This window comes from Arthrobacter sp. L77 (genome assembly GCF_000816565.1).
Taxonomy (GTDB): Bacteria; Actinomycetota; Actinomycetes; order Actinomycetales; family Micrococcaceae; genus Arthrobacter_D; species Arthrobacter_D antioxidans.
Window position 1 is genome coordinate 805266 of the sequence record NZ_JWSU01000006.1, and the last position, 114247, is coordinate 919512.

Consider the following 114247-nt stretch of genomic DNA (forward strand, 5'->3'; position numbering starts at 1 on the left):
TGATGAGGTCCGCGTGGAGGGGTCCGCCGCCCTGCACGGTCCCGCCGCGCATACGATGGGACCCATGGACCACCATGCCGTGCACGTCGTCGAAGGCGTCGACCCCCGTCTGTCCATCACCCGCAGCGATGCCGGTGAGCCACTCGACCTGCCGCCGATCCTGCTGCTGCACGGCTTCGGCTCCTCCTCCCGGCAGAACTGGGTGGAGACGGGCTGGGTCCGCTTCCTGAACGACGCCGGGCGGAGCGTGATCATGGTGGATCTCCCCGCGCACGGCGACAGCGCGGCGCCGGAGGACGCGGGAGCCTACGCACCGAGCCGCATGCGCGCGGACATCCTCCAGGCCCTGTTCGACGAGCGGGTCCTCCCCCTGCGCAGCGACGTGCCGGGGTCCGGCGTCGACGTCGTCGCCTACTCCCTCGGGTCGCGCCTGGCCTGGGAGTTCGGCGCCACCCAGCCCGAACTGGTCCGCAGGATGGTGCTCGGCGGTCCCGGCACCGCCGATCCGCTCGCCGGCTTCGACCTCGCGGGGGCGGAACTCTTCCTCGCCGGCGGGCCCGCCTCACAGGACCCGACGACGGCGGACCTGCTGCGCATGGCGCAGGCCGGACCGCACAACGACCTCCCCTCGCTGCTCGCGATGGTCTCCGCGATCAAGACGGAGCCGTTCGACCCGCGGCACGCCGTCCCGAAGATGCCCCTGCTCCTGGTCGCCGGGGACCAGGACGAATACGCCGAGGGGATCACCGACCTCCGGGACTGGGCCCCGGACGCCCGCATCGCGACGCTGCCCGGCAGGGACCACTCCAACGCCATCACCGCCCGGCTCTTCAAGGATGAGGCCCTCGCCTTCCTCGCCTGACAGGCCGATGATCAAGGTTCGATAAAGCGTGCGCCGGACGGGTAATTCCCCTGATTCACAGCGTTATACTGGCCACTGATCAGCAGCCTTACAGGTCGCCGGTCGACGCCCATCATCGGTAGGGGGAGGACACGCATGCCCGTCCTCCTCGCGGACCGATATCAGACCACGGACCTGCTGGGAGTCGGGGGCACGGCGTCCGTGTACCGCGCGGTGGACCGCACCCTCGGGCGCGACGTCGCCGTGAAGATCTTCAACGCCACCACCTCCGACGACGACGACTACCGTCGCCAGCACACGGAGAAGGTCCTGCTCTCCACCCTGAACCACCCGGGTCTCGTGACCCTCCACGACGCGGGGATGCACCAGGACCAGGAGGGCCGCACCGCCGGCTTCCTCGTCATGGAGTTCGTCGACGGGGAGGATCTCCGGCACCTGCTCAAGCGCGGCGCCCTGCCGGCCGACGACGTCGCGCAGCTCGGGGCGGACCTGGCCGACGCGCTGGCGTACATCCACTCCGAGGGCGTCATCCACCGGGACGTGAAGCCCGCGAACATCCTCCTGTTCTACAGCGGTGACAACGGCACCCGGCTGTACCCGAAGCTGACGGACTTCGGCATCGCCCGCATGGTGGAGGGTACCTCGGCGACCGCCGTCGGCGCGACGATCGGCACGGCGAACTATCTCAGTCCCGAGCAGGCGAAGGGCGACCCGCTCGACGAGCGGAGCGACGTCTACTCACTGGGCCTCGTGCTCCTCGAGTGCCTGACCGGCGAGAAGTCCTTCCCCGGCCCGGTGGTCGAGGCCGCCCTGGCCCGTCTCCTGCGCGACCCGGAGGTACCCGACTGCCTGGGGCCGGACTGGAGCGGACTCCTGCGGCGGATGACCGCGAGGGATCCCTCCCTCCGACCCGCCGCGCACGACGTCGCCCTGCAGCTCCGCAGCCAGGACGATCCACGGGCCGACGCCCGGGCCGTCGCGCGCCCGACCGGCCTCGCCTCGCCAGGGACGTCCGGCGGGCCGGACGACGGCGAGCCCGTCACCGGCGGCATCCTCACCGGGAACGTCCACATCCCGGCCCCGCCCTCCCGCGCTCCCCGCATCAGCTGATCCCGGGGAACGCGTCGCCTGCCGCTCCGTCGGCGTGCCACGCGGTGCCCCGGACAGAACTGCGCCCCCACCGGTCCGTCCGGCGGGGGCGCAGTTCCGTGCTGTCGTCGTGGGATCCGGCGGGCTAGTGCCCCTCGCCCGCGTCTTCCTCGGGCTCGAAGCTGCTCGGCTCGTCCGTGGAGCCGGCGGCCACGCCGTCGCCACTGGCCGGGATGGTGCCTTCGGGTCCGGCGCCCTGTGGTTCTGCGGCGTCGTCGTGCGCGGTGCCTTCGGTGCTCATGCGTCCTCCTGGATCTCGGTGTCCTTCGATCCTATGCGTCCCGCGGAGTCACTGTCAGCCTGCTGACGACTCCGCCCGGGACCCGTCAGGCCCGGCTGACGCGCCGCAGCGCGGCGGCGGACACCGCGCCGAGGACGAGCAGGACGGCCGCGGCGGCTGCCGGGACGACGGCGGCGGCGGCCGATCCCCCGGTCTCGGCGAGCGTCCCGGCCAGTCCGGACCCGACGGCCGTGCCGGCGACGATGCCGCTCGCGAGGAGCGTCATGACCGTGCCCAGGCGGTGGGCCGGTGCGACCGCGGAGCCGATGGAGAAGATCGTGACCATCGTGGGCCCCACGAAGACTCCGAGGAACAGCAGAGCCACGAGCATGGCGGCGATCGTCGTGGGCAGGGCGAGGGCGGCGGCGGCCACGGTCATGGCGGCGGCCGAGACCATCCACCGGTGCGTGTGGCGGAAGCGCTGCGGCCAGTAGGCGACGGACAGCGCCGCGACCGCCGAGGTCAGGCCCATGACCGCGTAGAGCAGGCCCGATGATTCGGCGGCACCGAACTGGCCCGAGAAGGCGGTCAGGAAGGTCTGGGTGGACCCGAAGAACGTGCCCACCGCCACCATGCCCGCGACGGGCAGCAGGACGAGGGCGGACCGGGCCGCGGCCGGGTGGTCCTCGTCCGCCCCGGAGCCGGCGTCACCGTCGACAGGGGTGCGGGCATCGGACGAGGCCCGGTCGCTGTACGCCACGGTCCGGTGCACGGCGAAGGCGCTGACGAGGGTGATGGTGAGCGCCGCGGCCAGCGCGAGTGGGAGCCAGGGGGCGATCAGGCTCGCGAGCAGGCCGACGAGGGCCGGCCCCAGGACGAACGTCAGCTCGTCCGCGGTCCCCTCGTAGGAGAGCGCGGTGTCCAGGGCGGACCGGGGGCTCCGTCGGGTCATGGCCATCCACCGGACCCTGGCGAGCGGACCGATCTGGGGGCAGGTGAAGCCGACGGCGAAGGCCGTCGCGAGGACGAGCGCCAGCGCTCCCCCGCTGAAGCCGGCGCTGGTCAGCGTCACGATCAGGAGGGCCGCGATCGCCGCGGTGTTGAGCAGTGCCGAGACGAGCAGGACGATGCGCTGCCCGCGTTTGTCCGCGAGGAAACCGAGCAGGGGCGCCCCCAGGGCCGACCCGAGGCCGACGGCGCCTGCCGAGAAGCCACCGGCGGCGTAGGAGCCGCTCGCTGTCGTGACGAGCGTCAGGGCTCCGACGGTGAGCATCGCCAGGGGAAGACGGGCGAAGAGGCCGAGGACGAGGAAGGAGGTTCCCGCGAGGTGCGGGAGGACGCCGAACTTGCCGAGACGGGACCGCTGGGGGCCGGGCACGATCGGGGACGAGGGGGCGGCGTGGGACGACGTGGCGTCCGGCGAGGCCGATGAAGGAGTGATGTACATGCGCTTTTCCGGGTGCATCGAACGCGCATCGTCCCCCCTCCCGATGCGCCCGACCCGGTAACGGCCCGAGTTTACACGCTGGCGGGCTGCTCCACATAGCGGAGGATCGAGCCCTGCCGGCCCTTCACGACCTGCAGCTGCGCGCTGACCCGCTGCTTCAGCTCCGGCACGTGACTGACCAGTCCCACCACGCGTCCGCCGCTCCGCAGTCCCTCGAGCGCATCCATGACCTGCTCGAGGGCCTGGTCGTCGAGGGAGCCGAACCCCTCGTCGACGAACAGGGTCTCGATGTCCAGCCCACCGGCCTCCTGCTGCACCACGTCGGCCAGTCCGAGCGCGAGCGCGAGGGACGCCATGAAGGACTCCCCTCCCGAGAGCGTCGAGGTGTCGCGCTTGTTCCCCGTCCAGCCGTCGATCACGTTCAGGCCGAGCCCGGACCTCCGGTTGCCCGCCGTGGCGTCGCTGTGGACCAGCTGGTACCGGCCGTCCGACATCTGCAGCAGCCGCTCGGTGGCCGCGGCGGCCACCTGTTCGAGGCGTGAGGCGAGCACGTAGGTGGCGAGGGACATCTTGTAGAGGTTCTCCCCGCCGCCGCGCGCGGTGTCGGCCACGGCCGCGGCCAGCTGGGCCTCCTGCCGCAGCGGGGCGATGTCCTTCTCGAGGTCGGCGAGCTGCCGGGCATACGAGTCCAGCTGCGCCACCGAATGCCCGAGCACCTCGGCGCCGATGCCCGCACGCTGCGCCCTCCCCCTCAGGTCGTCGGCCGCGGCGCCGGCCACGCGCTCGTCGTCGTCGGTCGGCGCGAGGACCCCCTCCTGCTCCTCGCGGAGGGTCTCCCGGACGGCGTCGTCGTCCCAGGCGGCGTCGAGGCGGTGGCCGCGCAGCTCGTACTCCTTCACCGTCGCCGCGAGGCTCGCGGAACGGTCCTCCGGCAGGAGGGCGGCACGTGCCTCCGACGCCGCTTCGAACGGCGTCCCCTCGAGTGCGTCCTGGAGGCGCCGGGCGTTCTCCTGCTGCGTGTCGGTCGCCCGCGCCAGCGCGTCGAGGGTCTCCCGGACGCGGTCGAGGTCGTCGTGGGCGTCCTGGACGGCGTCGATCCGCGCGGCCAGCGACGGCGCGTCCGCCTGCAGCCCGGCCAGACGCCGGGACAGCTCGGCGTCCTGGTCCGTCAGGGACGACCGCCGGCTCTCGGCAGCGGCACGCTCCTCCCGCAGCGCGTCCCGCTGCGCACCGGTCCTGTCTTCCTCCTCGACCGCCCGCCGCATCCGCTCCTCGACGGCGGCGCACTCGGTGTCGGCGGCCTCGGCGCGCTCCAGGGTCGAACGTGCCGACTGCGTCGCCGTAGCGGCGTCCTCCGGGGCCGTCCCGCCGCCGCGGGCAGCCAGCTGTGCCACCTCGAGCCGCTCGCGGTCCCGTGCCTCGCGGGCCGCCTGCAGCGCCGCTTCGGCCTCGGCCTGGAGCCGGCGTGCGGCCTGCTCCTCGTCGAGGCTGATCCGCTCGCCCTCCGGCGAGGAGACCGGTGCCGGGTGCTCCGTGCTCCCGCACACGGGGCACGCGTGCCCGTCCTGCAGCCGGTCCGCGAGTTCCTGCGCTGCCTGCTCGAGCCGGAGCTGCAGCTTGGCCAGCCACTCCTCCTTGAGCGTCAGGAACCGCTCCGAGGCCAGGGCGTAGCCGGCGTCCGCTGCCACCTGGCGCTTCGTCGCGAGGGTGTACTGCCTGACCGTCTCCTCGGCGGCCACCGCGGCGGCGAGGTCCGTGCGGAGGTGGGCGAGCCCGTCGGCGGCCTCCCGCAGGGGCACGAGGCTCTCGGCGTCGGCGGCGCGCTGCCGCTGCAGCCGCGCGATACCCTCGCGGGCGCCGTCCAGTTGGTCATCGAGCCGGCGGATCGTCGACGCGAGGGCTTGCAGCCCGGCGCGGACGTCGAGCAGCCGCTGCTCGTCCGGCAGGGCGGCCCGCAGCACGGCGAGGACCGAGGAGGACGCCGCGCAGGCGCTCGTCAGGGCGTCGCGGGGCACGCCGCCGTCCGCTTCCTCCCCGGGGGCGACGTCGAGGTACTCACCGGCCGTGGCATTGCGCCGGAGGCGGTCGAGTGCTTCCGCGTGCCGGGCCCGGGCGTGCTCCACGAGGGAGGCCGCCTCGTCGTCGAGCCGGAGGTGGGCGGCGAGCCCGCGGGCCTGGTCGTGGCGCCGTCCCAGTCCCACCCGTTCCGCGATCTCCTCCGCCCGGCCCAGGTGCTCCTCGCGTTGTGCCCTGAGCTGCGCCAGCGCGTCGAAGCGGAGCCGCCGCTGCCTGAGCGTGGCGAGCGCACCGTCGGCCTGCGCACTCTGCACGGCGAGGTCCGTGGATTCGAGGGCGGCCGCGTCGCGACGTCCCGAGAGCGCCAGGGACAGCGCCTGCAGCGTCGCGGCCCAGCCGTCCGGGGCGTCCGGATCGGCGCCGACGTCCGCCGGTGCGAGGTCGTGGCGTCCGGCCTCGTCGATGGCGCGCAGGAACAGGTGCCGCTGCCGGTCCTCCTGCTCGGCCAGGCGGCGGGCGGTCCGCAGGTTCTCCTCGGCGAACAGCCGTTCGAGGTCCTCGAAGCGTGACGTCGAGAAGAGCCGCTGCAACAGCTCCCGGCGCGGTTTGGCGTCCGCCCTCAGGAAGGCGGCGAACTCGCCCTGCGGCAGCATCACCACCTTCGTGAACTGCTCCTTGTCCATCCCGAGCAGGGACTGCAGCTCGAGCCCGGCTTCGTCGTTCCGCGCCGACTTCTGCACCCAGTCACCGTCGATCCGCTCGCTGAGCAGGGTGCGCGCCTGTTCGGTGGTCGTGCCGCTCCCCCGTCGCGACGGCCTGTCCCAGGCCGGCGACCTGACCACCCTGAAGCGGCGATCGGCGACGGAGAACTCGAGGGAGACCTCCGGGGCGAGGGACTCGGCCGCGTGGTCGCTCCGGAGCCTCTTCGCCGCCTGGCGCGCCCCCGGGACGGAGCCGTACAGCGCGAAGCACACCGCGTCGAGGACGCTCGACTTCCCGGCGCCGGTGGGTCCGTTGAGGAGGAACAGGCCCTGGGCCGAGAGGGCGTCGAAGTCGACGCCCTGCCGGTCGGCGAACGGCCCGAAGGCCTGGATCTCGAGGTGATGCAGTCTCATGGGATGCTCTACCGTTCGTGGGCGAGGCTCAGCGCGGCGTCGACGGTCGACCGGACGAGTGCCTGCTCCTCGGACGAGGCCTTGCGGCCGCGCACGTGCTCGAGGAAGCCGCAGCAGATCTCGGCGTCGTCGCGGGCCTCGGCGAGGCGCTGGCTGTACGTGCGGGTGTCGGCCTGCTCTCCGCCCTCCGGCGCGAAGGCGAGCACCAGCGTGTCCGGGAAGCGGGTCCGCAGGCGTTCCATGGCCCGCGCCGGCCGTTCGGGGTCCGTGAGCGTGATCTGGCAGTAGGCCCCTTCGGCCCAGGCGAGGTCGTCCCGGACCAGCAGGTCTTCGAGCCGCCCGCTGAGGACCGCGAGGTCGCGGGGTGCGGGCCACTCCACGGCCTGGATACCGCCGATCCCGTCCGGGGTCACGTCGAGGAGCCAGGCACCCTTGGCCTGGGTGGCCTCCGAGAAGGAGTAGGCAAGGGGTGATCCCGAGTAGCGCACGGTCTCCGAGAGCTTCTGCCGGCCATGGAGATGTCCGAGGGCGCTGTAGTCGAAGCCGTCGAAGAGGGAGAGCGGCACGGCTCCGAGCCCGCCGATCGCGAGATCCCGTTCGCTGTCGGAGCCTGCCCCTCCCGCGGCGAAGGTGTGGGCCAGGACGATCGAGACGGTGCGCCGCACGGCCGAGCGCGGGGCCAGGTCCTCGCGGATGCGCTCGAGCGCCGCCGCGGTCACCGCGGTGTGGGTGGGGGCCTCCGCCTGCAGGCTCTCCGCGACGACCCGCGGCTCGAGGTAGGGCACACCGTAGATCGCGAGCTCCGCATGCCCGTCCAGGGGGATGATGACGGGGACCGCGATGTCCTCGATGCGCGTGCGCAGGTGGACCCCGCCGCGGGCGAGGATACGTCCGCCGAACCCGAGCCTGGTCGCGGAGTCGTGGTTGCCGCTGCTGATGACCACCTGGGCGCCGGCGACCGTCAGCCGGTCCAGCGCCTCGTCGAACAGTGCGACGACGTCCACCGCGGGCAGGGCCCGGTCGTACACGTCCCCGGCGACCAGGACGACGTCGACGCCCTCCTCACGGACCGTCTTCTCCAGGTTGTCCACGAAGATTCGCTGGGCGTCGAGGGTCCCGGTGCCGTGGAAGGACCTGCCCAGATGCCAGTCCGACGTGTGGAGGATCTTCATGATTTTCACGCTACCGCCGGACGCCGACATTCCATGGATCAGCGCGCGGCGGGGCGGTGACCGGGGTCAGGACCTGGTCCCGGAGGTGCCGGGCTCGCCGTCGCGCGTGGCCCCGGTGTCGGATGCCTCGGTGTCGGATGCCTCGCGGTCGGATGCCTCGAAGAAGGACGCGGCGTCCCCGCGCGCGGGGACGGCTCCGCCGTCGCGCGGGCCGTGCGGCTCGTCGACCTCCACCGGCGCAGCATCCCCTGCGTCGGAGGGCACACCGTCCGTACGGCCCGGGACCCGGCCGGCCGGGTGCCAGGCATCGACACCGCGGTAGACGAGGCCCGCGATCAGGGCACCGACGATCGGCGCGGCCCAGAACAGCCACAGCTGCTGGAGGGCCCAGGGCTCCGCGAAGAGGGCGGATGCGGTGGCACGCACCGGGTTGAGGGCGCCGTTGGTGACGGGCAGGAGGAAGGAGAGGAGGCCGGCGTAGGTGAGGCCCACCGCGAACGGCGCCAGGTCGCGCCGCGCCCGTGCAGAACCTGCGCCGAGGAAGACGGCGACGAGGAGCGCCGTGGCCACGGTCTCCAGCAGGAACGCGCTGGCCAGCGGGAACTGTGCCGGCGAGTGCTCGTCGAAGCCGTTGGACGCGGAGCCGAAGAACTCGCGGATCCCGGAGAGCTGGGCGTTGGCGCTGAGGACCAGCCAGAGCAGTCCTGCCGCGGCGACGGCTCCCAGCACCTGGGCCGCCACGTACGGGGCCACCGACGTCCATGGGGTCCGGCCGGCGACTGCGGACCCGATGGTGATGGCCGGGTTGAAGTGGCCGCCCGAGGCGAAGCCGAACGCGATCATGGCGGCGAGGACCGCGAACCCGAAGACGAGCGGGGGCTGGAGGGCGGTCTCCGTGGCCAGCATGGTGGCACCGAGCCCGGCGAGGACGATGAGGAATGCGCCGACTCCCTCGGCGATCGACCGCGCGGCCGGCCCGGGGCTCCGCTCGGTGTGCGGGGAGGCGGTCGCGGCGGAGGCGGTGTCGTCCGCCGCTCCGGTCGCCGTCGTCTGATGCGTCATGGCTGCACGATCCTTCGTTGGGGACACTGTTGCTCCGGCCGGACGCACGGGACTGCGCCGGGCCGCCGGCAAGCCCTCCATCCTAGCCTGCACGGAGGCCGGGAGCCCTCCGGACGCGGTACGGGCCCGCCTCCTAGACTGGACCGGTGATGACGAACAACACCGCCGACACCGGCAGCCACACGGATCCCGGCACGAGCGGCGCGCGCGCCGTGCAGCATGCACCGCAGGAGGACCCCGCCGCCTACGAGGACCGGGTCCTGGGATGCCTCCTCGGCACGATGGCGGGCGACGCGTACGGCCTCCTGTACGCCGCGGGGGACGATCCGCTGCCCGCCCTGGCTGATCCCTCGGACCTGGCGGTCTCGGACGCCACCCACCTGACCCTGTACACCGTGGACGGCCTGACGGACGCCCTGGAGTGGGCGAACGACGGCGTGGCGGCCGACGAGACCGCCTGCCTGTGGCTCGCATACCTGCGGTGGCTCACCCGCCAGGGAGAACACCTCCCGCCCAGGGCGCCGGCGCCACCCGCCCGGTGGATCGACCGGCAGGAGGACCTCCTCCCGGTGCACGAACCGGACGCCGACACCGTCCGGGCCCTCCTCACCGGCGAGATGGGGACGCGCGCACGGCCCCTGAACCCGGACGCGGAGGGGGCGGGTGCACTGATGCGTTCGGCGCCCTTCGGCCTGGTCCCCCGCATCCCGGCCAGCCTGGTGGAGCGACTGACCCTCGAGGCCGCGGCCCTCACGCACGGGTCCGCCGCCGCCCGGGCCACCGCGGCGCTGTACAGCGGGATCATCCGGTCGCTCGCCATCGACGGCCTCACCCTCGAGGAGGCCGTCGTCGCCGAGCGCGGCGAGGAACGGCACCTGGCCGAGGACGCCGGGAGCGATCCGGCCCGTGCCGCCGCCGCAGGTGCCCTGGGGGGCGTCGCGGCGCACCGCCCGGCCGCCGATCGCACGGTAGTGGGAACGACGACGGCCGCCGCAACCCTGGACGCGGCCCTCCAGGCGGCTCGCGAGGGCGCGGCCGCGGGCTCGCCACGCGAACAGTTCGCTGCCGCCCTGGCGCACGCGGCGGCCGCCGGCCGGCCCGACGCCTCACCCGTGGTCGCGGCGTCGCTCGCGGGCGGCATCCTCGGAGCGCTGCACGGCACGGGGGCGCTGCCGGCCGCCTACCTGGATGCCCCCGGGACCGCCGACGTCGTCCGGTCCATCGCCAGGACCCTCCTGAGGGCGACCACCGGCTCCTGATCCGCGCCCCCCTGGCGCGGCCCACCGGATCCGTCCGGCCGGGAACGGCGCAGCGCCCTAGGCTTGGTCCCATGTGGAACCCCGTCGATCTCCCCCCGCTCGCCGGCGAGCGCATCCTCGTCACGGGCGGCAACGCCGGCCTCGGCTACTTCGCGTGCGAGCAGCTGGCCGCCGCCGGCGCCCACGTGGTGATGGCGTCGCGGAGCGCCGACAGGGCCGCGCGGGCCATGGACGCCATCCGTGGCCGGCACCCCGGCGCCGAGGTCTCCTTCCAGCCCCTCGACCTGGCGGATCTCGCCTCCGTCCGTGCGGCCGCCGCGACGATCGCCGCGGGAGCGCCGCTGAGCGGCCTGCTCGCGAACGCCGGGGTGGTGGGGTCCAGGCGACGGCGGACGACGGCGGACGGCTTCGAACTCCAGTTCGGCACCAACCACCTGGGCCACTACGCGCTGATCGCCCGGCTCCTGCCGTCGCTGTCCGCCGCGGGCACGAGGATCGTGCACCTCGGCAGCATCAGCCACCGCTGGGCGCGCCTCACGCCGTCGTTCCTGCAGCCGGCCTCGTACAGCAGTGCCCGCGCGTATGCGACGTCGAAGCTCGCGGTCATGGCCTTCGGCTTCGAGCTCGCCCAGCGCCTCGATGCCACCGGCAGCCCGGCGACCAGCGTCGTCGCCCATCCGGGACTGGCCCTCGGCATGCTCACACCGGACCGGCCGGGAGTCTCCGCCCGCCCGTTCGTGCCGGCGCCCCGGTGGAGGCAGCGTCTCATGGAACCGGTGGCGCAGGGGAAGGACCACGGCGCCTGGCCGCTCGTGCGCGCCACGCTCGACCGTACGATTCCGAACGGCGCCTACTGCGGCCCGGACGGCTGGTTCCAACTCACGGGGCAGCCTGTCGTCGTCCCGGCGAAACGGCATGCCCGGGAGCGCAACGCCGCGTCCCGGCTCATCGACCTCTCGGCACGACTGACCGGCGTCGACCTCCGCCTCTGAACGACGGGCGGGGATCCGCCGGCGCGGTCACTGGCTGTCCGCCGGCCACCGTCCGCCGGTCATCTGGAGGAACTCGGCTTCGGACAGCACCTCGATCTCTTGGCCCCGCTCGTGCAGTTCGAGCACCCGCCGCGCCTTGCCGGTGACGCGGCCGTTGCGGAGGTCCGAGGCCACGAAGCCGTCGCCGACCACGAGGACCGTGGTGCGCCGGGTGACGGAGCTCGCCGGTTGCGCTCCGAGGCGTGCCGCCCGCTCCTTCGCCTGGGGGCGTGGGATGCCGAGATTGCCGGTGAAGACCACCGTCTGCCCGTACAGCGGATGCCGCGGATCGGCCTGGGCGTTCGCGTGGGGGTTCTCCCCCTCCTCCGGCCAGCCGGACCAGCCCGCGGGCGAGGTGCCGCGCTCGAGGGCCGTGCGCGTGGCCTTCGACAGCTCGTCGACGCCGGGCGCGTAGGGTTCGGCGCGCGAGAGCGGCAGGTTGTGGCATTCGAGCACGCCCTCGACGGTCGGCGCACCGTACCGGCGGGCGATGTCGATCATGATGCCGGCGCAGGCCCGGGCGTCCTCCACGGCGTCGTGGTGGTTGAGCAGGGGCACCCCGGCCGCCTCCGCGACGAACGGCAGGGAGTAGGAGGGCAGCGAGTAGCTCTTCCGCGCGAGCACCACGGTGCAGGCGTAGTCCCAGGCGGGACCCGACAGCGCGGAGACCTCGAGCGCCGACCGGATGACGCCGAGGTCGAACGCCGCGTTGTGCGCCACCAGGACGTCGGAGCCGATGAAGCCGCCGATCTCGGGGAACAGGTCGCCGAACCGCGGGGCGTCCTCGACCATCACCGAGGTGATGCCGTGGATCGCGATGTTGCGGGAGTCGAAGTGGTCGTGGCCGACGGGTGGCCGCATCAGCCAGGAGGCCTCCTCGACGACCCGGCCGTCCCTGACCTTGGTCAGGCCGACGGCGCACGGGGAGCCGCGGAAGCCATTCGCCGTCTCGAAGTCGATGGCCGTGAACGCGATTCCCACGATCCCCAGTTTACCGCCGCCCCCGCGCCTGCCGTTCACCCGAAGTTCACCCCACCATCGGCGCCGTATCCGTGGTCGCGTTCCTATGCTGGACCATGGCCCGCACTGACAGTCCGCACCGGTGGTACCTCTTCGACTACGGCAACGTGATCTCCACGGCCCCGACACCCCAGGACTGGGACCTGCTCGCGGAGTCGGTCGGCGTCGACCGCCTGCAGGAGCCGACCTCCGCCTACTGGCGGCACCGCGGCGCCTACGACGCCGGATCCCTGACCTCCGACGAGTACTGGTCGCTCGTGAGCGGCCGGCGCATCGGGCCGGCCCGCTCCGCGTGGCTGGACGTCCTCGACGCGAACCAGTGGTCACACCTGAACCTCGAGACGCTCGACGTCCTCGAGGATCTGGACGCACGGGGCGAGCGCCTCGCGGTGCTGTCCAACATGCCGGCGGCCATGGCCGTGCAGTTCGCCGGCGCCCCGTGGACGAGGCTCTTCCGGCACAGCTTCTTCAGTTCCTCGCTGCGGCTCGTCAAACCCGCTCCCGCGATCTTCGACCGCGTCCTCGCCGAGCTCCAGGCCGCCCCGGGACAGGTGACCTTCGTCGACGACTCGCCCGCGAACATCGCCGCGGCGAAGGGCATGGGCATCCGCGGGCTGCTGTTCGAGCCGTCGTCGGACCTCTCGCGCCTGCTCGCGGAGGGGCTGGCGGTCAGTCCGGCGTTCCAGGAATGAGGAGGTCCAGGACCGCCTCGACGCCCTGCACACCGGCCACCCAGCCCGGCCGGACGAAGTCCGCCCGCGCCAGCAGGAGGTTCTGCTGCACATCGACCTCCCCGCGACGGGCCTCCACGAGCGTGGTCCCGTTCAGGGCGTAGCCCAGCCGGGTGGACACGCCCAGTGAGGCACCGTTCCACGCCGCGGCCTCGGACACCGCGGACGTCGCGCCCAGGTGGTCGAAGGCGAACTGGAGGACGGCCGCCCGCATCTCGGTCCCCAGCCCCAGGCCCTGGGCGGACCGCGTGAGCCATGAGCCCGAGCCGACGCGACGGAGCAACGGGAACGAGTGGGCGGTGAGGTCCTGCACGCCGATCACGCGGCCCTCGTGCAGGACGGCGAAGTTGATGGCCCAGGCGTCCGTCGAGACCCCGGCGCGGAGTCGCCACTGGTGCTTCGCCGTCTCCGTGATCAGGACCTCCCGCGGCGCGTCCGTCCACGGGACGCTGAAGGGCATCTCCCCCGGGTCGTGGATGCCCGCGAGGACGGCGTCGATCAGTTCCGGCAGATGCTCGTCGCGGACCGGGGTGAGGACCAGCCGGGGCGTCGTGAGGACGAGCCCGAACAGCGGCCAGATGCTGACGAGGGGGTCCGCGGCGGCACCGGCGGACTCCCCGGTCACTGGATCCGCTTCTTCGCGCGGTACTTACGCACCTTCGAGACGACGAAGTAAAGGAGGAACAGGATGATGCCGACGATGACGATCCTCTGGAACGTGCTCGCGTACTGCTCCACGATGTGCCAGTTCTCCCCCAGGTAGAACCCTGCCAGCACGAAGATCGAGTTCCAGATGAGGCTTCCGGCCGCGGTGAGCAGGAGGAACTTGCCGACAGGCATGCGCTCGATGCCCGCGGGGATGGACACGAGGCTCCTGAAGAGCGGGATCATGCGGCCGAAGAAGACGGCGCTGTATCCGTGCCGGTTGAACCAGGCCTCCACCTTGTCGACGTCCTCGAGGTCGATGAGCGGCACCTTGGACACGAGCCGCCGCATGCGGTCCCGGCCCAGCCAGGCCCCGAGGGCGTACAGCGCATAGGCACCGACCACCGAACCGATGGTGGTCCACAGGATCGCCTCGAACAGGGAGAAGTTGCCGCGGCTGGCGGTGAAGCCTGCCAGGGGCAGGATCACTTCGCTCGGCAGCGGCGGGAAGAGGTTCTCGAGGGCGACGGCCAGGCCCGCACCGGGCGCCCCGATGGTCTCCATCAGGTTCACCGCCCAGTCCGTGACGGCGCCGAGGGCCGAGCCGTCCGACGTCGTGGTCGCCGCTGCGACGTGGATCGTCTGGACTGTCTGGGTGATGCTCACGGTGTATCCGTCCCTCTCATGGCGCGTCCTGCGGGACGTGCGGTGCTGGCTGGTGGTGCTGATCAGTGGTGCCGGTGGTGCTGAAGGTCCATCGTGCGGGTCGGCCGGGCGCGCCGGTCAGGACAGCGCCTCGACGAGGTGCGGCAGGAGCGCCCTGAACGCGATGCCGCGGTGGCTGATCGCGTTCTTCTCCTCCGGGGCGAGCTCCGCGCACGTGCGGTCGAGTCCTTCGGGCACGAGGACGGGGTCGTACCCGAAACCGCCCGCGCCGCGCGGGGCGGCCAGGAGCGATCCCCGCAGTTCGCCGCGCTCGGTGTGCCCGGCGGCGCCGTCGGGGTGGGCGAGGGCCGCAGCGCAGACGAAGGCCGCGCCGCGACGCTCCCGCGGGATGTCCGCGAGCTGCGCCAGGAGGAGATCGAGGTTGGCGGCGTCGTCGCCGTGCCGGCCGGCCCAGCGGGCGGAGAAGATGCCCGGCGCTCCGCCGAGGACGTCCACGGCCAGCCCCGAGTCGTCGGCGACCGCGAGGAGGCCGGTGGCCCGCGCGGTCTGCTCGGCCTTCAGCGCGGCGTTCTCCTCGAAGGTGACGCCGCTCTCCACGACGTCGGGGGCGCCGACGGTGGCGGCGTCGACGACCTGCGTGTCGACGTCGAGCCCGGGCACCTGCCCGCGCAGCAGCTCGCGCAGCTCACGCAGCTTGCCGGCGTTGCGGGTGGCCAGGACGAGCCGGGGCCGGGACTGCTCAGGCACCCTGGGAGTCCCGGAGGGTGTCGATCTGGATCTGCGTGAGCTGGGCCGTGCCCACCAGCGCGAGGTCGAGCAGGGCGTCGAGCTCGGCGCGGTCGAAGGGCGCGCCCTCCGCGGTCCCCTGGACCTCGACGAACGTCCCCGACCCGGTGACGACGACGTTCATGTCCGTCTCGGCGCGCACGTCCTCGACGTAGGGCAGGTCGAGCATGGGGACGCCGTCGATGATGCCGACGCTCACGGCGGCCACGGTGTCGGTGAGCGGGGAGGCCGAGGCGGGGATGAGCTTCTTGTCCTTGGCGTACCGGATCGCGTCGGCGAGCGCGACGTACGCCCCCGTGATCGCGGCCGTCCGCGTCCCGCCGTCGGCCTGGAGGACGTCGCAGTCGAGGACGATGGTGTTCTCGCCCAGCGCCTTCGTGTCGATGACGGAGCGCAGCGATCGTCCGATCAGCCGCGAGATCTCGTGCGTCCTGCCGCCGATCTTCCCCTTGACCGACTCGCGGTCGGACCGCGTGTTGGTGGCGCGGGGAAGCATGGCGTACTCGGCGGTCACCCAGCCCTTGCCCTCCCCCTTGAGCCACCGCGGCACCCCGCTGGTCAGCGACGCCGTGCAGAGCACGCGGGTGTTGCCGAACTCGATGAGCGCCGATCCCTCGGCCTGCTTCGACCAGCCCCGCGTGATGGTGATGGTGCGCAGCTGATCGGGTGCACGGCCGTCCGCGCGGAGGACGGGGGCGGTGCTCACGGGGGCAGGGACGGACGTCTGATTCGCGGGGGTCATGGCTCCCAGTCTAGACGGGAGCACATGGGAGATCACTGGCAGGACCGTCTGCTGCACGTCCCCGATCCGGTTGGACCGTCCCCTCAGACGGTGTAGGAGACGCCGGCGACGGCGACGGCGAGATGGCCGTCGTAGCTCTCGCGGGCTTCGCTCACGGCGACATTGGCATCGTTCCAGACCGGCAGGTGGGTCAGGAGGAGGCGCTTGGCCGCCGCCCGCGTGGCGACGTCGCCGGCCCGCTTGCCCGTGAGGTGGACTCCGGAGATGCCGTCGTCGCGGCCCTCGTGGAACGCGGCCTCGCACAGGAAGATGTCCGCGTCGCGGGCGGCGTCCACGAGCCCGTCGCACGCATCCGTGTCGCCGGAGTAGGTGATGACGCGGGTGCGGTCCACACCCTCCGCGTCGGCCTCGGCCACCTCGACGCGCAGCGCGTACGCCTCCTCGATGGGGTGGAGGACCTGGTACGGGGTGATCGTGAAGGGCCCCACCGTCACCGGGCCGCGGTCGGTCCAGGACTGGAAGTCGAAGTCCTCGTGCATGCCCGGGTCGAGCTCGAGCCCGTAGGCGCTCGCCATCCTGTCCGCCGTCGCCGCCGGACCCCACACGGGGATGCGGGGCAGCCCCCAGCCGGAGGGATCCCAGTGGACCGCGACGTGCAGGCCGCACAGGTCCATGCAGTGGTCGGGGTGCAGGTGGGACAGGAAGATGGCGTCGATCTCACGCAGGTCCATGTGCCGCTGCAGGGCGCCGAGCGACCCGTTGCCGAGATCGAGGAGGATCCGCCAGGTACGGCCCTGCCACTGCGCGCTGAGCAGGTAGCAGGACGCCGGCGACTGGGGGCCGGGGAAGGAGCCGCTGCACCCGACGATCGTGAGCTTCATGCCGGGGGGAACCCCGCGGCTGCGATCATCTCGGGCGTGATCCGCGCGAGGCTGCCCGTCGGGTACTGCGCGGCGACGCGGTCCACGTGCTGCACGCTGAGCACCTCGGGGCCGAGGAAGCGGCGGGCGAGGACCTCGAAGCCGGCGGCGTCGCCGGTCGCGACGAAGCGGTGCACGCCCGGCGCGGTGGTCTCGCGCTCGAGGCCGTGCGAGACGAGGGCGCGGTACACGTCCTTGGCCGTCTCCTCGGCGCTCGAGACCAGCGTCACGGAGTCGCCCATGACGTAGGAGATGACGCCGGTCAGCAGCGGATAGTGCGTGCAGCCGAGCACGAGCGTGTCCACACCCGCGGCCCTGAGCGGCCGGAGGTACTCTTCCGCCGTCCGCAGGAGGGCCTCACCACCGGTGACACCGGCCTCCACGAACTCGACGAACGCGGGGCAGGCCACGGAGGTGATCTCGAGGTGCGGCGCTGCCGCGAAGGTGTCCTCGTAGGCTCGCGAGCCGACGGTCGCCGTCGTGCCGATGACGCCGATCCTGCCCGAGCGGGTGGCGGCGACGGCACGGCGCACCGCGGGCTGGATGACCTCGATCACGGGGATGCCGTAGCGCGCCGTGTAGCGCTCGCGTGCATCACGGAGGACCGCGGCGGAGGCGGAGTTGCAGGCGATCACGAGCAGCTTGACGCCGGAGTCGACGAGTTCGTCCATCACGCCGAGCGCGTGTGCCCGGACCCGGGCGATCGGCAGCGGGCCGTACGGGCCGTTCGCGGTGTCACCGACGTAGATGACGGATTCGTGGGGCAGCTGGTCGATGACCGCTCGGGCGACCGTCAGTCCGCCGACGCCGGAGTCGAAGATCCCGATGGGCGCCTCGCTGCGGTCCGTGTTCGTTGGCTCTGGGCTCATAATCCTTCGACAATATGACGTGCCGCCGTTGAAAACTATTCGCCGATCCGTGGGTTTTGTCACAGGCTCCGGTTGGACCGCCCACGGCCGGTCCGGTGGACCGGCGGGTCAGCGCTCCAGCTTCGCCGCTTTCAGCAGCGCCTGCACGAGCGATTCCTGGAGCCAGGTGATGAAGTTGTACACGAGGGCGAGGTAGGACTCGACGTCGTCGACGTCCTTCGAGTCGGCGATGTCGTGGAGCCGTTCGGCGTCCTCCTCCGTCTGGATGCTCAGTCGGTCGGCGAGGACCAGACGGACGTCGTTGAGGGCCTGGGCGAGCAGCCGCGCCTGCTCGCCGGTGAGCGTCATGGGGCTGGACTCGATGAGCAGCGCACTGCTGCGGAGGGCACCGATCTTCTGCTCCCGCAGGGAGCGCTCCGTGAGCCGGCGGAAGGCGAGCGCTTCGTCGTCGTCGCCGCGCACCGCATCCGGCAGGAGGCGCCGGACGGCGGAATCGTCGGGGGCCGTGGCGTCGGCGTCGGCACCGGACATGCCGATCAGTGCCGCCAGCGGATCCTCGCTGGGCGCCGTCTCGGGCTCGAGCATGGAGATGACGTCGTCGAGGAGGGCGCCCAGCAGGCGCGCCTCACCGGGCTCCAGCGCTCCGGTGATGCCCCGGCGCGTCGATTTGAAGGGTTTCGCCATGGGGTGCGCCTACTCGCTTCCGGCTTTTTCGAAGGTGGCCCACAGTCCGTACGAGTGGAGGGCGACGGTGTCCTGCTCCACCTTCTCGCGGCTGCCGGAGACTACGGCGGAGCGGCCCTGCTCGTGTACCTCGAGCATGAGCGTGCGGGCCTTGGCCTCGCTGTAGCCGAAGTAGGACTGGAAGACGAAGCTCACGTAGCTCATGAGGTTCACGGGGTCGTTCCACACCACCACGACCCAGGGCTGGTCGAGGTCGGTCTTCTCGGCCGTCCCCACCGCTTCCTGGGTGTCGGTACCGGTTGCAAAGCCAACTGTCATAAGCGCCATTCTAGGGCGGCTCGCCCGCACCGGGTGGCCGGGTACTCTCTCGGCGGACGCCCGGCTATCGTTTTCAGGGTGACCGATGCCCTGACCACGAACCCGCCGGCCGCTGCCGGTCCCACACCGCCGGCGGTGACCGCGCCGAACAGTGCGCTCTTCACCGACCAGTACGAACTCACGATGCTGCAGGCCTCGCTGCACTCGGGTGCGGCCCACCGCCGTTCCGTGTTCGAGGCCTTCGCACGGCGCCTCCCGGCGGGTCGCCGCTACGGTGTCGTCGCGGGCACGGGCCGGCTGCTGGAGGCGCTGGCCACCTTCCGGTTCGACGACCCGCAGCTCGCGTTCCTCAGCGACCACCGGATCGTGGACGACGCCACGCTCGCCTGGCTCGCCGACTTCCGCTTCACCGGGTCGATCTCCGGGTACGCGGAGGGCGAGGCCTACTTCCCCAACTCCCCCATCCTGACGGTGGAGTCGACGTTCGCGGAGGCCTGCATCCTCGAGACGCTCATCCTCTCGATCCTGAACCACGACAGCGCCATCGCCTCGGCGGCCTCCCGCATGACGGGCGCCGCGGCGGGACGCCCGTGCATCGAGATGGGATCGCGCCGCACGCACGAGGAATCCGCCGTCGCCGCCGCCCGCGCCGCGATCATCGGCGGCTTCGCCAGCACGTCCAACCTCGAGGCCGGCCGGCGGTACGACGTCCCCACGGTGGGTACGGCCGCGCACTCGTTCACGCTCCTCCACGACTCCGAGCGGGCGGCCTTCGAGGCGCAGGTCGCCGCCTTCGGGTGCGGCACCTCGCTGCTGGTGGACACGTACGACGTCGAACAGGGCGTCCGCACGGCCGTCGAGGTGGCGGGCCCGGAGCTGGGCGCCGTCCGCCTGGACTCCGGCGACCTCGTGGCCCAGGCGCGGTGGGTGCGTGAACTGCTCGACGACCTCGGCAACCACACCACCAAGATCGTCGTGACCTCCGACCTCGACGAGTTCGCCATCGGGCTGCTCGCCTCGGCGCCCGTCGACTCCTACGGCGTCGGCACCTCCCTCGTCACAGGGTCCGGCGCGCCGACCGCCGGCATGGTGTACAAACTGGTCAGCCGGCAGGACGACAGCGGCGCGTTCGTGTCCGTCGCGAAGGCTGCGAAGAACAAGGCCTCGGTCGGCGGGCACAAGCACGCACTGCGCCGCCTCGACGAGCACGGCAGGGCGCAGGCCGAGATCGTGGGCATCGGCATCACCCCGGCCGACGACGGCAACGACCGCCCGCTCACGCAGCAGTTCGTCACCGACGGCGTCGTCCTGCCCGGCTGGACCGGGCCGGAGGCCGTCACCCGCGCCGCCGAGCAGCACCTGCGCTCCATCGCCGAACTGCCGGGAGCCGTCCGGCGGCTCCAGCGCGGCGAACCAGTCATCCCCACCGAGTACGAGGAGGCAGCATCATGACGCGCGCCCTGATCATCGTGGACGTCCAGAACGACTTCTGTGAGGGCGGTTCACTCGCCGTCGACGGCGGCGCGCAGGTAGCCGCCGACATCAGTGACCACATCGACGGGCAGGCTGCACGGTACGACTACATCGTCGCCACGCAGGACTGGCACATCGATCCGGGGACCCACTTCTCGGAGACGCCCGATTTCGTCGACTCCTGGCCCGTCCACTGCGTCGCGGACACCAAGGGCTCCGACTTCCACCCCGACCTGGACACCGAGAGCATCGACGCGGTGTTCCGCAAGGGCCGGTTCGAGGCCGCCTACTCCGGCTTCGAGGGCGTCAAGGCTCCCGACGACGAGGTGCCGACGGGCGACCAGAAGCTCGGCGGCGCGACCGTGGACAGCGATGAGGACCCGATGACCCTCGACGACTGGCTGCGGGACCATGACGTCGACGACGTCGTGGTCGTGGGCCTGGCGACGGACTACTGCGTGCGGGCGACCGCGCTGGATGCACTCCAGGCCGGCTACTCCGTCACCGTGCCGGTCGACCTCATGCGGGGCGTGCACGAGGACAAAGCGGAGGAGACGCTCGACGAGCTGGAAGCCGCGGGCGCCGAGCTGGTCCGCTAGCTCCCTCACGGCGAAGGCCGGGCCGGTTCTCCCGGCCCGGCCTTCGCCTTCCCTGCTTCCCGCCTACTTCTTTGCTGCTATTCGGCTACTTCTTGCCGATGAACCAGTCCTGCAGCTTCTGCAGGCGGCGCTGCAGCTGATCCTCGTTGGCCTGCGCCACGGCGGGCCCGCCGCACTGGCGCCGCAGCTCCGTGTGGACCTGGCCATGCGGCATACCCGTGCGGGCCGCCCACGCCGAGACGTTCTTGGCCAGCTGGCCCCGCAGTTCGGTGAGCTGTCGGTGATCCACCACAAGCGGCTCGGCGGCGGGCGCTGCCGCCGGCCGGGACTTGCGGCGCGACTGCTGCTCCTGCTGGCGCTGGCGCAGCAGCTGGCCCACCTGGTCGGCGTCGAGCAGTCCGGGGATGCCCAGGAAGTCCTGCTCGTCCTCGCTGCCCATCTCGCCGCCGGTGCCGAACTCGCCGCCGTCGAAGAGGACGCGGTCGAAGGACGCCTGCGATTCGAGCGCCTCGAACTTCTGTTTGGTCAGGGAGTCCGAGGCCTTGTCCTCGCGGTTCGCGGCCTCCATGAGGGCGTCCTCGAGGCCGAACCCCTCGTCGTCCTTCTCCGGCCGGTCGAGTGCGTGGTCACGCTCGAGTTCGAGCTGGTTGGCCAGCGCCATCAGGTTGGGCACCGAGGGGAGGAAGATCGACGCCGTCTCCCCTCGCCGTCGTGCCCGGACGTACCGGCCCACGGCCTGGGCGAAGAACAGCGGAGTGGCCGTCGACGTCGCGTAGACGCCGACCGCGAGACGCGGGACGTCGACGCCCTCGGACACCATGCGGACCGCGACCATCCAGCGCTTGTCCCCCGCGGAGAACTCCTCGATCTTCGAGGACGCCTTGGCGTCGTCGGACAGGATGACGGTCGGGGACTCCCCCGTGATCCGCTTGAGCTGGCCCGCGTAGGCGCGGGCGTCGTCGTGGTCCGTGGCAATGACGAGTCCGCCGGCGTCGTGCACGGTGCGCCGCACCTCGGTGAGCCGCTTGTCGGCAGCCGCGAGGACGGCGGGGATCCACTCGCCCGCCGGATTCAGTGCCGTCCGCCAGGCCTGCGCGGTGATGTCCTTCGTGACCGAGGCCTCGCCGAGGGACGCCGCCATCTCCTCGCCCGCGCTCGTGCGCCAGCGCATCTGGCCCGAGTAGGCCATGAACATGACGGGGCGGACCACGTGGTCCTTGAGGGCCTGGCCGTAGCCGTACGTGTAGTCGGCACGGGAGCGGCGGATGCCGTCGCGGTCCTCGGCGTACTCCACGAACGGGATGGCCGCGGTGTCCGAGCGGAAGGGCGTCCCGGTGAGGGCGAGGCGGCGGGTCGCGGGCTCGAACGCCTCGCGGATGCCGTCGCCCCAGGAGAGGGCGTCGCCGCCGTGGTGGATCTCGTCGAGGATCACGAGCGTGCGGGCGGCCTCCGTCTTGGCGCGGTGCAGCATGGGCTTGCTCGCGACCTGCGCGTAGGTCACCGCGACACCGATGAACGCTCCGCCGTGGCGTCCGTCGGCGTTCTTGAAGTTGGGGTCGATCGAGAGTCCCACCCGCGCCGCGGCGTCCGCCCACTGGCGCTTGAGGTGATCGGTGGGGGCCACGACGGTGACCCGGTTGACGATGCCCCGCTCCACGAGCTCCGTCGCCACGCGGAGCGCGAAGGTGGTCTTGCCGGCACCGGGTGTGGCGACGGCGAGGAAGTCGCTGGGCGATTCCTGGAAGTACTTCTCCAGCGCTTCGCTCTGCCACTGGCGCAGCTTGGGGGCTGTCCCCCAGGCTGCGCGCTCCGGGTATGCGGGGGGCAGGGCTGCGCCGGCACCGAACAGGGTGTCACTACTCACGCCGGGACAGTACCTTCCATTGGCTTGCTGGGGGCGAGACCGGGGCCGTCACCTGATGACCGGGCCCCTCTCAGACCCGAAACTATACCTGCTGCCGTGAACACCCAGAGAGCCAGCCAGATCGCAACAAAGGTGGGGACGTGACCCGGGTCGGCGTCGTCGTGCAGGAGGGCGAAGAGGGCCCCCGCGCCCGCCGTGCCGACCACCCCGCCGAGCTGGTCGGAGATCTGCAGGGCTGCCGAATTGCGGCCCTGCTCGTGCGGCGCCGACAGTTTCAGCACCAGGACGGAGGTACTGGAGAGCGTCATGCCCATGGCGAAGCCCGACAGCCCCCACACCACGGCCAGCACCCACAGCGGCGCCTCCACCGCCGTGGCCAGGGCGAAGCCGCCGAGGCTCAGGGACAGGATGGAGGAGCCCGCGACCAGCAGCCACTGGCGGCGGAACGTCACGCGCGCCTGGACGAAGGACCCGGCACTCCATCCGAGCGCTCCGGCACTCAGGGTCAGGCCTGCCATCCCAGGGCTGATCTCGCGGGAGCTGACGAGCATGAGCGGGATGAAGGCCTCTGTGCCGAAGAACGCGACGTTGACGAAGCCGCGGGTGGCGATGATGCTCGGCAGGCCACGCCCCAGGACCAGCGTGCCCTTCGGCAGGAGGGCAGGAAGCACGAGGAGGGCGACGACGACTCCGGCGGCCGCGAGGCTCACGAGCCCCGCCACGGTGGCACCGCCGGGATCGTCGGTGTCCGCGAGATGGACGAGTGACCACTGCGCGGCGAAGACACCGGACGCCAGCGCGAGCCCGCGCAGGGTGCGGGCCTTCGCCGATCCGGCGTCGGGGGCCTCGACCGCACCCAGGTCTCTCGTCTTCGGCCAGACGATGATCACCGCCACGAGCACGATCGGCACGACGCCGAGGAACACCCAGCGCCAGCCGACGTGCTCGGTCACGAACCCCGCCACCACCGGGCCGATCAGCGCCGGCAGGACCCAGGCGGCCGAAAGCCAGCCGAAGACCACGGGCCGCGCCTTCTCCGGGAAGGACCGGCCGATCACCACGTAGACCGCGACGATCATGAACCCGCCGCCCAGCCCCGAGATGGCACGGCCCACGGTCACGAGCCAGAAGGCGGGTGCGGCGCCGGCTGCGAGCAGCCCGAGGATCATGAGGCCCAGGCCGACGGCGAGGGCGGGCCGGGGTCCCCTGCGGTCGCACCACGAGCCGGCGACGACGGTGCCGAGCAGCGACGCCGTCAAATACATCGAGAAGGCGAGGCCGTAGCTCGACTCCCCCGAGAGCTCACGCGCCACCGAGGGCATGGCGGTCACCACGGCCATCGCCTCGAAGGCCGCGCAGGTGATGATCGCCAGGATCCCGATGGTCAGGGGGCGCAGCTCGGGCGACATCGCCCGTCCCGTCGCGCCCGCGGATGTACTCGCGGCCTTGCTCATGTCACCTCGGGTTCAGGTCGGGGCGCGTCCCGCCGCGGGTGGCGGGTTGCCTCCTTCGGGACGCGCCAGCGGCGCCGACCAGGGGCCGGCGCGGTGGGCGCTCCGGCCGCGCGGCCGCTGTCAGTCCTTCGGCTTGTCCTTGCCCGGGCGGAGACCGTTGTAGATCTCCTTGCACTCGGGGCATACGGGGAACTTCTCGGGATCGCGTCCGGGGGTCCACACCTTGCCGCAGAGCGCGATCACGGGCTCGCCGGTGAAGGCGGACTCCATGATCTTCTCCTTGCGGACATAGTGCGCGAAGCGCTCTGCGTCGCCGGGCTCCACCTCCTGGCGGACTTCCTCACGCTCGATGGTCGCAGTCGAGCCGCCGGTGCCGGGATCGCGTGGATCGTTTGCAAAGGGATCAGCAGGCATAGTCATGGCGCAAGTCTATCGCCCGGCCCCTGCGGCTTCGAGGTGGCTCGCTCGCATTCCCCGTATATCGGCATCCGGAGTACGTCCGCCGGCCCTCGGGATCGCATTGTTCGGAACCCTGATCATGGGGTCCTGGACTCCCCCATAATGTCGGTGGCGGGCGGGAGAATATGCCCATGAGGACGTCAGTGGAATACGGGATGGAAGTGGATCGGATATTCGCTCGGATCACCGGGCTGAGCGCCGAGAAAGCTCGGATCGACGCCGAACTCGCCGTGAGCACCGAGGAATTGAGGAAAGTCTTCGAAACGAGGATGATGGACCATTTCTGGCCCGGTCGGCCCGGGCCCCACCGCACCAACCTCGCCGACACCACCACCGCCACGGAGATCGCGTGCCTGCTGCGCATCTCCGAACGCACCGCGCACCGCCTGGTCCAGTACTCGGCCCTGCTGGTCAACTACCACCCCCGGACGCTCACCGCCCTTCGCGACGGCGCGATCTCCTGGCCGCACGCCACCACGCTCCTGCACGAATACCTCGGCCTGCCGCACCACGCCGCCACCCGTCTCGAAGAGGCACTGCTGCCCATCGCGGCGGACACCACGGTGCCCCGCCTGAGCTACCGGGCCCGCCGGCTCCGCACCCAGCTCCACCCCGAAGCCCTCGAGAAGCGCGCCCGCACCGCACTCCAGGGACGTCGTGTGGACCTCGAGCCCGCCGACGACGCCATGGCCTGGCTCCACGTCCACCTGCCGGCCACCGACGCCGCAGCGATCGATGCCAGGCTCACCCACACGGCGCGCACCCTCCAGAGGCCCGCCGAACCCCGGACGCTCCCCCAGCTGCGGGCCGACGTCTTCGCCGACCTCCTCCTCAGCGACTCCGCGCGCCCGGATCACGCCGACCAGCCCGATTCGAGTTCGGCGGACGGGTACCGGATCCGGGCGCACATCAACGTCACGGTCCCGGTCCTCACCCTGCTCGGCGTCGACGACGCCCCGGCGGACCTGGAAGGCTACGGGCCCATCCCGGCCGACATAGCCCGCCGGCTCGCGGCACACGCACCCTCGTTCACACGGCTCCTGACCCACCCCGAGACCGGAGCGGTGCTCAGCGTCGGACGCAACACCTACACCGTCCCCGCGGACCTGAAGAAGTGGTTGCGGGTCCGCGACCGCACGTGCCGACACCCGGGGTGCAGCATCCCCGCAGCCCGGTGCGAACTGGACCACACCACACCCTGGTCCCGCGGCGGACCCACCAGCCACGAGAACCTCGCCCACCTCTGCCGCAAGCACCACATGCTCAAGAGCGAGGGCGTCTGGCAGTACGACCAACCCACCCCGGGTACCCTCGTCGCCACGTCGCCGGGCGGCCGGACCTACGCCTGCGACCCGGAGCCTCCGCCGTTCTGACGCGGGACCTCGGACGCAGCATGCTGGTTACCGGGTAGGGGCCTCGCAGCCGATCCCTCGTGGATTCTCGATGCAGTTCTCGCTCACGTTGTGCCCTTCGGTACGCCAGATACTCATGAGGTGGGGCGCCGATACGACCGCCGCTTCACCGGCGACAGGCTGGAAGGGCCCGCCGTCCACCGAGTAGTCGCCCGCGAAGAACGTGGTCAGCGTCAGGTCGAAATCGCCGGTCCGTGCGTACTGGTGACTCGTGGGCGTCCGTGTGTCGAAGGCGGTACCGGCCACCGGGCCTCCGGGGCTGGTCGTCGTTGCACTGGTGCCGTCGCCGTAATTCCACTGATAGGACACCGGACGGGCTTTCAGTACGATCTCCGCGTCCTGGAACTCGAAGGTGAACTCCTGCTCCCGCGCCTGCGCGTAGATGTTGGAGTGTGCGTTCCGGAGCCCGAAGTTCGACGGCTGCGACACGATGGTCGCTGCCAGGACGGGCTGCTTCTGGAACTCTTCGAGGGTGATCACGATCGGTGCTTCTTCGGCAACCTCCGCTCCCTCGACGGGCGGCGCAGGAGGCTCACCGGGATACATGCACGACGACCGGCCGGTCGGAGTCCGCGTTGCCGGCTGCACGTTGTTGTTGATCTCGATCCAGTTGACGAGGATCCCATCGTCCTGGGTGTCGCACTGGGCGTCCATGCGGGGACATGTCGCCGGATCCAGGGCACTCCCGGCACCGGCAGTGCAGGCGCGGACGTAGGTGTAGGAGATCCCGTCATCTTGGGGAAGGACGGCCGGCTGAGCGTCAACCTGCTTGACCTCGGTCGGTCGTTTGCTACCACCAACGACTTGCCTCACTGTATTTCCGGCATTGACCCATCCGGATTCCGATATGCCTGCTGAAGGGCCGCTTTCTTCAGCAGACGCAGGCTGGGAAACAGAAAGGAGCGTGAGCAGGAGAGCAGGTGCGGCAGCTTTCAATGCCTTCATCTCAGGTGCCCTCCGGCGAGCCGAAGTCAAGCATTATCCATTGATTATTTTCCCAGAAGGCAATGGACACTCCGACGACTGGTCCCGTTTTATCTGTGCGCTTTATTTCAAAACCGCTCGAGTCGTAATAGAGAATGTCGGCCTGCGTAATATCAATAAAGGAATTAATTGATCCAGTCGTGTTTTCCGCAAATTCGGTGCTAGTCGAATTTAGAGAAATCTTGCCTCCGTTGATCCAACCGCCATCCGTGTAATGCTTCTGAACCTCCGCCTTGAGGTTGCCGCAGGTTCTACAACCCGGATCGGTCACTGCCTCGAACGGGGCCCAGTCGTTCGTCTCGTAGCCATAGGAGAACAACTCGAGCCAGTACTCCGTGAAGGCCTCGAGACCCTCGGGCGTGTTCTCGTCAGCGAGCGCGGGCTTCACGGGAACGGGGATGTCGGCGGCCGGACCGGCCGATGACGCCGGTGATGGTTCAGGCGTGGCTGAGGGTGTCGCGGACGCCTCAGCGGCCGTGGGCCCAGCCGAGGACGACGGCGGAGCGGAGGTCCGGGCGGATGCGGCGTCCGCATCGTTCTGGCATCCGGTCAGGAGCACCAGGGCCGCTGCCGCGCCGGCAAGAATCGTTGCTGCTCGTCGACGGCTCTCTGCACGCACAGGAAACATGCAACTCCCCCATCACTCGGCCGGTCTCACCGGAATGGGCCTCAGCATATCCCCCGGCACTACGCCGCCTGAAGGTTATGCACAAGCGAAAGGTGCAGAGGGGCTACGCGATCCGCGCCACTCTTGTCAGGGCGATCCGAGGGGCTTAGGGTGCGCGGAGCGGAGCCCTACCTCTCAGCGGTTCGCCGAGACCGCCAGCAGCAGTTCGGGCGCCCTGCGGTCGTACCACCGGCCCCCGGCCCTGATGCCGACCACCAGGAGGGCCCCGCCGAGGATCAGCCCGACCAGCAGGCTCAGCCAGCCGTACAGGGCGTCACCGGTCACGAAGTAGACGATCGTCAGGACGATCTCCGGCAGCACCAGCAACAGCATGACGATCCAGCCGAGGAACTGCACGGCGAACATCAGGAAGTTCGTCCCCGGCGGTGTCTTGAAGGCACTCTCGCCCGGGAGCGGCACGTTGTAGGTGTACCGCGCGGACACGAGGCTCGACAGCCCGGTCCCCGTCAGCAGCAGACCGATCGACAGGCCCAGCATCACCGGGAGGTCCTCCAGCCGCCCCGAGAACAGCAGCGGCGCCACCGTGAGCACCAGGGTGACCGGCAGCGCGAACACCAGCAGCGCGAGCGCCCGGCCCAGGCGGTCGTCGCGCCCGCTGACTCCCGTGGAGAGGTGCAGGCTGAAGGCGGTGTTGTCGTAGGAGATGTCGGCGGAGATGGACCAGGCGAGCAGGAACGCCGTGATGGGGCCGAGGAACGCAAGGACACCGCCCTGGGGGCCGCCCGAGATGACCAGCAGCACGGCGATGAACGGGATGGCCACGAGGGAGGCGAAGTAGCGCGGATCCCGCTGCCAGTACGTCAGGGCCCGGGCGGCCACGGCGCCGGCGGGCGTGGCCGGGAAACGGCCGAGCCAGCCGATGTTCCCGCCCGCCCGCTTGGTCACGGCGTTGTAGGGAGGAGTGACGAGCGCGTGGCTGAGGCTGCGGCTCCACAGCACGAGGAACAGGCCCAGCGTCGCGAGACCGATCAGGAAGCGGAGCGCCGCGACCCCCGCATCGCCGGCGGCGACGTCGGCCGGTGCGGCCCAGAGCGCACCCAGCGGCGTCCAGGCGAGGACGTCGGCCAGTGTGGCGGCGAATCCGGGTGAGTTCTGGAAGCCTGCCGTCACTCCCCCGATGATCGGTCCGAGGAAGATCAGCGGGATGAAGGCGACGATGCCGTTGATGTCCTTGAACCTGCGCGAGCCGGTCATGGAGGACACCGCCGTCGTCACGAGGCGCGAGGCGACCACGCACAGCAGGACGGCCACCAGCCCGCACACCAGCGCGGTCACTGCCGCGGCCGGGTACCGGATCCAGGTGAACACCTGCGCCAGGGCGGCGATGAGGGTCACCACGCCGGGGATGCCCACGATCCCGCCGAGCACGAGCCCCGTGAGGAGCTGCCGCTGCGGGATGGCGAACGTCACGAACCGGGCGGGGTCCAGCGTCATGTCGATGCCGGTCGCGGCGATCGGGATCACGATCCACCCGAGCACGACGGCGGATCCGCCGAGCACCAGGACGGTCCGGATGAGCTCGGGGTCCGCTGCGCCGAGGAACGCGAGCCCGACGACGACGGTCGCCAGGATGCCGAGCCCGTACAGGCCGCCGAGGATCACGCCGACCAGCTGCGCGGTGCTCCGCTTGAGCGAGTTGCGCAGGAGGAGGAGCTTCAGCTTCAGGAGGTCCGCAACCACGACAACCCCTCCGACGTGTTGCGTCCACCGACGAGCTCCACGAAGCGGTCCTCGAGGGTCGCGTCGCCGCGGACCTCATCGACCGTCCCTGCGGCGAGGACGGTGCCTGCGGCGATGACGGCGACGTGGTCGCACATGCGCTGCACGAGGTCCATGACGTGGCTGGAGACGATGACCGAGCCGCCGGACTCCACGTAGCCGGCCAGGATGTCGCGGATGTTCGCTGCCGAGACCGGATCGACCGACTCGAACGGCTCGTCGAGGACCAGCAGCCGGGGCGCATGGATGAGGGCGGAGGCGAGGGCGATCTTCTTGGTCATGCCCGCCGAGTAGTCGACCACGAGCGTGCCGGCGTCGTCGGCGAGGTCGAGCGCACGGAGCAGATCGCCGGTCCGTTCGGCGACGGTCTCACGGTCCATGCCCCGCAGCAGGCCCGCGTAGGTGACCAACTGCTCACCCGTCAGCCGGTCGAAGAGCCTGACGCCGTCGGGCAGGATGCCCATGAGCTTCTTGGCCTCCAGCGGCTGGCCCCAGACGTCGACGCCGTGGACGAACACCTGCCCGAAGTCGGGACGGAGCAGCCCCGTCGCCATCGAGAGGGTCGTCGTCTTGCCGGCGCCGTTCGGGCCGACGAGCCCGTAGAAGGACCCCTGAGGGACCTCGAGGCTCACGCCGTCGACGGCGATCTTCTCGCCGAAGCGCTTGGCCAGCCCGCGGATGCTGAGGGCGGCACTGCCGGCCCTCCCCCGGGGTTCGTTCTCAGCAGATGGCAACGGCACAGGGGAACTCATGGTTCCACGCTAACAACGCGCCGCCGCGCCGATCGTCATCCCAAAGGAGGAAAAGGGCGTCGTCAGTAGGACCCGGCTCGCTCGTACTGGGGTGCGGGCACCAGCTCGTGTCCGAGCTCCTGGGCGGCGCGCATCCACCAGTGCGGGTCGCGCAGGGCGGCCCGCGCGATGAGTACGACGTCGGCCCGCTCGCCCCGGATGATCTCCTCCGCCTGGCGTGGATCGCTGATCAGGCCGACGGCGCCGGTCGGGACGCCGGAGGAGCGCACCTCCTCGGCGAGCGACACCTGGTAGCCCGGCCCCACGGGGATGGAGGCGGACGGGACCGCACCGCCGGAGGACACGTCGACGAGATCGACGCCCTCCTCGGCCGCCCGCTTCGCCAGCCGGGCGGAGGCGTCGCCGTCGAGCCCGCCCTCGGTCCAGTCGGACGCCGAGATGCGCAGCAGGAGGGGCATGCCCTCCGGGATGGCGCGTCGGACCGCGCGGACCACCTCGAGCGTGAGCCGGAACCGGGCCTCCTCCGAGCCGCCCCAGCCGTCGGTCCGCGTGTTCACCAGGGGCGAGAGGAACTGGTGCAGCAGGTAGCCGTGCGCGGCGTGGATCTCCATGGTGTCGAAGCCGGCGTCGACGGCGAGCGCGGCGGCGGCGCCGAAGTCGCGGATGATCTGGTGGATGTCCTCCTCGGTCATCGCCCGCGGCGCGGCATACGCACCGAACGCCTCGTCCGTGGGGCCGAGGGTCTGCCAGCCGCCGTCGGCCTCCGGCACCGAGTCCCGCTTGCCGCTGAACGGCCAGTACGTGGACGCCTTCCGACCCGCATGGGCCAGCTGGACCGCGGTCTTCGTGCCGACGGCGCCGTGCTCGTGGATGAAGTCGTTGATCCGCCGCCACGCATCGGCCTGCTCCTGCGTGTGGATGCCGGCGTCCCGCGGGGTGATCATGCCCTCGGGGCTGACGGCGGCCGCCTCCGTGATGACGAGTGCCGCACCGCCGAGCGCGAACTGCCCGAGGTGCACCAGGTGCCAATCGGTCGGGACACCGGGTGCGCCGACGGGATCGCACGAGTACTGGCACATCGCCGCGACCCAGCCGCGGTGCGGCAGCTCGAGGGAGCGGAGCGTCATCGGATCGAACAGGCCAGGGGCACCGGCCGGGGAAGCTGCGGGAGTCATCGTGGTCCTCGGGGGTGGGGAGCGGAGCGGCCGGGGGCCCGGCAGGGCACCCCGGCAGGAGCGTCTAGAACAGGGCCCGGGCCAGCGCGCTGCGCGCCTTCGTCACGCGCGGGTCCGTGACACCGACGACGTCGAACAGCTCCAGCAGGCGCTTGCGGGCAGCGTCGCGCTCCTCGCCGGAGGTCCGGCCGATGAAGGCGATGATGCGGCCGAAGGCGTCCTCGACATGCCCGCCCATCAGGTCCAGGTCGGCAACGGCGAGCTGGGCCTCCAGGGCGTCGGGCTCGTCGGCCCCGCGCTGGCGGACCTCGGCGGCGTCGAGGTCCTGGATGCGCTCCATAAGTTCCACCTGTGCGAGTCCGGCTTTCGCGTCGGCGTCCGCCGGCTGCTCCGCGAGCGCCCGACGGTAGGCTGCCGCAGCGGCGCCGTAGTCGCCGCGCTCGATCGCGTCGAACGCCTCCTGGTGCAGGGGCGGCAGGGGCGGCTCCTCCGCAGCGGCCGGACCGGGCTGGGAGCCGTCGTTGAGCGTGCCGGTCACCCCGTTCGCCTCGGCGACCTTCATCAGCTCGTCGAGGTAGGCGCGGATCTGGGGCTCCGGCAGGAGGCCCTCGAAGAGGGGGACGGGCTGGCCCTTCACCACGGCGACGACCGTCGGTGCGCCCTGGGCCTGGAAGGCCTGGGCGATCTGCGGCTGCGCCTGGAGATCGACGTTGGCGAGCAGGATCCGGCCGTCGGACTCGATGGCGGCGGCCTCGAGCACGGCGGTCACCTGGGTGGACTGGTCGCTGTAGGTGGCGCGGAGGTTGACCACCACGGGTACCTGGGACGAGAGCTGCACGAGCTGCGGGAAGGTCTGTTCCGTCACCTCCACGATGTACGGGCTCGGTCCCGCGGCGGTCTGCCGGGCCGCGGCCGGCCGTGCGGCCGCATCCGCGCGTGCCTTGAGGGCGGAGAGGTCGACCGCTCCCCGCAGGTTCATGCTCGACGGCGGCATTCCGCCCCGCTGTGCTGGTGTGGACAATGCTCTGCCTTTCTGTGACTGCTACTGGTGGACCCGGGAGGGAGAAGCCGGGAGATGTGGGGCGCGGGTCAGCGGAGGGTGGCCGACAGCAGCTGCTGGGCGGCACCGATGACCCGGATCTTATCCTCGCTGCCCGCGGGCGGTACGTACATCATGACGGCCTCGCCGTAGTTGACGTCGATGCCCTTCTCGCTGACGGCTTTCCCGGTCAGCGCCTGGTACACCGTGCCCTTCAGGTCGATCGTGTCGCCGCTGGCCTTCGGGACGCTCGAGTAGGTGTGCGTGAGGTACCCGAAGACCATCGCCCCGCCGTCGCCCGTCATGAGGGCCTGCGTCTGGTCCTCCTGGGCCGCGTGCGTGAAGGTGATCGTCGCGGCCTTGTTGCCCGGATCCGCGACCACCCCGTCCTGGAACCCGGTGATCGCCTCGGCGAAGGAGTTCTCCTCGAACGTCTCCGCCTCGGGGCCCGAGGGCTTCGTGAGGAAGTCCGCGATGGATGCCACGGAGGCCTGCGGTGCACTCGCGAGAGTACCCGGGTCGTCGACCGGCACGGTTCCGGTGGCGCCCGGAGCCGGCGGCGAGGGGAACGTGCTGCCCGGCAGCATCTGCACGGCCGAGGTCAGCCGGTAGTTCTCCCGCGGCGTCTCCTGGACCAGCAGGAGCGCCTGCGGAACAGGGTTGTCCCCGCCCTGCGTCAGGGCGACGATCGTCCGGGGCCACTCTGTGCCCGTGGGGACCATATCGAGCAGGAGCGGCGACGCGGCGACGGGCGCGGGGGCCGCGGCGCCCGTGTCCTTGGCGCGCACCGCATAGGCACCGGTCCGGAGGTCCAGGGCTGCGCCGTCGGCCCGGGGGGCGAGGAGGGCCGCGTCGGAGGCGGCATCGGCGTCGGCCACCGTGGACGCGACGGCCCGGAGGATGCGGTCGAGCTGGACGTCGAGGACGACGGGCGGCCCGCTGGCCTCGCTGCCGGCCGACGGTGCCCCGTTGACGGCTGCCGTGGAGGACGGCGCGGGCGACGGCGTCGTCGTCGCCATCGAGGGAGCGATGCCCAGGAGCGACCCTGACCCGACCAGGCCCGAGACGAGGAGTACCGCCTCGAGACCTCCATCAAGGAGGGCATTGCCCAGGACNATCCGAATCCCACCAGTTGTTGATAGTCATGTGCTAAGAATGGCATCAAACCGAAGCATTGCGAGACTGTAGGCCAATTCGCTAGCCAAAAGCGCCGCCTATTGCCAGTGACGTGACAGCTCCGGCGGCGGGGCGGGAGAAGGAGGAGCGCGATGCCGAGCACGACGACGAGCGCGCCGCCGATGATGAGCGGCAGGGCGAAGGGTGTGGACTGGTCGTTGGGGGTGGTGACGGACACCTGCGTGGGGGCGGGCGCTTCGCCGTCGGCCGCGAGCAGGATGGACCAGTCGCCCTCGGTGGGCTCGGTCCACCGGTAGGTCAGCGATCCGTCGCCGGATTCCTCCGCGATCCACAGATCGCTGCCGCTCGGATCGGGGACCGAGTCCTCACCCTCCGAGAATCCGGAGTCCAGCGCCTGCTCACCGAGCCCCGTGACGCTCAGGTGGGCTGCGTCGCCCACCCACGCCTCGACGTCGGAGGCACGCCCGACGGCGAGGGTGAAGGGACCGTCGGCCTCGACCGTGACCTCGACCGGGCCGTCGCCGGCTCCCCGGGCACCGGGCTCGATCACCGTGACGGGTCCGGCCTGGGCATCCTGCGCCACGCCGGCGGTGACGGTCTCGGCGGGAGCCCAGACGGTCCGCTGTCCGATGCCGAGGAGCATCAGCAGGAGTCCTGCCACGATGATCGGTACTGCTGTCTTCACGCGCACTGGTTGCCTATCGTTGTCCGTGACGGCGGACCGCGTGGCCCGGTCCGCTCTGATTCCGCTCCGGTGGTCCGGCGCGGCGACGCATGCCGCTGCCGGCCCACCCAGGAATAGTTCCTCAATGGTAACGAAAATCGTCCCGACCGATCCCGCCGCACACGGGCCGGGCCCACCCTGACCGGCATCCGTCAAGAACCGGTCGTCCGGCACCCGGCTGTTAGGGTTTCGCTAGTCCTCCCTCCCGCGGTCGGGACACCGCGCACGTGAAAGCAGAGCCCTTCGTTGACAGACCCCCAGGACGTCCCGGTCGACCAGCCGCTCCCGCGGCCCGCGCCGGCCGCGAACGGCAGCGACGAACGGCCCTCCGACGATCAGGCGCCGGCCGAGCGGTCGTCGTCGGCGTGGCGCTCCCTCTTCACCCTCGCGCGGCGGTCGCTCCCGTCCGCCCAGCCGCGCCCCCGTTTCGAGTTCCCGCCGGAGGTGGAGCCGGCCGAGGTCGCGGTGGACCATGACGTCTCGCTGGCCGACGAACGCCTGAAGTTCGGAGGCAACAACGCGCCGACCATGCGCGCGCACCCCATCCACTTCGGGTTCATGATGAGTATCGGCGTCGGGCTCGCCCTGCTCGCCTTCTTCATCATCACCAATGTCGGCCAGCTCCTGGTGTGGATCGGGGCGGCGCTCTTCATCGCCCTCGGCCTGGACCCGATCGTCCGCTGGCTGGAGACGAAGTACGTCCCGAGGCCCGCAGGCATCGCCGTCTCCGTGCTGCTCCTCATGGGGGTGGTGGTCGGGTTCTTCGCGCTGCTCATCCCGACGATCGTGAGCCAGACCTCGCAGATCGTCGACCGCGCGCCGGGCTATGCGAACAGCTTCCTCAACTCGGAGTTCTTCACCAGCGTCGACCGGCAGTTCCAGGTCCGCGAACGCGTCAGCTCCGAGATCGACAAGTTCTTCGCCAACAGCGAGGCCGTGGGCGGGATCTTCGGCGGCGTCCTGGGGGTGGGGACGGTGATCGTCAACGGGCTCTTCGGAGCGCTGGTGATCCTGGTCCTCGCCCTCTACTTCCTCGCGTCCCTGCCGGGCATGAAGAAGTGGGCGTACCGGCTGGCCCCGCGCTCCCGGAGGCCCCGCGTCGAGGTGCTCTCGGAGGAGATCACGCGCAGCGTGGGTCTCTACGTCATCGGTCAGGCCTGCGTGGCGCTGCTCAACGGCACCTTCGCCTTCATCGTGATGTCGGTCGCCGGGGTGCCGTTCTCCGTGCTGCTGACGTTCGTCGTCGTGCTCCTGGCCTTCATCCCGCTGATCGGCGCCGCCACCGCCGCCGTCATCGTCTCCCTCATCGCCCTGACCGTGGGCTGGCAGACGGCCCTGCTGTTCGCGATCCCGTACGTCGCCTACCTGCAGTTCGAGGCGTACTTCATCTCCCCGCGCATCATGCAGCGTGCCGTCGCGGTGCCCGGCGCGGTCGCGGTGATCGCGGTCATCGCGGGCGGCAGCCTCCTCGGCGTCCTCGGCGCGCTGATCGCTATCCCGACGGCGGCCGCCGTGATGCTGCTGCTCAAGGAAGTGTTCATCGCCCGCCAGGACCGCCAGTAGCCCTGGCCGCCGTCCTGCCGGCTCTCGGGGAGTGCCCGCTCAGCGCGTCGGCAGCGCGGACGGCGCGACGGCGGCCGGACCCGTCCACTGCGTGGGCAGCGGGAGGTCCACGTCGGGGCGCACGACGCCGACGATCTCGTTGAGGGCGCGCGCCGCGTACTTCTCCCCCACCCAGAGGTGCTTGGCCCCGTCGATGCCCGTGACGTCGGCCTGAGGCACACGGGAGAACCGCTCGGTGGCAGCCTCGGGCATCAGGTAGTCGTCGAACTCCGGCACCAGCACCTTCAAGGGCAGGCCGCTCGCACCCCACGCGTCGAGGTCGGCGTCGTCCGCGCGGTGCAGCGGAGGCGACAGCAGGATGGCCCCCTCGACGAGTTCGGCCACCGGATCCTGTGCGCCGTACTTCAGGCACAGCTCGGTGCCGAAGGACCAGCCCACGAGCCAGATGTGGTGCAGGCCCTGCGCCACCACCCAGTCGACCGCCGCCTGGAGGTCCAGCCGCTCGCCGTCGCCGCCGTCGAACTCGCCGTCGCTGCACCCTCGCGGGGAGCACGTGCCGCGCGTGTTGAAGCGCAGGACGGCGATGTCGGCGAGGGCGGGCAGGCGGAAGGACGCCTTCCTGTAGACGTGGGAGTCCATGAAGCCGCCGTGCGTGGGCAGCGGGTGGAGCGTCACGAGGGTCGCCTTCGGGGTACGCCCGCCGGCCGGCGCGGCGAACTCCCCCACGAGGGTCAGCCCGTCCGCGGTGCGCAGCTCGATCTCCCGCCGATCGGCGGGGAGGACGGTGGACGCGCGGATCTCGATCGGCTCGTCGCTGGTGGTGAAGGTGTGGTCGGTGGTGTCGCTCGCCATGCCCCCCAGTCTAGGTCGGGCCGGACGGGTGCCCGGCGCGCGAGACCCGTGGGGGCGCACCGGGTCAGTAGCGGAAGCTGCGCGTCTGCCAGCACCGCACGTGCCAGTGGCGGCGCTCGGCCAGCGCGGTCTGCGGACCGAACAGCGAGTCCTCCCGCCAGACGACGAGGTGCGCGATCCCCGGCAGGATGAACGAATGGCAGCCCGGGCAGGTGTAGGTCTTGGCCGCATTGCGCTCCGTGATGCGGCGCACCGACCACTCGCCGTCAGGCGCGCTCTCACGGCTGGGGATGCCCGCCCGGGCGCGCTCGAGGTCCGGTTCGGGCGGCGGGGTCCACTTGCTCCGCGCGCCACCACCGGGCCGGCTGGGTCGGTTGGAACGGGGCACGGCTCCAGTCTGCCATCCGGCCGGGGCCGCGACGGTTCCTCCGTGGGCCGCTCCACGAATCATGCGCTGCGCCCTCCGCCCGGTAGAGTCGTCCCCGTGCGTCTTGTCATTGCCCGTTGCTCCGTCGACTACATCGGCCGCCTTCGCGCCCATCTCCCGCTGGCCACCCGGCTCCTCATGGTGAAGTCGGACGGCTCGGTGCTCGTGCACTCGGACGGCGGCTCCTACAAGCCCCTGAACTGGATGAGTCCGCCGGCGAGCCTGCGCGTGAGCGAGCCCGACGACGCCGACCGCGCCGAGGGCATCACCGAGGTGTGGACCGTGCAGCACGCCAAGAGCGACGACCGGCTCGTCATCAACATCCGTGAGCACCTGCACGATTCCTCCCACGACCTCGGCGTGGACCCCGGCCTCGTCAAGGACGGTGTGGAAGCCGACCTCCAGCGCCTCCTCGCCGAGCAGATCGAGCTGCTCGGGGCGGGGTTCACGCTGATCCGGCGTGAGTACATGACGGCCATCGGTCCCGTGGACATCCTCGCGCGCGATGCCCAGGGCCGCACGGTGGCGATCGAGCTGAAGCGCCGCGGGGACATCGACGGCGTGGAGCAGCTCACCCGCTACCTCGAGCTGCTGAACCGCGACCCGCTCATGTCCCCCGTCCGCGGGGTGTTCGCCGCCCAGCAGATCAAGCCCCAGGCACGGGTGCTGGCCACGGACCGCGGCATCGACTGCCTGACGCTGGACTACGACGCCATGCGCGGGGTCGACGACAGCGCGTCCCGCCTCTTCTAGGTCTCCTAGGGAGGCAGGCCCCGGCCCCCTACACTCGGACCATGGCTCTCTCCAGCAGAACGCCCACCGCCCTGTCCGGACGCATGGTGACCGGGACGGGGATCATCGACGACGGCGTGCTGCGCTGGCAGGGCTCGCGCATCACCGAGGCGGGGACGGCGCGCGGCGACGATGCTCCTGCGGAACGGCTGCCGGAGGGCTACCTCATCCTCCCGGGGCTCATCGACCTGCACTGCCATGGCGCCGGCGGCGGGGACTTCACCTCGGGGTCGGACGCCGACATCGCCGCCGCGGCGTCCCACCTGCATCGCAGCGGTTCGACGACGGTGCTCGCGAGCACGTGTGCCGCGCCGCTGGAGGACCTCGAGGCCGCCTTCGGCCGGCTCGCGGTGGCCGCCGAGGCGGGGCTGATCGCCGGCATCCATGCCGAGGGTCCGTTCCTGGCGAAGGAGCGCAGCGGCGCCCACGATCCGGCCTTCCTCATCCTGCCCACGCAGGAGGACGTCTCCCGTCTCGTCACCGCCGGGCGGGGGCATCTGGCCTCCATGACGTACGCGCCGGAACTGCCCGGCAGCGACGTCCTGGTCTTCGAGCTCGTGATGCACGGGGTCATCCCCTCGATCGGGCACACGGACAGTTCCACCGAGGAGACCTCGGCCGCCCTGGACCTCGTCAACGAGGAGCTCGCCTCGACCGGCTTCGCGGGCTTCAGCGGGCGCCCGACGGCGACGCACCTGTTCAACGCGATGCCCGGGATCCATCACCGCTCGCCCGGGCCGGTCCCCCTGCTGCTGCAGCGGGCGCGCGCCGGGGAGATCGCCGTCGAGCTCATCGCCGACAACGTCCACCTCCACCCGGAGACGGTCAGGATGGCCTTCACGATCGCGGGCTCCGAGAACATCTGCCTCGTCAGCGACTCCACCGCCGCAGCGGGCCGTGCATCCGGTGACTTCCGCCTCGGGCAGGCCGCCATCACCGTCGTCGACGGCGCGGCCGTGCTCAGGGCCTCGGGGGTCCTCGCCGGCGGTGCCGGGAGTCTCCTGGACATCGTCCGGTGCACGGTGGAGGCGGGGGTCGACGTCGTCGACGCGGTGCGTGCGGCGACCGCCGTGCCCGCGATCGTGCTGGGGCTCGGCGACGAGGTGGGCAGCCTCCACGGCGGGCTGCGCGCGGACGCCGTCGTGGTCACGCCCGATCTTCAGCTCAAGGGCGTGCTGCGCAACGGGACGTGGGTCAGGCCGCTCGAGGACTGAGGCCGACGCCCGGCGGATCGGGGCGCGGGACCGGCGTCAGCGCCACGTCCCGATGCCGATGACCGGGCCGGCCTCGATCCAGGAGGAGAGTCCCGCGTACACGTCGTAGCGCATCGCGAGGTCGAACGGCTCGCCCTCATGGGCCAGCTGGACGATGATCGCGCCCGGTTGGATCCGCACCCGTTCTGCTTCCGTGGGTGCACGCCAGCCCTCGACCTCGAGGGAGCTCCGCACGAACCGGAACTTCGGGACAGGGCTGAGCGAGAGCAGGCTGAGCCATTCCAGGTGATTGTCCGTATAACGACAAACCCCCACCCGCCATCCCTGGGGAGGGAGGCGAATGGAGGCGTCGAACGTGCCGAGGGCACGGTTCAGGTGGTACCGACGGAGGAGGAATGCTCCGATCACGAGCACGAGCAGGCCGAAGACGACCGCAAGGCAGATGAACGTCACACCCAATGCCTCCATGCCGGGAGGCCTACACGGATTCCGGCGTCACCGAACCGCCGACCTTGGCGTTGTCCGCCACGATCACCACGCGGTTGGAGTCGACCGAGAAGAAACCTCCATCCACGCCGACCACCAGGCGCTCGCCACTGACCGGCTCCACGGAGATCTCGCCGGCCTCGAGGATCGCGAGGATCGGTGAGTGTCCGGGAAGGATCCCGATCTGCCCGTTCGACGTGCGTGCGTTGACCTTGCGTGCCGCGCCCGACCACACGAAGTGGTCGGCCGCGACAACTTCGACCTCGAGTTCGCCCTGTGATGCCATGGGCGTTACTTACCGGTCTGCTGTTGGATCTTGGCCCACTGGCGCTCGACGTCGTCGAGTCCGCCGATGTTGAAGAACGCCTGCTCCGCGATGTGGTCGAGGTCGCCGTTGCAGATCGCCGAGAAGCCCTCGATGGTGTCCTTGATGGAGACCGTCGATCCCTCGACGCCGGTGAACTGCTTGGCGGTGTAGGTGTTCTGCGAGAGGAACTGCTGGATGCGGCGCGCACGCGCGACGACGACCTTGTCCTCTTCGCTGAGCTCGTCGATGCCGAGGATCGCGATGATGTCCTGCAGTTCCTTGTTCTTCTGCAGGATCTGCTTCACGCGGACGGCCGTGTTGTAGTGGTCGTGGCCGATGTACTGCGGGTCCAGGATGCGCGAGGTCGACGCGAGGGGGTCCACGGCCGGGTACAGGCCACGGGACGCGATCTCGCGGGAGAGCTCGGTGGTCGCATCGAGGTGCGCGAACGTGGTCGCCGGAGCCGGGTCGGTGTAGTCGTCGGCGGGGACGTAAATCGCCTGCATCGAGGTGATCGAGTGGCCCTTGGTCGAGGTGATGCGCTCCTGCAGGAGGCCCATCTCGTCGGCCAGGTTCGGCTGGTAGCCCACGGCGGACGGCATGCGGCCCAGCAGGGTCGACACCTCGGAACCCGCCTGCGTGAACCGGAAGATGTTGTCGATGAAGAGCAGCACGTCCTGGTTCTGCACATCACGGAAGTACTCCGCCATGGTCAGGGCCGAGAGCGCCACGCGGAGGCGCGTTCCGGGCGGCTCGTCCATCTGGCCGAAGACGAGCGCGGTGTCCTTCAGGACGCCCGCCTCTTCCATCTCCACCCAGAGGTCGTTGCCCTCACGGGTACGCTCGCCCACGCCGGCGAACACCGAGGTGCCACCGAAGTTGCGGGCCACACGCGTGATCATCTCCTGGATGAGCACGGTCTTGCCGACACCGGCGCCACCGAACAGGCCGATCTTGCCGCCCTTGATGTACGGCGTCAGGAGGTCGATGACCTTGATGCCGGTCTCGAGCATCTCCGTGGAGCCCTCGAGGGAGGCGAAGGCCGGGGGCTTGCGGTGGATGGGCCAGCGCTCGGTGATCTGCAGTTCCGACTCGTCGACGTCGAGCGGCTTGCCCAGGACGTTGAAGATGTGTCCCTTGACGCCGTCGCCGACGGGCACGGAGATCGCCGCTCCGGTGTCCTGCACCACGGTCCCCCGGACGAGGCCGTCGGTGGCCTGCAGGGAGATGGCGCGCACGAGGTTGTCGCCGAGGTGCTGCGAGACCTCGAAGGTGATCAGGCGGGTCTCACCGCCGAGGGTGATCTCGGTGGTGAGGGCGTTGTACATTGCGGGGATTGCGTCGGCCGGGAACTCGACGTCGACAACCGGGCCGATGACACGTGCAATACGGCCGGTGGCGCCGGGGGCAACTGAGTCCGTACCGTGTTCAACAGTCTGGGCAGTCATCTCTCTCACTTCATTTACGTAGATGGCGTGGAACTAAGTCTAGCTGTGCACCCGGCGCCCTCGAGGACCCGGATGGGGAGGTGCGTCAGGAGGCGTTCAGCGCGTCCGCGCCGGCCACGATCTCCGAGAGCTCCTGGGTGATCTCGGCCTGACGGGCGGTGTTGCGGAGGCGCGTGTACTTCTTGATCAGCTCCGTCGCGTTGTCGCCCGCGGACTTCATCGCCCGCTGGCGGGCGGCGAGCTCGCTGGCCGCTGCCTGCAGCATGGCGGCGAAGATGCGCGATTCGATGTACCGCGGCAGGAGGGCGTCCAGGACCTGTTCGGGCTCCGGCTCGTACTCGTACAGCGGCAGGAGGTCACCCTCCTGGGTCACTTCCTCCTCCACGACCTCGAGCGGGAGCAGGCGCATGACCGACGGCTCCTGCACGACCATGGAGCGGAACTTCGTGTAGACGACGTGGATCTCGTCCACTCCGCCGTCCTCGTAGTCCTTCAGGAATGCAGCCAGCAGCGCCTCGCCGACCTCGCGTGCCGTGTCGAACTCGGGGGCGTCGGTGGAACCCGTCCAGACCTTCTCGTAGTCACGACCGCGGAAATCGAAGTACACCTGGGACTTCCGGCCCACCAGGAAGGCCTGGATCTCCTTGCCCTCCGATCGGAGCGTCTCGAAGAGACCCTCCGCCTGCTTGAGCGCACTGGCCGAATACGACCCTGCGAGACCACGATCCGAGGTCATCACCAGGACGGCGGCACGACGGACCTCACCGTGCTCGGTGGTCAGCGGGTGGTCGATCTCCGACTGCGACGATACGGCCGAAACGGCACGGGTGATCGCGTTGGCGTACGGCAGTGCCGCCGCGACACGCGAGCGCGCCTTGCCGATGCGAGAAGTCGCGATCAGCTCCATCGCCTTGAAGATCTTCCGCGTCGACGTGGTCGAGGCGATCTTCTGGCGGTAGACCCGGATCTGGGCTCCCATTCTTGTCCTTTCCTTCGCCCCCGCTACGGGAAGCGATCAGGCCAGGGTCCTGCCGACGGGAGGGGCTGGGCCCCTCCCGTCCTGCAGATCCTCTAGCGCTTCTGTCGAACGATCTTTTCCTGCTCGACCGAATCCGAGTCGATCGCCTGGAACTCCTCGTGACCTGCGCCGAAGCCGTCCGCCCCGGCACCAAAGAAGCCCTCCTTGAATCCGACGACCTGTGCCTTCAGCTCCTCGGCGGTCGAGTCCTCGAGCTTGCCCGTCTGGGCGAGCGTGGTGAGGATCTGCGACTTGTGGCCGAGGTGCTCCAGGAACTCCGTCTCGAAGCGGTTGATGTCTTCCACCGGGACGTCGTCGAGGTAGCCGTTGGTACCGGCCCAGATGGACACGACCTGCTGCTCCACCGGCATCGGCGAGTACTGACCCTGCTTGAGCAGTTCCATCAGGCGTGCACCGCGGGTCAGCTGCTGGCGTGACGCCGCGTCCAGGTCCGAGGCGAACATCGCGAAGGCCTGCATGTCGCGGTACTGCGCGAGATCCAGCTTCAACGTGCCCGAGACCTTCTTCATCGACTTCACCTGTGCGGCACCGCCCACGCGGGACACCGACACGCCGACGTCCACAGCGGGGCGCTGGTTGGCGTTGAAGAGGTCCGACTGCAGGAAGATCTGGCCGTCGGTGATGGAGATGACGTTCGTCGGGATGTACGCCGAGACGTCGTTGGCCTTGGTCTCGACGAGCGGGAGACCCGTCATCGAACCGGCACCGAGCTCGTCGGAGAGCTTGGCGCAACGCTCCAGCAGACGGGAGTGCAGGTAGAACACGTCGCCCGGGTAGGCCTCGCGTCCCGGCGGGCGCCGGAGCAGGAGGGATACCGCACGGTAGGCCTCGGCCTGCTTCGACAGATCGTCGAACACGATGAGGACGTGCTTGCCGCCGTACATCCAGTGCTGCCCGATGGCGGAACCGGCGTAGGGGGCGAGGTACTTGAAGCCTGCGGGGTCGGAGGCGGGAGACGCGACGATGGTCGTGTACTCCAGGGCGCCCTTGTCCTCGAGGGTCTGGCGGACGGCGGCGATCGTCGACGCCTTCTGGCCGATGGCCACGTAGATGCAGCGGACCTGCTTGTTCACGTCACCGGAAGCCCAGTTGGCCTTCTGGTTGATGATCGTGTCCACGGCGATCGCGGTCTTGCCGGTCTGGCGGTCGCCGATGATCAGCTGGCGCTGTCCACGGCCGATCGGGATCATGGCGTCGATGGCCTTGAGTCCGGTCTGCATGGGCTCGTGCACCGACTTGCGCTGCGTGACGCCGGGAGCCTGGGTCTCGAGTGCACGGCGGCCTTCGGCCACGATCTCGCCGAGGTCGTCGATCGGCTGGCCCAGGGGGTCGACGACGCGGCCGAGGAAGGCGTCACCGACGGGGACCGAGAGGATCTCGCCCGTGCGGTGTACTTCCTGGCCTTCTTCGATCCCGTTGTAGTCACCGAGCACCACGACACCGATTTCACGGGTGTCGAGGTTCTGGGCGAGTCCGAGCGTGCCGTCCTCGAACCGCAGCAGCTCGTTGGCCATGACGGAGGGAAGACCCTCCACACGGGCAATGCCGTCACTTGCGGTGGTCACGCGGCCGACTTCGACGCGCTCCGCGTTTCCGGGCTCGTAGGACGCCGCAAAGTCGTTCAACGCACTACGGACGTCTTCGGCGTTGATGGTCAATTCGGCCATCTCAGTCCCTGCTCTCCTGTGTTGTGATCACCATGGGATGCGTGGCGACCGGTGTGTGATTCAGTGGGTGTGGCGCGGATCGGACAGGGCGTGAACGCCCTATCCCGCCAGCTTGCGGCGCAGTTCGGACAGCCGCGTGATGACGGTCGAATCGACCATCTCGTCTCCCACGCTGACTCGGACTCCGCCGATCAGTGTGGGGTCTACCTTGACGTTGACCTTGAGCTCGCGGGCGTACATCGCGTTCAGGCCGGACTCCAGCCGTTCGAGCTGGCTTGCCGTCAGCGGACGGGTGACGCTGACGTTGGCAATCCAGCGCTGCTGGCGCACGGCGACCAGTTCGAGGAACCGTTCGACGAGGATCGCGGGCTTCAGCCCGCGCGGTGAACGCACGGCCTGGGCGATGAGGAGCCTGCCTGCGGGCCCGGCCTGGGGTACGAGCTTCAGGCCGAGGACCACCTTCGACTCCGGGGTGGCCTGCGCGTCCGAGAGCGCCCTCTGCAGGGCGTGGTTGGAAGCGACCACCTGGGTGAAGGAGTACAGCTCGTTCTCGAGCCGGTCCAGGCCCTCCACACCGCTGCCCTGCTCGGCCACCGCGATGACCACGGTCGCCGCGAGGGTCTCGAGGGCATCACCGATGTCGCGGGCGTTGGCCCACCGCTCACTGACGAGGCCCTTGACCACGGCTGCGGCGTCGGAGGAGACACGGCCGGCGATCAGCTGGTCGACCAGCACCGCCTTGTCCTTGCCGCTGCGGGACGGGTCCGTGAGTGCACGGCGCAGGCCGGCATTGCTGTCGAGGATCGACAGCACGCCGAACAGCTCCTCCGCAAGGCCCAGGGTGGCACCCTGCAGACGTGACTCCAGCCCTTCACGGACCGTTGCCAGGGACTGGCTCGATACTCCTGCCATTACTTCGCCGCACCTGCACTGTTCGAGGAAGTCTCGAGGTCGGCGAGGAACCGGTCGATGACGCGGGACGAGCGGGCGTCGTCGGCGAGGGACTCCCCGACTATCCGGCTCGCGAGGTCTGTCGCGAGCGTGCCGACCTCGGCGCGGAGCGAGACCACGGCGGCCTGGCGCTCGGCCTCGATCTGCACGTGGGCCTGCTCGGAGATGCGTGCCGATTCCGCGGCCGCCTTCTCCTTCAGGTCCGCGAGGATCTGGGCCCCTTCGGCGCGCGCTTCCTCGCGGATGCGGTTGGCCTCGGTGCGGGCATCCACAAGCTGCTGCTTGTACTGCTCCAGCGCCGCGTTGGCTTCCGCCTGGGCGGCTTCCGCCTTGGCGATGCCACCCTCGATGGCAGCCGTTCGTTCTTCGAACGTCTTCTCGAATGCCGGCATGACGTACTTGATGACGATGAACATCAGCACGGCGAAGCCGGCCAGTGTCACGAGGAACTCCCACCAGTTCGGTGCGAGCGGGCTGGAGCCCTCCTCCGCCGCCATAATCGCTGCGTTAAGCATTTTTCACCCGTCTTTCTTCAGCTTGTCTTCGGTCGGTCAGGGCGGCCTTGTCAGGCGCCGATGACGAAGGCGAAGACGAGGCCCAGGATCGCGAGGGCTTCGGTCAGCGCGAGGCCGAGGAAGGCGATGGGCTGGAGGACACGCTGTGCCTCGGGCTGGCGAGCTACGCCATTGATGTAGGCCGCGAAGACGAGACCGACACCGACACCACCGCCGATCGCGGAGAGGCCGTATCCAACCATGTTGAGGCTACCCTGTACTTCCATTGTGTTCCTTTCAAGATGCCGCATTCGAGCGACAGGTTGTTTGGGATCATCCCCGACGGGGAAGACTTGTAAAAATCAGTGGGCGTCGGCGTTGAGAGCGCCTTCGATGTAGATCGCGGCGAGCAGCGTGAAGACGTACGCCTGCAGGACCATGATCAGGGCCTCCAGCATGTACATCGCCACGGCGCCGACGAGGACGAGGACGCTCGTGCCCTGCAGCAGGATGTTGCCCGTCATCACCATGTACTCGATGGCGGATCCCGCGAGGGTCACGATCAGGTGGCCGGCGAGCATCGTGGCGAACAGTCGCAGCGAGTGCGTGACCGGACGGACGATGAAGTTCGAGATGATCTCGATGGGTACGACGATCGGCAGGATGTACCAGGGCACGCCCGAGGGGACGACGGCCAGCTTGAAGAAGCGCAGTCCGTGCTTCTGGAGACCGATGCCCACCCAGAGGAGGTAGAAGATCGCCGCGATGGCGTAGGCACTGCCCGGGTGCGAGAAGGTGGGCAGCTGCAGGAACGGGATGGCCCCGAAGATGTTGTTCACCAGCACGAAGAAGAAGGCGGTGAAGAGCCAGGGGACGTACTTCAGGAAGTCCCGGCCGCCGATGATGTCCTTGCCGATGGAGTTGCGGACGAAGCCGTACGCCGACTCCCCGAGGAACTGCACCTTGCCGGGGACCATCTGGCGGCGTCGTGACGCGACCAGGAAGAATGCGGCGATGATGACCACGGACAGGATGACCATGAGCATCTGCTTGCCGAAGCCGGGGTCGAACCAGACGCCGTAGGGGTCACCCCAGGGGAGGATATCCCGGTAATGGGTGTCCTCGATCGTCGGGGCTACGAATCCCTCTTCGGTAGTTGCGGCCGGGAGCGCAAGCGCGATCAACGCGTTTCCTCTCTGCAGTGTCCATCGTTGGGCAAGATCTGTTCGGCCGCAGCGTGACTGGTCCGACTCATGACGTTATGGGAGTTCACTCCGGTTCATCCTCGGCACCGGACGTCGACCGGGATCCGCTGTGCGGATTCGGTGTGTGGTTCCGAGTGAGGTTGTGCATGTGGGAGAGATAGAAACCCCCTGCTGCACCTAAGAACGCTCCCGCCAGCACCAACCAGCGTGTGTCGAGGAGATTATCCAGCCCCCAGCCTATCAAACTCCATACCGCGATCCCGCCAATCATGTAGCTGAACACGGCGATGCCCGCGTTGTAGCCGCCGTTGGAAAAGCGCGCCTCGCCGGGGGCCGGCGTGCCGTCGGAGGGGTCGCCGGGCGTCGGGGAAGTGCCGGTCATGTCAGTGTCCTTCCGGTCGCCGGGACGCGGGTGAACCCGTGGTCGGCCCGGGCGGGTCGTCGTAGAGGGGCGTCCGGAGCCGCGAGAACGCGACGACCTCCGCCGCCTGCCACACGATCACGGTGGCGAGGGCGCCCCAGAAGAACCAGGTGCGGTCGAGCCAGTCCGGGGTCCCGAACAGGAACAGGACGGCGCCGAACCCCACGACCTTGATGGCGTAGGTGACGACGAACAGGCCGAGAGCTCCGGAGGGGTTGGTCCTGCCCGTGAAGTGGCCGATCAGGAGGCTGATGCCGAAGAACACCATGACGAGGGCGGCGCCGAACAGCACGCTCAGGCCGGCGGCGGGGGAGGCCGCGAGCAGCGCCGCGGCGGCGATCAGGACGGCGGTCGCCGCTCCCCCGGCGGCGCTCCGGCCCAGGATGCGCAGCCAGGGGCTGTCCGTGGGTTCCGACGCCGGGGAGAGCGTCGCGTCGTCGGCTCCGGTGGCCGGGTTCTCCGGTCGTGGCACGTGCTGTCCGCTCTGTCGGCGGCGCCGTGGGGCGCCCTGTGTTCCCCGGTCGACGGCGTCGTGAGGGCTGGAGGCGGGTCTGCGGGACCGCAGGTCACCGCGCCCGGCGCCTGAAATTCTACCTCACGGCGGGGTTCGCGCCCCCGCTCAGGCCTCGACCACCGTCCGACGACGGGCGATGGCCCGGAAGATCCGCGGGGAGCAGAGGTACAGCGCGACCACGGCCGCGGCGAACAGCGAGGCGGTGACTGCGAGGGGCGCGGGTGCGGTGGCGAGCACGAAGCCCGCGGCCCCGGTGAGCGCGGAGAGGACACTCACGAAGAGTGCCACCTGGACGTGGCTGAGTCCGGTGTCGGTGAGCCGCTGGTACACGTGCTGGCGGTGCGCGGCGTAGAGCCGCTCCCCGCGCCGGGCCCGGCGCAGGAACGTCGTGAACGTGTCCGCGAGGTAGATGAGCACCGGCGAGAGGAGGTACTCGAGGTAGACGCCCGCGAGCAGGCCCGTGACGGCGATGGCCGCGATCGACGCTCCGAGCAGGTAGCTGCCGACGTCGCCCAGGAACACGAATCCCCGGCCGAGGTTCCAGGGCAGGAAGCCCGCGAAGGCCGCCGCGACCACGAGCCCCGCGACCGTCAGCCACAGCTGGTCGCTGAGGACCCCGGCCCACGAGTAGAAGAGTCCCACCACCACCCCGTGCATGCCGGAGATGCCGTTGATGCCGTCCATGAAGTTGGCGGCGTTGATGTAGGTGGCCACGGCGACGGCCCCGACCGGGACCCACCAGTAGCTGCTGTCCTCGATCGTCGTCGCGAGGACGATCGTGCCGAGCACGCCGATCATGAGCTGTGCGGCGGCACGGACCTTGATGGACAGCCCCCGGAGGTCCTCGATCCAGCCGAGGGTCGCGGCCGCGCCGACCATCCCGATGACGAGGAGGATGAGCGAGCGGTCGACGGCCACCAGGCCGATCGCGAGGGAGAGGGCGAGGGCGGCGAGGATCGCGACCGCGACGGCCATCCCCATGCCCCGGATCACCACGGTGGAGTGCGAGGAACGGCTGTTGGGGATGTCGACGACGCCCCACCGCTTCAGCAGGGGCTTCACGACGACGGGCAGCGCCAGGGACAGGCCCAGGGCGACGAGCCCCACGATCACCAGCTGCGCGCTCATGACGTGGGTCCCGCGGCGCCGGCGGTGGACGGCGAGGTGCGGGCGGCGTGGCCCGCCACGTCACTCCCGAGGACGCCGATCTGTCCCTGCCCGAAGCCGCCCTCGGTCTTCCACCGCTGCAGGCTCAGCTGTCCCGGATCCAGCGGCGCCACGGACGTGTGGGAGATCTTCGGGTGGAGGGGGCGCGAGTCGTTCTCGCCCACGCCGATCAGGTCCTCGTGCATCTTCTCGCCGGGCCGCAGGCCCGTGAAGACGATGTCGATATCCTTGCCGGACATGGCGATCATGCGCTGGGCGACGTCGAGGATCTTCACGGCCTCGCCCATGTCGAGGATGAGGACCTCCCCTCCCCTGCCGATCGCGCCCGCCTGGACGACGAGCTGGCAGGCCTCGGGGATGGTCATGAAGAAGCGCGTCACCTCCGGGTCGGTCACGGTGATCGGACCGCCGTTGCGGATCTGCTCGGTGAACAGCGGAAGCATGGAGCCGCGGCTGCCGATCACGTTGCCGAAGCGCACCGAGACGTACCGCTGGCCCGTGTCCTCCGCGTGCCACGAGGTGAGCTTCTCGGCGACGCGCTTGGAGTGCCCGAGGACGCTCGTGGGGTCCGCCGCCTTGTCCGTGGAGATGTTGACGAAGTTGGTCACGCCGACGGCCGCCGAGGCCCGGAGGACGTTCAGCGAACCCTGGACGTTGGTCTTCCAGGCTTCCTCCGGATACTGCTCGAGCAGCGACACGTGCTTGAGGGCGGCCGCGTGGAAGACGACCTCGGGCCTGCGGTCCTCGAAGATGTTCAGCAGCGCATCCGCGTCCCGGATGTCCGCGAGGACGGTGTCACGGCCGGTCAGCAGGCCGCGCCCGGTGAGGGAGATCTGCGTGCACTGCAGGCCGGTCTCGTCGCGGTCGAGCATGATGAGCTCCGCCGGCGCGAAGATCGAGAGCTGGCGGCACAGTTCCGAGCCGATCGACCCGCCGGCCCCCGTCACCAGCACGCGCTTCCCGGTGACGTACCCGGCGACCTCGTCCGGGTGGATGTCCACCGGACGGCGTCCGATGAGGTCCTCGACGGCGACCTCGCGGAAGTCGGCGATGGCGGCACCTGCGGCACCGAGCATGTCCCGCAGCGGCGGCAGGACGAGCACCCGGATGCCGAGGCCCGCCACGAGGTCGGAGACGCGGCGCACCTGCGCGGCCTCCACCTCCGCGAACGCGATGACCAGGACAGAGGCCTGCGTCCTGGCCACGACGTCCCGCAGGTCGTCGATCCGCCCGAGGACCGGGACGGAGGCGAGCCGCAGGTGCTTCTTGGCCGGATCGTCGTCGATCAGGCCGACGGGGAAGTAGGGGGAGCCGGGGTCCTGCATCATGCGGCCCACGAGCGAGTTGCCGAGGAATCCGGCGCCGTAGATCAGCGTGCGCTGCGCGTCCTCGCCCGGCTTCGCCTTGCTCTCCACATACATGCGCTTGAGGTAGCGGGTGGCGGCCAGGAACATGCACGCGAAGGGGAAGGCGATGATGCCGATGCTGCGCGGCACGCCGATGACGGTGAAGAACGCGACGCTGACGAGGACCAGGATGACGGCGACGAGCACGGCCACGATGACCAGCAGCTTCGCTTCGTGGAAGCTCCCGAAGCTGTACCTCCCCCGGTACAGCGCGAAGCTGAGCCCCACCACCAGCTGGGCGACGACGGCCACCGCGCAGAACGCAGCGAAGCCCGGGACGTTGACCTCGTTGACGAGGAGCTCGTAGCGGAGGATCAGCGCGAGGAGGATGGCCACGATCCAGGCTGCGGCGTCGAGCAGGTACTGCGACCACAGCCAGATCGCCGGTTTGTCGGCGGCGGAGGCCATGGCCGTGGAGCCGGGTGTCCGGGCGGAGGCCCGGCCTTCGTTGAGTCCCATGATTCCTAACGGTGTCATGCAGCCATCCACCGCACACCGGGCGTGGTGCGGCCCGGGGTCCCTGCGCCCGTAGGGTCGGGACCCGTCCGGCCGGGGCTGGAACACGGTGTAATAGACTGCTATTACCCCAGAATACTAACTGCCCCGCCTGTGCCAGGCCCGTTGCGTACTGCCAGGGCGCGGCCCGGAAGGAACAGGTTGCACGTCCCCGACGCCGGCTCGCCCCGCGTATTCCTCGTGATCACGACGTTCAACCGGGCGGCCCTCCTGCGGGAGCTCCTCGATTCGATCGCAGCCCTCGAACCGGCCCCGGCCGCCGTCGTCGTGGTGGACAACGCCAGCACGGACGCCACCGGCGACGTCCTCGCCGACGTCCTCCTCCCCGTGCCCCTGATCGTGGAGCGACTGCCCGTGAACCTGGGCGGCTCGGGCGGGTTCGCGGCCGGCGTCGCGCGCGCCCTCGAGGAAGGGGCCGACTGGCTCTGGCTGATGGACGACGACGTCGTCGTCCTCCCCGACGCCCTCGCGTCCTTCGCCCCCTGGATGAGCCGGTACTCGTGCATCCACGGACGCCGCTACGACGCCGCGGGCCTGCCGTTCTTCTGGCAGCACACCCTCGACGAGTTCACCGGCGTCCACCTGCCGGTCCGGGGCGACGTCTTCGCGGCGTCACCGGTCTTCCACACCAACGTCGCGTGCTTCGAGGGCATGCTGGTCGCGGCCGGCGTCGTCCGCGAGATCGGCCTGCCGGACGCCCGGTTCTTCCTCAACGGCGACGACCTCACCTACGGGTGGCTCGTCTCGCAGCGGTACCCGGTGGCGTACGTCGACGCCTTCGTCCTCCGGAAGACGCGCGCGCAGCGGCAGGTGGACCTCGGCGTCCGGCACCTCAACGAGTCGAGCAACCTGTCGCGTTTCTGCGGCATGCGCAACCGCGGGCACCTCGCGCGGTACCTCCAGCTGCACGGCCGCTACCACCGGGTGGGGTTCGGCCTCGGCACGCTCCTGTCCGCCGGCAAGGAGCTCCTCCGCCTGCTCGCCGTCGAGCACTCGATCTCCGGCGCCTCCCAGGTGTGGCACGGGTGGAGGGCGGCCCGGGTGATCCTGCACGATCCCGGCTGGCGGCCGGAGCCGCCCCTGCGGGACCCCGCCCGGCAGACGGGCGCGTCGTGATGCACTGGCTGGTGCTCGGCGGCTCCGGCTTCGTCGGCTCCGCGGTGCTGCGGGCCCTGCACGCGTCGGGCATCGATGCGCACGCCCTGTCCGCGCCGCGGCTCGCGACGGCCGCCGATGCACCGGTGGCACTCCTCGCCGCCGCGGACGCCACGGACACCGCCGGGCTGGAGTCCGCGATGGCGGGGTACGACGTCGTCGTGAACGCGGCCGGTCTCGCCACCCCTTCGGCGACCGGCGGGACGGACCTGCTCGGCGCGAACGCCCTGCTGCCCGCCGTCGTCGCCCGCGCCGCGTCCGCCGCCGGGGTCCGGCGCCTCATCCACCTCAGCAGCGCGGCCGTGCAGGGCCGGACGCCGATGCTGGACGAGACCGGGACGGTGCGCCCCTTCTCGGCGTACTCACGCAGCAAGGCGCTCGGCGAGCAGGCCCTGGATCTCGCGGCGGCGCGGGAGCCGTCCCTGTCCGTCGTGACGGTGCGGGCCACCTCCGTGCAGGGCGAGGGGCGACCGACGACGGCGGCCCTGGCGCGGCTCGCCCGGTCGCCGCTCGCCTCCGTGGCGTCCCCGGGGACCGCGCGATCGCCGATCACGTCGGTGGACTCCCTCGCGGAGCTGGTGCTGGCCCTCGGCACCCACCCCGGGGCCCTTCCGGCGCGGGTGCTGCAGCCCTGGGAGGGACTCACCGTGCGCACCGTCCTCGAGGCGGCCGGCGGACACCCCCGGGTGCTGCCGGCGGCGCTGTGCCGGGCCGCGGTGCGGGGCGGCTACCTGGCGTCGTCCGTCGTGCGCGGTCGCCTCGACGGGCATGTGCGCCGCGTCGAGCTCATGTGGTTCGGACAGGACCAGGTGCCCGGATGGGCGGCCGGCCAGGGCATGGTCCCGACGGCCCGGGTCCGTGAGGTCCTCGCCGACGCGGGCCGCGCGGCACCGGGTGCGGGCGGGCGCTGACCTACCTTCCGGCGTCCGCGTCCTCCGGGGTCCCGGCGCCCGGCTCGTCCGGCGTCGGGGTATCCGGAATTCCGGTGCCCGGCGCGTCCGGAGCCGGGGCATGCGATGCCTCCGGAGTCCCGGCATCCGGCACGTCCGGGAGTTCGCCGTCGATCCCCACCACGCCCGGCACCACGGCCCGCAGCTGCTCGAGCGACACCGTGCCCTGCCGGACCACGCGCAGCAGCTCCCCCGTCGTGTCGACGATGGTGGACCCCGTGCCTCCGGCGTCGGCCCGCGGGCCCGCGTCGAGGTAGACGGCCACGGACTCGGCGAGCTGCTCGGCGGCCTCGGCCGCCGTCGTCGCCGCCGGCCGGCCCGTCCGGTTCGCGGAGGACACCGCGAGCGGCCCCGTGAGCGTCAGCAGCTCGAGGGCCGTCTCGTCGTCGGGCATGCGCAGCGCCACGGTGCCGAGGGTGTCGCCGAGGTCCCAGGTGAGCGACGGCTGGGCGAGGCAGATGAGGGTGAGGCCGCCGGGCCAGAACGCCTCGGCGAGACGGCGGGCGTCGGGGTGGACCTCGGTCGCCAGGCCGTCGAGGGTCTGGATCCGCGGGATGAGGACCGGCGGCGGCATGTTCCGCCCGCGCCCCTTCGAGGCGAGCAGGGTGGCCACGGCCTGCGGCGAGAAGGCGTCCGCCCCGATGCCGTAGACGGTGTCGGTGGGCAGGACGATGCACTGCTTGAGCGATACCGCGCGCTGGGCGGCCGCCAGCCCTTCGCTTCGCTGGGTGGGATCGGAACAGTCGTAGCTCGTTGTCACCCGATCATCCTTCCATTGCTACCCGTGGCGGCGCACATCGGCGCGTCCACCCGCCGGTCTGCGGGTGGTCAGGAGGACGGCGGCGGTCCGAAGCCCGTCCCGCGGAGCCCCGCGGAGTAGGCGGCGAACCAGGCGCGCAGGCCCTTGAGGTCGCGCTGCGTGATGAAGTAGTAGGGGAAGCCAATGACGTCAGCGCCGAACCACCGGAGGTTGCGGTGCTTGCGGGCGAGGTACGCGCGGTTCCGGAAGTAGGAGAACCGCTTGAAGTCGCCGTCGGGGATCACCGGGGTGATGAAGCCGCCGAAGATCGGCTTCATCTCCGACCAGGTGGCCGGGTGACGCACCGCGACGGTGGCGAGCGTCCCGTACTTCAGGCCGGCCTTCCGGACGCGCGCCAGGAAGTCCACCTCGTCGCCGCGGATGAAGAACTTCATGTCCGGCAGGCCGATCGTCGAGAACACCTCCGCACGGATCAGTGCACCGTTGAAGAAGTGCACCATGTCGGGCAGGTAGCCCTTGGCCTCCAGCGTCGCGCGGTCGTTCGTCAGCAGCCCGTTGATGCGGAAGTTGAAGGACAGCCGCGACGGGTCCGACGTCGCGGCGACGAGCGGGCTCACGATGTCGAGCCCGTGCTCGTGGGCGGCGTTCAGCAGCTCGGCGAGGCACCGCCCGTCCTCGGGGTGGCCGTCGTCGTCCATGAGCCAGATCCACTCGGCGCCGCTCGCGATGGCCGCGAGGATGGCGAAGGCGAAACCCCCCGCGCCGCCGAGGTTGGCTTCCGAGCGCAGGTAGTGGATGGTGCCGCCGGCCGCCGTGGCGGCGTCGACGACGTCCGTCGCGGGGCGTGTCCCCGAGTCAACGAGGGCCACGGTCCGGATCGGGGCGGTCTGCGCCGCGAGGGACCGCAGGAGCTGTGCCAGCTCCTCGTGCCGGTCGTAGGTGACCGCCGCGACGGCGACGGCGGCGTGCGGGGCGGTGTCCGGTCGGCCGGGTGGGGTGTGCTCCGTCATGGGTGTGCCTCTCGGGTGGTGTCGGGGGAAGCGGGTCCCGTGGTCAGCACGGCACTCGTGGCGCGGTCGCGGCCGCCGAGGTCCTGGTGCGTGGTGACCGCGGTCCAGACGCCCGTCCGCTCGAGGAAGGCCGCGACCCATGGAGCCTGCACCTCCGCGTGCTCCATGACGAAGTACCCGCCGGGCCTGAGCAGGCGGGCCGCCGACCCCGCAGCGGCGCGGGGCAGTTCCATGCCGTCCGCTCCCCCGCCGTACAGCGCCATCCGGGGGTCGTGCTCGGCGACCTCCGGCTCGATGGGGACGGCTTCGGCGGGGATGTAGGGCGGGTTGGAGACCACGACGTCGAAGCTCCCGTCGTGCTCCGGGAGGGCCGTGGCGAGGTCGCCCTGCACCAGGTGCACCCCGAAGCGCGCCAGGTTCGGTCCCGCCCAGGCGAGGGCGAGGTCGCTCAGTTCCACGGCGTACACCTCGGCGCCGGGGACCTCGTCCGCGACGGCGGCCGCGATCGCCCCGGACCCCGTGCCGAGGTCGACGATCCTGGGCACGGCGAGGCCCAGCGCGCGGTCGATCACGAGCTGCGCGACGGTCTCGGTCTCGGGCCGCGGGACGAAGACGCCGGGGCCCACGGCCAGTTCGACACGCCGGAAGTACGCCACACCGGTCAGGTGCTGCAGCGGCACGCGCCGGGCACGCTCGTCCACGAGGGCCTGGAAGCCTTCGGGAACGGGCGACCCGATCAGCGCCAGGGCCCGCAGCCGTCCGCGCGAGACCCCCAGCAGGTGCGCCGCCAGCAGCTCGGCGTCGACCCGCGGACTGGGGACGCCCGCCGCGCGGAGCTGCCGTTCGGCGGCCCGCAGGGCCTCCTCCACGCCTACTCGTCCGCGCCGATGGCGTCCAGGCGGGCCTGCTCGTCCATCTCGATGGCCGACTGCACCACGGGCTCGAGGTCGCCGTTCATGACGGCGTCGAGGTTGTAGGCCTTGTAGCCGGTGCGGTGGTCGGCGACCCGGTTCTCCGGGTAGTTGTACGTGCGGATGCGCTCCGAGCGGTCCATCGTGCGGATCTGGGACTTCCGGATGTCCGAGTTCGCGGCGTCGATCTTCTCCTGCTCGTGGGCCAGGATGCGGGAGCGGAGCACGCGCATGGCGGCCTCACGGTTCTGCAGCTGCGACTTCTCGTTCTGCATGGCGACGACGATCCCGGTGGGGAGGTGCGTGATGCGTACGGCCGAGTCGGTCGTGTTCACGGACTGGCCGCCGGGGCCCGAGGAGCGGTAGACGTCGATCTTGAGGTCGTTCTGGCTGATCTCCACCTCTTCGGGCTCGTCCACCTCGGGCAGCACCAGCACGCCGGCGGCCGACGTGTGGATGCGGCCCTGCGACTCGGTGACGGGGACGCGCTGCACGCGGTGCACCCCGCCCTCGAACTTGAGGCGGGCGTAGACGCCCTCCGCGGGGTCGTTCGAGGACCCCTTGATGGCCATCTGCACGTCCTTGTAGCCGCCGAGGTCCGACTCGTTGGCGGAGATGAGCTCGGTCTTCCAGCCCCGGGACTCGGCGTAGCGGGTGTACATGCGCAGCAGGTCGCCGGCGAACAGCGCGGCCTCGTCGCCGCCCTCGCCGCCCTTGACCTCGATGATGACGTTGCGGCTGTCGTTCGGGTCGCGCGGGATGAGGAGGCGGCGCAGCTTCTCCTGCGCCGTCGCGAGCTGCTCCTCGAGGACGGGCACCTCGGCCGCGAACTCGGGATCCTCGGACGCCATGCCGCGGGCCGCCTCGAGGTCGTCCTCGAGCGCGCTCCAGCGGTTGTGCGCGTCGACGATGCGTCCCAGCTCCGCGTACCGGCGGCCGAGCCTCCGGGCCAGCGCCTGGTCGGCGTGGACGGCCGGGTCGGCGAGCTGGTCCTGCAGCTCGGAGTGTTCGTCGAGCAGTCCCTGGATGGACTCAAACATCGGGTGTACCTCTTTCGGCTTGTGCAGCCAGTCTACGAAGGTCGGGACGGCGGGATGACCAGGTTGCCGGTTGGTTGCCGGTTGGTTGCCGGTTGGTTGCCGGTTAACGGACAAAGCCGTCCGGGACGAACCGACCGACATGCGGCCTGCTCGTCCCGGACGGCTGCCCGGTGCTAGTCGGAGTCCTTGGAGCCCAGCGTGGTCTTCTGGACCTGCATCAGGAACTCGACGTTGGACTGCGTCTCCCGGATCTTGTTGGTGAGCAGCTCCAGTGCCTGCTGGGTCTCGAGACCCGACAGCACGCGGCGCAGCTTCCACATGATCTTGACCTCGTCGGGCGAGAGCAGGTTCTCCTCGCGACGCGTGCCGGAGGCATTGACGTCCACGGCGGGGAAGATGCGCTTGTCGGCGAGGTTCCGCGAGAGGCGGAGTTCCATGTTGCCGGTGCCCTTGAACTCCTCGAAGATGACCTCGTCCATCTTGGACCCGGTCTCCACGAGGGCGGTCGCGAGGATGGTGAGCGAGCCACCGTTCTCGATGTTGCGCGCGGCACCGAAGAACCGCTTCGGCGGGTACAGCGCTGCCGAGTCGACGCCACCGGAGAGGATACGGCCCGACGCCGGAGCGGCCAGGTTGTAGGCGCGGCCGAGGCGGGTCATGGAGTCGAGGAGCACGACGACGTCCATGCCCATCTCCACGAGGCGCTTGGCGCGCTCGATGGAGAGTTCGGCGACCGTGGTGTGGTCGTCGGCGGGGCGGTCGAACGTCGAGGCGATGACCTCTCCCTTCACCGTCCGCTGCATGTCCGTGACTTCTTCGGGACGCTCGTCCACCAGGACCATCATGAGGTGGACCTCGGGATTGTTGATCGTGATGGCGTTCGCGATCGCCTGCAGGATCAGGGTCTTGCCGGCCTTGGGCGGCGAGACGATCAGGCCGCGCTGGCCCTTGCCGATCGGGGCCACGAGGTCGATCACGCGGGGGCCGATCTTCTTCGGGTCCGTCTCGAGGCGCAGGCGGTCCGAGGGGTAGAGCGGCACGAGCTTCGCGAACTCGACGCGGTCCTTCAGCTCCTCGGCAGGCTTGCCGTTGATGGAGGTGACGCGGACCAGGGCGTTGAACTTCTGGCGTGCGGCGGCCTGGGTCTCGCCCTCGCGGGGAGCGCGGATGGCGCCGACCACGGCGTCGCCCTTGCGCAGGTTGTGCTTCTTGACCTGGGCGAGTGAGACGTAGACGTCGTTCGGGCCCGGCAGGTAGCCGGAGGTACGCACGAAGGCGTAGTTCTCGAGGACGTCGAGGATGCCCGCGACGGGCAGCAGGACGTCGTCGTCGGTGACCTCGACGTCGTCGACCTCGGGGTTCTGGTTCCGGCCGCGTCGGCGGTCGTTGCGCTCGTTGCGGTCGCGGAAGCGGCTGTTGCGGTCCTCGGGACCGTTCCCTCCGTTGCGGTTCGCACGGTTGCGGCGGTTGCGTCCGCGGCCCTCGTCCTCGGTGGAGCCGTTGCCGCGGTTGTCGCTGCGCTCGTTGCCGCTGCGGCCGCCGTCGTTCTGGCCGTCATTGGTCGACTGGCCGTTCGACTGGCCGTTCGACGGGCTGTTGAACTGGTTGCCCGACTGGTTGCCCGACTGGCCGTTCGACTGGTTGGAGCCGTTGCCCGAGCGGTCGTCGTCGCGGCCGTTGCGGGAACGGCTGCGTCGCTCACTGCGGTCGCTGCGCGCGTCGCCCTGCTGTCCGGACGGGGACTCGGCCTGCGCCTCGCCCTGCCCGGCGTTCTGGGACTCCCCCTGCGCACCGTTCTGGGACTCGTTCTGGCCCGACGGGGCGTCCGAGCGGTCCTCGCCGCGACGGTTGCGGCGGTTGCGCTGGCTGCGGCCGCCGTTCTCGCGGTCGCCGCGGTCCTGCTGCTCGGCGCCCGAGCCATCCTCGGCGCCGTCGCGGGACGGGGCCTCGGCCGGGTCGGCGGTGGCGGTCTCGGTCGGGACGGAGACGACGCCGTCGCTGCCCGCGCGGCGGTTGCGGTTGCGGGTGCGGGGCTGACGCTCGGCCGGAGCGGACTGCGCGTCCTGGTCCTGGTTGTCCTGCGCCCCGTCCTGGGTGCCCGCCGTGGCCGGACGCTCAGCGTCGGCGCTGCGCTCGGTGCGGACGGTGGGGGCCTTCTGGCGGTCGGCGACCGCGGAGCCCCGCTGGTGGTCGGAGATCGCGGAGACGAGATCGCTCTTGCGCATCCTCGATCCACCGGTGATGCCGAGCTGGCCGGCAAGCGCCTGCAGCTGGGCGAGCTTCAGGCCGGCGAGACCGCTGCTCTTGGAAGTTGTTGCGCCGGTTGCTTCAGCGTCTTGGGTGGCCACACCTGGTAACAGGTCAGTGGTTTCAGTCACGAAGGATCCTTCCCCCTCGTCGGGCGGCCACATGATCCGTGGTCCGCGGTGGTTTGCCCCGTGCCGCATATGAAGCAGGCGGGGGATCAGCCCGACCGGATACGATCCGGCAGGCCTGGGTGGAGCTGGAAACCTGAGAGTGTCCCTGCGCGGGAGGTTGAGTCCATACGCTCCGGGATAGGGTCGGAGGCTACACCGTCAGGATGTGCTGCTGCTGATGGGACCTGCAGTGTTGCGGCGGTCCAGAGAGGACGGCCGACTCAACAGAAGCACACGGTACTTTTCGAAACGTACTGTTCGAGATGCACAGTAGGTCGGCGTGAACGCCTCGCTACCCCTGGTGCCCTCTTATTTTAGCACCTTCCCGCTCCACTGCCAGCCGGAGGACCCGCCATGCCCCCGGCGTGTCGCCCGCGTCGATCAGGCGCCGCAGTGCCTCCTCGGCCGCGTCGGCGCCGGCCTCCCCGACGGCGAGGGTCAGCACGCTGGGCCCCGCACCGGAGATGGTGCTGGCGAACCCGGCGGCGCGCAGTCCGCGCAGCAGGGTGGCGCTCGGCAGCATGGCCGGCGCGCGGTAGTCCTGGTGGATCGCATCCTGCGTGGCCGGGAACAGCAGGGACGGGTCGGCGCCCAGCGCATGGACGATGAGGGCCGCCCTGCCGGCGTTGGCGGCGGCACTGGCGTGGGACACGGATGCCGGCAGCAGGGCACGGGCACTCTCGGTGGACAGCACCCGGTCGGGAACCGCGAGGATCGGGATGACGTCGGGGTGCACCTTGACGCGCGTGCTGTGGAACGCGCGGCCACTCTCCCAGGAGATCGCCAGGGCGCCCATGAGGGCAGGCGCCACGTTGTCCGGGTGGCCCTCGATCGAGGCAGCCCACTGCAGGAGGTGCGCGGCGTCCATCCGTTCCTCGGCCGGCAGCAGCGCGTTGCCCGCGAGGACCCCTGCGACGATCGCCGCCGCGGAGGATCCCATCCCCCTGCCGTGCGGGATCACGTTCACGGTGTCGAGGCGGAGCCCGGGAGCGCGGCGCCCCGCCCGATGGAGGGTGCTGATCAGGGAGCGCGCCACGAGGTGGCTCCCGTCGAGCGGCAGGTCGTCGGCTCCCTCCCCCGTGGGGCGCACGGTCGTCGTGCCCGACGTCGTCGTGCGGACGCGCACGGTGTCGTAGAGCGAGAGCGCGAGCCCGAGCGCGTCGAAGCCCGGCCCGAGGTTCGCACTCGTGGCGGGGACCCTGACCTCGACGTCCTGGCCGGTGTCGACGGCCGGGTGGTCGAGCCGGTCCTCCGGCAGGGGTGCCGCGTGCAGCATGTCAGTCCTCGAGTCCCAGCGCGGCGGCGACGCTCACGACGTCGAACTCCACCTTGGTGGGCTCGATGTCGGCCCCGTCGGCGTTGCGCAGCGCCCACTGGGGGTCCTTGAGGCCGTGGCCGGTGACGGTGATGACGATCGTCTTCCCGGTCGGGACGGCGCCCTCGGCGTGCTTCTTGAGCAGACCCGCGACACCCGCGGCGGACGCGGGCTCCACGAAGACGCCCTCGCGGGAGGACAGCCAGCGATGGGCGTCCAGGATCTCGTCGTCGGTCACGGCCTCGATGAGTCCGCCGGACTCGTCGCGGGCGGCGACCGCGAAGTCCCACGACGCCGGGTTGCCGATGCGGATGGCGGTCGCGATGGTGTCCGGCTCGGTGATCGGGTGCCCCTTGACGAGCGGGGAGGCGCCCTCCGCCTGGAAGCCCCACATGATCGGGGTGTGCGTCGCGACGGCCGGGAGCTCCCCGTGGTACATGGAGTCGTAGGGCGCGGCGTACTCCTTGTAGCCCTTCCAGTAGGCGCTGATGTTGCCGGCGTTGCCCACCGGCATCAGGTGGTAGTCCGGGGCGTCGCCGAGGGTGTCGACGACCTCGAAGGCCGCCGTCTTCTGACCCTCGAGGCGCGCGGGGTTCACGGAGTTCACGAGGAACACCGGGTACGCCTCCGCGAGCTTGCGGGCCACGTCGAGGCAGTTGTCGAAGTTGCCGTTGACCTGCAGCAGGTGCGCGCCGTGGGCGATCGCCTGGCTCAGCTTGCCCATCGAGATCTTGCCGTCCGGGACCAGTACGGCGCACGTGATGCCGGCCTGCGTGGCGTAGGCGGCGGCCGACGCGGACGTGTTGCCCGTGGATGCGCAGACCACGGCCTTCGCCCCGGCGGCGACGGCGGCGGTCATCGCCATGGTCATGCCGCGGTCCTTGAAGGATCCCGTGGGATTCATGCCCTCGACCTTGAGGTAGACGCTGGAACCCGTCAGCTCGCTCAGGTGCCGCGCGTACACGAGCGGCGTGCCGCCCTCGCCGAGGGTGATGACCTCGGTGGCGTCGGTGACGGGCAGGCGTTCGGCGTATTCGCGGATGACTCCGCGCCACTGGTGGGCCACTTAGATTCCCTCTACTCGGAGCACGGATGAGACGGCGGTGATGACGTCGAGCGCGGCGACCTGCGCGACGGTCGCTGCGAGGGACGCCTCCGGCGCGCGGTGGGTGACGATGCGCAGCTCGGCGGTGGTGCCGCCGTCGGGCCCGCCCTGGTGGATGCGCTGGCGCATGGTCTCGATGGAGACGCCGTTCTCGGCGAAGATCTGGGCGATCCGGGCGAGGACGCCCGGCTGGTCGGCGACCTCGAGCCCGATGCAGTAGCTGGTGCGGACGGTGTCGATGCTCAGCGGCGGGACGTGCCCGGTGGTGGTCTCGGTGCGGCCCGGGCCGCCGAGCACCATGCGGCGGGCGGCACTGACGACGTCGCCCAGCACGGCGGAGGCCGTGGGGGTGCCGCCTGCGCCCTGGCCGTAGAACATCAGTTCCCCGGCGTTCTCCGCCTCGATGAACACGGCGTTGAAGGCGCCGTGGACGGCGGCCAGCGGGTGGGAGCGTGGCAGGAGCGTGGGGTGGACGCGGACGCCGACCCCCGCCGCGCCGGCGTCGTCGGTGAGGATCTCCGCGATGGCCAGCAGCTTGATGACGTAGCCGTCCTCCGCCGCGGCCGCGATGTCGTCGGCCGTGACCGAGGTGATGCCCTCGCAGTGCACGTTCTCGAGGGCGAAGCGTGTGTGGAAGGACAGGGAGGCGAGGATCGCGGCCTTCGCGGCGGCGTCGTGGCCCTCGATGTCGGCCGTCGGATCCGCCTCCGCGTACCCGAGGTCCTGGGCGGCCTTCAGCGCGTCCGCGAAGGAGGCGCCCGTGGAGTCCATCTGGTCGAGGATGTAGTTGGTGGTCCCGTTGACGATGCCGAGGACGCGCGTGATGCGGTCGCCGGAGAGACTGTCGCGGATGGGGCGCAGGATGGGGATGGCTCCGGCGACGGCGGCCTCGTAGGAGAGCTGGACGCCGGCGGCGTCGGCCTGCTCGTAGAGCTCGGGCCCGTCCTGCGCGAGGAGCGCCTTGTTGCCGCTGACCACCGTGGCCCCGTGCTCGATGGCGCGGAGGATCAGGGACTTGGCGGGCTCGATGCCGCCCATCAGCTCGATCACGATGTCGGCGTCCTCGACGAGCTTCCCTGCGTCGAGCGTCAGGAGCCCGGCGGGCAGCTCGACGTCGCGCTCGGCGTCGAGGGTGCGGACGGCGACCCCGATGAGTTCGAGCGGCGCTCCGGCACGGCGGCCGAGGTTCTCCGCGTCCTCGAGCAGGATGCGGGCGACCTGGGAGCCGACGTTGCCGCAGCCGAGCAGGGCGACGCGGAGGGGCTGGCGGGAAGGCGTGGCTGGCGTGTTCATACGGTCCGTGGGGCTCCTGGTTCCGTGGCGGGCAAGGCGGGTTCGCGCTCGACGTCCCTGCGGAACAGGTCCTCCTCGGTCTCGCCGCGCACGATCAGCCGGGCACGGCCATCGGCCACCGCCACGACGGGCGGGCGCGTCAGGTAGTTGTAGTTGCTCGAGAGCACCCAGCAGTAGGCTCCGGTGCCCGGGACGGCGAGGAGGTCACCGGCTCCGGTGTCCTCGGGGAGGTAGACGTCCCGCACCACGATGTCACCGCTCTCGCAGTGTTTTCCAACCACGCGGGAGAGCACCGGGTCCGCCCCGGGCGTCCGGGACGCCAGGACGGCCGAATAATCCGCGCCGTAGAGCACCGGACGGGCGTTGTCGCTCATGCCGCCGTCCACCGACACATAGCGTCGCGGGTGCGTAACGGAGGCGCCCTGCAGTTCCTCGGAGCCGTTGGCCGCGGCGTCCACGCGCACGGTCTTGGTGATGCCGGTGGTGTAGAGGGTGAACGTCGTGGGACCGACGATGGCGCGGCCCGGCTCGATCGAGATCCGGGGGACCTTCAGCCGCAGCTCGCGGCAGGTCGTGCCGACGACGGACGCCATGGCACGGGCGATCTCCGCCGCCGGGCGCGGTTCGTCCTCCTCGGTGTAGGCGATGCCGTAGCCGCCGCCGAGGTCGAGCTCGGCGAGTTCGACGCCGTGCCGGTCCCGGACCTCCGCGAGGAAACCGAGCAGCCGCTGCGCGGCCAGTTCGAAGCCCTCGGGCTCGAAGATCTGCGACCCGATGTGGCAGTGCACGCCGAGGAGGTTGATGCCCGGGTGGGCGAGCGCGTCCGCGACGGCGCGCGCGGCGGGTGACGCGGCGCCGTCGGCCTGGGCCTCCTGTCCTCCCCCGGCCTGGCCAGGGCCCTGCTCGGTGGTCAGCGACAGGCCGAACTTCTGGTCCTCGTGCGCCGTGGCGATGAACTCGTGGGTGTGGGCGTGGACGCCCGGCGTCAGGCGGAGCATGACGTTGGCGCGGCGCCCGCGCTGCACGGCCAGGTCTCCGACGAGGGCGACCTCCTGCAGGCTGTCGACGACGATCCGGCCGAGGTCGGCGTCGATGGCGCGCGTGATCTCCGCCGCCGACTTGTTGTTCCCGTGCAGCCCGAGCCGGTGGCCGGGCATGCCGGCGCGGAGGGCGACCGCGAGCTCCCCACCGGAGCAGGTGTCGAGCCCCAGCCCCTCCTCGCGCACCCAGTGGGCCACTTCGGTGCACAGGAAGGACTTGCCCGCGTAGAACACGTCCACTCCCCCGCACAGGTCGCGGAAGGCGTCGTCGAAGGCGTCGCGGAACGTGGCGGCACGAGCGCGGAAGTCGCGCTCGGACATGACGAACAGCGGGGTGCCGTACTCCGCGGCGAGATCGGTCACGGAGACGCCGTCGATGAGCAGCACGCCGTCGTCGCCGCGCTCCACGTCCTCGGCCCACAGCTTCTGCTCCAGCCGGGCCTGGTCCTGCGGGACGGAGAGCCAGTGGGGCGCGAGCGGCGAGGCCCCGTTCGGTGCGGTCCCGTCCACGCTCACATCCTCTCCGGCGCGGAGACGCCGAGGAGGTCGAGGCCGTTGGCCAGGACCTGCTGCGTGGCGTTGTTCAGCCACAGGCGGGAGCGGTGCACGTCCTCGACGGGCGCGTCGCCGAGCGGCGCGACACGGCAGGCGTCGTACCAGCGGTGGTAGGTCCCGGCGATCACCTCGAGGTGGCGGGCCACGCGGTGCGGTTCGCGGAAGGTCGCGGCCTGGGCGACGACGCCGGGGAACTGGCCGAGGGCGGCCAGCAGTTCACCCTCCGTGGGGTGGCTGAGCGACGCCGCGTCGAAGGAGCCGGTGTCCACGCCCGCCGAGACGGCGTTGCGGGCGACGGCGTGGGTCCTGGCGTGCGCGTACTGCACGTAGAACACCGGGTTCTCGTTGGTGCGGCGGGTCAGCAGGTCGAGGTCGATGTCGATGTTCGAATCCGCGGAGAACCGGGCGAGCGTGTACCGGGCGGCGTCCACGCCGACGGCGTCCACGAGGTCCTCGAGGGTCACCACCGTGCCGGCGCGCTTGGACATACGGACGGGCGCGCCGTTCTGCATGAGGTTCACCATCTGGCCGATGAGCACCTCGACACTGGCGGGGTCGTCGCCCAGGGCAGCTGCGGCGGCCTTCAGGCGGGCCACGTACCCGTGGTGGTCGGCGCCCAGCATGATGATGTTGAGGTCGAAACCACGGCGGCGCTTGTTGACGAAGTAGCCGATGTCGCCGGCGATGTACGCGGGAGCACCGTCGGACTTGATGACGACGCGGTCCCGGTCGTCGCCGAAGTCCGTCGACCTCAGCCACCAGGCGCCGTCCTCGAAGAAGAGGTTGCCTGATTCCTTCAGCTGCTCGAGCAGGCCGCCGACGAAGTCGTTCTCGAACAGCGAGTGCTCGTGGAAGTAGACGTCGAAGTCCACGCCGAAGTCGTGGAGCGACGCCTTGATGTCGGTGAACATGAAATCGACGCCGACCGCCCGGAAGCGCTCGACGGCGTCGGCCTCGGGGAGCGTCAGGATGTCGGGTTCGGCCGCGACCACGCGCTGCGCGATGTCCTCGATGTACTGGCCGCCGTAGCCGTCGTCGGGGGCGGGCCTGCCCGCGGCGCTGGCATGGAGCGAGCGCGCGAACCGCTCGATCTGCGCTCCATGATCGTTGAAGTAGTACTCCCGCACCACGCTGGCGCCCTGCGACTGGAGCACGCGGGCAAGCGCGTCCCCCACCGCAGCCCAGCGGGTCCCGCCGATGTGGATGGGGCCCGTGGGGTTCGCAGAGACGAATTCGAGGTTGATCTTCTGGCCGGCGAGCGCCGTGCTCCCGCCGTACGCGGGGCCTGCCTCCACGATCGTGCGGGCCAGCTCGCCGGCCGCTCCGGCATCGAGCGTGATGTTGAGGAAGCCCGGGCCCGCGATGTCCACGCTCTTCACGCCCTCGATGCCGGCGAGTCGTTCGCTGAGGATCTGGGCGAAGTCGCGGGGGTTCATCCCCGCCTTCTTGCCGAGCTGCAGGGCGATGTTCGTGGCCCAGTCGCCGTGCTCGCGGTTCTTCGGCCGCTCCACCCGCACCTCCGACGGGAGGTCGACCGTGAAGTCACCGGCCTCGACGGCGGCCTTCAGGCATGCGGAAATAGCGGCAGAGAGTTCTTCGGGAGTCACTCGTCCAGCATAGCGGCGCGGCCCCGACCGCCCGGATTTTCGTGACGTGGGTCAAGTGTCCGTGGAACCATGCGGTCGAACCGTCCAGAGTGGCCACGGAAACGAATGGATCAGTAGATCGTTGGTCCGACCACAGATGTTAGTTTCAGGTTCAATGATCCCGACGGTTCGGACGCCCGCCCCGTCTCGCCGCGGCACCCCGACAGGAGCACCCAGTGACCAGTACAGGCCCGACCCGAACCACTGCACGCGCGGCATCCGCCACGCCCGGCTTCCCCCGCCACAGGAGGATCCTGACGGCGCTCGCCGCCGTGTCGATCCTCGGCGCTGCAGGGTGCGCCGGTGCCGATGCCGAGGAACCCGCCGCAGGCACGCCGGGATCGGAGCAGCCGGCGGCCGACGCCCCGGCGCAGACGCCGGCGGCCGGTGGATCGTCCGGCGGGGCCTACAAGGACGGCACCTACAGCGGGACGGGCAGCTACCAGTCCCCGGCCGGGCAGGAGGAGGTGGGTGTGACGCTCACCCTCGAGGCCGACGTCGTCACCGCCGTCGAGGTGGAGCCGATGCCGGACAACCCCACCACGACCGAGTACCAGGGCCGTTTCGCGGGCGGGATCTCCGACGCCGTCGTCGGGAAGAAGCTGGACGAACTCTCCGTGGACAAGGTGGCAGGATCCTCCCTGACGAGCGGCGGGTTCAACGACGCCCTGGGCAAGATCAAGAGCGAAGCGCAGCTCTAGGCGCGCCGGCGTGGCGGATTCCTTCAGCTTCGAGGCGATCGGCACCGGCTGGCGCGTGGACACCGGCGCTGCGCTCGTGCCCGGCCAGCGGGCCCGGCTGCTCCATCTCGCCCAGGAGTACGATGCCGTCTACTCGCGGTTCCGCACCGACTCGGGCGTCGCGGCGCTCGCCGCTGCCGGCGGCTCATTGCCCCTGCCTCCCCACGGTGCGGAGCTCGGGCGCCTGCTGCGTTCGCTCCACGACCTCACGCACGGCGGCGTCTCGCCGCTCGTCGGCGACCCGCTCGCCGCGCTGGGCTACGACGCCGGCTACTCGCTGACTCCCACGCGGGCCCCCGCCCCCGCCCGGGCCTGGGACGACGTCCTGACCTGGACGGACGACGGCGTCACGCTGCGGGAACCGGCGATCCTCGACGTCGGCGCGGCCGGCAAGGGGCAGCTCGTCGACCTCATGCTGGAATACCTGCGCGCCGAGGGCCACGAGGACGTCCTGGTCGATGCCAGCGGGGACATGCGCCGGGCTGCCGGCGGCACCATCACCGTCGCCCTCGAACACCCCTACGACCCGTCGTCGGCGATCGGTGCGGTCGGTCTGGGGACGGGCGCACTGTGCGCGTCCGCCTCGAACCGCCGCGCATGGGGCGACGGCCTGCACCATGTCCTGGACGCGAGGACCGGCCGGAGCGTGGACACCGTCGTCGCGACCTGGGTGCTGGCCGCTGACGCCATGACGGCCGACGGCCTGTGCACCGCACTGTTCCTCACCGATCCCGCGGACCTCGCGGGAACGTTCGAGTTCGACTACGTCCTGATGTACTCGGACGGACGAGCCCGCTATTCCGCACCCCTCGCAGGAGCCCTGTTCTCATGACCGCAGTACTCGACGGCCTCCTGGGCCGCATGACCATGTACCGGCTGACGCTGACACTCCTGGCGATCCTGACCGTCGAGGCACTGGTCCTCTCCCTGGCCGGCCTGCTCGCGTTCACCCCGGCCGAGATCGCCGGAACCCTGGTGGCTGCCGTGGGCGGCACGATCATCGGCACCCGGCTGATGGCGCTGATCCTCCGGCTGAGGCCCCACGGCGAGTCCTCGCTCATCACGGGACTGATCCTGTTCCTGATCATGTTCCCGTCGGACACGGGAGCCGGTCTCGGGGGCATCCTCGCGGCGGGCGTGGCGGCCGGAGCCTCGAAGTTCCTCCTGGCCGTCAGGGGACGGCACGTCTTCAACCCGGCGGCGACGGGCGCGGTCGTCGCCACCCTGCTCGGGGTGGGGGTTGCCGGGTGGTGGGTCGCGAACGCCTACATGCTTCCGGTCGTCGTGGTGGGCGGCGCGCTCCTGCTCTACCGGACGCGGAAGCTGTCCATGGCGGCCGTGTTCCTCGTGGTCACCGTCGGCGTCCTGCTCTACGGCCTGATGCAGAACGGGATGATGCCCGGAGCCGGCCTCCAGCTCATCCTGACCTCCTACCCCGTCCTGTTCCTGCTCGGCTTCATGATGACCGAGCCCCTGACCCTGCCGCCGCTGCGGTGGCAGCAGTGGTCCGTCGCCGCCGTCGTGGGTCTGGTGTTCGCCCTCCAGCTGTCCATCGGTCCGGTGTTCCTCGGGCCCGAATTCGCCCTCGTGCTCGGCAACGCCATCGCCTTCTTCATGGGACAGCGCGGCGGCGTACGGCTCTCCCTTGCAGGGCGGCGGCAGCTGACGCCGACCAGCACCGAACTGGTCTTCCGGACCGGGCGCCCGGTGCGCTTCCGGGCCGGGCAGTACATGGAGCTGAATCTGCCGCACCCCGGGCCCGACGGCCGCGGCAGCCGCCGGGTCTTCAGCATCACCTCCGCCCCGCAGCGACGCGATGCCGTGACGTTCGGCCTGCGGACCGCGGAGGCGGGCAGCTCCTTCAAGAACGCCCTCCTCGACCTCCCGGACGACGCGCGCGTCACGGGAACGCTCGTCGGCGGTGACTTCCACCTCCCCCGCGATCCGGCCCTTCCCCTGCTGCTGGTCGCCGGCGGCATCGGCGTGACGCCGTTCATCAGCCACCTCCGCGACCTCGGCGAGCGCGGCGAGGCGCGCGACGTCGTCCTCGTCTACGCGGTCCGCAGCGAGCAGGAGATCGCCTTCCGCGACGAGCTGGCCGGCCTGGGCACGCGCGTCGTGCTGTTCATGCCGACGACCGGACCGGTCCCGGCCCTGCCCGAGGGGTGGACCCTCGCGGGGGCCGAGCCGACGGCGGACCGCCTCCTGGCGGCGGTGCCGGACCTGCCCGGCCGGAAGGTGCTCATCTCGGGCTCTCCCGCGTTCATCGGGCGCCTGCGGGCGCAGGTACGCGCGGCGGGCGTCCCGCGCGTGACGACGGATGCCTTCCTGGGGTACTGAGCCCCCTGGTTCGCCGGCCGATCCGGTCGGGGCCTGTTCCGCGCTCGCGATGCGGCCTACTCTGGGCCACACGGTGGCCGGTGAGGAAGAGGAGTGAGCGATGAGGATAGCCCTGACGAGTCTGTTCGTCGACGACCAGCGGAAGGCACTCGCCTTCTACACCGAGGTGCTCGGTTTCGTGAAGCGCCAGGACATCCCTCTCGGCATGCATTCCTGGCTCACCGTGGTGTCCCCCGAAGCGCCGGACGGACCCGAGCTGCTGCTGGAACCGTCCAGCCATCCGGCGGTGAAGCCGTACCGGGACGCCCTCGTCCACGACGGCATCCCACTGGCCCAGTTCGCGGTCGGCGACGTCGAGGCCGAGCACACCCGGCTGACCGGCCTGGGGGTGGTCTTCACCCAGCCGCCGCTCGACATCGGTGCCGCCGTCGTGGCGATCTTCGACGACACGTGCGGCAATCTCATCCAGCTGATGGAACCGAAGCCGGAGGAGTGACCGCGGGCCGGCGGCGCCGGGGACGGTCCGGGCAAACCAGGAACCAATAATTGTTGAACAATCCGATGAACTCGGGCATCCTAGAGGAACCACTCAGGAGAGACGAGGATCACAATCGTTCACATCGACCTCAACAGCGACGTCGGCGAATCGTTCGGCAACTGGACCATGGGCGACGACGCCGCGATCTTCCGCTCCGTCTCCAGCGCCAATGTCGCGTGCGGCTTCCACGCCGGGGAACCCTCCACCATCGCGCAGACCTGCCGGGATGCAGTGGCCGCGGGCGTGACGATCGGCGCGCACGTCGGCTACCGGGATCTGGTCGGGTTCGGCCGCCGCTTCATCGACTGTTCCCCCACCGAGCTGGCCGACGACGTCCTCTACCAGATCGGCGCGCTCGACGCGATCTCCCGGGCGGCCGGCGGCACCATCAGGTACGTGAAACCCCACGGCGCCCTCTACAACACCATCGTCACCCACGAGGTCCAGGCACAGGCCGTGGTGGATGCCGTCAAGGCGTTCGGCGGCGACCTTCCCCTGCTGCTCCTCCCCGGCTCCGTGGCACTGAAGGCCGCGGAGAAGGCGGGCCTCCGCGGGGTGGCCGAAGCCTTCGCGGACCGGGCCTACAACCCCGACGGCACGCTGGTCTCCCGCCGCGAACCCGGCGCCGTCCTCCACGACGAGGACGAGGTCTCGGCCAACATGGTCCGACTCGCCGGCGACGGTGTCATCATCGCCCGCGACGGTTCGACCATCAGGACCACTGCCGAGAGCATCTGCCTCCACGGCGATACCACCGGTGCCGTGTCCATGTCCGCCGCTGTCCGCCGTGACCTCGAGGCCGCCGGCATCGAGATCCGGAGCTTCGTGTGACCCCTCCCGAGATTCGCTGGGCCGGGCCGCGCGCCCTCCTGATCCAGCTGGAATCGCTGGAGTCGGTCCTCACGGTGCACGCGTACCTGCAGCAGCACCCGCTCCGCGGGCAGGTCGACGTGCTCGCCGCCGCCCGGACCGTCCTGGCCGTCTTCGATTCCGGCACCAACGCCCGTGCCGCCCGCGCCGCCGTCGCGCAGGTGGACACCGCACCCTCCGAAGGCGCGGCCGCAGCCGGTGATCCGGTGCGGATCGAGGTGGTGTACGACGGCGACGACCTCGCCGAGGTGGGGCGCCTCACCGGCCTCGACCCCGACGGCGTCATCGCCGTGCACACCGGCCAGCTGTGGACCGCAGCGTTCGGCGGTTTCGCCCCGGGGTTCGCCTATCTGGTCGGGGAGAACGGGTCGCTCACGGTCCCCCGTCGCAGCACGCCGCGTACCGCGGTCCCCGCCGGGGCGGTGGCGCTGGCCGGTAACTTCTCGGCCGTCTATCCGCGCCGTTCGCCCGGCGGCTGGCAGCTGATCGGACGGACCGCGTCCCGGCTCTGGGACCTGGACCGGGAGCAGCCGGCCCTCCTCCGACCGGGGACCGCGGTGCGGTACGTGGCCGTCCGGGAGTCGGTCACGCTGACCGCCCCTGCCACCGACGCCACCCCGTCGCCGGCCACGCCCGCGGAAGCCGGACCGTCGCTCGAGATCCTCGCGCCCGGACCGCAGTCGCTCATCCAGGACCTGGGTCGGCCCGGCCTCGGCGACGTGGGCGTCTCGAAAGCCGGTGCCGCCGATACCGCGAGCGCACGACAGGCCAACCGGCTGGTCGGGAACGCACCCGGTGACGCGGTCATCGAGACGATCCTCGGCGGCCTCACCGTCAGGGCCCGCGGGGAACTCACCGTCGCGCTGACCGGCGCGCCCACGCCCGCCGGGATCGGCCGTGACGACACCCCCCGTCCGGCCCCCATGTGCTCACCGTTCGCCCTGCACGACGGCGAAACCCTCCAGTTGGACGCGCCCGACGCGGGGCTGCGCACCTATCTGGCGATTCGCGGCGGGATCGACGTGCCGGAGGTGCTGGGCAGTCGGTCGACCGACGTGATGTCGGGGATCGGTCCGGCTCCCCTCGCTGCGGGGACCGTGCTTCCGGTCGGCGTGGTGGACCAGGGCCGCACGGTCGGCGCTGCCGAGCCGTCCACTCTTCCCGCCACCGTCCGGTCGGGAACGCACGGACCGGTGGTCCTCCGCATCACCGGTGGTCCCCGCCACGACTGGTTCACCGATGAATCCCTCAGGGCGCTCACCGGCCAGAGCTGGAGCGTGACGGCCGAATCGAACCGGATCGGGGTCCGCCTCGCCGTGGGTGGACCGGACGGTGCAGCACCGGGAACCACGCCGGGCCCGACCACGGAGAAGACCGGCACGCCGTTGCAGCGCCTCACCACCGACGAGCTGCCGAGCGAGGGGGTCGTCGCCGGTTCGTTGCAGGTGCCACCCTCGGGCCTGCCCGTGCTCTTCCTCGCCGACCATCCGGTGACGGGCGGGTATCCGGTGATCGGCGTCGTCGTCCCCGAGGACCTGGGCGTCGCCGCCCAGCTGGCGCCGGGAACCCGCCTGCGGTTCCAGGCAGTGGATCCCGAAGACCTGCAGCCGATCCCCCGGCCGCACCAGCACCCGCCCACCCGAAGCTCGTGAAAGTAGCAGCCATGAAGAAGGTCCTGATCGCCAACCGCGGCGAGATCGCCGTCCGCATCGCCCGCGCGTGCACCGATGCGGAACTCAGCTCGGTGGCCGTGTATTCCGAGCCCGACGCCGATGCCCTCCATGTCCGCCTCGCCGACGAGGCCTACGCCCTGAACGGATCGGCCGGCGCCGACACGTACCTCGACATGGACAAGCTCCTCGCCGTCGCCGCCAGGGCCGGCGCGGACGCGGTGCACCCGGGCTACGGCTTCCTCTCCGAGAACGCCGACTTCGCGCAGGCCGTCCAGGACGCGGGGCTCATCTGGATCGGCCCGTCACCCGCCGCGATCCGGAGCCTGGGGAACAAGGTCACGGCCCGCGAGATCGCGGTCAAGGTGGGTGCCCCGCTGGTCCCCGGGTCCGACGGACCGGTCGCCGACGCCGAGGAGGTCCGCGCGTTCGCGGAACAGTACGGCGTCCCCGTCGCCATCAAGGCCGCCTACGGGGGTGGCGGGCGCGGGTTGAAGATCGCCCACCGGTTGGAGGACATCGACGACGCCTTCGACTCGGCGGTCCGCGAGGCCACCGTCGCGTTCGGCCGTGGCGAATGCTTCGTCGAACGGTTCCTGGACAAGCCCCGACACGTCGAGGCGCAGGTCCTCGCGGACACGCACGGGAACGTCGTCGTCGTCGGTACCCGCGACTGCTCGCTGCAGCGCCGCAACCAGAAGCTGGTCGAGGAAGCCCCCGCACCGTTCCTGACCGACGACCAGCGCACCCGCATCCACGAGTCGGCCCGCGCCATCTGCCGCGAGGCCGGCTACACCAGCGCCGGCACCGTCGAATACCTGGTGGCACCCGACGGCGTGATCTCCTTCCTGGAGGTCAACACCCGCCTGCAGGTGGAACACCCGGTGACCGAGGCGACGTCGGGCATCGACCTGGTCCGTGAACAGTTCCGCATCGCCGCCGGCCTGAGCGTCAGCATCACCGAGGACCCGGCGCCGCAGGGCCACGCCATCGAGTTCCGGCTCAACGCCGAGGACGCCGGCCGAGGATTCCTGCCCTCCCCCGGCCCGGTCGACGTGTTCGAGGCTCCCACCGGGGCCGGCATCCGCGTGGACACCGGGGTGCGCTCCGGGTCCAGCGTCCCCGCCGAGTACGACTCCCTGATGGCCAAACTCATCGTCCACGGCGAGGACCGGCCGCAGGCGCTCCGCCGCGCCCGCGCCGCCCTCGACGAACTGCGGATCGAGGGCCTTCCCACGGTGGTCCCCTTCCACCGGGCGGTGGTCCGGGACCCCGACTTCACCGATCCTGACCGGCTCGGGGTCTACACCACGTGGATCGAATCGGCGTTCGCCGGACGCCTGGACGCCGCCCTCTCGAGCGGGGTGGCGGGGCGTCCGGCCCGGCGGGAGACCCTGACCGTGGAGATCGACGGCAAGGCCGTGCAGCTGGGGCTCCCCGCCGTGATCTTCACCGCCCTGATGACCGGCAACGGTGCCACCGGCGCCGTCGTGCCGTCCCCCGACCCGACGACGGACGATCATGGCTCGGTCACGGCCTCCATGGGCGGCACCCTGGTGACGTGGCTGGCCGACGACGACGCCGCCGTCGGCGCGGGACAACCCGTCGCGGTGATCGAGGCCATGAAGATGGAGACCGAGGTCCTGTCGACGATCGCCGGCACCTTCCGCCGCGGCGGGCAGCAGCCGGGTGCCGCCGTCGCACGCGGAGAGGTGCTGGGCGAGGTCCTGGGCGCAGTGGACTAGCATCGGTTCGTGACGAGGGATGGGGGAAGACCATGGCGATAGAGGCAGCAGCGGAGCCCGACAGCGTGATCGCGGGGACCGCCGAACACGCGCACACGGCGGCATGGATCGCCACCGTGTTGCGGGGTCGCATCGCCGCCGGTGAGCTCACGCCCGGGTCGAAGCTGTCGGAACAGGCGCTGTCGACGGCGCTCGGCGTCTCCCGCAACACGCTGCGCGAGGCGTTCTCCACGCTCGCCGGCGAATCGATGGTCACCCGGATCCCCAACCGCGGCGTGTTCGTGGCCTCCCCCGGGATCGAGGAGGTGCGCGAGATCTACCGCGTACGCCGGATGATCGAACCCGCCGCGGCGCTGTGGGGCGAGGTCACGCCCGAGGTGCTCGACGCGATGGAGTCCATCGTCCAGAGGGCGCAGGCAGCGCGCGACGCGGGAACGGTCGCCGACATGGCCGACGCCAACCAGGCGCTGCACAGCGCCGTGGTGGGCCTCACCGGGAGCGAATCCCTCCGGACGCTGATGGACCGCGTGCTCGCCGAGATGCGCCTCGTGTTCCACGCCATGGCCTCGGCTCCGGACTTCCACAGCCACTATGTGGACCGCAACGTACAGCTCGTGGAGCGGCTCCGGGCCGGGCACCGGGAGGAGGCGGCCTCCGGCCTGCGCGCCTATCTGGACTCCGCGGAGGCCGAGCTCCTGGGCCGCCTCGCCGACGAGGCCGGATAGGACCGACCGCACGGCCTAGGGCACCAGGTAGTCGCTGTCCCGGGCGTCGGTGATGAGCATGTGCCCCGGCGCATGACCGATGGCCAGCGGGGGCCGGGACTGCATGACGGCCGCCTGCGGGGTCACCCCGCAGGCCCAGAACACCGGCAGGTGCCCCTCGGGAACCCGTACCGCGTCCCCGAAGTCCGGCGACTGCAGGTCGATCCCCAGCTCCTCCGGATTGCCCACGTGGACGGGGGCGCCGTGGACGGCCGGATAGCGGGAGGTGATGCGGACGGCGTCGGCCACCTGGGCGGCCGGGACCGGGCGCATCGACACCACCAGTGGACCGGACATGGCACCGGCCGGAGCGGCCTCCCGGTTCGTCCGGTACATCGGCACGTTCACGCCCTGATCGAGGTGCGCGATCCTGACGCCGCCGTCCTGCAACGCGGCCTCGAAGGTGAAGGAGCAGCCGAACAGGAAGGTCACCAGGTCATCGCGCCAGTGGGCTTCGACATCGGTGGGTTCATCCACCAGAAGGCCGTCGTGGTAGACGGTGTACCTCGGGACGTCGGTCCTGATGTCCCCGCCGACCAGCAGCGGCCCGGAGGTCTCACCGGGCTCCAGCACCCCGAGGACGGGGCACGGCTTGGGATTGCGCTGGGCGAAGAGCAACAGATCGAACGCCTGATCCCGCGGGATCGACAGCACGTTCACCTGCGCGTAGCCGCGGGACCAGCCCGACGTCGGCGTCACCAGTCCGGCACGGAAAGCGGCGCGCGCGTCGGCGGGCAGCATCGCCGCCGGATCGCTGGGCATCCCCGCGGACGCAGCCCCTAGCCCCACAGCTTCGCCAGACCTGTCAGTGAGGTGTAGCCGAGGAACAGGGTCAGGAACCAGGTGACGATGCCGACGATCAGCAGCCACTTCGGGTAGGTGTACCCGTGCATCAGGTCGCGGCGGCGCCAGGCGACGAAGAGGAGCACACCGAAGCCGACCGGCAGGATCAGGCCGTTGAACGCGCCGGCGAAGATCAGCAGTTCCTGGGGCGCTTGACCGAGGAAGAGGTAGGCCACGGCGCAGCCTGCGATGAAGGCGACGGTGATGAGGTTCCGCTTGCGTTCCGGTGTCTTCGAAGTGGTGATGAAGGAGACGGAGGTGAACGCGGCACCGATCACCGAGGTGATCGCGGCGGCCCAGAGGACGATGCCGAAGACCCGCATGCCGATCTCGCCGGCCGCGATGCCGAAGGCCTCGGCGGCCATGTTGTCGCTGGTCAGCACCGCGCCGCCGGCGACGACGCCGAAGATCGCCAGGAACAGCAGCACCCGCATGACGCCGGTGACCAGGATGCCGATCACCGAGCTGCGGGTGATCTGCCGGACGTTGTCCGGGCCGGTGACACCGGAGTCGAGCATGCGGTGCGCGCCGGCGTAGGTGATGTAGCCGCCCACGGTGCCGCCCACCAGGGTGGTGATGATGAGGAAGTCGATCTGTTCCGGCAGGACCGCGTTCTTGAGCGCTTCGCCGACGGGCGGGGCGGCGACGATGGCCACGTAGATCATCAGGAGGATCATGATGGCACCGAGGATCACCACGATGCGGTCCAGTGCCATGCCGGCCTTCTTGCTCACGAAGATCATGATCGCGATGACCGCCGAGATGGCGCCACCGATCTTGGGCTCGATACCGAGCATCGCGTTGGCGCCGAGCCCGGTGCCGGCGATGTTGCCGATGTTGAAGACGACGCCGCCGATGAAGACGAGTCCGGCCAGGAACCAGCCGATGCCCGGAAGGACCTTGTTGCCGAGCTCGTGCGCGCGGAGCCCCGAGACCCCGATGACGCGCCAGACGTTCATCTGCACCGCGATGTCGATGAGGATCGAGGCCAGGATGGCGAACGCGAACGCTGCGCCGATCTGAGCGGTGAACACGGTGGTCTGGGTGATGAAGCCAGGCCCGATGGCGCTGGTGGCCATGAGGAACATGGCCCCCAGCAGTGCGGTGCGCCGAGCGGAGGAGCTCAGCTTCGGTCTGTTCTGGGTATCTGCCATGGGCCCGTCCATTACATCAAGGTGACTGGAGTCACATCCTGTGGTGGGGATGACCCTACAGGTTGTTGAACAATCCGCGCAAGGTATTGTTCAACAACTTCTGAGCAGGCGGTTCGCCCGCAGCGGGGTGACACCGTGGTCGCTGTCCCCCGGACTGTCGTGACCAATCGGAGGTCAGGACGAAGGGCCGTTCTCCCACGATACGAAAGCCGGTCTCCGGGTGGGTGATCTCCTCACCGCGGGCTTCCGGTCGAACTACCATCCCGAACTCGTGGCGGACCACCTATAATCGGCGCGGCCACCTGCGGCAGCATCACCGAGTGGGACCGACAGGGGACCCTGTTCCTGAGCGGGCTTTCGCCGGGCAACGTTGCTCGAGCCGGCCCGGATCATCGTCCCGTAGCCGTCATCACCAAGGGCGTCCGGCAACGATCACGGGACAACGACCACCTTGCCGAGCGCATGCCCGGTCCCGACGTAGGCGAGGGCCTGCGGCACCGCCTCGAGCGGAAAGGTGCGGTCGATGTGGATGCGAAGATCGCCGTCGATGCACCGCTGCGCGACGGGCTCGAAGTGCGCGGGGCCTTCCCTGACAGCGAGGACCCCGAGCCGCCGTCCGGTCAGCAGGCCCAGCGCGGTTCCGAGGGTCACGACCTGCAGTAGTGTCCGGGTGGTTCCGCCCACGCAGAGGTACCGGCCGCCGCGGGTCAGCGCCCTCCGGTAGGCGAACGCGGATCGGTGGGCCACGAGATCCAGCACCAGGTCATAGGGTTCGAGCCTGGTGAAGTCCTGGCGGCGGTAGTCGATCACCTCATGGGCCCCGAGGCTCCGCATGAAGGCGAGTTTGTCGGCGTTGTCCACGGCGGTCACGTGGGCGCCCGAGGACCTCGCGAGCTGGATCGCGAACGATCCCGAACCGCCGCCCGCCCCGTTGATCAGCACACGCTGCCCGGGGTGTGCGCGGGCGGTGCCCTGGAGGGCGATCGAACCTGCCTGCGGCAGCGTCGAAGCCTCGGCGGACGTCAGCTCAGCAGGCTTGCGGGTGAGCGCGGCTTCGGGGACCACGGCGTACTCGGCGAAGCCGCCCTTGAGTCCCAGATTGTCGCCGTACACCTCATCGCCCCGCCGGAACCGGGTGACCCCGGAGCCGACGGCGGCCACCCGCCCGGCGATGTCGGAGCCGAGCACCCTGCGGGCCGGGGCGCGCAGCCCACCGAGCCGAGCGTACATCGGGGTGCCGAGGAGCCCCTCCCAGTCCGAGAGGTTGATCGATGTCGCGACGACCTCGACGAGCACCTGGTGTGCTCCGGGCGTCGGAACCGGGACGTCCTCCAGCCTCAGCACGTCCGGCGGGCCGTAGCGCTCGTACACGACGGCCTTCATCCGGCACTGCCGGCCGTGGAACAGACGTGATCAACCATGCGGGTCAGGATACGCCGGGTGGAAGGGACACGCCGGGCCCACGGATCGCATCCAGATCCATCGCCTGAGGATCCACCCGCCGTGCGATCAGCCCTCCCATCGTTCAGGACCACCCGGGACCTGCGGGTCCGGATCTGGGCGAGTCGCCCGGCACCTCCTAGTCTGATGCTCACGGGGGAAGACGCCGAGTCGGGTGCGCGAAGGAGTGCGGAATGGCTGAAGGAACGAAGAACGATCCATGGCGGTTGGTGACGGCTCCGGGATCCTCGGACTACACGATGTACGAGGACCCCCTGGCCGACCCCCCGGCGCTCGTCTGCCAGGTGGGCTCGACGACCCTGAGATACCACCGGCAGGCCATCGGCGACCTGCATGCCTGGCTGCTGGAGCAGGGCGGCTGGGTCCCACTCGGCGCGGCGGACGAGACGAAGCCTGCGCCCGAGGGCAGCGTCGAGGCGTGGGGCAGGGATGCCTCCAACCCGGTGAACGGCTGGTACGGGCTGAGAAAAGGCTATCGGGGTCGGTTCGGCATGTACCTGCCGCCGTTGCTGGAGGCTCTCGGTCTGGTCGAACTCACGCATGAGAAGCGCAACAACAAGGTTCGCGCGATCGCCTGAACTCGCGGGACGCGGCCGCCTCATCTGCGCCAGCACCACCACCGGCATGAACTGCACGGCCTAAAACTCCGTGCGCGCGAACGCGGAGCACAGCGGCCCCAATGCCACTCCCGTCTGCCGTCAATAGCTTGCTGCAGTCCCCTGCGGAGCTGCTGGATCCCCTCGGCAGGAGTGGCGCCACCGGAGGCACCACGCATCGCCGCGGGATCTACCATGCTGGATCTACCATGAGGTACGGGCGTGGGTCCGCCACGTGCGCACGAGGTGTGGAGGAACCATGAGAGCAGCACGCTATTACGGACGAGGGGACATCCGTGTCGATGAGGTCCCCGAGCCCGAGGTGGGGCCCGGCACGGTGGGCATCGATGTGGCCTGGTGCGGGATCTGCGGCACGGATCTGCACGAGTACCTCGAAGGCCCGATCTTCTGCCCCACCCACGAGACCCCTCACCCGATCTCGGGCGAAACGCTGCCCATCACGCTGGGCCACGAGTTCTCCGGCGTCGTCTACGCCGTAGGCGACGGCGTCGACGACCTCGCAGTAGGCCAGCATGTCGTCGTCGAGCCCTACATCATCGGCGACGACGTCGAGACCGGCCCGGAGAGCACGGACTACCACCTGTCCGAGAACATGAACTTCATCGGCCTCGCCGGACGCGGCGGTGGTCTCGGCGAGAAGATCGCCGTGCAACGACGCTGGGTGCACCCCATTGCCGCGTCGGTGCCCCTGGACCAGGCAGCGCTGATCGAACCCCTGTCCGTGGGCTATCACGCCGTGAACCGGTCCGGGGCGCAGGCCGGGGACGTGGCCCTGGTGGGTGGAGCGGGACCGATCGGCCTGCTGACGGCCGCCGTCCTCAAGGCCCTGGGCGTCACGGTGGTGGTGTCCGAGCTCAGCCCGCTGCGACGCCAGAAAGCGCTCGAGTCCGGGGTGGCCGATCATGCACTGGATCCCCTTGCCACGGATGTCGCTGCCGAGGTGCGCAAACTGACCGGAGGGAAGGGCGCGGACGTGGCATTCGAATGCACGAGCGTGCAGGTGGTCCTGGACACCCTCATGGACGCATTGCGGCCCACGGGTGTGCTGGTCGTGGTCTCGATCTGGGGCAAGCGGTCGGACTTCGACATCCACAGGCTGGTGATGAAGGAGATCGACCTGCGCGGCACCATCGCCTACGGCAACTCCCACCCCGCGACCATCGAACTGGTGGAGTCGGGGAAGATCGACCTCGCTCCCTTCATCACCGGCAGGATCGGACTCGACGGACTCGTGGAGGAGGGGTTCGACACGCTGATCCATCGGAACGAGACGGCCGTCAAGATCCTCGTCTCACCCTCCGGCACGGGCCTCTGACCGCGGCAGGCAGATAGCTGCCTGTTGCTGCGCACGAGGCGACCCGCCGACGGATCATGAGCCGTTCGGCGGGTCGTCGGCGCTCGGACACCGCGAACGAGCGCCGACGTCCGGGCTATGAGGCTCGGGGCGCCCAGTGGGCCTAACCGCCCCAGACGGAGGTGGATCCGGAATGACCCGTGACGATGCTCTGGTACACGATGGCCAGTCCGCCGACGATCCCCAGGACGACGGCGAGGGCCCCGACCCAGCGCGCGCCCAGGAGGTTCCGTAGTCCACCGAGCCGGCGGGACCTGATGAGGGCCTGTGGGAATGCCGCAGCGATCTGGGCCGCGACGATGACGAAGAAGACGACCGCCAGGGTCTTGAACAGGTCCCCCTGTTCCGCGTGCACTTCGATGACCGCCGACTCCGGCATGGTGTGCTCGAGCTGTTCCCCTGCCTCCGCGGTCAGGATGGACAACGGGACGAGGACGACGGCCAGGACGCCCAGCGGCCACGCCAGCCGGGACCGCAGACGCGGCAGGCCGGCGAACAGGAGGGACAGGATCCCGGCGACGGGTGCCAGGACGACCACCCCGTGGATGAGGAGGATATGGGCCGGAAGGCCACCGATTTCAAGCACGATAGGACTCCTTCTTCGGGACCGCAGCAACGAGGGGTGATGGAACCGGGACGTCCAGGCGGATGAAGCAGGAGGCTATGCCTGGCGGGGTTCGTACCGCACCGTCATCGCGACCATCATGGTCCGCTCCGCTGGGTGAGCGCCGGGAGTCGTTCGGCCCGGTTCCCGCAGGGGCCCGGACGGACGCACCGGGCCCTGCGTGCACCCCGTGGCGGCAGGTCAGTGGCCGGATCCGGTGACGATCTTGTTCCGTTCCGACTCGTGCGCACCGCCCTTCTTCGCCAGCGTGGAGCACGCCTCCTCGATGTCGCGGGCGAGCGTATCGACGTGCTCGCGACTCATCGTCTCCTTCACCAGGGCCCGCATGATCGTCACGTTCTGGGCGTCCGGCGGCAGGGTGTACGCCGGCACCATCCAGCCGCGTTCGGCCGAGAGCTGCCAGGCGATGTCGAACTCGTTGTATCCGGGGTCGGAGGCCAGCCGGAACGCGACCAGGGGAAGTTGCTCCTCGTCGGGGCCGATGATCTCGAACCGGCCCATGGCGTCCAGCTTCCCGGCGAGGACACGGGCGTTGGTCTGCATGTTCTGCATGATGTACGTGTAGCCGGCGCGGCCGTAGCGGACCAGGTTGTAGTACTGGGCGAGAACCATCGCCGAGCCTGTGGAGAAGTTCAGCGTGAAGGTCGAATCGGTCTTGCCGAGGTAGTTCTCCTCGAACACGAGGTCCTTGGCGAGGTCGGCCTTCTCCCGGAAGATCAGCCAGCCGATGCCGGGATAGACCAGCCCGAACTTGTGCCCGGAGACATTGATCGAGCGGACCTGCTCGAGCCGGAAGTCCCACTCGGAGTGCGGGTAGAGGAAAGGCCAGACGAACCCTCCGCTCGCTGCATCCACGTGCAGCGGCACATCGAGCCCTCGTTCGTTCCTGATCCGGAGCAGCAGGTCGTTGATGCCGACGACGTCGTCCTTGTGCCCGGTGAACGTCGTTCCCAGGACGGCTGCGACGCCGATGGTGTTCTCGTCGATGTACGGCTGCACATCGTCCGGGCCGATGGTGTACTTCCCCGGCTGTAGCGGCACGATCCGCGGCTCGACGTCGAAGTAGCGGCAGAACTTCTCCCACACCACGTGTACGTCGCCGCCGAACACGAGGTTGGGGCTCGACGTCGACGCACCGGCGGCCTCGCGACGCTTGCGCCAGTTCCACTTCAGGGACAGACCGCCGAGCATGATCGCCTCGGACGACCCCTGGGTCCGGGCTCCCGTCGTCTCGCCGGGTGCGTGGAAGAGGTCGGCGAGCATCCGGATGCAGCGCTGCTCGATCTCGGCCGTGCGGGGATACTCGGCGTGGTCGATGAAGTTGCGGTGCAGGTTCGCGGCGATGATCCGCTGGGCCTCCGGCTCCATCCACGTCGTCACGAAGGTCGCCAGGTTCCGGGCTGGATCGCCCTCCAGCGCCAGGTCCTCCGACACCAGGCGCAACGCATCCTGGGCAGAAATGCCGGTCTCCGGGAACTCCCGGCTCGGAACCTCCTCGGTGATGAATCGGTTGCCGAACAATGCCGCGTCGGCGTTCGTCTGGTGGGAATCTACTGACATGACTTCTCCTTCAGGAACAGGTGACAGGGGCTTACGGATGGATTCCCTGGTCCGCAGGAACCGGGGCACCGGTGGGTTCCGGACTCAGCATCAGGATCGCGCCGGTGAGGAAGCACAGTGCTCCCACGAATGTGCCGAGACCGGACAGCTCGGCGTTCCAGACGTCGCCGCTGGACGGGACGACGAAGGCCGCGACGGCCGAGATGCCGAAGGCGACAGAGCCGGCCATGTTGACCACACCGATCGTCCACGTCCGGGGCCTGAGCCGGCCTGCGGCGGCACTGCGACGGGCATATCGCAACGCCACACCGCTTGACACGAGGAATGCCACGGAGCCCAGCGCGTCGGGTCGCCATACCCGCTGCTCGGTCAGCTCCGTACTGAGACCGACCAGCAGCGCGTTCGCCGTGCTCCAGTTGAACCACAGGGTGCCGGCGAGTTGGATCGCCGCCGCGAGCCAGACGAGATCCCGTGGCGCCCAGACCCAGAACGAGCGGCCGGCCGTGGTGTCCGCAGCGGGGAGCGCGTCGACGGCGTCGCGGTACTGCAGGTACGCCGCACCGGTGAAGAACAGGGAGCCGACGAAGAAGGTGAGTCCACACCAGCGCGATCCCACGGCCTCCGCGTACGGCGGCACCACACCCAGGGCGAACAGACTCGAGCCGATGATGAACAGCCACGCGATCCGCCGGTCCTGGACGGTCGATCGGGCCGCCCTCGACCTCCCCGGTGCATGGTCGACACCCGACCGGGCCGGCGGCCTGACGCCCCCGCGATCGTGCGGTGTCCCGTGCTCCTTCGGACCCGGATCCGGGAGAACATTGATGATCACGAAGGCCACCGCCACAGCCACCACCACCTGGGGTGTCACGGCCACCCCGTCGGCGCCCAGCAGCAGCGTGGCCAGCAGTGTCGCCGTCAACGGCAGCCGCAGCATGGCTGCGCACATGGCGCCCATGCCCATGCCGATCCCTGCCGCGAGATCCATTCCCGGCAGCCCGCTCGCAGCGATACCGAGCGCCGCGCCGATGAACATCGACGGGAACACCGGACCACCACGAAAGGCGCTCAGCGAGAGCCCGTAGACCAGGGTCTTGCAGACGATCAGCAGGACCAGCACGGGAAGCGAGTAGTCCGCGGCGTTTCCGACCAGCTCCGGGAGTGCCTCCTGCCCCGAGAACAGCACCTGCGTGAAGGTGCGACCCGAGATCACCTGGTACGCCATCGCAGTCAGGCCGATCAGCAGGCCCAGCGCGGTGGTCACCAGGACCCGGCTCCGATGCACGACCGGGCGAAGCGACAGCGCGGCCCGGCGGATCAGCCATCCCAGCAGGGCGCCGACGACGCCCATGATCACCGCCCAGCCCAGCGTCGCCAGGGTCGGCGGTTCCGCGGGCGGCACCACGGGCAGTGCCAGCGAGAAGCTGCCCAGCCCGGTCCAGCCGTCCAAACCGACGAAGACCAGCGCCCCGACGCCGGAGGCGAGCAGCCCGGGCAGGGCGACCAGGCTCAGTGTCATCCCCCCGATCCCCGCGGCCTCCATGATCAGGAACGCGCCGAGCACAGGAGAGCCGAGCAGGGTACTGATCGCTGCGAAGCTGCCGGCCGATGCCATGATCGTCAGGGCCATCGGCGGAGCGTCCTTCTTCACCAGGTGGATCGCCAACGCACCGAGGCCGCCACCGATCGCGATCAGCGGGCCTTCCGGCCCGAGCACTGCACCAAGGCTGAGCGTGGTCAGCGCAGCGAGGACGATGCCCACGAGCTCCCGACCGTTGGCCGGAGCGCCGCCCGCCGTGAAGCCGGCAGCGGGTGAGTGGCCCCCGGTGCCCGGCAGGTACCGGATGGTCAGTGCCGTCAGCAGCCCGCACAGCATCACCCACGGGACCGGCCACCACGCCGGAGCAGCGCCCCCGAGGACCTGATCCGGCAGCCCGACGAAGACGAACTGCTGGATCGCCGCGACCGACGCGAGGAAACCGTACGCAATGATCGAGACGGGTACCCCCAGGACGGCCGCCAGGACGAGCGCGGCGAGGTAGGACCGAGAACGGATCACAGCGATCGGGTCCAGTCCGGCCGAGGACGCAGCGGGGCCGTTCATGCCCGACCACCCGGCAGGGAGTCAGCCCACATCGGCACGTAAGGCGAGCTCCGGGTGTGCGGCGTCGCCGACAGGTCCGGGAGAACCGGATCGGTGGGCCAGTGGTGGCAGGTGGGCATTCCTTCTCCTTCCGCTGACCGTCCGCCGAAGGACAGGAGCCTTGGGTGAAGCCTCACGGTCGACAGAAGCTGGTCGAACGCACGGTTGCCAAGCTAGCGCCTCACGTGCGGGCAACCATCACCACTTGCGGGTGAAACGGACCCGGGACCACCCGGCGGACCACGCGGGCCCTGGCCCGCGCATAACCGACACGGCGTGCCGCAGCGTGCGACAGCCGGGATTGACATAGCCGGTCCTGGGTCCCAGCGTGGGGGTGGGTGGTTCCATCTGGATCACGCAAGCCGCGGGCCGGTTCGATCTCGGTGGGCTTCACGGAGGCAGAAGAAGACCTAGAGGAGACATGGGATGACCACCTGGCGGATCAGGGATTTCCACTCGGCGGACCTGGACGGAATCCTGCACCTGTGGGAGACCCTCAAGGCGAGCAACGTCGACCCCGTGTATGCCCTCTCCGAGGTGCTCGCGTCCTGCGAGAAGGATCACGCGGTGGTGGCGGTGCAGGGCGACCAGGTTGTCGGCGCCGCCGTCGGACGTGCCGCGCACGACCAGGGCTGGATAGTCTTCCTGGCCACTCTTCCCGAATATCGTGGCCGCGGTATCGGCACCTCGCTGCTGACGGCCGTCGAGAACAGCATGTCACCGCACGGGCTGAACAAGCTCTCGGCGTTGATGCCGGAGTCGGAGACGAGGGTCGAGGCATTCCTGAGCCGTGGCTTCGCGCTGAAGAAGAACCTGCGGTACTTCGAGCGCACCATCCCTGTCCAGCGACAGGAGCTCGGCGCACTGGGCCAACTCGGTGGCCGCATCCTTGCTCGCGACCAGTGGGAGAAGGTGGCCGGGATGCGCAAGGAGAAAGAGCTGCTGGAACGCCGTCTCGTGCTTCCACTCGCCGAGGCGGATCTGGCCGATGAATTCGGTGTCGTGCCGCCGCGGGCCGTCGTCCTCTTCGGCCCACCGGGCACCGGCAAGACCACCTTCGCCAAGGCCATCGCCTCCCGACTGGAGTGGCCCTTCGTGGAGGTGTTCCCCTCCCGCCTGGCGGCCAACCCCCAGGGACTGGCCGGGGCCCTCCGCGAGACCTTCCTGGAGATCGCGGAACTGGAACACGCCGTGGTCTTCATCGACGAGGTCGAGGAGATCGCCTCGCACCGCTCCGGCGAGCCGCCGTCGCCCCTGCAGGGTGTCACGAACGAACTCCTCAAGATCATCCCGGCCTTCCGCGAACAGCCCGGGAGGCTGCTGGTGTGCGCCACCAATTTCATCAGGGCCCTGGACACGGCGTTCCTGCGGCACGGGCGGTTCGATTACGTCATCCCCATCGGCCTGCCGGACCGTCAGGCCCGCGAGGCGATGTGGCATCGCTTCATCCCCGCACCCGTAGCGGACACCGTGGACGTGGCGCTGCTGGTGGAACGCACCCAGGGGTTCTCCCCCGCGGACATCGAGTACGCCGCCCGCAGCGCCTCGCAGCGCGCTCTGGAAAAAGCCGTGTACGACGACGGCGGGTCGGCTTCCGGAGGCGTAGCGTCCGTCCGTGCGGCGGGGCGGAAGGGCCCGACCACGCAGGACTATCTGGACGCCATCGGCGAGACCCGGACCACCGTCAGCGACGAGGTCTACCAGGACTTCCTGGCGGACATCGACACCCTCGGTCGTGTCTAGAGGCCCAGAACCTCCGGCGCGTGCGGGTCCTCTCCGACGATCCTCCGGGGAGTTACGGTGGAGACCATGACGGCGGCACCGGCCCAGCGGGTCCTCTTCCACGGCGTGACAGGCAGCGGGAAGACCTCGGCTGCCCATGCCTACTCCCTCGTCACCGGTGTCCCCGAGTTCTCGGCCGACGACGACCTGGGGTGGCTCCCCGGGTGGGAGGGCCGGCCGGTCGAGGACCAGTACCGGATCGCGGCCACCACCGCCGCGCAGGACCGGTGGGTCCTGGACAGTGCCTACTCGTCCTGGCGGGACATCGTCCTCCGCCGTGCCCTCGCGAAGGACTCCATCATCGGCTGGCACTTCAGGACCTTCACCCGGAAACGGCAGGCGATCGGGACGATCAGGGTTGACCCGTCGATGCCTCCGGTCCTGTCCTTCCGGCGACCAGGCGACCTGGACGCCTGGATCGCGGCAGGCGCCCATGCGCCACCGACCGTCGGACCGGCGCTCACGGAATGAGCTCGACTCCACAGGCCGACCGGTACTGCGCCGGCATCATCATCGAGCCGTACACGCCGGACTGGGCGCGCCAGTACCGGGGTGTCGCCGATGCTCTGGGGACCGTTCTGGCAGGGCTCCCGATCATCTCGATCGAGCACGTCGGCTCGACGGCGGTCCCGGGTCTGCCGGCCAAGCCCATCCTCGACATCGACATCATCGTCCTGCGCCACGTCGTTCCTGCTGCCATCGAAGCGCTCGAACGCGCGGGCTACGTACACCGTGGAGACCTCGGAGTAGCGGACCGCGAAACGTTCAGGGCACCCGATGAGACACCGGCCCGCAACGTCTACCTGTGTGTGGCCGGCACCCTGCACCTTCGCAACCACCTGGCCGTACGGGCGGCGCTCCTCGCGGACCCCGCCCTCCGGGACCGGTACGGCGCGGTGAAACGACAACTGGCAGGCGAACCCGATATGGACATCCACCGCTACATCGCCGGCAAGTCCACCGTGCTGCAGGACATCCTGGCCGTCTCGGACCTCACGCCCGAGGAGAGGAGTGAGATCCGCGAGCTGAATACGCGAAAGTGATCGGCGACGGTGGTCGATGACGTCCCGACTATGACCTGCCGAGGACGCCGAGTGGCCCGGGCGCGGGCGACGGATGCTCCAGCAGGGTCGACGCCCAGCCCCTGTGTACCGCGCCCTGCCAGGAGGGAGCAGAAGGTCCCCGTACCGCCGAGAACCTCATCACCCTCAGTGGTCCACCAGTGGGTGCACTGCTCGTCGAGGGAGACGCACAGCCATCCGTTGTCATCGGCAATGATCGGCGCCGAGCACGCCTCCTGGCGAGGGCGGGGAACATGGGGTGCCTGTCATGCTCAGGACGCCTGAGGGTGAGCAGTACGGGACGGGGCTGCTCATCGGGGTGCCTGTTCCAGCGTTCGTACGAAGGTGGCGGCACCCTCACCCCGGAAATCTTCCGCATCGACGGGGCGGCCCGAGACGGCCATGAGCAGTGCCAACGAGGTCCCTTCGACCTCTGGACCGGAACCGTGCTCAACTCCCGAATCGGAAGCCCGCAGACGGAATCCGGCGGCGCGTTCCTTGCCGCCGCCCATGGAGATGCCGGTCTTGAGTTGATGACGCAAGGCCGCGTCGATCGACTCACTCGGGTAGGCGCGCAGAAGCCCCAGCGGACGGCGAATGTCCTCACCATGCACGATCGCTTCGACGAGTCGGGTTGCTGGAGCAGCAGGCGGCGTCCTGGTTGCATCGCGTACGCGGCGGAACTCGCCCAGGGTCGCTTCCGGGGTGGAGGCACGTTCCCTGGTGATGCCGTTCGCGTTGTGTCTGTCGAAATCGAATCTCGCGGCGATCAGTTGACGGAGGAAGCCGAGGCGGGTTGTCTTCGCGGAATCCACGAGATGAGCTACGACGTCGTGAATGTCCCAGCCGGGGCAGAGCGAGGGTTGTGCCCATTGCTCCGGGGTGAGCGACTCGAGTTCCCTGATCAGGATGTCGCGTTCGATGTGAACAGCCGGCCACACCGCGGCCGAAGGTCGGGAAGGCATGGGGCAATACAACCACGCGGTTGGACCCGACAACCAGTACCTCTACGACTGGCGGCGGCATCAAAACGAGTCGCGTGGTCCCTGCTCAGGATCGACCGCGAGCGCGTCAACGGCTCACGACACGATGTTCCACGGTGTCGGGGAGCCTGTGGACATGAGGCATCTAGGCTGAGCAGATCGACGAATGGGGAGTGCCGTGCCGAAGCGGAGCTATCCGTGGTGCAGCGTGGCACCTCTCCCGAGCCTGCCCGGCGCGAACGGACAGGACCGCCCATGCCCGGAGCACCGGCACGACCGACTCTCCCTCGAGCAGGAGGTGAGCGGTAGAAGTGGACGGCACGAGCACGCCGACAGACGGTAGTCGCGTGAGACGAAGGACCCGTCCCTCGGTGAAGGACTATCTGTGGGGACTGACGACGGTCCTGATCCTCGTGGTCGGCGGGTTCTTGCTGGGCATTCCGCTGTGGAACACCATGGGCATCGAGACCCGGCGCTGTGAGGTGGTGTCCGCTGGGCCGATGACCTCATCGGGCGGGTCGCGGGGCTCGGCGTCCACGGCCGGGGTGCTGATTGGGACATCGAGCTGCGGATCGCTCGAGCTGTCGCAGGGGGTGACGCGCGATACGCGCGACGAGATCGCGGCGTCGTTCGTCATCGGCGCCGAGTACGACATCGAGACCGGCTGGTTCTCCCGCGTCGTGATGATCGAGCTGCTCGACGAGATCGGGTCCATCCGAAGCTGCCGGCTCGTGAAATGAACAGGGGAATCGATGAACCGACGGACGTCGGATCGACGGCGGGGCACCCATGAGTTCTGGCTCCGCCTGCTGATCCCCGCGGCGCTGCTCGTCGGGCTGCTCGTCGTCCTCGTCGGCTCCGTCCCGCGCGAGGTCGTCCCGACCGCCCTCGTGGTCGCCGGAGCGGCCGGGCCGACTCGTCCGTCCTGAACGCGGAGAGGCTCCGAGGTCAAGGGTGGCCGGCGCGTGCTGCTCCCGCAGCGGCGGAGCTGCCCAGATCGCTGCCGGGAAGCGGTTGGTGTGCGGTCAGGGCCGCGATCCATGAGTCCGTGGAGCCGACGGCGGCCCAGTTGGAGTTCAACAGTGCGAGCAGGGTCGTGTGTACGGTCCTGGCGTCGGCAGAGCCGGCGTCGTTCGCGATGTTGATCGCCCCCGTGGCATCGGAGAGGACTTCCGTGGTGAAACCGATGGCTTCTGCTTCGACGGCGGACCCGAGGATGCAGTTGTTGGTCATGTAGCCCGCGAGGGTCACGGTGTCGACGTCGTAACCACGCAGCCATCGGGTGAGGTCCGTGTCGGCGTAGACCGACCCGTACTGCTTCACGATGCTCTTCCAGGTCCCGGCGCGGCGGCGCTCGATCTCGGGGTGGAGCTCGAACTCGGGCGTGCCCGGGGCGAAGACGGGGGCGCCCTCGCCTGAACTGTGCTGGACGACCACGATCGGGATGCCGGCGGCGGTGGCCGCATCGATGGCTGCCGTGATCCGCGGGAGGGACAGCTCGTGCGGCGGGTACTGGATCTCCAGCAGCCCCCCGAAGTACTGCTGTTGGACATCGACGAGGACGAGGGCGCGGCGGGGTGTGGTCATAGTGGGACATTACCCGGGGCGGGGCGGTCACGAACCGATCGGTGGGCTCGTCCCGTCGACGCTGTCGACGGTGTAGACGGCCTCGGAGGGATCGGGCCCCTCGGTGAGGGCGCTGTCGACGGGCCCTGCGTTCTCCCGGTCCGGTGTTTCTGCAGCGAGGTGATCCGGCTGTGCGCGGAGCTCACGTGCTCCGGCTGTCCCGCCGGCACCCGGAATGCCCTCGAGGAGCCCCCGGACGCGCGGGTCCAGCGGCCTCACCTGCTCAGGCTCGTCGTCCAGCATCGCCCTGACCTGCGCTCTTCTGGCCGCAGCACGGTCACTGAGGAATCCGGCGACAGTGAATGCTGCGGTACCTGCTGCCATCCAGCGGCGCGGGTGCCGCGTACCGGCCCGCCGAAGCTTCTCCTCGAGCCGGGCATCGATCACGTCTGAGACATCGGCGAAGCGAAGAGCGGCCGCAGCCGCGGCGAGTCCCGCCAGTACCCGCAGCGGCAGCCGCGTGCCGCCGACCGTAACCCCGATGTACAGGCCGGTGAGGACAGCGGTCCCGACGTGGACAGCGCGACGCTGCCGGTCGTCCAGCCTGGATGCATCGATGAGGGGAACTGCCCCGATGATCGCCGTCGACAGGATGCCGAACACCGGTGATGCAGGATCGGCGAGTGGGTGCTGCTTGTCATGAGTCACGTGCGGTCCTTCGAACAGAGGGTGCTTCCTATCTATCACGGCCCGGCGCGCCACTCCCCCCGCCCGGCGTTTTCCCCACACATGCCCTACCTGCTAAGCTCGATGAGTCCCTCACGGGTACGGGAGTTTCCGTATCTGCCTTCGTAGCTCAGGGGATAGAGCGTCTGCCTCCGGAGCAGAAGGTCGTAGGTTCGAATCCTATCGAGGGCACATCCACCGCCGTCGGCCATCAGGCCGGCGGCGGTTCTGTTTTGGTAGGCTCCACAGGATGCGGCCCCGGGGTCCGCAGGATCACCTACCGACGGGGGGAACGTGGGGACACCAGCCGGACCCACGCGCGTCCCCACCGTGATGACCCTGATCGTCCTCGTCCTCGTGGTGCTCGCGGCTGCCTTCGTCGGCGACTTCTCCGCGGCCCCCGTCACGGACCCGCAGGACAGCTCCCCCCGACCGGTGCAGTCCGCCGCACCGACGGAGACGACCACGGCACCACCCCTGCCCGACGGCGAGCGCATCGTCGTCGACGGCGGCACCCTGGCCGCCACTGCCCTGGTCCTCCTCATGCTCGCGCTGGCCCTCCTGACGCGGTTCCTGCTGCGGTTCCGCGGCCGGCACGGACCCGATGGGGATCCCCCGCAGCGCACCGAGCTGCAACACCCCGCCACCGTCGCCCTGGTGACCGTGGCCCTGCCGGAGTGGGCGGCGGCGTCGCGTGCCGCGCTGGTGAGCGGCGGCAGCACCTCCGACACGATCATCCGGTGCTGGCTCGAACTCGAGCGCGTATGCGCCGAGGCGGGCGTCGGCCGCACGCCCACGCAGACGACGTCGGACTTCGCCTCCACGGTGGCGGTCACCCTCGATCTTCCTCCCCTGCCGCTGGCCTCCCTCAACCACCTGTACCAGCGTGCCCGCTTCGGGCAAGCCGGCCGGAGCCCCGCCGCCGATCCCCTCGGCCCCGCCGACCGCCACGCGGCGGCGGCGAGCGTGGACGACCTGGCACGGTCCCTCGCCGCACGCGCCCGGCAGCAGGGCGTCCGGCCGTGACGCGGTCCGCGTGGGCCATCACGGCCGCCCTGGTCGGCCTCGCGCTGGTCGCCGTCTGGTTCTTCGGGCTCGATGCCCGCCACGGCGTCGTCCTCGTGGGCGCAGCGTGCGCTGCGGGCATCGCGAACGGCGTCCTCGAGGCCGTCGACATCCCGCGGATCGTCCTGCCGCGCCCGCCCGAGCCGGAGCGCGGCCTCGCCGACCTCCAGGCGCTCGAGTTCTCCCTCGCGTCCACGGACCCCGGGATGCGTGCGGTCCTCGAGGTGCACACCCTCGCCCGCTCCGTCGCTGCGGCACGGCCCGGCACCCCCCGCAGTGATGTGCTCGACGCCTTCGTGGCGGAGCCCCGACCCTCGGGCCTGACCCATCGCGAACTCCAGGCGCTCGGCGCGGAACTGGAGCGCATCGTCCTCTCCCCCGCGCCCCACCCGACGTCCACCCGCCATCAGGAGGCCCCATGACCGACCCCGAGTCCCACCCGCCGAGCGCCGACCCCGGCGCGGTCCTGACGGGCCCGGCCGTCGGGCCGGGCGCGGACCAGCTCGACGCCGCCCGCGTGGGCCGTGACGTCCTCGCCCGTGCGGGGACCGTCGTCGTCGGCGCCGAAGGAGCCCTGCGTCTGGCCCTCGCAGCCGTGCTCGCGGGAGGTCACGTCCTGTTCGAGGACCTGCCCGGCCTCGGGAAGACCCTCGCGGCCAAGACCCTCGCCCAGGCGCTGGGGCTCGATTTCCGACGCCTGCAGTTCACGCCGGACCTCCTGCCCTCCGACGTGACCGGCTCGTCCATCTTCAATCCGGCCACGCGGGAGTTCGAGTTCAAGCCCGGCCCCATCTTCGCGGGCCTGTTCCTCGCCGACGAGATCAACAGGACGTCCCCGAAGACCCAGTCCGCGCTCCTCGAAGCCATGGCCGAGGCGCAGGTGTCCGCCGAAGGCGCCACCCTGCCGCTCCGGCGCCCCTTCCATGTGTTCGCCACCTCCAACCCCATCGAGTTCGAGGGCACCTACCCGCTGCCCGAGGCGCAGCTGGACCGCTTCATGGTCCGCCTGCGCTTCGGGTACCCCGGCCCGGGCGGCGAACAGGACATCATCGCGCGACGCATCACGCGGCGGCAGGAGGAGACACGGGTCGCGAACGTGACCACGGCCGAGGGGCTGCTGCGCCTCCAGGCCGCCGTCGAAGCCGTCGGGGTGGACGACGACGTCATCGACTACGCGGTCCGGCTCACCGCAGCAACGCGGACCCACCCGGCGGTCGAGGTGGGCGCGTCGCCCCGCGGGTCGCAGGCGCTGGTCCTGCTCGGCCGCGCGCTCGCGGTCCTCGACGGCCGCACCTTCGTACTGCCCGAGGACGTGAAGGAGGGCGCCGAGGCCGTCCTCGCGCACCGGCTGACGCTGACGCCCTCGTCCTGGGCGCAGGGCGTGGCGACGGAGAAGGTGGTGCGGGACGTGCTGGCCGAGGTGCCCACCCCGCCGACCGTGCCCCGTGGGTAGGACCGACGCCGCCCGGTCCCCGGTCTGGGCGCTCGCCGTCATCACCACGCTCCTCTGCGTGGTGGCGGGCCTGGTCTCCGGCCGTCCGGACACCGTGGCACTCGCCGCACCGTTCGCCGTCCTCGCGCTCGCCGGGCGCGCAGGGCCGATCGCCGGGAGCGCGTGCGCGGTGCGCATCGCCCCGGACGGACGGACGGAGGCCCGGGGACCGCGCCTGCGGCTGCTGCTCGCCCCGCGGGAGGCCGACAGCGCGCCGGACGCGGGACGCCTGGTCGTCACCACCCTGGCCGCCCCGGGGTGCCCTCCGGAGGCCGTCGTCCTGCTGGCCGGCGAGGAGTGCCCGCTGCTGGTGGACGCGCCGCCCTCCGGTGAACGGGACGTCCTGGCCTACGGCGCCGCGGGTTTCGGTGCCGATCTCGCCCGGCCCTCGGCGTTCGCTGCGGCACCGCCGGTGCGCGTGAGCATCCTGCCGCCGATCGGCGCGACGCTCGCTCGCCCGGTCTCCCGGCGGCTCACGGGCCTGGCCGGGACGCATCGGTCCGGGCGCCCGGGAGACGGCGGCGAGCTGCGCTCCGTCGCTCCCCTGCAGCCCGGGGACGCGCTGCGGAGGATCGACTGGCGTGCCACGGCCCGCCGGTCCACCGACCAGGACCGGATCATGGTGCGGCGCAGCTTCGCGGACGCGGAGGCCTCGGTCCTCCTCGTCGTCGACCAGGCCCACGACCTGCCGTCCTCGACCGCCGACTGGTTCGCCGCGGCTCCTCCGCGCCTGGCGGCCGGATCGCTGCACGTGGCACGGACGGCCGCGGCGACGGTCGCGGCCTCCTACCTCTCCGTCGGTGACCGCGTGGGCCTCGACGACCTGTCCGGCACGCGGCGCGCCCTGCGCTCCGCGGCGGGAGCACGCCACCTCGAACAGATCCGGGTCCGGCTCGCGGGCACGGCCGTGGTGCCGCGTCGGCGGCGGCGGAGGGATCCCGTGCCGCCGCAGGGCGCCGTCGTCGTCGTGTTCTCCGCCTTCCTGGACGCCGAACCCGCACGGCTGCTGCGCCTCTGGCACTCGCAGGGGCACGTGGTGGCGGGCGTCGACTGCATGGCGCCCCTGGACCGGACGGAGACCACGGCGGCGCAGGCCGGGGCGGTGCGGTTCACGCTCCTGCGGCGTCGCCTGCTGCTCGAGGGACTGCAGGACGACGGCATCGCCGTGATCGCCGGGGCGACAGCCGACGCGCAGCTCACATCCCGACGTGCCGACGCGCCTGACCGGGCGGACGGTCTCGGCGCTCCCTCCGGGCCGGACCTCGACACCGGGTTCAGGCTGCTGGCGCGCCACACCGAACGGCGTGCAGGCCAGGGGTCCGGCCGGAGGATGCCATGAGGCGGCGTCGTGCCGTGCCCGCCCGGACCGCCGGCTCGCCGGCCGTCCCCGACCGGCGCGGCCTCGTCCCGCTGTGGATGGTGCGCAGCGCGACGGCCCTCCTCGCGATCCTCCTCGGCAGCATCGCCTGGAGCGGTTCAGCGTGCATCGTCCTGCCCCTCGTGGTGGCCGCGGGCGCGGCGGTGCTCCCGTCGGTGGGCGTGGTCTCGCTGTCCCTGCTGCTGCTCGTGGTGGCGTACGCGGTGAACGTGCCGGCCGGGTCCCCGTGGCTCTTGGTGTTCGTCGCCGGGCTGCATGCCGTCTTCGTCCTCTACCTCCTGCTCCTGCACCTGCCCCTCCGCGGATGGGTCAGCGTCGCGGCACTCCGTCGGCTCGGCGTGTCCTTCCTCGGCATCCAGGCCGTGACGCAACCCGTCGCCGTCCTCGCCCTGCTGGTGGGTGATGCCGGGTCCAGCCTGCCCGTGGTGCTGGGCGGTGTGGCGGCCCTTCTCGCCTGGGCGGTGTGGCTCCTCCGGCGGCCGGGCTCCTGACGCCGGCCCGCCGCGGACCAGCGGAGGAAGAACCCCCAAATCAGGACAGCTATCGTCCGCTTTCCGCCGTACCGTTGACCCATGATCGAGACCTCGGCGCGCCTGCTGCAGCTCCTCTCGCTCCTCCAGCTCCGGCGCGAATGGACAGGACCCGCCCTCGCGCAGCGGATGGAGGTCACGGAGCGCACGGTGCGGCGTGACATCGGCAAACTGCGCACGCTCGGCTACCCGATCAACGCCTCCCCGGGGGTGGCGGGCGGGTACCAGCTCGGCGCCGGGGCCCAGCTGCCGCCCCTCCTGCTCGACGACGACGAGGCGCTCGCCGTCGCGATCGGCCTGACCGCGGTGACGGCCAGCCCGGTCTCCGGCGTCGGGGAAGCCTCCGTCCGCGCGCTCACCAAGCTCGAACAGGTCCTGCCGCCCCGGCTGAGGCCCCGGTTCGCGGGGCTGCGCTCCGCCGTGACGCGTATGGCCGCGGCCAGCACACCGGTGAACCCGGAGATCCTGACCGCCCTCTCCGCGGCCATCACCGAACGCCGCAGCGTCGCGTTCCGCTACGACCGGCACGACGGCGAGTCCTCCCGGCGCGTCGTCGAACCGTACCGGCTCGTGGACACCGGCCGCCGGTGGTACCTGGTGGCCTTCGACCGCACACGGGAGGACTGGCGGACGTTCCGCGTGGACCGGTGCCGGAGCGTGCCGGTGGCACGGGACCGCTTCGTGCCCCGCCCCCTGCCCGCAGCCGACCTCGCGGTCTATGTGCAGGAGTCCATCACACGCTCGCCCTACTCCTACGACGCCGTCATCCGGTTCCACGCACCCCTGCAGGAGCTGGCAGCGCGCGTCCCGCCGAGCACGGGCACCCTCGAGGCCGACGGCGAGCACCACACGCTCCTGAGGGCGGGCTTCGACTCCCTCGACTTCCCGCTGGCCTACCTGGCGAGCTGGGACATCGACTTCGAGGTCGTCGAACCGGCCGCCATGCGCGATCGCGCCGCCGTCGTCGCCGACCGGCTCCGCCGGGCAGGAGAGGTCAGAGGGGCGGCAGCGCAGGGACCACCCCGGGACGACGGAGGGCCCGGCTCCAGCCCTCGGTGAACATCCCGCCTGCGGCCCGGTGCGAGGAACTAGACTGGCAGGCAACTATGCCACTGACTATTTCCTACCCCGCGGATCTTCCCGTCTCGGAACGCCGGGCCGACATCATGGCCGCCATCGCGGCCAACCAGGTCACCATCATCGCCGGCGAGACCGGGTCCGGGAAGACGACGCAGATCCCCAAGATGTGCCTCGAGCTCGGCCTCGCCGAGCACGGGCTGATCGGCCATACCCAGCCCCGGCGCCTGGCGGCCCGCACCGTCGCCGAGCGCATCGCCGAGGAACTGCAGGTGCCGCTCGGGGAGGAGGTGGGCTACCAGGTCCGGTTCACCGGGTCGGTGGGCCGCCGGACCAAGATCAAGCTGATGACGGACGGCATCCTCCTCGCCGAGATCCAGCACGACAGGATGCTGCGCAAGTACAGCACGATCATCATCGACGAGGCCCACGAGCGCAGCCTCAACATCGACTTCATCCTCGGCTACCTCAAGCGGATCCTGCCCGAGCGCCCGGACCTGAAGGTCATCATCACCTCGGCCACCATCGACCCCGAGCGCTTCGCCGCACACTTCGCGGCCGATGCCGCCGTCGCGAACACCTCCCCCGCACCGATCATCGAGGTCTCGGGCCGCACGTATCCGGTCGAGATCCGCTACCGGCCCCTCGACCAGCCGCCGGGCGGGCTCGACGACGGCGAGGGCGGCGCCGACAGCGAGCTCGAGGAGGAGCGCGATCCGCTCGACGCCGTCTGCGACGCCGTGGACGAGCTGTCCCTCGAAGCCCCCGGCGACGTCCTCGTGTTCTTCTCCGGCGAGCGCGAGATCCGCGACGCCGCCGACGCCCTCCGCGCACGCATCCAGTCCACCACCCGCCTGCGCGGCACGGAGGTCCTCCCCCTCTTCGCGAGGCTCTCCCTCGAGGAGCAGCACCGCGTCTTCCGCCCCACCGGCAGCCACCGCCGCATCATCCTCGCGACGAACGTCGCGGAGACCTCCCTCACCGTGCCCGGCATCAAGTACGTCATCGACACGGGCACCGCACGCATCTCGCGCTATTCGCACCGCACCAAGGTGCAGCGGCTGCCGATCGAGCGCGTCTCCCAGGCCTCCGCGAACCAGCGGTCGGGCCGCAGCGGCCGCGTGTCCGACGGCATCGCCATCCGCCTCTACTCGGAGGAGGACTACGCGTCGCGGCGTCCGTTCACCGAGCCGGAGATCCTGCGGACCAGCCTCGCCGCGGTCATCCTGCAGATGGCCGCCATGGGCGTGACCCGCAGTCCCAAGGACATCGCGGAATTCCCGTTCGTCGAGCCTCCCGAGACCAAAGCGATCAACGACGGCGTCGCCCTGCTGCGTGAGCTGGGGGCGCTGAAGGACGACGGCGGGCTGTCCCCGGTGGGCCGCAAGCTCGCCCAGCTCCCCGTCGATCCCCGCCTCGGGCGCATGATCGTCGAGGCCGGGACGCGCGGCTCCGTCAAGGAGGTCATGGTGCTCGCCGCGGCCCTGACCATCCAGGACCCGCGGGAACGACCGTCGGCGGACCAGCCGGCCAGGCAGCAGCAGGCCGCCGAGAAGCACAAGCGCTTCGTGGACGAGAACTCGGACTTCACCGCCTACCTCAACCTGTGGCGGTACCTGCAGGAGAAGCAGGACGAACTCTCCTCGACGCAGTTCCGGAAACTGTGCCGCACGGAGTTCATCAACTATCTCCGCGTGCGGGAGTGGCAGGACCTGTTCCAGCAGCTGCGCCAGCTCGCGAAGCCGCTCGGCATCACCCTGCCCGCCGGTCCCGTGGACCCCGTGGGCCTCCACGAGCAGATCCACATCAGCCTGCTCGCGGGCCTGCTCGGCAACATCGGCCTCTACGACCAGCGCAAGCGCGAATACTCCGGCGCCCGCGGGACCCGCTTCGCCGTGTTCCCCGGCTCCGCCCTGTTCAAGAAGTCACCCGACTGGGTCATGGCCGCCGAACTCGTGGAGACCTCCCGGCTCTGGGCGCGCGTCGTGGCGCGCATCGATCCCCTGTGGGCCGAGCAGGTGGCGCCGCACCTCGTGAAGCGCTCGTACAGCGAACCGCACTGGTCCCGGAAGATGGGATCGGTCATGGCGTACGAGAAGGTGACGCTCTACGGCGTGCCGATCGTGCCGCAGCGCCGCATCAACTACGGGCGGATCGACCGGGAGGTGGCCCGCGAACTGTTCATCCGGCATGCCCTCGTCGAGGGCGACTGGAAGACCCATCACACGTTCTTCAGCCGCAACCAGGCCCGCCTCGCCGAGGTGGAGGAACTCGAGAACCGCCTGCGACGGCGTGACCTGCGGGTCGACGACGAGACCCTGTTCGAGTTCTACGACCAGCGGATCGGCCCGGACGTCGTCTCCGAGCGGCACTTCGACTCCTGGTGGAAGCAGGCGCGCCACGACCAGCCGGACCTCCTCGACTTCGACCCCGAGCAGCTCCTCAGCGAGGACGCGGCGGAACTCGACGAGGCGGCCTTCCCGAGTACCTGGCACCAGGCGGGCTTCGAGCTGCCCCTCGCCTACGAGTTCTCGCCCCTCACCCCGGGCGCGCACGACGGCGTCACCGTGACCATCCCGGTCCTGTTCCTGAACCAGCTGGACCCGAAGCCGTTCCGCTGGCAGATCCCGGGCCAGCGCGTGGAACTCGTCACCTCGCTCATCAAGTCGCTCCCGAAGCAGGTGCGGAAGAACTTCGTGCCGGCCCCCGATGTGGCCCGGAGCGCCGTCGCCGCCCTCGCGGCGGACTTCGATCCGGAGCAGGACGACCTCGAGGCATCCCTCGAACTCGCACTGCGCCGGCTGCGGGGCCACGTCATCCCGCCCGGGTCGTGGACCTGGTCCGCGGTGCCGCCGCACCTGCTCATGATGTTCAGGATCGTCGACGCCGGCGGGCGCGTCCTCGACGAGTCCCGCGATCTGGAGGCACTCAGGGAGGCCCTGGCGCCGGCGGTCAGCCGCGCCATCGCGGAGTCCCTCGGAGCGACGCCCGGCAGCACCCGCCCGGCGGGCGGCCCGGGTCGCGGTGGCCGCGGGAAGGCGTCCTCCGGTCCCTCCGGGCGGACCAGCACGCGGACCGAGCCGGCGGGCCGCGGCTCCGGCAGCACCCACGCGGCGGACCACGCGGCGGGCGGGCAGGCCGCGCAGGGCGCCTCCCTGTCGCGTGGAGCGGTGGCCGTAGCGGAGGCACCGGCTGTCGCCGAGCGGACGGGCGAGAGCACCTGGGTCTTCGGGGACATCGAGCGCGAGGTGTCCCGCACCGTCGCCGGGCACCGTGTCACGGGGTTCCCGGCCGTCGTCGACGAGGGCACCTCGGTGGGTCTGCGGGTGTTCCCGACCGCGGGCGAGCAGGCGACGGCGATGCGGGCCGGGATCATCCGGCTCCTGTCCCTGCGCATCCCGAGCCCGGCGAAGTACGTCCTGGAGCACCTCAGCAACACCGAGAAGCTGACCTTCAGCCAGAACCCGCACGGCAGTGTCGCCGAGCTGATCCGGGACTGCTCGCTCGCGGCGATCGACAAGCTCGTGCCGGAGCAGCTGCCCTGGACCGAGGAGGCGTTCGCCCGGCTCTACGAGGGGGTCCGGGCGGAGCTCATCGACACGGTCTTCATCGTGACGGCGACGGTGGAGAAGGTGCTCTCCAGCAACCGGCGGATCCAGAAGCAGCTCAAGGGGACCACGAGCCTGGCGCTGATCACGGCCCTGAACGACGTCCGGAGCCAGCTCGAGCACCTCGTGCACCCCGGTTTCGTCGCGGCCACGGGCTACGCCCAGCTGGCGCACCTCCCGCGCTATCTGCGGGCCATCGAGGTGCGGCTCGAGAAGCTGCCCACCAACGTGCAGCGCGACGGCCTCGGGACCGCGGTCATCCAGCGGCTCGAGGACGAGTACGACGACGCCGTCGCGTCCCTCGCCGCGGGGCGGCACCGGCCCGCGTCCCTGGCGCGGGTCCGCTGGATGATCGAGGAACTGCGGGTGAGCCTGTTCGCACAGGACCTCGGCACGGCCTACTCGGTGTCCGAGAAGCGCGTCAGGACGGCCCTCAACGAAGCGCTCGCCGCGACGCGGTGACCGCGACCCGCTCGTCGTCCGGCGATGGAGCACCGGACGGTACCGGTTCGCGCCTGGCCCGGGCGGTGAGGTTCCGCGCCCTCTCGGCGACCGACGTCCGCGGATCGCCCGCCAGCCGCTCCAGCTGGGGGTCGAGCCAGGCGCGCAGGGCGGGATCGCCCTCGGACCACGCGGCCAGCGTCTCCATGGTGTTGATCAGCACGATCCAGTCGTGCTGCTGCTCCAGGTTGCGCTGGAGGACCACCGTGGCGCGGCGGAGCTGGTCCGGCGTCAGGTCCGGTGTCAGCCGCAGGAGCAGCTTCGCGAGCGTCCACTGCGCCGAGGCCTGGTCCAGCGTCCCGACGTCGTCGATGAGCCGGTCGGCGAACGGCACCAGCCACTCGTGCCGCGCGGCCTCCAGGCGTTTGAGGGCGCTGGAGGTGCGAAGGCGCACCACCGGGTCGTCACTGCCGTAGCACCCGAACAGCTCCTCCAGCCTCGACCGGTCCGCCACCACCAGTTCCACGACCTCGACCGTGCGCCCCATCGAATTGGGGTGCCCGCCCGTCAACATGCTCTCGATAGCTTCCATGCATCGGCAACCTACCAGCGGTGAGCCGTTCGCGATAGCGGTCCACGGCCCCGTCAGCCGGGCACGGAGGCGGAATGCCCGGCCTCACGCAGCGCGCTCCGCAGCGCCTCGGCACTCCGGTCCATCGCGGCCGGGTCCGGCGCGTGGTCCACACGCTTGACGTCGAAATCCTCGGGTGACTGCGTCGGCCAGACATGCACGTGCAGGTGGGGCACCTCGTAGCCCTCGAGCAGGACGCCCACGCGCTGCGCACCGAACGCCGCCTCCTGCGCCCTGCCGATGGTCTGGGCGACGGCCATCACCCGGGTCAGGGTCCCCGGATCGGCCTCGAGCCAGTGCGGGATCTCCCTCCGTGGCACCACGAGCGTGTGCCCCGGGGTGATGGGGGCGATGGTGAGGAACGCGACGACGTCGTCGTCCTGCCACACGAAGCGTCCGGGGATCTCGCCGTTGATGATCTTGGTGAAGAGCGTGGTCATCGGTCCTCCTGGGGTTGCTGCCGGCGGGACACCGCCGCGCGCCCGGCCGGCAGGCAGCGGGATGCCGCCGCGCAGGGGCGGCGGTGCGGGTCGTCCTGGGGTCATGCCCCGACGCTACCGCGCCTCCGTGCGGCGGGGCCACCGCGGGCCCCGCCGCGGGGTCCTCCCGCAACGCCCTGCGCCCTCAGGCACCCGTCGCGACGGGCAGTCCCTCCGTCGTCGACCACTGGGACCACGAGCCCGGGAACAGCGCCGCGTCGATGCCGGCGATGTCCAGGGCCACGATCTCGTGGGCCGCGGTGATGCCCGAGCCGCAGTAGACGGCGGTGCGCCCACGGCCTGCACCCAGGGCGCGGAAGCGGCGGCGGAGCTCCTCCGCGGACCGGAAGCAGCCGTCCTCTCCGAGATTGTCGGCCGTCGGGGCGCTGACGGCTCCCGGGATGTGGCCGGCCCGGGGATCGATCGGCTCGTGCTCGCCGCGGAAGCGTTCGCCGGCGCGGGCGTCGAGGATCACGTCGGACTGCGCCGGATCGAGCAGGTCGGGGATCGAGACGACGGGCATGTGGCCCGAGGTGAGGTGGACGCTGCCGACGCAGTGCCGTTCCTCGCCGCCCTCGACGTCGTACCCTCCCGCGCGCCAGGCCCTCAGGCCACCGTCGAGGAGGGCGACCGACGCGAATCCGGCGTCGCGCAGGAGCCACCAGAGGCGTGCCGCCGCGAGGTTCCCCGAGTCGTCGTAGGCCACCACGGTGTCGCCGTCGCTGAGCCCCCACTGGCGGGCGGCCTCCTGGAGGACCTCCGGCTCGGGCAGCGGATGGCGCCCGAGCCCGGGACCGCCGGGGCCGCACAGCTGCGTCTCCAGGTCCACGTACACGGCGCCGGGGATGTGGGCTTCGCGGTAGTGCCCGTGGCCGTGGGGGTCACCCAGGGACCAGCGCACATCCAGCAGGATGGTCTGCCGGCCGGAGGTCATCCGGTCCCACAGTTCCTGCACATCCATCAGAGTCTTCATCGAGATCTCCTGTCGGAACGTACGACCGGACCGCGGGCTCACCGCGGCCGGTCCTGATGCAGGCCAGTCCACCACACCGGGGGACGCCCACCAAGGAACCCAGCCGGCGAGCGGGCGGGATCGGGCAGCGTCGGGCAGGGGCTCAGACGTCGGCGCTCTCGCGGACCGCGAGGTGCCGGAAGGACGTGCCGTACCGTGCACCGAGGCGCGTGACGTGGCCCTCGACGATCCCGAGCCCGGCCTCGTTGAGGAGGGCGTCATGGATCTGGAATGCGCGGGGTGCGCGGACCGACGCCACGAAGTCCACCACCTCGGCCAGCTTCGACCACGGCGCGTGCAGAGGCACCAGGAGCGTCCCGACGGCGATCCCGTCCGGCACGATCAGCGAGTCGCCCGGGTGGTAGAGGGATTCCTCGACGAGGAAGCCCACGTTGGCGATCACCGGGATCAGGGGATGGATCAGCGCGTGCTGTCCGCCGAAGGTCCTCACCCGGAACCCGCCGGCCGTGAACTCCTCGCCGCCCGCCACGGCGTGGACGCGCTCCCCCGCAGCATCACTCAGGCCCTCGACGACGGGGTCCGCCACGGCAGGCGGCGCCCACAGCGCCATCGTGGGGTTCGCCGCCAGCACGGCGACCACGCGGTCGACGGCGATGTGGTCGGGGTGCTCATGCGTGATGAGCACGGCGGCAGCACCTTCGAGCGCCTCCTCGACCTCCGAGAAGGTCCCGGGATCGATCACGAGCACCGATCCCTCCTGCTCGAGCCGCACGCACGAATGGGAGTACTTGGTCAGCAGCATCGCCTCAGACTACCGCCGCCCGCGCTGATAATCTTGACTCTGATCCCGGGCACCCGAGCCCGCAGGAAAGGTAGGACATGACGCCTGAGGCGACCTCCGAGGCAGGTACGGGGATGGGGACGGCTGTGCCGCCTGCGCCGCCCGTCCGCCGGGGATCCGAGCAGCGGGTCACGCGGCAGCGGCGTGCGGTGAGTGCTGCCCTCGACGCCCTGGACGACTTCGTGAGCACGCAGGAGCTGCACCGCGTGCTCCACGAGCGCGGCGAATCGGTCTCGCTCGCCACGGCCTACCGCATCCTCCAGTCGATGGCCGACGACGGCCTCGTGGATGTGCTGCGGAACGGTGACAACGAAGCGGTCTACCGGCGCTGCGCCGTCGAGCACCACCACCACCACCTGCTCTGCAGGAACTGCGGACGCGCCGTGGAGATCGAGGCGCCGGCCGTCGAGCAGTGGGCCGCACGGATCGCGGCGGAGCACGGGTTCTCCGACGCCGCCCACACTGTCGAGATCCACGGCCTGTGCCCGGACTGCACGGCGGCGGGGGCCCGGCCCTGAGGTACCGGACGATCGGTCCCTCGCGGGGATCCGTGCCGCCACACCCCGGCGGCCGGGGTGTCGGCGCGGTCCACTAGGCTGATCCGGTGACGTCTCCTGACAGGCCCGCAGCCGCCGGGCCGATGCCGGGCCCCGCCCGGTCCGATGCCGCCTCGCGTCCTGCCCCCGTGCAGGACGCGGATCCCGTCCACGACCTCGTCGACGCCGTCCGCCGTTACCGCGATGCCGAGAGTTCCATGCGCGGCCAGAGCAGGGAGTCCATGCACCTCGGCCGGACGGACATGACAGCCCTGCGCGTCATGCTGCGTGCCGGCCAGGCCGGGAATCCGCTCAATGCCGCGGCACTCTCCCGCGAACTCGGGATCTCCTCGGCCGCCACCACGGTGCTGGTCGACCGGCTCGAGCAGAGCGGCCACGCCGAACGACGCCGGAGCACCACGGACGGGCGGGCGATCGAGGTCTGGCCGACGGCCACGGCGGAGCACGAGGTGCGGTCGACCATGGGCACGATGCACGAGCGGATGCTGCAGATCGCCTCCGCTCTCCCGCCCGGGGACTGCGCCACGATCCACCGCTTCCTCGGCGCCCTCGGGCAGGCGATGACGGAGCTGGATTTCCCCGCCACCGGGACGGCCGACCGTTCCGCCTGATCGGAGGATGATCCGCGCGTCCGCGACAGACCAAGTATCTAGGGAGATTGACTACTAGATGGTCTAGGATAAAGCCATGAAACCTTCGGACGCGGGACAGGGAGCGGGCTACTGGTACCCCCCGGCCACCGAGGGTGCCACCCACCACGCCGCGACCGGCATCGACGTCCTCAACGCCCTCAGGGCGTACCGCACCGTGGAGAGCGGCCTCCGCCGGGCGCTCAGCCAGCGGCTCAGCATCAACGACACCGACCTCGGAGCCCTGCGCCACCTTCTCGGCGTCTGGCAGAAGGACGAGGGGGCCAGCCCCAAGGAACTCGCGCTCGCCCTCGGGATCTCGAGTGCGTCGACCACCCTCGTCATCGACCGGCTCGAGAAGGCCGGCTTCATCCGCCGCCGCCGGCACCCCGTCGACCGCCGCGCAGTGATCCTGGAACCCGGGGACAGGGCCACCGACGAGTTCCGGTCCGCCTTCGACATCGAGAAGCGCGGTGTCCTCGCCGCCGCCGACGGCCTCACGGCCGAGGAGACCGAGACGGTCACGCGCTTCCTGCGGAGCATGGAGCAGGCGATCGCCGACGCCGTGCGTCAGCCGGACCACACCCTCGGCTCCTAGCCCCTCCCGACCCCGCGCCCTCCTGTTTCAGCGCTCGTCGGCTTCAAGCCCCTTCCACCCTCCGGCCGTTCAGCCCTCAGGCGTGGACGCCCGCCGTCCGCTGCGATCCGACCCCGTCCCCCGGCAGGCGCGACCTCCGCGCCGAGCGGCGGGACCCGATCAGTCGGCACACGAGGTAGATGGCGAACGAGATCGTCGTGACGTACGGGCTGATCGGGATGCGCCCGCCCAGCGCGAGCAGGATTCCTCCCACCACGGAGGTGCACGCGAACGCCACGCTGAGCAGCACGACGACACCGGGCGCCGACGAGACCTTCAGGGCGGCGGCCGCCGGCGTGATCAGCAGGGCGAGGACCAGCAGGGCCCCGACCACCTGGATGGACAGTGCCACGGAGATCCCCAGCAGCACCATGAAGAGGATGGAGAGGCCCCGTACCGGCACCCCGCGGGCCTCCGCGAGATCCGGATCCGCGCTGGCGAAGGTGAGCGGGCGCCAGATGGCGGCCAGGGCGAGCATGACGACGACCGCGCACCCCACGAGCAGGTTCAGCTGCACGTCGTCGACCGAGACGATCTGCCCGGTCAGGAGGCCGAACTTGTTGGCGGCGCGCCCTTCGTAGAGGGCGAGGAACAGGATGCCGAGGCCGAGGCCGAAAGGCATGACGACGCCGATGATGGAGTTGCGGTCCCGGGCGCGGATGCCCATGAGGCCGAGGACGAGCGCGGCGAGGACGGAGCCGACGAGGGAGCCGGCCACCACGTTGGCCCCGACGAGCAGCGCGAAGGCGGCCCCCGCGAAGGAGAGCTCGGCGATGCCGTGCACCGCGAAGGCGAGGTCGCGCATCATGACGAAGGTCCCGATCAGCCCGCCGAGGAGTCCGAGCACCGCGCCGGCGATGAGCGAGTTCCGGACCAGCGGCAGCAGCTGGGCGTAGTTGTCGAACGTGAAGATGGCGTCGAAGATGTCCTGGAAGTCCATGGCCTAGGCGCTCTCGTGGTGGTGGGTCGTGGCGTCGGGCAGGCCGACGACCACGATCCTCCCGTTGCTGTGCAGCACCTCGACGGGGCTGTCGTACAGATCGGAGAGCACCTCGCTGGTCATGACCTCGGCGGGGCTGCCCACCCGGAACTTCCCGTCCGCGAGGTACAGCACACGGTCCACGTAGTCGATCACGGGGTTGATCTCGTGGGTCACGAAGACCACGGCACTGTTCTTCTCGTGGCACTGCCGGTTGATGAGCGAGCTCACCGCCTGCTGATGGTTCAGGTCGAGGGAGAGCAGGGGCTCGTCGCACAGGAGGACGGCCGGGTCCGTGGCGAGGGCCTGCGCGGCCCGCAGGCGCTGCTGCTCGCCTCCCGAGAGGAGGCCGACGGGCGCGTCCGCATAGGATTCGGCACCGACGTCGTGCAGGAGCCGGTCCACGTGCTCGCGGTACCCGCGGCCCCTGAGGCGCAGCCCCCAGCGGTGGCCGTCCACGCCGAGCCCCACGAGGTCGCGAGCCCGCAGCGGCGTCTCCGGCGGAAAGGACTTCTGCTGCGGGATGTAGCCGAGCGCCCTGCTGCCCCGCGTGACGGGACCGCCGTCGACGGTCGCGGTGCCGGAGTCGAGCGCCTGCAGCCCGAGGAGGACCTTCAGGAAGCTCGTCTTGCCCGAGCCGTTGGGTCCCAGGACGGCGAAGAACTCGCCGGGCATGATGTCGAGGTCGAGCCCGTCCCACAGGGTGCGGCCGCCGAAGGACAGTGCGGCGTCCCGCAGGCTGATCGCCGGCCGGGCGCCGGCCACCCCGGAGGGGGACGCCGACCGGGGAACTGTCGAGGTCATGCGGAGCGGCTTCCAGTCTGTCGTGGTTCAGGGGTGGTGCGGGAACGTGCCGGGGTACCTCAGGACCCGAGGGCGGCTTCGATGCTGTCGGTGTTGCCTGCCATCCACGATACGTAGTCCTCGCCGTCGGGCAGGGTCTCGGTGAAGTCGACGATCGGCAGGCCCGCCTCCTCGGCGGCGGACCGGACGGCTTCCGTCTGCGCTCCCTCGGTCTGGCCATTGTAGGCAAGGAAGGCGAGGCTGCCACCCGAGACGAGGGTCTTCATCTCCTCGAGCGCCGCCACGGGGACGTCCGACTCCTCCTCGATCGCCTCGATGAACCCTTCCGGCGTGAGGTCCTCGAGGCCGGCAGCCTCCAGCAGGTACGCAGGGACGGGCTCGGTCACCGCGACCTCGACGTCATTGCCCCCGTTCTCCGACGCCAGTGCGGCGAGCCGGTCCTGGACGGGCTGCAGATCCTCGACGAAGGCGTCGGCACGCTGGCGGTAGGCCTCGGCGTTGGGCTCGTCGAGCCGGGCCAGCTCGTCCGCGATGGCGCCCGCGAGCGTCGCCATGGTGGGAAGGTCGTACCAGACGTGCTCGTTGAGGGACCCGTGGCCGTGCCCCTCCTCGCCCGCGTGCTCCTCCTCGCCGGCATGCTCGTCCCCCGCGCCGTCGGACTCCTCGAGACCCGACAGCTCGACGGCGTTGAGCACCGTCCCGACGCCGGTCTCGTCCGCGAGGCGCCCGAGGAACGCGTCGTACCCACCGCCGTTCTCGATGACGAGGTCCGCCTCCGAGACGGACAGCTTGTCCTGCACCGTCGGCTCGTACGAGTGCGGGTCCTGGCTCAGGCTGTTGACGAGCGGGGTGACCTCGACGTCGTCGCCGCCCACGGCGGCCGCGATGTCGCCGTACACATTGGTGGCGGTGACGACCGTGATCCCAGCATCGCCGGAGGAGCCCACCTGCCCCGCGGCATCGGACCCGCCGTCTCCGCAGGCGGCCAGACCGAGGGCCGAGACGGCCACCAGGGCGGGAAGGGCGAGACGGCGGGAGACAGGCATCAGGGGACCTCGATCAGACTAATGAGAATTGTTCAGGTTAGTGCTTCGAGCATAGCCCAAACGCGAACCGTTCGCATTTCTCCGAGACCGAGGATCAGGCGGCCGGCGCGTCGGGACCGCCGATGCCCTCCCCCGACCTGCGCGCACCCCGGTTCTGGGTGGCGTCGCGGATCTCGCCGATGAGCTGTTCGATCACGTCCTCGAGGAAGAGCACACCGCGCGTGGAGCCGTCGGGTCCGAGGACGCGCGCCAGGTGCGAGCCCGTCCGCTGCATCACCGTCAGGGCGTCCTCGATCTCGTCGTGCAGGGACAGGTTGGCGAGCGTGCGGACCTTGTTCTCCGTGATGGGCCGGCGGTACATGGCCTGCGGCATCGACATGATGTCCTTCAGGTGCATGTAACCGGTGAGGTTGTCGTGCTCGTCCACCATGACGAACCGGGAGAACCCGGTCCGGCCGACGGCGCGTTCGAAGTCCTCCGGCGTGGCATCCGTCCGGACGGTGACGAGCCCACTGAGCGGCACCATCGTGGTCTCTGCCGTCTGCCCGGAGAATTCCAGGGCACCGGTGATGAGCCCGGACTCGTCGTCGACGAGCCCGCTCTTCGTCGACTCCTCGACGATCGACTGCACCTCCTCCAGCGTGTAGGTCGAGGACACCTCGTCCTTCGGCTCCACCCGGAGGGCGCGGAGGATGTGGTTCGCCGCCCAGTTGAGCGACGAGATCACCGGGTTGACCACCCGCGCGATCATCACCAGCGGCGGGGCCAGGAGGAGCGCGGCCTTGTCCGCGACGGAGACCGAGATGTTCTTCGGCACCATCTCGCCGAAGGTCACGTGCAGGAAGGTGACCAGGAGCAGGGCGATCGCGAAGGCCAGGCCGCCGGCGAGGCCCTCGGGGATGCCGACGGCTTCCAGCGGCACCACGAGCAGGTGGTGGATCGCGGGCTCGGCGACCTGCAGGATCAGCAGCGAGCAGACGGTGATGCCCAGCTGCGCGCACGCGAGCATGAGGGAGACGTGCTCCATGGCCCAGATCGTGGTCTTCGCACGCTTCGACCCCGTCTCCGCCAGGGGCTCGATCTGGCTGCGGCGCGCCGACATGATGGCGAATTCCGCGCCGACGAAGAAGGCGTTGCCGGCCAGGAGGACGACGAGCCAGACGATTCCTGCCCAGTCGCTCATCGGTGGTCCTTCCGGTAGGCCGTGCTGCCGGCGAGGACGGGCCCGGTGGTCTGCGCGGCACCCGAGGAACCCTGGGGCACCGGCTGGTGCTCGGGCACCACGGCGCCGGCGTCGTCGTGCTCGGGGGTGGGCGCCGGACGGAACTGGAGGCGGTCGATGCGCCGTCCGTCCATGCGCTCCACGGTCAGTGTGCCCGCGGGGACCTCGACCGCGTCCCCGGGCGCCGCGACCCGCCCGAGCTCGGCCATGATGAACCCGGCGACGGTCTCGTAGCCGGCCTCGTCCGGCACCACGAGGCCGGGGATCTGCAGGGTGACCTCGTCGGGGCGCATGAGGCCGGGGAAGAACCAGTCCCCCGCGGCGCTCTGCAGCACACCCAGCTTCAGCTTGTCGTGCTCGTCCGCGACCTCGCCGACGATCTCCTCGACCAGGTCCTCGAGCGTGGCGACACCGGCGGTGCCCCCGTACTCGTCGAGCACCACGGCCAGCTGGAGGTTCGCCTCGCGCAGTTCACTGAGGAGGGAGTCGAGGTGCACCGTCTCGGGGACGCGGAGGACGTCGGTCATGATGGTGCCGGCGGGCAGATCCGCGCGCTTGTGGCGCGGGACCGCGACGGCCTTCTTGACGTGGACCACGCCCCGGATGTCGTCCGCGGAGTCGCCGATCAGCGGGAACCGCGAATAGCCGGTGCGGCGCGCGGCCTCGACGACGTCGGCCACGGACTGGTCGGAGTCGATGACCTCCATCCGGATGCGCGGGGTCATGACATCGGCCGCCGTCCGCTCGGAGAAGCTGAAGGTACGCGCCAGGAAGTTGGCCGTGCCCTGGTCGAGCGTTCCCATCTCGGCGGAGCGGCGCACCAGCGAGGACAGCTCCGACGGCGTCCGCGCACCGGAGATCTCCTCCTTCGCCTCGAGGCCGAAGATGTTGAGGACGCGGTTGGAGAACCCGTTCAGCACGAGGATGGCCGGCTTGAAGACGGCCGTGAACATCAGCTGGGGGCGGGCCAGGGCCCGGCCCACCCTGAACGGCAGCGCGATGGAGAGGTTCTTGGGGACCAGTTCGCCGATGAGCATCGACAGCAGGGTCGCGAGGACCATGGCGAGGATGAGCGAGGCGGAGGCGACCACGGCCTCCGAGAGGCCGAGCGCGGTGAGCGGCGTCTCGAGGAGCTTGCCCACGGAGGGCTCCATGACGTAGCCGGTCAGCAGCGTGGTGAGCGTGATGCCCAGCTGGCAGCTGGAGAGCTGGGTCGAGAGGGACTTCAGGCAGCGCAGCAGGGGCGCGGCCTTCGTGTCCCCCTCGTCCACCGCCCGCTGGACGTACGTCTGGTCGAGGGCCACGAGGGCGAACTCGACGGCCACGAAGAAGCCCGTGCCCAGCACGAGGAGCAGGCCGGCAGCCAGGTAGATCCATTCCACCGCTACTTCCCCTCCTCGGTCAGGCCGGGGCGGGAGAGCAGCGGTCCGCGTTTAAGGGGGTCCGCGGTGTCCGACGGAGCGGGTGGCGCGCCGCCCTGGCCGGACTCGGCGTCGACGGCTCGGCCGGCGTCGGCCCCGGGCAGCGGATGGGCAAGAGGAGAGGGTGCGCCGGCGTCGAGCCGGCCCCCGGAAGGACTGTCCATAAGACCACCAGTTTACGGGCCGCGCCCCTGCCGGACCGACGGAATCCGCGCGGCTCTCCCTGATTCTTCGCTCACAGCGCAACGGCGGCCCGGGCGCCGTGCCGTCGGCGCCCGGGGCCCACCCCTACCAGCTCTGCGGGAGCGGGCGCCCCTCCTCGTAGCCGGCGGCGGACTGCACCCCGACCACCGCGCGGTCGCGGAACTCGCCGAGCGTCGTCGCCCCCGCGTAGGTCATCGAACTGCGGACGCCCGCGGTGATCATGTCGAGGAGATCCTCGACGCCGGGCCGCGCCGGGTCGAGATACATCTTCGAGGTGGAGATGCCCTCCTCGAACAGTCCCTTGCGGGCGCGCGCGAAGACGTCGTCGCTCCGGGTCCGGTTCTGCACGGCGCGGGCGGAGGCCATGCCGAAGCTCTCCTTGTACCGGCGTCCGGTGCTGTCGGTCTGCAGGTCGCCGGGGCTCTCGTACGTCCCGGCGAACCAGGAGCCGATCATGACCTGGCTCGCGCCGGCCGCGAGGGCGAGGGCCACGTCGCGCGGGTAGCGCACACCGCCGTCGGCCCACACGTGGGCGCCGAGCTCGGCCGCCGCCTGAGCGCATTCGTGGACGGCGGAGAACTGCGGGCGGCCGACCGCCGTCATCATGCGGGTGGTGCACATGGCGCCGGGACCCACGCCCACCTTGATGATCGAGGCCCCTGCCGCCACGAGGTCGCGCACGCCCTCGGCACTGACGACGTTCCCCGCGACGATCGGCACCTTCGGGTCGAGGCCGCGCACCACGGCGAGCGCGTCGAGCATCTTCCGCTGGTGGCCGTGGGCGGTGTCGACCACGAGGACGTCCACGCCGGCGTCGAGCAGTGCCGCGGCCTTCGCCTCGACATCGCCGTTGATGCCGACGGCGGCTGCCACGCTCAGCCTGCCCGCGGCGTCGAGCGCGGGATCGTAGATGGTGGAGCGGAGCGCCCCGGTGCGGGTGATGACGCCCTGGAGCACGCCGTCGCGCACCACGGGGGCCAGGGAGACGCGGGATCCGTCGAGGTCCTCGAAGGCCTTCTGCAGCGCCGCCGCGGGATCGGCGTCGAACATCGACGCCTCGAAGGCGGCGGGCGCCGGGCGCATCACCGATTCCAGGGAGGCGAAGCGGTCCACCTCCTCGCAGTCGTCCGCGTCGACCACACCGACGCAGACGCCGGCGTCGTCCGTGACGAGGACCGCCCCGTGCGCCCGCTTGTGCATAAGGTGCAGCGCGTCCACCACGGTGTTGCCGGGCCGGAGCTGCAGCGGCGTCTCGAAGACGGGGTGGCGCTCCTTGACCCACGAGGTGACCTCGGCGATGACCTCCACGGGGACGTCCTGCGGCAGCACGCCGATGCCGCCGCGCCGCGCGATGGTCTCGACCATGCGCCGCCCGGTCACCGCCGTCATGTTGGCCACGACGAGCGGGATCGTGGTGCCCGTGCCGTCGTCCGAGGAAAGATCGACGTCGAACCGGGAGATGACCTCGGACGTGGAGGGCACGAGGAACACGTCCGAATAGGTGAGGTCGGTGGTGGGCGGGTTGATGAAGCGCATGGTTCTCCTTGATAGACAGCCGCAGAAAGTATAGTGGTCCCGGCCCGGCTGATTGGATTGTTCGTTACTCCTGTCACTACACTTGAACAGGGTCCGGGCACGGCTTCGCGCCGATCTTGCCCACCGCACCGCGCTCAGGGCAATTTACGGAAGAGGCGTATACCAAGTGCCAGAACAGACCAGCCACCGCCTACCTGAAGAATTCGGCGGAAACGAGTGGCTTGTTGACGAGCTCTACGAGCAGTTCCAGCGGGACCGTCACTCGGTGGACCGCAAGTGGTGGGAGCTCTTCGACTCGTTCGACGCCGACGGCACGCCGTCGGGAAACAACCGGCGTGCCGCGGACGCCCCTGCCGACACGGCGACGTCGCCCGCTGTCGCCACGCCGCCCGCTCCGGCACCGGCCAGCCCGCCGTCCGCCGCGCCCTCGGCAGCCAGGCCCTCCACGAGGGAACTGCCGGTCGTGAAGGCGGAGGCCGCGGCACCGAAGGCCTCGGGCGAATCGCCCGCGAGCACCCAGCAGAGCGGCAAGCCCCCCGTCGCCAACGAGCCGGCGAAGAAGCCGGAATCCTCGCGCGAGGACAAGCCCGCCACGAAGCCCATCCCCGCGCAGCTCCCCGCCTCGGACCGCACGCCCGAGATGGACGAGAACAAGGTCAGCGTGCTGCGCGGTCCGGCGAAGGCGATCTCCACCAACATGGAGGCCAGCCTCAGCGTCCCCACGGCGACGAGCGTCAGGGCCATCCCCGCGAAGCTGCTCATCGACAACCGTGTGGTCATCAACAACAACCTCGCCCGTGCCCGCGGCGGCAAGGTGTCCTTCACCCACCTGATCGGGTACGCGATCATCCGCGCGCTCGCCCAGTTCCCCTCCCAGAACGTCTACTACGACGTCGTCGACGGCAAGCCGTCCGCGGTGCAGCCCGCCCACGTGAACTTCGGCCTGGCCATCGACATGCCGAAGCCGGACGGCACGCGCTCCCTCGTGGTGCCGAACATCAAGAAGGCCGAGACCATGAACTTCTCGGAGTTCTGGCACGCCTACGAGGACCTCGTGAAGAAGGCCCGGGCCGGCAAGCTCGGCGCCGACGACTACGCCGGCACCACGGTGTCCCTGACCAATCCGGGCGGCATCGGCACGGTGCACTCCGTGCCGCGCCTGTCCAAGGGCCAGGCGTGCATCATCGGCGCGGGTGCCCTCGAGTACCCCGCGGAGTTCCAGGGCTCGAGCGAGAAGACCCTCGCGAAGCACGCCATCAGCAAGACGATCACGCTGACCTCGACCTACGATCACCGCGTGATCCAGGGCGCCGGCAGCGGCGAGTTCCTGCGCATCATCCACCAGCTGCTGCTGGGTGAGCAGAACTTCTACGACGAGATCTTCGAGTCGCTGCGCATCCCCTACGAGCCCGTGCGCTGGAGCGCGGACATCCAGGTCGATCCGATGGACCAGATCAACAAGGTCGCCCGGATCCAGCAGCTCATCCACGCGTACCGCGTGCGCGGACACCTCATGGCGGACACCAACCCGCTCGAGTACGTCCAGCGCAAGCACGCCGACCTCGACATCCGCACCCACGGACTGACCCTGTGGGACCTCGACCGCGAATGGCCCACGGGCGGTTTCGGCGGCCAGCCGACGCTGAAGTTCCGCGACATGCTCGGCGTGCTCCGCGACGCCTACTGCCGCACCACGGGCATCGAGTACATGCACCTGCAGGACCCCGAGGAGCGCCAGTGGTTCCAGGACGAGCTGGAGCACCCGTATTCCAAGCCGAGCCGTGAGGAGCAGCTGCGCATCCTGCACAAGCTGAACTCCGCCGAGGCGTTCGAGACGTTCCTGCAGACGAAGTTCGTCGGCCAGAAGCGCTTCTCCCTCGAGGGCGGCGAATCCCTGATCCCCCTGCTCGACGCCGTGATCTCCGGTGCGGCCGACGACGGACTCGACGAGGTCGCGATCGGCATGGCGCACCGCGGCCGGCTGAACGTCCTCACCAACATCGCCGGCAAGACCTACGCGCAGATCTTCCGCGAGTTCGAGGGCACGCAGGATCCGCGCTCCGTGCAGGGCTCGGGTGACGTCAAGTACCACCTCGGCACCGAGGGCACGTTCACCTCCGACGCCGGCAACGAGACCAAGGTCTACCTCGCCGCGAACCCGTCCCACCTCGAGGCGGTGGACCCCGTGCTGGAAGGCATCGTCCGCGCCAAGCAGGACCTGCTGGACCAGGGCGAGACCTTCCCCGTCCTGCCGATCCTCATCCACGGCGACGCGGCCTTCGCGGGCCAGGGCGTC

The 114247-nt window shown here is 70.6% G+C and carries 109 protein-coding genes and 1 tRNA gene (1 of these 110 running past the window's edge); 41 read left to right on the forward strand and 69 right to left on the reverse strand.

Annotated elements, in window-relative coordinates; genetic code table 11:
• The first annotated feature begins 64 nt into the window (after positions 1-64).
• A complete protein-coding gene (locus RY94_RS13860; RefSeq protein ID WP_043446771.1) occupies positions 65-862 on the forward strand; it encodes an alpha/beta fold hydrolase in 798 nt (265 codons plus the stop codon).
• Positions 863-997: 135 nt separating this feature from the next.
• On the forward strand, positions 998-1972 hold the full coding sequence (locus RY94_RS13865) for a serine/threonine-protein kinase (RefSeq protein WP_043446009.1): 975 nt from the start codon (positions 998-1000) through the stop codon (positions 1970-1972).
• Positions 1973-2096: 124 nt separating this feature from the next.
• On the opposite strand, the gene RY94_RS18185 is transcribed toward RY94_RS13865, so the two are convergent.
• From RY94_RS18185 to RY94_RS13885, 5 genes are all read right to left on the reverse strand, one after another.
• On the reverse strand, positions 2097-2252 hold the full coding sequence (locus tag RY94_RS18185; RefSeq protein WP_197060676.1) for a hypothetical protein: 156 nt from the start codon (positions 2250-2252) through the stop codon (positions 2097-2099).
• An 85-nt stretch (positions 2253-2337) separates the two neighbouring features.
• Complete coding sequence (locus RY94_RS13870) at positions 2338-3678, reverse strand: MFS transporter (RefSeq protein WP_052274364.1); 1341 nt, start codon at positions 3676-3678, stop codon at positions 2338-2340.
• 71 nt (positions 3679-3749) lie between these two features.
• Positions 3750-6809: an AAA family ATPase gene (locus RY94_RS13875; RefSeq protein WP_043446012.1), complete on the reverse strand. Its 3060-nt coding sequence runs from the start codon at positions 6807-6809 to the stop codon at positions 3750-3752.
• Between the two features lie 8 nt (positions 6810-6817).
• The gene (locus tag RY94_RS13880) at positions 6818-7981 is read right to left on the reverse strand and encodes an exonuclease SbcCD subunit D (protein WP_043446015.1); all 1164 of its coding nucleotides are present in this window, start codon (positions 7979-7981) and stop codon (positions 6818-6820) included.
• A 66-nt stretch (positions 7982-8047) separates the two neighbouring features.
• Positions 8048-9043, reverse strand: a complete 996-nt coding sequence (locus RY94_RS13885; protein ID WP_052274365.1) for an aquaporin — start codon at positions 9041-9043, stop codon at positions 8048-8050.
• Between the two features lie 149 nt (positions 9044-9192).
• Here RY94_RS13885 and RY94_RS13890 point away from each other — a divergent pair, with 149 nt between their 5' ends.
• Both RY94_RS13890 and RY94_RS13895 read left to right on the forward strand, forming a co-directional pair.
• The gene (locus RY94_RS13890; RefSeq protein WP_052274366.1) at positions 9193-10302 is read left to right on the forward strand and encodes an ADP-ribosylglycohydrolase family protein; all 1110 of its coding nucleotides are present in this window, start codon (positions 9193-9195) and stop codon (positions 10300-10302) included.
• A 71-nt stretch (positions 10303-10373) separates the two neighbouring features.
• Positions 10374-11294 (forward strand): SDR family NAD(P)-dependent oxidoreductase, encoded by a 921-nt coding sequence (locus tag RY94_RS13895; protein ID WP_043446017.1) that lies wholly within the window; start codon positions 10374-10376, stop codon positions 11292-11294.
• Between the two features lie 27 nt (positions 11295-11321).
• On the opposite strand, the gene RY94_RS13900 is transcribed toward RY94_RS13895, so the two are convergent.
• Positions 11322-12314 (reverse strand): exonuclease domain-containing protein, encoded by a 993-nt coding sequence (locus tag RY94_RS13900; RefSeq protein ID WP_043446782.1) that lies wholly within the window; start codon positions 12312-12314, stop codon positions 11322-11324.
• Positions 12315-12409: 95 nt separating this feature from the next.
• On the opposite strand from RY94_RS13900, the gene RY94_RS13905 reads away from it, so the two are divergent.
• A complete protein-coding gene (locus RY94_RS13905; RefSeq protein WP_052274367.1) occupies positions 12410-13045 on the forward strand; it encodes an HAD family hydrolase in 636 nt (211 codons plus the stop codon).
• Here the strand turns inward: RY94_RS13905 and RY94_RS13910 are convergent.
• The 8 genes from RY94_RS13910 to clpS form a co-directional block, all read right to left on the reverse strand.
• Positions 13023-13709 (reverse strand): GNAT family N-acetyltransferase, encoded by a 687-nt coding sequence (locus tag RY94_RS13910; protein ID WP_082046361.1) that lies wholly within the window; start codon positions 13707-13709, stop codon positions 13023-13025. The genes RY94_RS13905 and RY94_RS13910 overlap by 23 nt on opposite strands.
• Positions 13706-14395 carry a DedA family protein gene (locus tag RY94_RS13915; protein WP_442853453.1) on the reverse strand — a complete coding sequence of 230 codons (690 nt, stop codon included), beginning with the start codon at positions 14393-14395 and terminating at the stop codon, positions 13706-13708. The genes RY94_RS13910 and RY94_RS13915 overlap by 4 nt, the downstream gene beginning before the upstream one ends.
• Positions 14396-14512: 117 nt before the next feature.
• Entirely contained in the window at positions 14513-15142 is a 630-nt protein-coding gene (rdgB, locus tag RY94_RS13920; protein WP_043446020.1) for an RdgB/HAM1 family non-canonical purine NTP pyrophosphatase, read from the reverse strand.
• Positions 15135-15923, reverse strand: a complete 789-nt coding sequence (gene rph, locus RY94_RS13925) for a ribonuclease PH (RefSeq protein WP_052274368.1) — start codon at positions 15921-15923, stop codon at positions 15135-15137. The genes rdgB and rph overlap by 8 nt, the downstream gene beginning before the upstream one ends.
• Before the next feature lie 83 nt (positions 15924-16006).
• Positions 16007-16804: an MBL fold metallo-hydrolase gene (locus tag RY94_RS13930; RefSeq protein ID WP_043446023.1), complete on the reverse strand. Its 798-nt coding sequence runs from the start codon at positions 16802-16804 to the stop codon at positions 16007-16009.
• On the reverse strand, positions 16801-17712 hold the full coding sequence (gene murI / locus RY94_RS13935) for a glutamate racemase (protein WP_043446026.1): 912 nt from the start codon (positions 17710-17712) through the stop codon (positions 16801-16803). The genes RY94_RS13930 and murI overlap by 4 nt, the downstream gene beginning before the upstream one ends.
• Positions 17713-17820: 108 nt before the next feature.
• Positions 17821-18396 (reverse strand): DUF2017 domain-containing protein, encoded by a 576-nt coding sequence (locus tag RY94_RS13940; protein WP_043446028.1) that lies wholly within the window; start codon positions 18394-18396, stop codon positions 17821-17823.
• Positions 18397-18405: 9 nt separating this feature from the next.
• The gene (gene clpS / locus RY94_RS13945; protein ID WP_043446031.1) at positions 18406-18714 is read right to left on the reverse strand and encodes an ATP-dependent Clp protease adapter ClpS; all 309 of its coding nucleotides are present in this window, start codon (positions 18712-18714) and stop codon (positions 18406-18408) included.
• Between the two features lie 183 nt (positions 18715-18897).
• On the opposite strand from clpS, the gene RY94_RS13950 reads away from it, so the two are divergent.
• Both RY94_RS13950 and RY94_RS13955 read left to right on the forward strand, forming a co-directional pair.
• Complete coding sequence (locus RY94_RS13950; RefSeq protein ID WP_231554555.1) at positions 18898-20166, forward strand: nicotinate phosphoribosyltransferase; 1269 nt, start codon at positions 18898-18900, stop codon at positions 20164-20166.
• Entirely contained in the window at positions 20163-20786 is a 624-nt protein-coding gene (locus RY94_RS13955) for an isochorismatase family protein (RefSeq protein ID WP_043446033.1), read from the forward strand. Before RY94_RS13950 ends, RY94_RS13955 begins: the two co-directional genes overlap by 4 nt.
• 85 nt (positions 20787-20871) lie before the next feature.
• On the opposite strand, the gene RY94_RS13960 is transcribed toward RY94_RS13955, so the two are convergent.
• The 3 genes from RY94_RS13960 to RY94_RS13970 form a co-directional block, all read right to left on the reverse strand.
• On the reverse strand, positions 20872-22650 hold the full coding sequence (locus RY94_RS13960; protein ID WP_043446037.1) for a DEAD/DEAH box helicase: 1779 nt from the start codon (positions 22648-22650) through the stop codon (positions 20872-20874).
• Positions 22647-24104, reverse strand: coding sequence for an MFS transporter (locus RY94_RS13965; RefSeq protein WP_082046362.1), 1458 nt, complete (start codon positions 24102-24104; stop codon positions 22647-22649). The genes RY94_RS13960 and RY94_RS13965 overlap by 4 nt, the downstream gene beginning before the upstream one ends.
• A 120-nt stretch (positions 24105-24224) precedes the next feature.
• Complete coding sequence (locus tag RY94_RS13970) at positions 24225-24524, reverse strand: DUF3039 domain-containing protein (RefSeq protein WP_043446040.1); 300 nt, start codon at positions 24522-24524, stop codon at positions 24225-24227.
• Between the two features lie 170 nt (positions 24525-24694).
• Here RY94_RS13970 and RY94_RS13975 point away from each other — a divergent pair, with 170 nt between their 5' ends.
• The gene (locus tag RY94_RS13975; RefSeq protein WP_197060677.1) at positions 24695-25936 is read left to right on the forward strand and encodes an HNH endonuclease; all 1242 of its coding nucleotides are present in this window, start codon (positions 24695-24697) and stop codon (positions 25934-25936) included.
• A gap of 27 nt (positions 25937-25963) precedes the next feature.
• Here the strand turns inward: RY94_RS13975 and RY94_RS13980 are convergent, their stop codons facing one another.
• The 7 genes from RY94_RS13980 to RY94_RS14005 form a co-directional block, all read right to left on the reverse strand.
• Complete coding sequence (locus RY94_RS13980; protein ID WP_052274371.1) at positions 25964-26629, reverse strand: PKD domain-containing protein; 666 nt, start codon at positions 26627-26629, stop codon at positions 25964-25966.
• Positions 26630-26921: 292 nt separating this feature from the next.
• Positions 26922-27578 carry a DUF6318 family protein gene (locus tag RY94_RS17975; RefSeq protein ID WP_156135180.1) on the reverse strand — a complete coding sequence of 219 codons (657 nt, stop codon included), beginning with the start codon at positions 27576-27578 and terminating at the stop codon, positions 26922-26924.
• 183 nt (positions 27579-27761) lie between these two features.
• On the reverse strand, positions 27762-29327 hold the full coding sequence (locus tag RY94_RS13985) for a hypothetical protein (protein ID WP_043446043.1): 1566 nt from the start codon (positions 29325-29327) through the stop codon (positions 27762-27764).
• Entirely contained in the window at positions 29309-30118 is an 810-nt protein-coding gene (locus RY94_RS13990) for an ABC transporter ATP-binding protein (protein ID WP_082046364.1), read from the reverse strand. Before RY94_RS13990 ends, RY94_RS13985 begins: the two co-directional genes overlap by 19 nt.
• A gap of 62 nt (positions 30119-30180) precedes the next feature.
• Positions 30181-31293: an NADH:flavin oxidoreductase/NADH oxidase gene (locus tag RY94_RS13995; RefSeq protein ID WP_052274373.1), complete on the reverse strand. Its 1113-nt coding sequence runs from the start codon at positions 31291-31293 to the stop codon at positions 30181-30183.
• 64 nt (positions 31294-31357) lie between these two features.
• The gene (locus RY94_RS14000) at positions 31358-32314 is read right to left on the reverse strand and encodes a tetratricopeptide repeat protein (protein ID WP_043446046.1); all 957 of its coding nucleotides are present in this window, start codon (positions 32312-32314) and stop codon (positions 31358-31360) included.
• Between the two features lie 68 nt (positions 32315-32382).
• Positions 32383-33351, reverse strand: coding sequence for a hypothetical protein (locus tag RY94_RS14005; RefSeq protein WP_043446048.1), 969 nt, complete (start codon positions 33349-33351; stop codon positions 32383-32385).
• Between the two features lie 249 nt (positions 33352-33600).
• On the opposite strand from RY94_RS14005, the gene RY94_RS17980 reads away from it, so the two are divergent.
• Both RY94_RS17980 and RY94_RS14010 read left to right on the forward strand, forming a co-directional pair.
• The gene (locus RY94_RS17980) at positions 33601-33765 is read left to right on the forward strand and encodes a hypothetical protein (protein ID WP_156135181.1); all 165 of its coding nucleotides are present in this window, start codon (positions 33601-33603) and stop codon (positions 33763-33765) included.
• A gap of 674 nt (positions 33766-34439) precedes the next feature.
• Positions 34440-35756, forward strand: a complete 1317-nt coding sequence (locus RY94_RS14010; protein WP_043446051.1) for an AI-2E family transporter — start codon at positions 34440-34442, stop codon at positions 35754-35756.
• A gap of 39 nt (positions 35757-35795) precedes the next feature.
• Here RY94_RS14010 and RY94_RS14015 read toward each other — a convergent pair whose 3' ends face one another.
• Both RY94_RS14015 and RY94_RS14020 read right to left on the reverse strand, forming a co-directional pair.
• A complete protein-coding gene (locus tag RY94_RS14015; protein WP_043446054.1) occupies positions 35796-36608 on the reverse strand; it encodes an alpha/beta hydrolase in 813 nt (270 codons plus the stop codon).
• 64 nt (positions 36609-36672) lie between these two features.
• Complete coding sequence (locus tag RY94_RS14020; protein WP_043446056.1) at positions 36673-36996, reverse strand: hypothetical protein; 324 nt, start codon at positions 36994-36996, stop codon at positions 36673-36675.
• Between the two features lie 96 nt (positions 36997-37092).
• Between RY94_RS14020 and nucS the strand changes: the two genes are divergently transcribed.
• A complete protein-coding gene (gene nucS / locus RY94_RS14025; protein WP_043446059.1) occupies positions 37093-37788 on the forward strand; it encodes an endonuclease NucS in 696 nt (231 codons plus the stop codon).
• A gap of 41 nt (positions 37789-37829) precedes the next feature.
• The gene (locus tag RY94_RS14030) at positions 37830-39041 is read left to right on the forward strand and encodes an N-acetylglucosamine-6-phosphate deacetylase (protein WP_043446062.1); all 1212 of its coding nucleotides are present in this window, start codon (positions 37830-37832) and stop codon (positions 39039-39041) included.
• A gap of 36 nt (positions 39042-39077) precedes the next feature.
• On the opposite strand, the gene RY94_RS14035 is transcribed toward RY94_RS14030, so the two are convergent.
• The 13 genes from RY94_RS14035 to RY94_RS14095 form a co-directional block, all read right to left on the reverse strand.
• Entirely contained in the window at positions 39078-39509 is a 432-nt protein-coding gene (locus tag RY94_RS14035; RefSeq protein WP_043446065.1) for a DUF2550 domain-containing protein, read from the reverse strand.
• Between the two features lie 10 nt (positions 39510-39519).
• On the reverse strand, positions 39520-39813 hold the full coding sequence (locus RY94_RS14040; RefSeq protein WP_043446068.1) for a F0F1 ATP synthase subunit epsilon: 294 nt from the start codon (positions 39811-39813) through the stop codon (positions 39520-39522).
• Positions 39814-39818: 5 nt separating this feature from the next.
• Positions 39819-41282: a F0F1 ATP synthase subunit beta gene (gene atpD, locus RY94_RS14045; RefSeq protein WP_043446071.1), complete on the reverse strand. Its 1464-nt coding sequence runs from the start codon at positions 41280-41282 to the stop codon at positions 39819-39821.
• Positions 41283-41367: 85 nt separating this feature from the next.
• On the reverse strand, positions 41368-42261 hold the full coding sequence (locus RY94_RS14050; protein WP_043446075.1) for a F0F1 ATP synthase subunit gamma: 894 nt from the start codon (positions 42259-42261) through the stop codon (positions 41368-41370).
• A 92-nt stretch (positions 42262-42353) separates the two neighbouring features.
• Positions 42354-43988, reverse strand: coding sequence for a F0F1 ATP synthase subunit alpha (atpA, locus tag RY94_RS14055; RefSeq protein WP_043446077.1), 1635 nt, complete (start codon positions 43986-43988; stop codon positions 42354-42356).
• A gap of 99 nt (positions 43989-44087) precedes the next feature.
• The gene (locus RY94_RS14060; RefSeq protein ID WP_043446079.1) at positions 44088-44900 is read right to left on the reverse strand and encodes a F0F1 ATP synthase subunit delta; all 813 of its coding nucleotides are present in this window, start codon (positions 44898-44900) and stop codon (positions 44088-44090) included.
• On the reverse strand, positions 44900-45454 hold the full coding sequence (locus tag RY94_RS14065) for a F0F1 ATP synthase subunit B (RefSeq protein WP_043446081.1): 555 nt from the start codon (positions 45452-45454) through the stop codon (positions 44900-44902). Before RY94_RS14065 ends, RY94_RS14060 begins: the two co-directional genes overlap by 1 nt.
• Positions 45455-45504: 50 nt before the next feature.
• Complete coding sequence (locus tag RY94_RS14070) at positions 45505-45720, reverse strand: ATP synthase F0 subunit C (RefSeq protein ID WP_043446083.1); 216 nt, start codon at positions 45718-45720, stop codon at positions 45505-45507.
• 75 nt (positions 45721-45795) lie between these two features.
• Positions 45796-46617, reverse strand: coding sequence for a F0F1 ATP synthase subunit A (gene atpB, locus RY94_RS14075; RefSeq protein WP_043446085.1), 822 nt, complete (start codon positions 46615-46617; stop codon positions 45796-45798).
• 85 nt (positions 46618-46702) lie between these two features.
• The gene (locus tag RY94_RS14080; protein WP_052274374.1) at positions 46703-47020 is read right to left on the reverse strand and encodes an AtpZ/AtpI family protein; all 318 of its coding nucleotides are present in this window, start codon (positions 47018-47020) and stop codon (positions 46703-46705) included.
• A 1-nt stretch (position 47021) separates the two neighbouring features.
• Positions 47022-47531 carry a hypothetical protein gene (locus RY94_RS14085; protein WP_052274375.1) on the reverse strand — a complete coding sequence of 170 codons (510 nt, stop codon included), beginning with the start codon at positions 47529-47531 and terminating at the stop codon, positions 47022-47024.
• 147 nt (positions 47532-47678) lie between these two features.
• On the reverse strand, positions 47679-48701 hold the full coding sequence (locus RY94_RS14090; RefSeq protein WP_043446087.1) for an MraY family glycosyltransferase: 1023 nt from the start codon (positions 48699-48701) through the stop codon (positions 47679-47681).
• Positions 48698-50554, reverse strand: coding sequence for a polysaccharide biosynthesis protein (locus RY94_RS14095; RefSeq protein WP_197060689.1), 1857 nt, complete (start codon positions 50552-50554; stop codon positions 48698-48700). The genes RY94_RS14090 and RY94_RS14095 overlap by 4 nt, the downstream gene beginning before the upstream one ends.
• Positions 50555-50803: 249 nt before the next feature.
• Between RY94_RS14095 and RY94_RS14100 the strand changes: the two genes are divergently transcribed.
• Both RY94_RS14100 and RY94_RS14105 read left to right on the forward strand, forming a co-directional pair.
• Positions 50804-51778: a glycosyltransferase gene (locus RY94_RS14100; protein WP_043446089.1), complete on the forward strand. Its 975-nt coding sequence runs from the start codon at positions 50804-50806 to the stop codon at positions 51776-51778.
• On the forward strand, positions 51778-52728 hold the full coding sequence (locus tag RY94_RS14105; protein ID WP_043446818.1) for an NAD-dependent epimerase/dehydratase family protein: 951 nt from the start codon (positions 51778-51780) through the stop codon (positions 52726-52728). The genes RY94_RS14100 and RY94_RS14105 overlap by 1 nt, the downstream gene beginning before the upstream one ends.
• A 1-nt stretch (position 52729) precedes the next feature.
• Here the strand turns inward: RY94_RS14105 and RY94_RS14110 are convergent, their stop codons facing one another.
• The 10 genes from RY94_RS14110 to argS all read right to left on the reverse strand — a co-directional run bounded on the left by RY94_RS14110 (position 52730) and on the right by argS (position 65820).
• Positions 52730-53527 (reverse strand): L-threonylcarbamoyladenylate synthase, encoded by a 798-nt coding sequence (locus tag RY94_RS14110; protein WP_052274376.1) that lies wholly within the window; start codon positions 53525-53527, stop codon positions 52730-52732.
• A gap of 68 nt (positions 53528-53595) precedes the next feature.
• A complete protein-coding gene (locus tag RY94_RS14115) occupies positions 53596-54537 on the reverse strand; it encodes a glycosyltransferase (RefSeq protein WP_043446092.1) in 942 nt (313 codons plus the stop codon).
• Positions 54534-55406, reverse strand: a complete 873-nt coding sequence (prmC, locus tag RY94_RS14120) for a peptide chain release factor N(5)-glutamine methyltransferase (RefSeq protein WP_043446095.1) — start codon at positions 55404-55406, stop codon at positions 54534-54536. Before prmC ends, RY94_RS14115 begins: the two co-directional genes overlap by 4 nt.
• A 2-nt stretch (positions 55407-55408) precedes the next feature.
• On the reverse strand, positions 55409-56488 hold the full coding sequence (gene prfA / locus RY94_RS14125) for a peptide chain release factor 1 (RefSeq protein WP_043446097.1): 1080 nt from the start codon (positions 56486-56488) through the stop codon (positions 55409-55411).
• 173 nt (positions 56489-56661) lie between these two features.
• Positions 56662-58866 (reverse strand): transcription termination factor Rho, encoded by a 2205-nt coding sequence (gene rho / locus RY94_RS14130; protein ID WP_043446824.1) that lies wholly within the window; start codon positions 58864-58866, stop codon positions 56662-56664.
• Positions 58867-59197: 331 nt separating this feature from the next.
• Positions 59198-60181, reverse strand: a complete 984-nt coding sequence (gene thrB / locus RY94_RS14135; protein ID WP_043446099.1) for a homoserine kinase — start codon at positions 60179-60181, stop codon at positions 59198-59200.
• A gap of 1 nt (position 60182) precedes the next feature.
• On the reverse strand, positions 60183-61286 hold the full coding sequence (thrC, locus tag RY94_RS14140; protein ID WP_043446102.1) for a threonine synthase: 1104 nt from the start codon (positions 61284-61286) through the stop codon (positions 60183-60185).
• Entirely contained in the window at positions 61287-62618 is a 1332-nt protein-coding gene (locus tag RY94_RS14145; protein WP_043446104.1) for a homoserine dehydrogenase, read from the reverse strand. It lies immediately after the preceding gene.
• The gene (gene lysA / locus RY94_RS14150) at positions 62615-64168 is read right to left on the reverse strand and encodes a diaminopimelate decarboxylase (protein WP_052274377.1); all 1554 of its coding nucleotides are present in this window, start codon (positions 64166-64168) and stop codon (positions 62615-62617) included. The genes RY94_RS14145 and lysA overlap by 4 nt, the downstream gene beginning before the upstream one ends.
• A 2-nt stretch (positions 64169-64170) precedes the next feature.
• Positions 64171-65820 (reverse strand): arginine--tRNA ligase, encoded by a 1650-nt coding sequence (gene argS, locus RY94_RS14155; RefSeq protein WP_043446106.1) that lies wholly within the window; start codon positions 65818-65820, stop codon positions 64171-64173.
• A 215-nt stretch (positions 65821-66035) separates the two neighbouring features.
• Between argS and RY94_RS14160 the strand changes: the two genes are divergently transcribed.
• The 8 genes from RY94_RS14160 (at position 66036) to RY94_RS14195 (ending at position 74487) form a co-directional block, all read left to right on the forward strand.
• Positions 66036-66560, forward strand: a complete 525-nt coding sequence (locus tag RY94_RS14160; protein WP_231554532.1) for an FMN-binding protein — start codon at positions 66036-66038, stop codon at positions 66558-66560.
• 10 nt (positions 66561-66570) lie between these two features.
• A complete protein-coding gene (locus tag RY94_RS14165) occupies positions 66571-67431 on the forward strand; it encodes an FAD:protein FMN transferase (protein WP_043446109.1) in 861 nt (286 codons plus the stop codon).
• Positions 67428-68939, forward strand: coding sequence for an FAD-dependent oxidoreductase (locus RY94_RS14170; RefSeq protein WP_043446112.1), 1512 nt, complete (start codon positions 67428-67430; stop codon positions 68937-68939). Before RY94_RS14165 ends, RY94_RS14170 begins: the two co-directional genes overlap by 4 nt.
• Positions 68940-69039: 100 nt before the next feature.
• Complete coding sequence (locus RY94_RS14175) at positions 69040-69435, forward strand: VOC family protein (RefSeq protein ID WP_043446115.1); 396 nt, start codon at positions 69040-69042, stop codon at positions 69433-69435.
• Between the two features lie 114 nt (positions 69436-69549).
• The gene (locus RY94_RS14180) at positions 69550-70308 is read left to right on the forward strand and encodes a LamB/YcsF family protein (RefSeq protein WP_043446118.1); all 759 of its coding nucleotides are present in this window, start codon (positions 69550-69552) and stop codon (positions 70306-70308) included.
• On the forward strand, positions 70305-71999 hold the full coding sequence (locus tag RY94_RS14185; RefSeq protein ID WP_052274380.1) for a 5-oxoprolinase/urea amidolyase family protein: 1695 nt from the start codon (positions 70305-70307) through the stop codon (positions 71997-71999). Before RY94_RS14180 ends, RY94_RS14185 begins: the two co-directional genes overlap by 4 nt.
• Before the next feature lie 11 nt (positions 72000-72010).
• Positions 72011-73762 carry an acetyl/propionyl/methylcrotonyl-CoA carboxylase subunit alpha gene (locus RY94_RS14190; protein WP_043446120.1) on the forward strand — a complete coding sequence of 584 codons (1752 nt, stop codon included), beginning with the start codon at positions 72011-72013 and terminating at the stop codon, positions 73760-73762.
• A 32-nt stretch (positions 73763-73794) separates the two neighbouring features.
• The gene (locus RY94_RS14195) at positions 73795-74487 is read left to right on the forward strand and encodes a GntR family transcriptional regulator (RefSeq protein WP_052274381.1); all 693 of its coding nucleotides are present in this window, start codon (positions 73795-73797) and stop codon (positions 74485-74487) included.
• Positions 74488-74502: 15 nt separating this feature from the next.
• On the opposite strand, the gene RY94_RS14200 is transcribed toward RY94_RS14195, so the two are convergent.
• From RY94_RS14200 to RY94_RS14210, 3 genes are all read right to left on the reverse strand, one after another.
• Entirely contained in the window at positions 74503-75288 is a 786-nt protein-coding gene (locus tag RY94_RS14200; RefSeq protein ID WP_043446123.1) for a putative hydro-lyase, read from the reverse strand.
• A 17-nt stretch (positions 75289-75305) separates the two neighbouring features.
• Positions 75306-76523 carry an NRAMP family divalent metal transporter gene (locus RY94_RS14205; protein WP_043446835.1) on the reverse strand — a complete coding sequence of 406 codons (1218 nt, stop codon included), beginning with the start codon at positions 76521-76523 and terminating at the stop codon, positions 75306-75308.
• A 432-nt stretch (positions 76524-76955) separates the two neighbouring features.
• A complete protein-coding gene (locus tag RY94_RS14210) occupies positions 76956-77906 on the reverse strand; it encodes an NAD(P)-dependent alcohol dehydrogenase (RefSeq protein WP_043446126.1) in 951 nt (316 codons plus the stop codon).
• A gap of 251 nt (positions 77907-78157) precedes the next feature.
• Here RY94_RS14210 and RY94_RS14215 point away from each other — a divergent pair, with 251 nt between their 5' ends.
• Positions 78158-78562, forward strand: a complete 405-nt coding sequence (locus tag RY94_RS14215) for a DUF6855 family protein (protein ID WP_043446128.1) — start codon at positions 78158-78160, stop codon at positions 78560-78562.
• Positions 78563-78839: 277 nt separating this feature from the next.
• The gene (locus tag RY94_RS14220; RefSeq protein WP_043446131.1) at positions 78840-79916 is read left to right on the forward strand and encodes a 2,3-butanediol dehydrogenase; all 1077 of its coding nucleotides are present in this window, start codon (positions 78840-78842) and stop codon (positions 79914-79916) included.
• Positions 79917-80058: 142 nt separating this feature from the next.
• Here RY94_RS14220 and RY94_RS14225 read toward each other — a convergent pair whose 3' ends face one another.
• From RY94_RS14225 to RY94_RS18465, 3 genes are all read right to left on the reverse strand, one after another.
• Positions 80059-80541: a hypothetical protein gene (locus RY94_RS14225; RefSeq protein WP_043446134.1), complete on the reverse strand. Its 483-nt coding sequence runs from the start codon at positions 80539-80541 to the stop codon at positions 80059-80061.
• Between the two features lie 219 nt (positions 80542-80760).
• Complete coding sequence (locus RY94_RS14230; RefSeq protein ID WP_043446137.1) at positions 80761-82140, reverse strand: glutamate decarboxylase; 1380 nt, start codon at positions 82138-82140, stop codon at positions 80761-80763.
• Between the two features lie 31 nt (positions 82141-82171).
• Complete coding sequence (locus RY94_RS18465) at positions 82172-84244, reverse strand: chloride channel protein (RefSeq protein WP_231554533.1); 2073 nt, start codon at positions 84242-84244, stop codon at positions 82172-82174.
• Between the two features lie 465 nt (positions 84245-84709).
• On the opposite strand from RY94_RS18465, the gene RY94_RS14240 reads away from it, so the two are divergent.
• The 3 genes from RY94_RS14240 (at position 84710) to RY94_RS14250 (ending at position 87108) form a co-directional block, all read left to right on the forward strand.
• On the forward strand, positions 84710-86026 hold the full coding sequence (locus tag RY94_RS14240; RefSeq protein ID WP_043446141.1) for an ATP-binding protein: 1317 nt from the start codon (positions 84710-84712) through the stop codon (positions 86024-86026).
• Positions 86027-86092: 66 nt separating this feature from the next.
• Entirely contained in the window at positions 86093-86536 is a 444-nt protein-coding gene (locus RY94_RS14245) for a hypothetical protein (protein ID WP_043446143.1), read from the forward strand.
• Positions 86533-87108: a GrpB family protein gene (locus tag RY94_RS14250; protein WP_052274382.1), complete on the forward strand. Its 576-nt coding sequence runs from the start codon at positions 86533-86535 to the stop codon at positions 87106-87108. The genes RY94_RS14245 and RY94_RS14250 overlap by 4 nt, the downstream gene beginning before the upstream one ends.
• A gap of 329 nt (positions 87109-87437) precedes the next feature.
• Here the strand turns inward: RY94_RS14250 and RY94_RS17505 are convergent, their stop codons facing one another.
• Entirely contained in the window at positions 87438-88091 is a 654-nt protein-coding gene (locus RY94_RS17505) for a maleylpyruvate isomerase family mycothiol-dependent enzyme (protein ID WP_082046368.1), read from the reverse strand.
• Positions 88092-88480: 389 nt separating this feature from the next.
• Here RY94_RS17505 and RY94_RS14255 point away from each other — a divergent pair, with 389 nt between their 5' ends.
• Together RY94_RS14255 and RY94_RS17990 are read left to right on the forward strand one after the other, a co-directional pair.
• Positions 88481-88849, forward strand: a complete 369-nt coding sequence (locus tag RY94_RS14255; RefSeq protein ID WP_052274383.1) for a hypothetical protein — start codon at positions 88481-88483, stop codon at positions 88847-88849.
• 12 nt (positions 88850-88861) lie between these two features.
• Positions 88862-89038, forward strand: a complete 177-nt coding sequence (locus RY94_RS17990) for a hypothetical protein (protein WP_156135182.1) — start codon at positions 88862-88864, stop codon at positions 89036-89038.
• A gap of 19 nt (positions 89039-89057) precedes the next feature.
• Here RY94_RS17990 and RY94_RS14260 read toward each other — a convergent pair whose 3' ends face one another.
• On the reverse strand, positions 89058-89696 hold the full coding sequence (locus RY94_RS14260) for an isochorismatase family protein (protein WP_043446146.1): 639 nt from the start codon (positions 89694-89696) through the stop codon (positions 89058-89060).
• Between the two features lie 27 nt (positions 89697-89723).
• Positions 89724-90383, reverse strand: coding sequence for a hypothetical protein (locus RY94_RS14265; RefSeq protein ID WP_156135183.1), 660 nt, complete (start codon positions 90381-90383; stop codon positions 89724-89726).
• Positions 90384-90520: 137 nt separating this feature from the next.
• On the opposite strand from RY94_RS14265, the gene RY94_RS14270 reads away from it, so the two are divergent.
• From RY94_RS14270 to hrpA, 8 genes are all read left to right on the forward strand, one after another.
• Positions 90521-90593, forward strand: a tRNA-Arg gene (locus RY94_RS14270).
• 102 nt (positions 90594-90695) lie between these two features.
• The gene (locus RY94_RS14275; protein WP_156135184.1) at positions 90696-91427 is read left to right on the forward strand and encodes a DUF4129 domain-containing protein; all 732 of its coding nucleotides are present in this window, start codon (positions 90696-90698) and stop codon (positions 91425-91427) included.
• On the forward strand, positions 91424-91888 hold the full coding sequence (locus tag RY94_RS14280; protein ID WP_043446153.1) for a hypothetical protein: 465 nt from the start codon (positions 91424-91426) through the stop codon (positions 91886-91888). The genes RY94_RS14275 and RY94_RS14280 overlap by 4 nt, the downstream gene beginning before the upstream one ends.
• On the forward strand, positions 91885-92919 hold the full coding sequence (locus tag RY94_RS14285; RefSeq protein ID WP_052274384.1) for an AAA family ATPase: 1035 nt from the start codon (positions 91885-91887) through the stop codon (positions 92917-92919). Before RY94_RS14280 ends, RY94_RS14285 begins: the two co-directional genes overlap by 4 nt.
• Positions 92912-94297, forward strand: coding sequence for a DUF58 domain-containing protein (locus RY94_RS16990; RefSeq protein ID WP_052274385.1), 1386 nt, complete (start codon positions 92912-92914; stop codon positions 94295-94297). The genes RY94_RS14285 and RY94_RS16990 overlap by 8 nt, the downstream gene beginning before the upstream one ends.
• Positions 94294-94827, forward strand: coding sequence for a hypothetical protein (locus RY94_RS14295; protein WP_156135185.1), 534 nt, complete (start codon positions 94294-94296; stop codon positions 94825-94827). Before RY94_RS16990 ends, RY94_RS14295 begins: the two co-directional genes overlap by 4 nt.
• Positions 94828-94908: 81 nt before the next feature.
• The gene (locus tag RY94_RS18470; RefSeq protein ID WP_043446159.1) at positions 94909-95925 is read left to right on the forward strand and encodes a helix-turn-helix transcriptional regulator; all 1017 of its coding nucleotides are present in this window, start codon (positions 94909-94911) and stop codon (positions 95923-95925) included.
• A gap of 47 nt (positions 95926-95972) precedes the next feature.
• On the forward strand, positions 95973-100013 hold the full coding sequence (gene hrpA, locus RY94_RS14305; RefSeq protein WP_043446163.1) for an ATP-dependent RNA helicase HrpA: 4041 nt from the start codon (positions 95973-95975) through the stop codon (positions 100011-100013).
• Here the strand turns inward: hrpA and RY94_RS14310 are convergent.
• From RY94_RS14310 to RY94_RS14325, 4 genes are all read right to left on the reverse strand, one after another.
• A complete protein-coding gene (locus tag RY94_RS14310; protein WP_156135186.1) occupies positions 99985-100584 on the reverse strand; it encodes a hypothetical protein in 600 nt (199 codons plus the stop codon). The two genes, hrpA and RY94_RS14310, sit on opposite strands and share 29 nt — an antisense overlap.
• A 53-nt stretch (positions 100585-100637) precedes the next feature.
• Positions 100638-101063, reverse strand: a complete 426-nt coding sequence (locus RY94_RS14315) for an HIT family protein (protein ID WP_043446168.1) — start codon at positions 101061-101063, stop codon at positions 100638-100640.
• 184 nt (positions 101064-101247) lie between these two features.
• Entirely contained in the window at positions 101248-102075 is an 828-nt protein-coding gene (locus RY94_RS14320) for a sulfurtransferase (protein WP_043446170.1), read from the reverse strand.
• A 142-nt stretch (positions 102076-102217) separates the two neighbouring features.
• Complete coding sequence (locus tag RY94_RS14325) at positions 102218-102877, reverse strand: MBL fold metallo-hydrolase (protein WP_043446172.1); 660 nt, start codon at positions 102875-102877, stop codon at positions 102218-102220.
• A 113-nt stretch (positions 102878-102990) separates the two neighbouring features.
• Here RY94_RS14325 and RY94_RS14330 point away from each other — a divergent pair, with 113 nt between their 5' ends.
• From RY94_RS14330 to RY94_RS14340, 3 genes are all read left to right on the forward strand, one after another.
• A complete protein-coding gene (locus tag RY94_RS14330; protein WP_052274431.1) occupies positions 102991-103434 on the forward strand; it encodes a Fur family transcriptional regulator in 444 nt (147 codons plus the stop codon).
• Between the two features lie 86 nt (positions 103435-103520).
• A complete protein-coding gene (locus RY94_RS14335; RefSeq protein ID WP_156135187.1) occupies positions 103521-104084 on the forward strand; it encodes a MarR family winged helix-turn-helix transcriptional regulator in 564 nt (187 codons plus the stop codon).
• A 76-nt stretch (positions 104085-104160) separates the two neighbouring features.
• Complete coding sequence (locus RY94_RS14340; RefSeq protein ID WP_043446175.1) at positions 104161-104700, forward strand: MarR family winged helix-turn-helix transcriptional regulator; 540 nt, start codon at positions 104161-104163, stop codon at positions 104698-104700.
• A 76-nt stretch (positions 104701-104776) separates the two neighbouring features.
• On the opposite strand, the gene RY94_RS14345 is transcribed toward RY94_RS14340, so the two are convergent.
• The 7 genes from RY94_RS14345 to RY94_RS14370 all read right to left on the reverse strand — a co-directional run bounded on the left by RY94_RS14345 (position 104777) and on the right by RY94_RS14370 (position 111951).
• Positions 104777-105679 carry a metal ABC transporter permease gene (locus RY94_RS14345; RefSeq protein WP_052274387.1) on the reverse strand — a complete coding sequence of 301 codons (903 nt, stop codon included), beginning with the start codon at positions 105677-105679 and terminating at the stop codon, positions 104777-104779.
• A gap of 3 nt (positions 105680-105682) precedes the next feature.
• A complete protein-coding gene (locus RY94_RS14350) occupies positions 105683-106522 on the reverse strand; it encodes a metal ABC transporter ATP-binding protein (RefSeq protein WP_197060678.1) in 840 nt (279 codons plus the stop codon).
• A gap of 59 nt (positions 106523-106581) precedes the next feature.
• A complete protein-coding gene (locus tag RY94_RS14355) occupies positions 106582-107568 on the reverse strand; it encodes a metal ABC transporter solute-binding protein, Zn/Mn family (RefSeq protein WP_052274388.1) in 987 nt (328 codons plus the stop codon).
• A 94-nt stretch (positions 107569-107662) separates the two neighbouring features.
• Positions 107663-108751 (reverse strand): hemolysin family protein, encoded by a 1089-nt coding sequence (locus RY94_RS14360; RefSeq protein ID WP_043446180.1) that lies wholly within the window; start codon positions 108749-108751, stop codon positions 107663-107665.
• On the reverse strand, positions 108748-110172 hold the full coding sequence (locus RY94_RS14365; protein ID WP_082046370.1) for a hemolysin family protein: 1425 nt from the start codon (positions 110170-110172) through the stop codon (positions 108748-108750). Before RY94_RS14365 ends, RY94_RS14360 begins: the two co-directional genes overlap by 4 nt.
• Positions 110173-110174: 2 nt before the next feature.
• Positions 110175-110375 (reverse strand): hypothetical protein, encoded by a 201-nt coding sequence (locus tag RY94_RS17995; protein ID WP_156135188.1) that lies wholly within the window; start codon positions 110373-110375, stop codon positions 110175-110177.
• A 124-nt stretch (positions 110376-110499) separates the two neighbouring features.
• Positions 110500-111951, reverse strand: coding sequence for a GuaB1 family IMP dehydrogenase-related protein (locus tag RY94_RS14370; protein WP_043446182.1), 1452 nt, complete (start codon positions 111949-111951; stop codon positions 110500-110502).
• A 166-nt stretch (positions 111952-112117) separates the two neighbouring features.
• Here RY94_RS14370 and RY94_RS14375 point away from each other — a divergent pair, with 166 nt between their 5' ends.
• Positions 112118-114247 carry the 5' portion of a multifunctional oxoglutarate decarboxylase/oxoglutarate dehydrogenase thiamine pyrophosphate-binding subunit/dihydrolipoyllysine-residue succinyltransferase subunit gene (locus RY94_RS14375; protein WP_043446185.1) on the forward strand. Its footprint extends 1728 nt past the window's final position, so the window shows 2130 of its 3858 coding nt (coding positions 1-2130); the start codon lies at positions 112118-112120; its stop codon lies off the right edge, out of view.

Coding starts and splice junctions, on each gene's coding strand:
- RY94_RS13860 (WP_043446771.1), top strand. CDS start 65: ATGGACCACCATGCCGTGCACGTCGTCGAAGGCGTCGACCCCCGTCTG.
- RY94_RS13865 (WP_043446009.1), top strand. CDS start 998: ATGCCCGTCCTCCTCGCGGACCGATATCAGACCACGGACCTGCTGGGA.
- RY94_RS18185 (WP_197060676.1), bottom strand. CDS start 2,252: ATGAGCACCGAAGGCACCGCGCACGACGACGCCGCAGAACCACAGGGC.
- RY94_RS13870 (WP_052274364.1), bottom strand. CDS start 3,678: ATGTACATCACTCCTTCATCGGCCTCGCCGGACGCCACGTCGTCCCAC.
- RY94_RS13875 (WP_043446012.1), bottom strand. CDS start 6,809: ATGAGACTGCATCACCTCGAGATCCAGGCCTTCGGGCCGTTCGCCGAC.
- RY94_RS13880 (WP_043446015.1), bottom strand. CDS start 7,981: ATGAAGATCCTCCACACGTCGGACTGGCATCTGGGCAGGTCCTTCCAC.
- RY94_RS13885 (WP_052274365.1), bottom strand. CDS start 9,043: ATGACGCATCAGACGACGGCGACCGGAGCGGCGGACGACACCGCCTCC.
- RY94_RS13890 (WP_052274366.1), top strand. CDS start 9,193: ATGACGAACAACACCGCCGACACCGGCAGCCACACGGATCCCGGCACG.
- RY94_RS13895 (WP_043446017.1), top strand. CDS start 10,374: ATGTGGAACCCCGTCGATCTCCCCCCGCTCGCCGGCGAGCGCATCCTC.
- RY94_RS13905 (WP_052274367.1), top strand. CDS start 12,410: ATGGCCCGCACTGACAGTCCGCACCGGTGGTACCTCTTCGACTACGGC.
- rph (WP_052274368.1), bottom strand. CDS start 15,923: ATGACCCCCGCGAATCAGACGTCCGTCCCTGCCCCCGTGAGCACCGCC.
- RY94_RS13930 (WP_043446023.1), bottom strand. CDS start 16,804: ATGAAGCTCACGATCGTCGGGTGCAGCGGCTCCTTCCCCGGCCCCCAG.
- murI (WP_043446026.1), bottom strand. CDS start 17,712: ATGAGCCCAGAGCCAACGAACACGGACCGCAGCGAGGCGCCCATCGGG.
- RY94_RS13940 (WP_043446028.1), bottom strand. CDS start 18,396: ATGGCGAAACCCTTCAAATCGACGCGCCGGGGCATCACCGGAGCGCTG.
- clpS (WP_043446031.1), bottom strand. CDS start 18,714: ATGACAGTTGGCTTTGCAACCGGTACCGACACCCAGGAAGCGGTGGGG.
- RY94_RS13950 (WP_231554555.1), top strand. CDS start 18,898: ATGCTGCAGGCCTCGCTGCACTCGGGTGCGGCCCACCGCCGTTCCGTG.
- RY94_RS13955 (WP_043446033.1), top strand. CDS start 20,163: ATGACGCGCGCCCTGATCATCGTGGACGTCCAGAACGACTTCTGTGAG.
- RY94_RS13965 (WP_082046362.1), bottom strand. CDS start 24,104: ATGAGCAAGGCCGCGAGTACATCCGCGGGCGCGACGGGACGGGCGATG.
- RY94_RS13970 (WP_043446040.1), bottom strand. CDS start 24,524: ATGACTATGCCTGCTGATCCCTTTGCAAACGATCCACGCGATCCCGGC.
- RY94_RS13975 (WP_197060677.1), top strand. CDS start 24,695: ATGAGGACGTCAGTGGAATACGGGATGGAAGTGGATCGGATATTCGCT.
- RY94_RS13980 (WP_052274371.1), bottom strand. CDS start 26,629: ATGGACGCCCAGTGCGACACCCAGGACGATGGGATCCTCGTCAACTGG.
- RY94_RS13990 (WP_082046364.1), bottom strand. CDS start 30,118: ATGAGTTCCCCTGTGCCGTTGCCATCTGCTGAGAACGAACCCCGGGGG.
- RY94_RS13995 (WP_052274373.1), bottom strand. CDS start 31,293: ATGACTCCCGCAGCTTCCCCGGCCGGTGCCCCTGGCCTGTTCGATCCG.
- RY94_RS14005 (WP_043446048.1), bottom strand. CDS start 33,351: ATGGCGACGACGACGCCGTCGCCCGCGCCGTCCTCCACGGCAGCCGTC.
- RY94_RS17980 (WP_156135181.1), top strand. CDS start 33,601: ATGCCGAGCACGACGACGAGCGCGCCGCCGATGATGAGCGGCAGGGCG.
- RY94_RS14015 (WP_043446054.1), bottom strand. CDS start 36,608: ATGGCGAGCGACACCACCGACCACACCTTCACCACCAGCGACGAGCCG.
- RY94_RS14030 (WP_043446062.1), top strand. CDS start 37,830: ATGGCTCTCTCCAGCAGAACGCCCACCGCCCTGTCCGGACGCATGGTG.
- RY94_RS14035 (WP_043446065.1), bottom strand. CDS start 39,509: ATGGAGGCATTGGGTGTGACGTTCATCTGCCTTGCGGTCGTCTTCGGC.
- RY94_RS14040 (WP_043446068.1), bottom strand. CDS start 39,813: ATGGCATCACAGGGCGAACTCGAGGTCGAAGTTGTCGCGGCCGACCAC.
- atpD (WP_043446071.1), bottom strand. CDS start 41,282: ATGACTGCCCAGACTGTTGAACACGGTACGGACTCAGTTGCCCCCGGC.
- RY94_RS14050 (WP_043446075.1), bottom strand. CDS start 42,261: ATGGGAGCCCAGATCCGGGTCTACCGCCAGAAGATCGCCTCGACCACG.
- atpA (WP_043446077.1), bottom strand. CDS start 43,988: ATGGCCGAATTGACCATCAACGCCGAAGACGTCCGTAGTGCGTTGAAC.
- RY94_RS14060 (WP_043446079.1), bottom strand. CDS start 44,900: ATGGCAGGAGTATCGAGCCAGTCCCTGGCAACGGTCCGTGAAGGGCTG.
- RY94_RS14065 (WP_043446081.1), bottom strand. CDS start 45,454: ATGCTTAACGCAGCGATTATGGCGGCGGAGGAGGGCTCCAGCCCGCTC.
- RY94_RS14070 (WP_043446083.1), bottom strand. CDS start 45,720: ATGGAAGTACAGGGTAGCCTCAACATGGTTGGATACGGCCTCTCCGCG.
- RY94_RS14080 (WP_052274374.1), bottom strand. CDS start 47,020: ATGACCGGCACTTCCCCGACGCCCGGCGACCCCTCCGACGGCACGCCG.
- RY94_RS14090 (WP_043446087.1), bottom strand. CDS start 48,701: ATGAGCGCGCAGCTGGTGATCGTGGGGCTCGTCGCCCTGGGCCTGTCC.
- RY94_RS14095 (WP_197060689.1), bottom strand. CDS start 50,554: ATGGCCTCCGCCGCCGACAAACCGGCGATCTGGCTGTGGTCGCAGTAC.
- RY94_RS14105 (WP_043446818.1), top strand. CDS start 51,778: ATGCACTGGCTGGTGCTCGGCGGCTCCGGCTTCGTCGGCTCCGCGGTG.
- RY94_RS14115 (WP_043446092.1), bottom strand. CDS start 54,537: ATGACGGAGCACACCCCACCCGGCCGACCGGACACCGCCCCGCACGCC.
- prfA (WP_043446097.1), bottom strand. CDS start 56,488: ATGTTTGAGTCCATCCAGGGACTGCTCGACGAACACTCCGAGCTGCAG.
- thrB (WP_043446099.1), bottom strand. CDS start 60,181: ATGCTGCACGCGGCACCCCTGCCGGAGGACCGGCTCGACCACCCGGCC.
- RY94_RS14145 (WP_043446104.1), bottom strand. CDS start 62,618: ATGAACACGCCAGCCACGCCTTCCCGCCAGCCCCTCCGCGTCGCCCTG.
- RY94_RS14170 (WP_043446112.1), top strand. CDS start 67,428: ATGACCGCAGTACTCGACGGCCTCCTGGGCCGCATGACCATGTACCGG.
- RY94_RS14175 (WP_043446115.1), top strand. CDS start 69,040: ATGAGGATAGCCCTGACGAGTCTGTTCGTCGACGACCAGCGGAAGGCA.
- RY94_RS14190 (WP_043446120.1), top strand. CDS start 72,011: ATGAAGAAGGTCCTGATCGCCAACCGCGGCGAGATCGCCGTCCGCATC.
- RY94_RS14195 (WP_052274381.1), top strand. CDS start 73,795: ATGGCGATAGAGGCAGCAGCGGAGCCCGACAGCGTGATCGCGGGGACC.
- RY94_RS14200 (WP_043446123.1), bottom strand. CDS start 75,288: ATGCCCAGCGATCCGGCGGCGATGCTGCCCGCCGACGCGCGCGCCGCT.
- RY94_RS14205 (WP_043446835.1), bottom strand. CDS start 76,523: ATGGCAGATACCCAGAACAGACCGAAGCTGAGCTCCTCCGCTCGGCGC.
- RY94_RS14210 (WP_043446126.1), bottom strand. CDS start 77,906: ATGAAGGCCGTCGTGTACGAGCGCTACGGCCCGCCGGACGTGCTGAGG.
- RY94_RS14215 (WP_043446128.1), top strand. CDS start 78,158: ATGGCTGAAGGAACGAAGAACGATCCATGGCGGTTGGTGACGGCTCCG.
- RY94_RS14220 (WP_043446131.1), top strand. CDS start 78,840: ATGAGAGCAGCACGCTATTACGGACGAGGGGACATCCGTGTCGATGAG.
- RY94_RS14230 (WP_043446137.1), bottom strand. CDS start 82,140: ATGTCAGTAGATTCCCACCAGACGAACGCCGACGCGGCATTGTTCGGC.
- RY94_RS18465 (WP_231554533.1), bottom strand. CDS start 84,244: ATGAACGGCCCCGCTGCGTCCTCGGCCGGACTGGACCCGATCGCTGTG.
- RY94_RS14240 (WP_043446141.1), top strand. CDS start 84,710: ATGACCACCTGGCGGATCAGGGATTTCCACTCGGCGGACCTGGACGGA.
- RY94_RS14245 (WP_043446143.1), top strand. CDS start 86,093: ATGACGGCGGCACCGGCCCAGCGGGTCCTCTTCCACGGCGTGACAGGC.
- RY94_RS14250 (WP_052274382.1), top strand. CDS start 86,533: ATGAGCTCGACTCCACAGGCCGACCGGTACTGCGCCGGCATCATCATC.
- RY94_RS17505 (WP_082046368.1), bottom strand. CDS start 88,091: ATGCCTTCCCGACCTTCGGCCGCGGTGTGGCCGGCTGTTCACATCGAA.
- RY94_RS17990 (WP_156135182.1), top strand. CDS start 88,862: ATGAACCGACGGACGTCGGATCGACGGCGGGGCACCCATGAGTTCTGG.
- RY94_RS14260 (WP_043446146.1), bottom strand. CDS start 89,696: ATGACCACACCCCGCCGCGCCCTCGTCCTCGTCGATGTCCAACAGCAG.
- RY94_RS14285 (WP_052274384.1), top strand. CDS start 91,885: ATGACCGACCCCGAGTCCCACCCGCCGAGCGCCGACCCCGGCGCGGTC.
- RY94_RS14295 (WP_156135185.1), top strand. CDS start 94,294: ATGAGGCGGCGTCGTGCCGTGCCCGCCCGGACCGCCGGCTCGCCGGCC.
- RY94_RS18470 (WP_043446159.1), top strand. CDS start 94,909: ATGATCGAGACCTCGGCGCGCCTGCTGCAGCTCCTCTCGCTCCTCCAG.
- hrpA (WP_043446163.1), top strand. CDS start 95,973: ATGCCACTGACTATTTCCTACCCCGCGGATCTTCCCGTCTCGGAACGC.
- RY94_RS14310 (WP_156135186.1), bottom strand. CDS start 100,584: ATGGAAGCTATCGAGAGCATGTTGACGGGCGGGCACCCCAATTCGATG.
- RY94_RS14315 (WP_043446168.1), bottom strand. CDS start 101,063: ATGACCACGCTCTTCACCAAGATCATCAACGGCGAGATCCCCGGACGC.
- RY94_RS14320 (WP_043446170.1), bottom strand. CDS start 102,075: ATGAAGACTCTGATGGATGTGCAGGAACTGTGGGACCGGATGACCTCC.
- RY94_RS14325 (WP_043446172.1), bottom strand. CDS start 102,877: ATGCTGCTGACCAAGTACTCCCATTCGTGCGTGCGGCTCGAGCAGGAG.
- RY94_RS14330 (WP_052274431.1), top strand. CDS start 102,991: ATGGGGACGGCTGTGCCGCCTGCGCCGCCCGTCCGCCGGGGATCCGAG.
- RY94_RS14340 (WP_043446175.1), top strand. CDS start 104,161: ATGAAACCTTCGGACGCGGGACAGGGAGCGGGCTACTGGTACCCCCCG.
- RY94_RS14345 (WP_052274387.1), bottom strand. CDS start 105,679: ATGGACTTCCAGGACATCTTCGACGCCATCTTCACGTTCGACAACTAC.
- RY94_RS14350 (WP_197060678.1), bottom strand. CDS start 106,522: ATGACCTCGACAGTTCCCCGGTCGGCGTCCCCCTCCGGGGTGGCCGGC.
- RY94_RS14355 (WP_052274388.1), bottom strand. CDS start 107,568: ATGCCTGTCTCCCGCCGTCTCGCCCTTCCCGCCCTGGTGGCCGTCTCG.
- RY94_RS14360 (WP_043446180.1), bottom strand. CDS start 108,751: ATGAGCGACTGGGCAGGAATCGTCTGGCTCGTCGTCCTCCTGGCCGGC.
- RY94_RS17995 (WP_156135188.1), bottom strand. CDS start 110,375: ATGGACAGTCCTTCCGGGGGCCGGCTCGACGCCGGCGCACCCTCTCCT.
- RY94_RS14370 (WP_043446182.1), bottom strand. CDS start 111,951: ATGCGCTTCATCAACCCGCCCACCACCGACCTCACCTATTCGGACGTG.